The organism is Campylobacter sp. W0066.2 (assembly GCF_024723515.1).
Taxonomy (GTDB): domain Bacteria; phylum Campylobacterota; class Campylobacteria; order Campylobacterales; family Campylobacteraceae; genus Campylobacter_D.
The window spans coordinates 57672-158164 of the sequence record NZ_JANQCV010000001.1 but is presented as its reverse complement, the minus strand read 5'-3'; the positions used below and the strand labels follow the sequence as shown (position 1 = coordinate 158164).

Below are 100493 nucleotides of genomic sequence, written 5' to 3'. Positions count from 1 at the left end.
TATATAGCTAATAATCATTACTTAAAAGCAATAAAGGTTTCAAAATTTACCCATTTAAAGACACTTTCTACTTTAGCAAATCCTGCCTTTTTAAGCATAATTATGTTTTCATTTTGAGTATAAGGTATGAGGATATTTTCTAAGGCTTCTCTTTTGCTTAAAATTTCTAGCTTGCTATAACCTTGCTCTAGTTTATACTGCTCATAAATTTGTATCATTTTTTTGGCTATTTTGACATCTTCATAAAGAATTTTTTCACTAAGCACAAATATACCATTTTCATTTAAGTTTTGATAGATTTTATCAACTAATTCCTGTCTTTTAGGTGGGCGGATAAACTGCAAAGTATAAGTAGCTATAAAAATATCATTTTTAAAAAACTCAAAATCATCTAAATTTTTTTGATGAAATTCCACCCTAGCCCCAAAGGCTTGGCATTTGCTTTTGGCAATCTCTAACATAGCATTAGCCTCATCAACCCCACTTAAAAGAAAATCTTTTCTTTTTTCATAAAGTGCAAGCAATAAACTAGCAGTAGAACAACCAAGATCACAAATTCTTGCTTTTTGTGGGGCAAAATGATCTATAAGTTCAACTATGAGTTTTAAATTTTGTGTATAAAAAGGTACAGACCTTGACACCATATCATCAAAAACACTTGCTACGCTTTTATCAAATTCAAATTGTTTTTCTAAGGGTTTTTTAAAAATTTCATCTTTCATTTAATTTTCCTAAAATTTCTTTTGCTTTTTTGATATCTTTGCTAATTTGTGCTTTTAATAAGGCTAAATCGTTAAATTTCTCATTAGCTCTTATATAATCAATAAAACTTAACTCCACTAACCTTGCTTTTGTGTTTGTGAAATTTTCATCTAAAATATGCGTTTCTAAAGCAAAATTTTTATCAGTAGATCTTATGCCTATAAAGCTTACACTATGATAGCTTTTATTTTCAATCTTTACCAAAGTTGCATATACGCCATCTTTGGGTAAAAAGAAATCTTTTGCGTATAAATTTAAAGTCGCAAAAAGCTCTTTAGCACCTATGCCTTGTCCTTTGATAATATTTGCTTGTATAGTATAAAACCTACCTAGAAAATTTTTAGCTTCTTTGACTTTGGCTTCTTTGAGTAAGGTTTTAATCATACTTGTATGAACACTTTTGTTTTGAATTTTAAACTCATCTACAATGATGGTATTTATACCACAAAGGCTTTGTATGTCTTTGGCGCTACATTTTCTTTCTTTACCGAATTTAAAATCATAACCTACGATGATTTTTTTTAGTTTGGGAAATTCTTGCTTTAAAAGCTTTAAAAAATCCTCGCCTTTATAGTCTTTGATTTTATCAAAATCACAAAAAATCAAAGGAAAATCAACCAAATTTATTCTAAAATACTTAGGTGTTAGGGCTTTTTTTTCTTCTTTTGTGATGATAAACAAAGCTCCATTTTCATCCAAATGCTTAAAAAGCTCAAAATGTCCCAAATGCATACCATCAAAACGCCCTATGGCTAAATTTGTGATCTTAGTTTTTTCTATAGGCGTAGAAAAACTCAACATTACCTTCTTTTCCTTTTAAGTGTGACTCTTGACTTGCTTGTAAGATCCAGCCAAGCTTTGCACAAGCTTTTTCAAAGCTTTCTTTGGCAGTTTTAATGGCTTTAGTATCTTTTACTACTCCATTTTTATCGCGCTTAGCGTTTTTGCCTACTTCAAATTGAGGTTTAAAAAGTAAGATGATAAGATCTTTAGCAAGTTTATCTATATAAAAAATCAAATGTGTTAAAGATATAAAACTCACATCACAAGTGATAACATCATATAAAATTTCACTTTTAAACTCACGCAAATCGGTGTTTTCACAAATTTGGATATTTTCTAAATTTCTTAAGCTTTCATGAAGTTGGTTAGAACCTACATCTAAAGCTGTGATGTGTTTAGCCTTGTTTTGATGTAAAATTTGCACAAAACCTCCGGTCGATGAGCCTATATCTAAACAAATTTTATCTTTTATAGTAAATGTATACTCTTGTAAAAAATGCTTAAGCTTAAAAGCAGCTCTACTTACAAAAAGCTCTTCTAAAAGCGTGAGTTTTAAACTCTCATCTTCTAAAGGATTTAAAGATGTGATTTTAAAAGAGGTTTTTTTAAACTCGTCATTGAGTAAAATTTGCTTGTTTTCTATAAGCTCACAAGCTTTATTGCGAGAAATGTTTAATTTTGTGCTTACAAAAACATCAAACCTCATCATCACCGCCTAAAAGAGCATTAAACTCGACTTCATTAATACATCTAACTCCTAAGCTTTGAGCCTTTTCAAGCTTTGAGCCTGCTTCACTTCCATATAATACAAATTCCGTTTTTTTAGACACACTTGAGCTTACCTTTGCTCCAAAGCTTTCGATTAACTCTTTAAAATGATCGCGTGATTTGCTTAAAGTGCCTGTGATAACAAAGGTTTTATTAGAAATATTTTCATTTATAATAAGCTCTTTTTTCTCATCTTCTAAATGCAAAATTTCATAAAAATGCTTAATACGATTTGCATTGACATGGATAAATTCTTCTAAGCTTTTAGCCATTTGCGCGCCAAAGCCTTCTAAATTTGCATAAGCTTCATAGCTTTGCATAAACCATTCAAAGCCAAAAGATTGAGCTAGTTTTTTAGCTGCTACTTCTCCGATATGCTCTATACCCAAAGCAGTGATAAACCTTGATAAAGGGCATTTTTTTGCATTTTCAATAGCACTTAAAAGATTGTTGATTTTTTTCTCTTTAAAGCCTTCTAAGCCTTCAAAATCACTATATTTTAAGAAAAATATGCTTTCTATGTTAGTAATTTTTCCTTCTTTAAATAAAAGCTCAACGATATTTTCTCCAAGGCCGTCTATATTTAAACACTTTTTAGATACAAAATGTATAATGGAATTTACAAGCCTTGCTTTACAGTCTAGGTTTTGGCATTTTAAAAAAGCACCCTCATCTAAAAGCTCACTTAAACACTCAGGACAAAGAGTTGGCTTAGTGATTTTACTTTCTAAACCATCACGCCTTTGGGTAAAAACTTTAGTGATTTTAGGTATCACATCGCCACTTCTTATCACACTTACGCTATCGCCTATCATCACTCCAAGTCTAGCTATCTCATCAAAATTATGCAAGGTTGCAGACTTTACTACAACCCCATCTAAATTTACAGGTTCTAGCACTGCCACAGGGGTAATCACTCCGCTTCTTCCAACTTGCAAATTAACCCCAAGCAAGGTTGTGGTTTTTTCCAAAGCAGGAAATTTAAACGCGGCCATAAATTTTGGAAATTTCACAGTATAACCCAAAAGCTTACAATAAGCTAAATCATCAACTCTTACAACCATACCATCCATCATCATAGGCTTTTGATCTCTTTTTTCTAAAAGCTCATGATATTTTTCCAAAACCTCATCTAAAGTTTTCACACAAAAAACAAAATCATCTTTTAAAAAACCAAGACTTCTTACAAACTCCATCACTTCAGAGTGCTTACTAAATTCTAAAGAATTCTCCCCCACCCCCCAAGGATAAAATTTTAAATTTCTTTCTTTTGTAATGCTTGTATCAAGCTGTCTTAGCGAACCACTTGCTGCGTTGCGTGGGTTTGCAAATAAGCTTAAACCATCTTTAGCTCTTTTTTCATTGATTTTTTCAAAATCTTCTTTTAAAATCACCACCTCACCACGAATTTCTATCTTGTCTTTATAAGGAATTTTTTGAGGTATGTTTGATATTTCTTTTACATTTAAAGTAATATCCTCGCCCACTTCTCCATCGCCTCTTGTAGCACCACTGATTAAAATACCATCTTCATAAGTAAGATTTAAACTTGCCCCATCAAACTTAGGCTCTATGAAAAAATCAAACTCACATTTAGCTCTTTTTGCCCAAGCTCTAAGCTCAGCTTCATCAAAGACATCTTCCATAGACCACATTTTTGCACTGTGTGCAAGTTTGTGAAATTCACTTTGTATAGTCGGGGCGATATTTTGCGTAGGAGAGTCTTTAGAAATCTTTTCCTGATGAAGCATTTCAAATGCTTTTAACTCTCTTATAAGTTTATCGTATTCTTCATCGCTTGCTAAAGGCTCATCATCTTCATAATAAGCCCTCATCCATTCTTTTGCTAATTTTACCTTTTCTAAATACTCTTGAGAAGTCATCATTACTCCAAAGAAAGTTCATCCATAGCTTTTGCAAGTTCAAACATTTGCTTATGTTCATACACATCATGCACTCTTATAATACTTGCACCATTTTTAAAAGCCTCTAAATGCAAATAAAGCGTACCTGCTAGTCTTTGCTCAACACTTGAATTAAAATAAGCATTTATCATACTTTTCCTACTGGCTCCGATTAAAAGTTCTTTTTCAAAGCGTAAAAAATGCTCTAAATGTTTAATTAAAATCATATTATGCCAAGGACTTTTACCAAAACCAATGCCAACATCTAAAATCACATCTTCCAAACCAAGCTCACTTAGTCTTTCTAACTTTTGCGTAAAAAAATCATCAAGCTCAACTAATACATCTTCATAATGTGGATTATCTTGCATATTTTGTGGGGTATTTTGTATATGCATGAGTGTATAAGTAGCTTTGTATTTTAAAGCTAGTTTAGCTAAATTTTCATTTTTAAAACCGGTGATATCATTAATAAGTTTAAAGCCTTTATTTAAAGCATATTCTAAACAATACTCATCAAAACTATCTAAACTAAAAATACATTTTTCATAAAGTTTTTCTTTATAAATTAAATCTAGGGTATTTTTTAAGCGTTTAAACTCTTCTTCTTTCCCACAATATATACTACCAGGTCTTGAAGAAACTGCACCTATATCTATATAATTAGCCCCTTGAGAAATCACAAGTTCGATTTTTTCTAAAACTTCATTTTCTTTAACCCTACTTTGAGCATTAAAACTATCTTCATTGATATTAACCACACCCATAATTTTTGCATATTTTGGTTTGTTAAAATTAGACTTTAAAAATAGTGCTAAATTTTTAAGCTTAAAATCTTGTAATTTTTCTTTTTCTATAAGCTTTTTGGCTTGATCTTGCGTTACCATAAGCAAAGCATTAGTATGTTCTTTACCTAGTATAACTTCTTTATGTGTTACAAGCTCAGCTCCAACTCTTAGCGCATCTTGTTTGAGTATATTTGCAGCAGGTGCTCTTAGTTCTTTGATAAGAAAAAAATGAATTTGAGTTTTTTCACTCATAATTTTCTCACCTGCTTTGTGCGGCTTTATATATTTAGAAATTTGTTCAAAGTCTGTGTTGGGATTGATTTTAATGATTTTCATTTTTTCTCTCGTGTAAAATTAAAGCTATGGTGCTTAGTAAAATAGTTGGCTTTGCATTTAATTTAGCTAATTCATAAGCCTTATAAAAAAATTCAATTTCTTCATCGTTTAATTTTATATCTTGTTTAAAACATTCATGGCTTAAAGCACTAATTAACTCTAAACACTCATGTTTGTCTATATTTTCATATTGTTTTAATAATGAAGCAATTTGAGCAAGATCTATTTTTTTAAGATCTAAATTTAAAGACATTTTTTCTTTTTGAATTTTATGCTTTTCTATGATAAATCTTGAAAGTATAGTAGGTAAAAAAACATTTTTTGAAGGAGCTACGATGATAAAATATACATTTTTTGGTGGCTCTTCAAAAACTTTTAGTAAAAAATTTTGCGCTTCTTCGCGAAAAGACTTAGCTAGTATAACAATAATTTTAGCCTGTGCTTCAGCCATATAGCTTTCTTTCATAATAGCCCTTGCCGTTGCTTGGCCGTTTTTATCATAAGTTAAATCATTTAATCTTAATTCTAAGTCAGGGTTTTTAGGTATGAAAAATCTAAGATTTTTTGTTCCATATTCTTCTGTGAGTTTTTCTTGCATTAGTTCAAAATCATTATGGATAATGATTTTATTTCTTAGATTCAAATTTCTACCTTAGAAAAAAGCACAGCCTCTAAGCTTTGCTCAAATACTTTGTATAAAGAAATAAGTTTATAGTCTAATTCCTTATCGCGCGAGGAAAGATAAAAGCTATTTTGCAATTGCTCATCAAAAAGCCAAAGCATACTTTCTGCTTTAGAATTAGCAATTTTAAATTTAAAACCTGTATTAGTTCCTATATAAAAAAAGGCATAACCATTAGGAAAAGAAATACTTAAAAGATCATTTAGCAAATCTATATCTTCTTGGGTATTACAAGCTTTATTATAAATTCCTTTTAAAGACACAAAAGGTACTAAGGGTCTTGTAGTGCTAGCGTTAATTTGGCTTAAAAAATACTCTTCAAACCATGTTCTTTGCTCATCGGTAATCACAATAAAAGTATAACCTTGCAAAAGTAAAGCTAACTTAGAAGCGATCAAAGGCGACCATTCAAGACGCCTTTCTTCTAACCAACTTATATAAGTGCCATTTTCTCGGATTTGTTCTAGGGTAAATTTTAAAAAACTATTACTCATTTATACATCTAGTTTATAAATTTCATGCAATACTCTTACAGCTAATTCGCCGTATTTTTCATGTACGATAACTGAAATTTTAATTTCACTTGTAGAAATCATTTGTATATTGATATTTTCATTTGCTAATGCTTTAAAAGCTGCTGAAGCTACTCCAGAATGTGATTTCATACCCACGCCCACAACTGAAACTTTTACCACAGCACTATCTGTTTCTATATTAGCATTAGCACCTAAAACTTTTTTCATAGCATTAGTTGCCAAATCAAGCTCATTTTCAGGCACAGTAAAACCTAAATTTGTAGCTCCATCTACACCTACATTTTGGATAATCATATCCACATTGATATTTTCATTTGCCAAAGTTCCAAAAATTTCAGCAGCAATTCCTGGTTTATCATCGATATTTCTTAAAGTAACCCTTGCTTGGTTTTTATCTAGTGCTATACCACTAACCAAAGCTTGTTCCATATTTTCCTCCTTAGTAATAATCGTCCCTTCATTTTCATTAAAGCTACTTCTAGTAACTAATTTTACATTTAATTTTTTAGCAAGCTCTACAGAGCGATTTTGCAAAACTTTAGCTCCTAAACTTGCAAGTTCTAGCATTTCTTCATAAGAAATTTTATCCAGCTTTTTAGCCTTTGGTTCAATTCTAGGATCAGTAGTATATACTCCATCTACATCAGTATAAATTTCACACAAATCAGCATTTAAAGCCCCAGCTAGCGCTACTGCACTTAAGTCACTTCCACCACGACCCAAAGTAGTAACATTACCCATTTTGTCAATACCCTGAAAACCAGCAACTACTACAATATATCCTTCATCTAAAGCTTTGTTGATATTTGTAGTATCAATGTGTTCTATTCTTGCTTTAGTATAAACATCATCTGTAACGATCCCTGCATTGCGTCCGGAAAATGCAGTGGCTTTTAAACCCATTTCATTTAATGCAATAGCAAGCAAAGATGAAGTTACGCGCTCACCGCTACTTAAAAGCATATCCATCTCGCGACCTGAAGGATTTTTGCTAAAATGGTGAGCAAAATCAATAAGCTCATTAGTAACCCCGCTCATCGCAGAAACTACAACAACTAACTTATCGCAAGTTTTTTTACTTTTTGCTACTCTTTTAGCAACTTCATCAATACGCTCAAGCGTTCCTACACTTGTTCCCCCATATTTTTGTACGATCAGCATTAAATATACCCCCTTTCTTTAAAATATTTCAAAACCTTGATATATATAGGTTTTTTAAAATGGTTAATCATATCATAAACATCTTCTAATGAAGCAAATTTATATGCATCAAATTCAGGATTTTTAGTATTTAGATTAATAATAGCTTTATTTTTTAATCTGACTAAAAAATATTTTTGACTTTGTCCATCATAAGGATACATTTTTTGCGCAACCTTAGCTGGAAAATCATAACTAATCCACTCAGGATGTTCAGCTAAAATTTCAACCTCATCTGTGCCTATTTCTTCTTTTAACTCTCTAAATAATGCACTTTTAACATCTTCTCCCTCATCTACTCCACCTTGAGGAAACTGCCATATATCTTCCATATCATTGCGTTTAGCAAGTAAAATTTTACATTCAAAAGGATAAGCTGATGATAGCACTATAGCGGCTACATTTGGCCTATATTTTTTTTCTTTTTCCATGATTTTCTTATCCTTGACTTTTTAATAATATAATTCTAACAAAAAAATACGAATTTATAATCACATTTTAAAGAAGTTTTATGCATTTATACATACATATACCATTTTGTGAAAGCAAGTGTTTTTATTGTTCTTTTACTTCACTTAAAAAAAAGAACTTTGAAAAAGATTATTTAAATGCTTTAATGCAAGATATAAAATATCAATTAGATTTTTTCAAGCTTGATAAAAATTCCATAAAGACCGTTTTTATAGGTGGTGGCACGCCTAGTTTGATGGAAATTAGTTTTTATGAAAAAATATTTATTTTTATACAAAGTTATTTACAAAAAGATAGTGAAATCAGCATAGAAGCAAACCCCAACTCGAGTAATTTTTCATGGCTTAAAGAAATAAAAAATTTAGGATTTAATCGTATTTCTTTTGGGGTACAAAGTTTTCATGAAAAAAAACTACAATTTCTTGGGCGTATTCATGATCAAAAAAGCATTTTTACCAGCATAGAAAATGCAAAAAAAGCAGGATTTAATAATATCAATCTAGACTTAATTTATGATACAAAACTTGATGATAAAAAAATGCTTGATTATGAAATTTCCAAACTTGCCCTGCTTGATATTAATCATGTAAGTGCTTATAATCTAACTATAGAAGAAAAGACAATATTTGCTAAAAAATTTCATTATAAAAAAAACGCTCCACGCCTTGCAAAACATTTTATTAAAGCAATTGAAAATCTTGGTTATAAACAATATGAAATTAGTAATTTTGGACAAATTTGCAAACATAACCTTGCCTACTGGCAAGGAAAAGACTATATAGGCTGTGGTTTAAGTGCAGTAGGATTTTTAAAAAATCAAAGATTTTATACTAAGAAAAATTTAAAAGATTATATCAATGATCCTTGTTTTAGGGAGGTTGAAAATTTAAATTCAAAAGATTTGTGTTTAGAGCATATTTTTCTAGGACTTAGAAGCATTATAGGAGTGGATGAAACAAAGCTAAAACCTTTAGAAAAAGAAAAGGCAATGTTTCTTAGCAAAAAAGGAAAATTAGTTTACAAAAATGGAATTTTTTATAACACCAACTACCTTTTAAGCGATGAACTAGCTTTGTATATTAGCACTTAAGCTTTACATTCACAAGAAATTCTTTTTAGCTCAGGAAGCTTTATAGAAAGCTCATTGATGTTTTTTAGTATATCATTGCAAAAATTATTTAAATTTTCTTTTACTCCATAATATGCCCAAACACCTTGTCTGTCTACTTCTAAAAAATTAGCTTCTTTTAAAATTTTTAAATGTCTTGAAAGTCTTGATTGACTCATATTTAAAGAACTTTGCAAATCGCACACACAAAGTTTTCCGTATTTTTGTAAAAAAGCTAGGATCAAAATCCTACTTTCATCATTAATCGCACTTGTAATTTTTAAAAATTCTTGCATAAAAATCCTTATATGAAAAATATTAAAAGACCAAAACTAATCGCAATAGCAACAATCATACCTGCAAATAAAATCAAAAAGCTTGTTTTAAAAATTCTTTTAAGTAAAATAAGCTCAGGCAAAGAACACCCTGCTCCTGCTATTAAAAAACTCATCATTATACCAAGTGGAATTCCGCTAGTAGTTAAAGCTAGTGCTACAGGTATCATAGCAGTACAATTCATATAGAGTAAAACTCCTATAAAAGCTGCTATAAATACACCCAAAACTCCATAATCTTTCATATAATTTTGGAAAAAATCTTGCGGAAAAGCACCATGTATAACAGCCCCTATAGCCATACCTATAACAATATAAGGTAATATTTTTTTATATTCTTTAAAGCTTTGCATAAATAGCATTTTGATTTTATTGTCTTTTGTCTTGGCCTTAAATTTTAAAACTTTACCGCTAACTTTAGAATTTTTAAAAAAAATAGAACTAGGTTTTTGACAGCTTGAGCTTTGAAAAGTATTATTAGAACAACAACTTGACTTTTGCTCTAATTCATTTTTTAAAAAGTCTTCATTAAAAAATCTTTGAGTATTTATTTTAGAAACACAAAAAGCAAGAAATAAAATCACGCAAAATAAAAATCCCACATAAAATAAAGAGATTTTTAAGCCAAAACTCACCATAAACATCACCACTATAATGGGATTGATTAAAGGCGAGGTGATCAAATAAGCTATGCATACCCCAAGTGGGACTTTAGCTTTTAAAAATGCGTTTAAAAGCGGTATGCTTGAGCATGAGCAAAATGGAGTTAAACAACCTAAAAGTATAGCTTTTATATAGCTTGTGAAAGAATCTTTCTTTAAATGCTCATTGAAAAATTTAGCATAGCGCTCATTTAAATAAGTAATAAGCATACTAACTAAAACAAATAAAACAGATATTTCTATAAATAAAATCAAAAAATCTTTTAAAATAAAAACTAATTTTTCCATGCTTTTCCTTTTTATTTTTAATCAAATATAACAAAAATATATTAATATATCAATATATATTAATATATTAATATAGTAAAAGTAATAATATTTTTAAGTATTTTTATGTAAAATGTAAACCATATATTCAAGCGAAAGAAGATAAAATAATGAGTTTTGGTGAAATTTTAGTTATTTTAGTTGTAGCTATTTTAGTGCTTGGGCCTGAAAAATTACCTTCAACTATAGTTGAAATTGCAAAAATTTTAAAAGCCATTAAAAGCAATATTGATGAGGCAAAAGCAAGTATTAACAAAGAACTAAAAATAGCAGAATTAAAAGATGAAGCACAAAAATACAAGGATGAATTTTCACAAACTAATGAAAATATCAGAAAAAAACTAAGTTTTGAAGAATTTGATCAACTCAAAGAAGATATTTTAAATAATACCAAAGAATTAAAAAGTGAAATTAATGATTTAGAAAAAGATATACAAGAACTTTCTAATCTTGAAGAAAAAATTCAAAAAGATGAAAAAAATACTCAGAAAATGGAAAGCTAAGAATGTTTGAAGAATTAAAACCGCATTTAGTAGAACTTAGAAAAAGATTATTTATAAGTGTTGCTTGTGTTGTTGTGATGTTTTTTGTATGTTTTAGTTTTAATAACTATATCATAGACATACTAAAAGCGCCTGTTGAAGCAGCCTTACCTGAAATTTCAAGACAAATGACCTTCGTTGAGCTACAAGAGCCTTTATTTACTGCGATGAAGGTTTCATTTTTTACAGCTTTTTTAATTTCTTTACCGGTTATTTTTTGGCAGTTTTGGAAGTTTGTAGCACCTGGACTTTATGATAATGAAAAAAGATTGGTAGTGCCTTTTGTAGGCTTTGCTAGTATTATGTTTGCGCTTGGTGCTTTGTTTTGTTATTATATAGTTATACCTTTGGCTTTTAAATTTTTGATTGATTTTGGGGTGCAAACCCAAGATTTTAAGCCTTTAATTAGCATAGGTTTATATGTAGGCTTTTTTACTAAATTAGTAATTGCTTTTGGTTTGGCTTTTGAAATGCCTGTAATAACCTTTTTCTTTGCTAAACTTGGACTTGTTGATGATACTTTTTTGAAAAAACATTTTAGAGTTTCTGTTTTAGTGATTTTTGTTTTTTCAGCTATGATGACACCACCTGATGTTATATCACAATTTTTAATGGCTGTGCCTTTGTGCGGACTTTATGGGATTTCTATTTATATAGCTAAAAAAGTTAATCCTAGTCAAAAAGAAGATGATGAAAATGATTAATAAAGATCTTTTGCTTTCTAGCTATGATTATGACTTACCAAATGAACTTATAGCAAATTTTCCTATTTTACCCAAAGAAAATGCTAAGCTTTTGGTTTATGAAAGATGTAAAGATCAAATTTCACATTTACACTTTAAAGACTTAGCTAAAATTTTACCACCTTGTGAAATCATCTTTAATGATACTAAAGTCATCAAAGCAAGAATTTATGGAAATAAAGAAAGCGGTAGCAAAATAGAACTTTTCATTAATTATCCTTTAAAGAATAATGATTTTTTAGTGCAAATTCGGGGTAAGATTAAAGAAAGGCAAATTTTATATTTTGAAAATTCTTTAAAAGCTAAAATCAAAAAATTACACAATGATGGTACAAGAGAAGTGGAATTTTTTAATGATGAAAAAGAACTCAATCATCATGAAGTTTTTGAAATTTTAGAAAAAATAGGTCATATACCTTTACCACCCTATATTAAAAGAGCAGATGAAGCACAAGATAACATTAACTATCAAAGTATTTTTGCTAAAAATCAAGGTGCGGTTGCTGCACCTACTGCGAGCTTACACTTTGATGAAGTGATGATCAATGAGCTTAAAAAAAATCACAATATCCATACTATTACACTACACGTTGGTGCAGGAACTTTTAAAGGTGTAGAATGTGAAGATATACGTGATCATAAAATACATTCAGAATTTTTTCATATTGATGATGAAACTTGTGCTTTGATTGATTCTTCTAAGAAAATACTAGGTGTTGGCACCACAGTTACTCGTTGTATAGAGTATTATCATAGAAAAAAATTAAAAGAAGGTTTTTGTGATTTGTTTTTACACCCACAAAACACCCCGCAAAGACTTGATTATTTACTCACTAATTTTCACTTGCCAAAATCAACTTTAATTATGCTTGTAGCAGCATTTATAGGTAGAGAAAAAACATTGGAGCTTTACCATGAAGCTATAAAAAACAACTATCGTTTTTACTCATATGGCGATGGAATGCTAATTATTTAGTCTTTTTCTTGATATATTTTTTATCAATATAACCCAAATCTATAAGTTTTTGATAAATTTTAGCTAGTATAGGTCCCCCTGTACTACTACCACTTTTCCCATGTTCGATTAAAACTACCACTACATACTGTGGTTTTTCATAAGGTGCATAAGAGGTAATCCAAGCATGAGATCTTAAAAAATACTCTAAATCCTCTTCTTTAATACGCTTTTTTTCACTTTGAGAAATTCCAACTACTTGAGCTGTTCCTGTTTTAGCTGCTATGGTAATAGGCGAATTTCTTAAAAATCTTGCCGTAGTTCCACCGTCTTCATTAGCAACTTCATACATAGCACGCCTTAAAAGTGGGAGTTTTGATAATTCAAAAGTCGTAAAAACACTTTCATTATTGTCAAAATTTATCTTAGTAATATTATCATCAACGCTATGTAAAAAATGTGGAGTTATATTTTTAGCCGTAGCAATCATAGCTGTAAATTTAGCCACTTGCATAGGAGTAGCAAGAAAATCACCTTGTCCTATACTTGTATTTAAAGTCTCACCTTGGTACCATGGTTGGTTGTATTTTTCTTTTTTCCATATTCTATTAGGTACTGTTCCTATAAATTCATTAGGTAAATCAACCCCTGTTTTTGCACCAAAACCTACCCTTTCAAAAACAGAACTAATGGTATCAATACCAACTTCTAAGGCACCTTTATAAAAATACACATCACAGCTTTCTCTAATAGCATCATTCATATCTACATAACCATGACCTATAGCCTTCCAACATCTAAATTTTCTACCACCAAGCTCAAAGTTAGAATCACACAAATATTTATGATTTTCATTCACTTTACCACTATCTAAAAATGCTAAAGCTGTACCCATTTTCACAACCGAACCTGGAGGATAAAGTCCATTAATAAGTTTATTAGTAAAAGGGTGATTTAAATCGTTAGAAAGTTTATCCCATTCTTCTTGGCTAATACCTGTAACAAAAGGATTGAGATTATACTCAGGAAAACTACCAGCTGCTAAAATAGCCCCGCTTTTTACATCCATTATTATAGCTGCACCTGCTAAATTTTCAAAAATACTAGCTAAGTATTCTTGCAAGTCAAGATCTATACTTAAAGTGATATTACTCGAAGTAGGTTTTTTGTAAGAAAGCTCTTCTATTTCTTTATTTAATGCATTTACCTTACTAATCTTTTCGCCCTTTTGGCCTTGTAAAATTTCATTATAAGAACGCTCTATACCACTACGCCCTACATAGCTAGTTAATCTTGCAATTTCATTTTCATTCATATCATTTAAATTTGCTTTTCCAACATAACCTATAACATGACTAGCTAAAGCATCATAAGGATAAAATCTTTGAGTGGTAGATTTAACTTGCATATTTTCGCGCAAATTAAGCTTAGTAAAATGCTTAATCATGGCATCATATTCTATAAATGGCACCACTTCTATATAATCTTGGTTATAATAAGAATCTGCTTTTATATAATTTCGTTTTAATTTAGTTATATTTAAATCAGGAAAAGCATCTACTATAGCTTGTAATTCTTGCTCTAAAAGATTTCTGTTTTTCTTTTTTATATGCAAATATGGCTTTATAGAGATTGAAAAACCTAATTTATTTACTGCTAAGGGTCTGCCTTTAACATCTAAAATTTGTCCTCTTACAGGTGCTAAAAATTGCGTTTTAATGGCATTTTGCTTGGCTATTTCTTCATAATAAACATTAGATTTTATACTTATATAATACACTCTAGCAAGTAAAAGCATAAAAAAGCAAGCTATAAAGCCCATCACTAAACGCATACGCATAATTAGATTTTTCCTTTAAAAATAACAAAAGAAATCAAAGCTTCAACAGCAAAAAACCATAAATACTCAATACCAAATTTTAAAATTTCATTATTATCTAAATATGCTAAAAACACATCAAAAAGATAGATGAAAATATAAGCACAAAGAGTAAATACAACGAGCAAATAATGCCCTAGTTTTAATTTACTTTTAAACCAATCCACAAAAAAATGATAAAAAATAAAAAAAGCTATCCATGAGCTAAAAAGATAAAATCCATGAATAACATCAATCAATAAAAGATAAAACAAAGAAAAATACCATCTAAAATCAAGCTTATTAAGGGTTCTTTCTTTTTCTTTTAAAAGCACTATCATGTAACAAAAAAATACTCCAAATAAAGGAGGTACCCAATAATACACAGAGCTTAGCACTTGATAAAAAATCAAAGATAGATAAAAAAATAAATAAGAAAAATCAAATCTATTTTTTACTAAATTTCTACTCCTCATTAAAACCCAAGCTCTCTAAAATGATTTTTTGTTCTAATTTATCAATACCACTTTTTTTCAGATTTGACACCAAAATGGCATTTTTATTTGCATTTAAAATTTTTGCTTTTTGACTTTGATTAAGCTTGTCTGCTTTTGTAAAAACTGTTATTTTTTTTTGATCAGCTCGAATAAAAGAATCTAAATATAAATCTAAATTTGTATCAATATCTAAATTATCATGTCTTGAATCTATTAGATGAATAAAAAGCTTGATAGAACTGCGCTCTTTTAAAAACTCATCTAAATTTTTATTCCAAATAGCCTTAGTTTTTTTGCTCACTTTCGCATAACCAAAACCAGGTAAATCAATAAACATTAATTTGAATTTATCTTCATCTTTTTTACAATCAACTTCAAAAAAATTAATAAGTTGGGTTTTGCCCGGAGTTGAAGAGCTTTTTGCTAAATTTTTATTCTTACAAAGAGTATTAATCAAAGAACTTTTACCCACATTAGAGCGTCCTAAAAAAGCAATTTCAGTGTATATAGGTTGTGGAGCTTCGTCTATTTTGGAAGCAGAAATTAAAAATTTAGCATTAAGTATCATTCTTTTACTTCAAATACAAATTTAGCGGGTTTTTTATCTTTACTCACTACTCTATAAGTCATATTTTTTCTATCTACGATAATCTTATCCCCTATGAGTTCTTTTTTTGTTTGTATTTCTGTAATTTTTGCATTGCCATTAATCTCATACATATCTTTAGCTACATCATAAACAAATTCATTACCACTTCCATGATAAGTTTTGTCTTCCATCATTATTTTAAATTTAGCATCTTTAGTTGCTATGTATTTGACAGGCTGTTTATTTTTCATATAAATAGTTAATTTTTGCGAATTCAAAATATCTTTTCCTTTTTTAACTTCTACATCACCAGTTAATACACTTGTTTCGTTTTTCTCATCTAAATAAAAATCTTTAGCATAAACCTCTATTTTTTGCACACTAAATGCAAACAAATTTAACAAACATAAAAAAACTATTGTTCTAAAAACCATGCTTTTATTCCTTGAATTTTTAATTTTTTTTGATTAACATCATATAAAAAATTATCTCCAAAAACCTCATTTAAACCTATATATGCTTTAAAATTATCATTAGAAAATAAAATTTTATTTTTCATATCATAAGTTGCTTTTTGGGCAAAAATAGAAGTTTGATTATGATCAAAATACTTTACATTACCTTCTAGAATGGATTTTTCATTATTTCTTACTAATAAATCTGAACTTAAATTATAATCAAGTGCTTGTACTTTAAAATCATCAAAAATATCTTTATCTTGATATTTTACCCAGCGACTTGCCTGATATATAGCCTTAACTACACTAGCATTCAATTCATAATCAAGCACTTCAAAAGCTTGCATATTGGCTATATCAATCTCTTGAGGTTTTATAGTAGAAAAATAAAGATCTTGAGTGCTTAAAATCACCATAATAAAAACAAACAAACCCATGAATATAGCAAAAATTTTTATCGCCAAAGTTTATCCCATTGAGCTTGCATATTATTGTGTTCAATCAAAATTTCTATCATTTCACTTACCGCTCCATTGCCACCTTTTCTATTTAAAACCTTATCTGTTTTTAAAACCCTATGTGCATCTTTTGGCTTAAAGCTATATCCAACTGCTTCAAGCAAACTCATATCATTATAATAATCCCCAATAGCAGCACATTGAGAAAAATCTAAATTTAATTTTTCTAAAATTTCTTTAGCACAAGCTAGTTTATCACTAATACCTTGATAGACTAAATCAATTTTTAAATCCCTAGCTCTAAAATACACGCACTCACTAGTCCTACCTGTAATAATAGCAACTTTTTTACCAAGCTTTTGCCAAGCTTCAATTGCTGCGCCATCTTTTACATTAAATTCTTTAATCTCGCCATAATTTTGCGTGTAGATGATTTTACCATCTGTTAAACAACCATCTACATCTAAAAAAATAAGTTCTATCATGATTTTACTCTCTTACTATAAACGCACCTGGGAAAGATCCACTATCAACAAAATCTCTTGCTTCTTGCTCACTTCTAAAACCTTTTAAAAATACTCTATGTAAGCCATCTTTAGCACTTGTTTGTATAGTCGAAGTGTAAGAATTATAGTTTTTATACCTACTTGCTATTAACTCTGCGCCACTTTTATTTCTAAATGCTCCAATTTGCACCATAAAAGATCCACCTTGGAAAATATGACCACTATCAGTAATCTCTCCACTACTGCCTAAATTAGAATTAGTATGCACCGAACCCGAACTTGCACTTGTTCCAAAGCCAATCACTTCAAGTCTTACAGGAGCTGTTCCTGCTTGAATCATATCTATATCTCTTGCAGCCATATTAGATAAATCTATAATCCTACCTGCTACAAAAGGTCCTCTATCATTAATCCTAACAGTGGTTTGACGATGATTTTTTAAATTAGTTACTTTTACTATGGTATTCATAGGTAAAGTTTTATGAGCCGCAGTATAAGCGTGCTGATCATAGGTTTCACCATTAGAAGTTTTTTTACCATGGAAACCCGGACCATACCAACTAGCTATACCATCAGCAGTCTCACCTACTTCTACTACCGTTGGATAATAAGTTTTACCATTAATAGTGTAAGGCTTCATAGTGCCTTTTAAGCCTGTATTATTATGCTTTATACTTTTAAAATCTCTTTCTGGGTAATACACAGTAGGCGTGCTAATAGGCACCATACTACAAGCACTGAATAAAACCCCTACACAACTAACGACTAACGACTTTTGTATGAGAGTTTTTTGATATTTTTTGAGTTGTTTTGATTTTTGCATTATTATTCTCCTTAATTTTTAACACAAGTTTTTGATTAATATTGATTAAATTTCCTTTGATTTTATTGTATTCTTTAATACTTTCAACACTTATTTTGTGTTTTCTTGCAATAGTATAAAGGCTATCACCCTCTTTTACTATATAAATTTTTGTATGTGGAATAGTTGTATCCACCTTAGCTAATTTTACATTCCCTAATGCCTTTTCTACTGCCACACTTTTGCTTAAAGGAATATACATATAATAATCTTTTTTATCAGGCGGAGTAAAGTCATAGTTAAAATGTGGGTTATAACGCTTAAATTCATTATAAGACATCTTAGCTACTTTGGCAAGTTCTCTTAAAGAAACACTTGGCGGAACAGGTATTTTTTTAACTTCACTTGATAGGGCATAATTAAGCAAGGCACTATCTTGTGAAATTAAAAAATCATTATTATTAGCCAAAAATGCCATAGTAAGAATTTTTCTAATAAAAATTCTTGTTTCTAATGGCAAGTATTTTTTATCAGGATCAAGCAAAACCCTTAAATCATCACTTTTTGCTTTTTTTATAGCTTGGCGTAATTTGCCATCACCACAATTATAAGCCAAAATAGCCAAATACCATTTTCCAAACTGCTCTTTTAGTTGTTTTAAATAAGTAATAGCTGCATAAGTTGATTTTACTAAATCTTTTCTCTCATCTACATAAGGATCTATCCTTAAACCCAAAGTTTGCGCCGTTGGTTTCATAAATTGCCAAACACCTACTGCTTTAGTTCTTGAGATACTGTGAATTTTCAAACCAGATTCTACAATCGCTAAGTATAAAAATTCTTGAGGGATATTTTCTTTTTCTAAGATTTTACGGATAATTGGGGTGATTTTGTAAAATTCCCTCATAGTATCCACTAAAGTTTTAGAATGCATATCCATGGAAGATTCTTTAAATTCTAAAAAAATCATATCGCTAAGATAACTTGCTTCTATGTCTAAATTTCTTAAAATTTGTGCTTGTTGAGTATAGTGCTCTGGAGTAAATTGTAAGGCCTTAGCATTTAAACACAATAATACTAAAATAAAAAATAAAAAGCTTTTTTTCATTATAAACCTTGAAAAAACAAACGATTAGCGTTAAAATTAGTAAGTTTTATTATTTCATTTTTTGATAAATTTAAAAGTTCAGCCATTTTTTGAGCTACAAAATGGGTCAAAATAGGATCATTTACCTTGCCACGATGTGGTTCTGGAGTTAAATAAGGTCCATCTGTTTCTAAAACAAGTTTATCTTTTTGAATTTTAGGTAAAATTTCTACTAGTTTTTTTGCATTTTTAAAAGTTAAAACCCCACCTATACCAAAATAAAAACCATCATCTGCTAGCTGAAGTAAAAGCTCACTAGCATTAAAACAATGCAAAACACCACCTTGCAAATCTTTTGCATATGTTTTTAAAATATTAAAACTATCTTCATTAGCCTCACGCACATGCACAATCAAAGGCTTTTTATGTTCAATAGCTAGCTGAATTTGAGCTATAAAAACTTCTTTTTGCTTTACTTTTATTTCATCCTCATCAGCCCTTAAACGATAATAATCAAGCCCACACTCGCCCACTGCAACGCATTTTTTATCATTTATAAATTCTTTTAAAATATTTAAATCAAAATCATCTATATCATAAGGATGTACCCCGCAAGAAAAATACACATTTTCATAATCATGTGCAATTTCTCTTGCTCTTGGCAAATCTTTTATATCTGCACCAGGTATGATGATTTTACCCACTCCATTAGCAAAGGCATGATTTAACATTTCATCCAAATATCCAAAATAAGCTTGGCTATCTAAATGACAATGCGTATCTATGATTTTTTCGCTAAAATCACAATCTAAAAACATACCTCTACCCTATTTTTACCATTAGCCTTAGCTAAATCTAATGCCTTTTGAGCATTATTCAGTAAATCTTGCATTTGGCTTGTTTTAACCCCAAAAGCAACTCCCGCAGAAACACTATAATCTACTTCATCTAGGGCTATTAAAACACTTTCTTTGGCAATATTTACTCTTATATTTGAAAAAACTTTTAATGCTTCTTTATGTCCAGTATTTTTTAATAATACATAAAATTTACCATCTTCAATTTTAGTTGCTAAATCCATACCACGAATTTGATCTTTGATTTTTTTAGCTGTGTGTTTTATCACTCCATCACCGCAATCATAGCTTAACTCATAATTGATTGTTGCAAGATTATCAATATCAATCAAAGCCAAAGCCATTTCTTCATTTTCTTGCATATCTTCTAAATAATCTAAAAATCTTTTTTCAAAATTTGCATAATCATCAAGACCTGTTAGCAAATCTTTACCCAAACTATACTCATCAAGTAAAACACATTTTTGCATATAATCTAAACAATTATTTACCCTGCAATTTAGCGATTCTTTTTGGAAAGGTCTAATCACATAATCATTCACACCCTTTCTAAAAGCTCTTGCCTCTAGCGCATCATCTTTATCTCCAACCATAATCACACCAAGCTCTATTTTAGAGTATTTTGAGCGAATTTCTACAAGCAAATCTTCTCCATTAATTACTGGCATAGTTGCATCACAAATTACTAATTTTGTATCAGGATTATCACTTAAATAATTTAGTGCTTCTTCTCCATGGGCTGCTGCTAAGACATTAAAAAGTTGATTGTTAAGATTTTTTTTCATTTCTGCACGTAAAGTTACATTTGCGATTGCTAAAATTATCTTAGTTTTATTATTTTTTTGAAGCATTCTAATAGAGCTTAGCATTTCATCAATACAGCTCTCACTATCTTTTTGAATATAACCTATAATATCTTTTTCCATAAATTTTTTACGGGTTTGTCCATCGCTACTTCCTGTAAGCACTATAGCAGGAATATTTTTTTCTAAAATTACATCTACCACTTCTCCATTAGGAGCATCTGGTAAACAAAGATCTACAAAAGCCATAAAATAATCATTTTTCACTAATTCTTTAGCACTATTCATATCAAAAGCAACATCTACTTTTAAACCTAAAGTATTTTCTACTTTTTTTGCTAAAAGTTTTGTAAGCATTTTGTTATCATCAATAATTAAAATTTTTTCTTCCATAGCCAACTCTCTTTATAATTTAAAACTATTATTATACCATATAGAAAATTTACTTTTTATTTTTAAAGTAAAGTTCTAGTAAATTCTAAAGCCTCTTGGGTAATATTTTCCCCACTTACCATTCTAGCAAGCTCTCTTACTCTTTCTTCTTTTTCTATTTTTCTTACCCTACTTTCATTTCCTATTTTTTCTACTAAAAAATGATTACTTGCTTTTGATGAAAGCTGTGGTAAATGTGAAATTGCAAAAATTTGATAAAACTTAGCAAGCTCTTTTAACACTTCAGCTATACTCATTGCTTCTTTACCACTTAAATTTGCATCAATTTCATCTAAAAATATTATCCCACTAGCTTTATTAGTAACATTACATTCAGTTGCAATAAAAGAAAGTCTTAAACGGTTTATCTCGCCTGAGCTTAAATTTTTTAAACTAGCTTCATTGATATTTAAACTCACTTCATCTTTACCTAAAATACTCAAAGCACAATCTTTAAGTTCTAATTTAACTTCTTTCATATAAAGTTTTTCAAGATAAAAATTCAGTAATTTTTCAAGCTCTTTTAATCTTTTTTTACGCAAAGTACTTAATTTTTGGCTTTTCTCATCTAAAAGCATTTTAGCATTTTGTACTTTTTCTTCTAATTCTTTTTTTTCAAAACTTAAATTTTCATAATGAGCTAATTCTGCTTTTTTCTTCTCTAAAGCTTCTAAAGCTTCTTCTATACTTCCATATTTTGAAATCAAAGAAGAAAGTTTTTCTATCCTATCAAGTACTTCTTCTATATCAAAATCAAAATCATCAAAGCTTTGATTTTCCCACACTGCTCTTAATTCGTTTAAACACTCTGAAAAAAATGAACTATCAACATCACTAATTTGCAAAGCTTCAATCACTGCTGATTCTAATTCAAAAATTCTACTTGCCCTATTCCAAGCAGCGTCAATTTTGTCTTTTTTAGAAAGTCTTTTTTTAAAACTCATCAACTCATCAAATTCACCAATTTTTGGGTTAATACTTTGAATTTTTTGTATTTCAAAGCTCGTAAATTCTTTTAATTCTTCTACTTTTTTTTCTTCTTCTTGAATTTTTTCTAATTTAGTTTTATTTTCTATGTATTCATTATAAATATTTTTATATTCATTTAAAAAATCTTGAAATTTCTTATCCTCTTTTGATTGCATAAAATCAAGTAAGTTTAAAAATCTTTCATTTGAGAACTCATTATTTTCCTTAGCTGAAAGATATTTTACAAATTTCTTAGAAAGCAAGGCTAAATTCTTTTTTGAAATAAGTTGATTATTGATAAAATAACGCGAGCTTTTATCTTTTAAAAGTTTAAATACATTTAATTCTTCATTTTCGATACCAAACTCATCTAATTCAAGTTCATCGCTTAATAAAACTTCCACCATTTTAGCTTCACTCTCACTTAGAGCAAAAGCTGCCAAAATGGCCTTAAAAAGCACAGATTTTCCAGCACCACTTAAACCAGTAAAGACAGTAAGTCCAGCTTCTAAGTCTAATTTTGCTTGTTTAAAACCTAAATTTTCTTTAATCAAAATACTTTCTATCATCACTTACCCCAATTTAACTTTTCTTTTAAAACTTGGAAATAATCTCTATCTTTTTTATGTATAAAACTAAGTTCTTTTTTACTAAGTCCTATAAGAATTTTATCATATTCTTTAGGATCAATAACTTCTTGCCCATCTAAATACAACAAACAATGCTCAACCTTTAGCTCAAGCTCGAAACCATAAGGTAAAACTATGGGCCTTTGAGTTAAAGAATGAGAACAAACCGGAGTTAAAACAAAAATTTCACTCCAAGGATGCACTATAGGCCCACCCGCACTAATATTATAAGCAGTTGAACCACTTGAACTAGCTATAATCAAACCATCTCCATAATAAGCATTAAAAAGTTTATTTTCAAAGAAAACTTCCACATTTGCCATTAAAGCATTATCACGAGAAAAAACTGCGTCATTAAAAGCAAATTTTTTAATAATCTTATTTTTTTTATACAAGGTAATTTGAAGCATTTTGGCTTTTTCTATTTTAAAATTACTTTTAAAAAAATCTTTAAAAAAACTTTCTACCTCACTAAAAGAAAAAGCAGTTAAAAAACCTAAATTTCCTGCATTTATACCCAAAATAGGCTTTTTTGCTTGATAAGCTTGCCTGCATAAAGATAAAAGTGTGCCATCCCCACCTAGAGAAATCAAAAAATCTAATTTTTTTAAATCTTTTAGATTAATTTTTTCTTGATCTAATAATACAAGCTCTATATTTTTTTGCAAAAAAATTGTTTTTAAAAAAGCAATTTGCTCATTTAAATTTGTATTTAACCTGCAAAATAAGCCTATTTTTTGAATTTTTTCTATATTTATATTTTTTTTCATAAAAAAATTATAACAAAACTTAGCTAAGCAAAAGAATAAAATACTATAATAACAAAATTGAACAAAATTAAGCTAAGGAAAAATTTTGAGAACTCATTATAATACAGAGCTTAACATACAAAATGTTGGCGCGGAAGTAACATTATGTGGTTGGGTAAATTCTTACCGTGATCATGGAGGTGTAATTTTTATCGATCTTAGAGATCGTAGCGGACTTATACAGTTAGTATGTGATCCTGCAGATAATCAAGAAGCACATAATATAGCTTCATCGGTGAGAAATGAATATGTTTTAATAGCACAAGGCAAAATTCGCCCACGCGGTGAAGGACTTGTAAATCCTAAATTAAAAACCGGAGAAATAGAAGTTGTTATAAACAAACTTACTATTGAAAATGAAAGCGCTGTAGTGCCTTTTGCCATAGGCGATGAAAGTGTAAATGAAGAATTAAGATTAAAATATAGATTTTTAGATTTAAGAAGTAAAAAACTTTATGATAATTTTGCTCTAAGATCAGCTGCTTGTATTGCAACAAGAAATTCTTTAGCAAAAATGGGATTTTTAGAGGTTGAAACTCCTATTTTAACCAAAGCCACTCCAGAAGGCGCAAGGGATTATTTAGTACCATCACGCGTACATCAAGGTGAATTTTATGCCCTACCTCAAAGTCCTCAACTTTTCAAACAACTTTTAATGTGTTCAGGATTTGATAGATATTTTCAAATTGCAAAATGTTTTAGAGATGAAGATTTAAGAGCGGATCGCCAACCTGAATTTACTCAAATAGACATAGAAATGAGTTTTTGTGAGCAAAAAGATATCATAGCTATGGCAGAAAATTTACTTAAAGATATTTTCAAAGCTTGCGGAAAAGAAATTAGCATACCTTTTAGACAAATGAGTTATAAAGAAGCTATGGAAAATTATGGTTCTGATAAGCCTGATTTAAGATTTGATATGAAATTTATTGATGTGATTGATATTTTTGCAAAATCAAATAATGAAATTTTTGCAAATATTGCAAAAGATACAAAGAAAAATCGCATTAAAGCCTTAAGAGTTCCAAAAGGCGATACGATTTTTTCTAAACGCCAAATACAAAGATTTGAAGAATTTGTACGCAAATTTGGAGCAGCAGGACTTGCATTTATACAAATGAAAGAAGATGGTCCTAAAGGCCCACTTTGTAAATTCTTTAGCGAAGAGGATTTGAATGCTTTAATTCAAAGATGTGAATTAGAAGTTGGAGATGTAGTATTTTTTGGCGCAGGAGCTAAGAAAACCGTGCTTGATTATATGGGTAGATTTAGATTATTCCTTGCTGATGAAATGAAAATTATTGATGAGGATAAGTTAGAATTTTTATGGGTTATTGATTTTCCTATGTTTGAACAAAATGATGATGGAAGCTATTCTGCAATGCACCATCCATTTACTATGCCAAAAAATATTGATGAACAAGATTTAGAAGAAATTAATTCTATTGCGCATGATGTGGTATTAAATGGTGTAGAACTAGGTGGTGGTAGTATAAGAATTCACAAAAGTCCTATCCAACAAAAAGTATTTAAACTTTTAAATATTGATGAAGAAGAGCAAAGAAAGAAATTTGGCTTCTTACTTGATGCATTAAGCTTTGGAGCACCGCCACATGGTGGTATAGCAATAGGTCTTGATAGACTTATCATGCTTTTAACAAAATCTTCAAGCATTAGAGAAGTTATAGCATTTCCTAAAACACAAAGAGCACAATGTCTTATGACTCAAGCTCCAAGCGAAGTAAGCAATGAACAAATGAGAGAACTAGGTATAAGATTAAGGGAGAATACTAAATGAAACAATTATTTTTAATCATAGGCGCACCAGGTAGTGGTAAAACAACTGATGCAAGCATTATAGCTACAGATGATGCAAATATTACTCATTATTCTACAGGTGATTTACTAAGAGCAGAGGTTGCTAAGGCAAGTGAGCTTGGAAAGACTATTGATAGTTTTATTTCTAAGGGAAATTTAGTTCCACTAGATGTAGTTGTTAATACCATCATCACTGCTTTAAAAAATGCACCAACTAACACGATACTTATCGATGGTTATCCGAGAAGTGTTGAACAAATGCTTGAGTTTAATAAGGTATTAAAAAATCAAAATGAAGTAAATTTAAAAGGTGTTATAGAAGTTAAAGTTAGTGAAGAAGTTGCTAGAGAAAGAGTTTTAGGGCGTGCTAGAGGTGCTGATGATAACGAAGAAGTTTTCAATAATAGAATGAAAGTTTATTTAGAACCTTTAGAAGAAATAACAAATTTTTATACTAAAGAAAATATCCACCATGTAATCAATGGTGAAAGAAGTATTGAAGCTATCGTAGCTGATATGAAAAATTTAATCAATGATTTATTAAAATAAAGGATAAAAAATGGATATTAGCAAAATCAAAGTTGGAGAAGTACCAAACAAACTTAATGCAGTTATTGAAATTCCTTATGGATCAAATATTAAATACGAACTTGACAAAGAAAGCGGAGCCATCATGGTTGATCGTGTGATGTATTCAGCTATGTTTTATCCAGCAAACTATGGTTTTATACCAAATACTCTTGCAGATGATGGCGATCCTATTGATGTTTTAGTTTTAAATGAATACCCTATCCAAGCAGGAGCTATGATTCCTTGTCGTTTAATAGGGGTATTATTAATGGAAGATGAAAGCGGTATGGATGAAAAATTACTAGCTGTTCCTGTAAGTAAAATTGACCCAAGATATGATAATATTAAAAGTTTAGATGATTTACCAAAAGCAAGCTTAGATAAAATCAAAAATTTCTTTGAAACATATAAAATGCTTGAACCAAACAAATGGGTAAAAGTAAAAGAATTTGCAGGCATTGAAAAAGCAAGTGAAATTTTAGAAAATTCTATTAAAAATTATAAATAATCAAAGTCCTTTTAAGGACTTCACAAAGGATAAAAAATGAAAAGTATTATTGCTTTTAGTATAGCTTTTATGGTGCTAATAGGCGCTAGTATTGGTTTTTACATGTGGTATTTTGAAGATGATTCAAATACCTATGTATATGATTATAAGAAAAGTAGTTCTTATCAAAGCTACACTCCGCCAAGTACTCAATATAACCAAGAAAGAAATAATATAAGTGATAATACTTATTATCCATCACAACAAACAAATCAAGAGCCTTTAAAAGAAGAAACTCCAGTACAAAATAATCCTATCATAGATGAAAATACAAGCACTCAAGAGGTCGCGCCAACAACCCAAACAAATATAGCTGAAGTTTCTAAAAATGAAACTATTACACCTAAAGTAGCCCAAGAAGAACAAAAAGTTCTCGTTGAAAACAACAAACAAACAAACATAAAAAAAGAAAAAACAACAAAATATAAAAATACTATGCAAGAATACATTGCAAAAGGTAAAACTAGTAGATATGAGCCAAGATTAAGTGATGATTTTGTTAAAGTTTATGTATTAGATGGAAAAAGTTTAAGTGATTATAGAATTGATATGTTAAAAGAAATGATTAATCCTGTTAAAGCTAATTCTCAAGATTATAATTTAACTATTTTTATCGATATGCTTTCAAATGACAATATGAAATTAAGCATATATAATAAAGATATTGTTTTTGCTAAAAATAAGAAAAAATATAATTATGTAGATGTGAAAATTTCTGATTTGAAATTTTTATTTGAAAAAAATGGATATAGTGAATATAGCAATGAAAATTTACTTGAAAAAATCAATCAAAATCTAGCAAGAGAAGATGTACTCAAAAGAGTTAAAATTCAAGGTTATGCAGACGATAGAGGTAGTACTTTTGCAAACTATATGATAGGACTAAATAGAGCAATGAATGTGGCTAAACATTTCTTTAGTTTTACTGAAGTTATAGAAATAGAATCTTTAGGAAAAGATACCTATCCTACTAAAGATAAGTCTGATTCTCAAAGACAAAATAATCGTAAAGTAGAAATTAGTTTTTTATAACTAATTTCTAAATTTCAAAACTTCTTTAACAATTTTAAGCTAACATAATAATTTATTTTCATTCTCAAGGTAGCAATTATGTATGATAAATCACTAGAAAAAGAATATTATAGAATTTGCGAAGAACGCGGATATTTTGAAATCAATGGTAATGAAAAAATTCAAGAAAAAGGTAAAAACTTTTGTATTATGATGCCACCACCTAATGTAACAGGCGTTTTGCACATAGGTCATGCCCTAACTTGTACTTTACAAGATATCACAGCGCGTTATAAAAGAATGGATGGCTATAAAACCCTTTACCAACCAGGGCTTGATCATGCAGGCATTGCAACACAAAATGTTGTAGAAAAACAACTTTTAGCTCAAGGTGTTAAAAAAGAAGAACTTGGTAGAGAAGAATTTATAAAAAAAGTATGGGAATGGAAAGAACAAAGCGGTGATACTATAGTTAAGCAAATGCGAATTTTGGGTATCACTCCTGCTTGGAGTCGTTTGCGTTTTACTATGGATGAGGGTTTAGTAAATGCGGTAAAAAAAGCCTTTGTGGATCTTTATGATAAAAAGCTTATTGTGCGTGGAAATTACATGGTAAATTGGTGCACTCATGATGGAGCATTAAGCGATATAGAAGTAGAACATAAAGAAAATAAAGGAAAATTATATTATTTAAAATATTTTTTAGAAAATTCTCAAGAACACATCATAGTAGCCACCACAAGACCAGAAACTTACTTTGGCGATAGCGCTGTGATGGTTAATCCAAACGATGAAAGATTTAAACACTTGATAGGCAAAAATGTCATTTTACCTTTAATAGATAGAAAAATTCCTATTATTGCTGATGAGCATGTGGATATGGAATTTGGTACAGGCTTTGTGAAAGTAACCCCAGCACATGATCATAATGACTATGAAGTAGGCTTAAGACATCAACTTGAATTTATTACTATCTTTGATGAAAAAGGTATTTTAAATGAACATTGCTTGCATTTTAAAGGCTTAGAAAGATTAGAAGCAAGAGATGTTATTATAAAAGAATTACAAGAAAAAGGTTTTGTTGAAAAAATAGAAGACTATACTAATCAAGTAGGATATTGTTATCGTTGTAAAAATGTGGTTGAGCCATATATTTCTAAACAATGGTTTGTAAAAAATGAAATCGCAAAAGAAAGCATAGAAAAAGTTAATCTTGGCGGAAGCAAATTCTACCCTGCACATTGGATTAATAGTTTTAATGCTTGGATGAGGGATTTAAAAGATTGGTGTATTTCAAGACAACTTTGGTGGGGTCATCAAATTCCTGTGTATTACTGTGAATGCTCCCATGAATGGGCAAGAGAAGAAACTCCAAGTCAATGCCCAAAATGCCAAAGCACTAATTTCAAACAAGACCCTGATGTTTTAGATACTTGGTTTTCTTCAGGTCTTTGGGCTATGAGTACTTTAGGTTGGGGTAATAAAGACTGGGGTAAAAGCACACTTTGGCATGAAGATGATTTAAGAGATTTTTATCCAAATTCTTTATTAATCACTGGCTTTGATATTTTATTTTTCTGGGTTGCTAGAATGATGTTTCAAAGTACTAATGCCTTAGGTGAGCTTCCTTTTAAAGATATATATTTGCATGCTTTGGTTAAAGATGAACAAGGTAGAAAAATGAGCAAGTCTTTAGGTAATGTCATTGATCCTGTGCAAAGCGTGGATGAATACAGTGCTGATATCTTGCGTTTTACCCTTGCTCTTTTAGCTATCCAAGGTAGAGATATAAAATTAAGTAATGACAAACTCATACAAGTTAGAAATTTTACCAACAAGCTTTATAATGCAAGCAAATTTTTACTCTTAAATGAAGAAAAATTTGAAGATTTAGATAAAAGTAAAATTCAAACCAACTTGGCAAAATATATACTATCTCGTTTTGAAGTATGCGTAAAAGAAACAAGAGAAAATTTAGATAATTACCGCTTTAATGATGCGGCAAACACTTTGTATAGATTTTTTTGGGATGAATTTTGTGATTGGGGGATTGAGCTTAGTAAGGCTGAAAAATCAAGTATAAAAGAGCTTGGAAGTATTTTTAAAGAAGCATTAAAGCTTTTAAATCCTTTTATGCCATTTATTAGTGAGCATTTATACCATGAGTTAAGTAAAACTTCTATCCAAACTCATGAATCTATAATGATTTCAAAATATCCTAAATTTAATTCCAGAGATGAAAAAATCGAAAAATTATTTAATATCATTATAGAAAGCATAGTGAGTTTACGCCGTGCAAAAACCTTAGTAGAACTTGCAAATGCAAAAATTCAAAAAGCTTGTATAAAATTAAACGATGAGGGTTTAATAGCTGAGTTAAAAAATTACACTAATTTTATCTCAACACTTGCAAAATGCGAAAACATCGAGTTTATCAATACAAATTTAGAAAAATCCATCAGAGATGTAAGTGAGAATTTAGAAGTATTTATACCAACTCAAGATCTTGATTTAAGCGGTGTTTTAAATAGACTTAATAGTCAAAAAACAAAACTTGAAAAAGAATTTAACAAGTTAGATGCTATGATGAAAAATGAAAAATTTATCTCTAATGCACCTGCTGCGGTTGTTGAGCAAAATAAAACTCAACTTGAAAGCATTAAAGCTCAACTTGAAAAAATCAATGATGAAATTTCTAATTTAGAAGGCTAATAAGTGATAAAAATACAAAATCTTAAAAAATATTATGGCAAAGAATTAGTTATAAATGATGTTTCTTTAGAAGTTAAAGAAGGAGAAATTTATGCTCTTGTTGGACACAGCGGAGCAGGAAAATCAACTTTGCTAAGATGTATTAATGGTTTGGAAAATTATCAAAGTGGTAACGTAGAGGTTTTTGGTAAAGAAATAGCTACTTTAAAAGAAAAAGAATTAAGAATATTTAGAAAAGATATAGGAATGATTTTTCAGCATTTTGCACTTATGAGTAGAAAAAATGTATTTGAAAATATAGCTATGCCTTTAGAAATTCATAATTTTGACAAAAGCACAATTCAAAAAAGAGTTAATGAGCTTTTAGATCTTGTGGGGCTTTTAGCTAAAAGCAAGGCTTATCCAAATGAGCTAAGTGGTGGTCAAAAACAAAGGGTAGCCATAGCTAGAGCCCTTGCTTTAAATCCTAAAATTTTACTAAGCGATGAAGCTACTTCTGCACTTGATCCAAATACTACAAACAATATTTTAGAACTTATTGCTAAAATCAATCAAGAATTTAACATCAGCGTAGTATTAGTAACTCATGAAATGGAAGCAGTAAAACAAATAGCACAAAAGGCTGTATTATTAGAGCATGGACAAATCATAGATCAAGGGAAAATTGAAGATTTATTCTTAAAGCCAAGTGAAAAAATGCGTGAATTTCTAGGGGAGAGTGATTTTTTACCACAAAATGGAGTTAATGTGCGCTTATATTTTTGCAAAGAAAAAGCAAATCAAAGCATTATCACTCACATGGCTAGAAGTTTAAATATTGATTTTAATATAGTTTGGGGTAAGATAGAAAAACTAAACAACAATGCTTTAGGAAATTTGGTAATCAATATAGAAGCTAAAGATCAAGAAAAAGTTTTAAATTATTTACAAGAAAATGGCGTTATTTGGGAGCTTGTGTAATGAATTTAGAAGCAATTTTAAGAAATTTTGAAAATATACTTTATCCGGCATTATTAGAAACTCTTTATATGAGTTTTACAGCCACTTTTTTAGCCTTTTTAATCGCACTTATCCCTGCAATTGTGCTTACTGTTACTGATAAAGGTGGCTTGTGGGAAAATAAAAGCATTTATAGTGTACTTGATTTTATTATCAATATTTTAAGATCTTTTCCATTTTTAGTACTCATTGTAGTTTTGAGTCCTTTTACAAAATATCTCATTGGTATTAGCATAGGAACAACTGCTACCATAGTACCACTTACCATAGGAATTGCGCCTTATTTAGCTAAAATGATTGAAAGTGCTTTTAAAGAAATTGATCCTGCTATCATTGAAGCAGCAAGATCTTATGGAGCTAGCAAAGCACAAATTATCTTTAAAGTTATGTTTAGTGAGGCTTTACCAAGCATTATTAATGGTATTACTTTAATCTTAATTATTGTTATTGGATTTTCTGCTATGGCAGGAACTGTTGGTGGTGGTGGTTTGGGTGATGTGGCTATTCGCTATGGTTATGAGCGTTTTAGAACTGATATTATGATTCAAACCGTTGTGATTTTGATTGTTTTGGTTCAAATCATACAATTTATAGGAAATATTCTTTATAAAATCACCAAAAGATAAACAATGAAACATAAACTTGGTATTTTGCTAGCAGCGACTAAAAATTCAAGCTTTACCATAGGAACTCTACTCATTAACATCATGGATGTTATGGGTGAGAAGGTAGATGTATTTTATATTTTACATGATGGTTTTAGCTTGAATGATCAAAATATCATGCAAAAAATTGTTAAAAATAAAACAATTAAATTTATTCCTTTTAGTCAAGAAGATTTTTTAGCTACTCTTGGTAAAAATCAAAACGATATTAATAATTTATTTTTCTTAAAAAGATGGACACATATGGCTTTTGCAAGATTTGAAGCTTTTAAGTTTTTAGATGAATGTGAAAGTATTATTTATCTTGATTTTGATGTTTTACTTTTAAAAAGCATAGATGAACTTAGCAAATTAAAAGCTAGAAAATATCATTTTGGTGCAAGATTAGGTAAAACTTTGCTTCTTGAAAGCTTGCCCACAAAAAAAGAATATCATCAAAAACGTACGTATTTAACGGGAATTTTGGTCTTTACCGATCTTATACCAAATCCTTTAAAATGTTATCAGTTTATATATAAACATTTAAACGAAAATATTCAAAATTTAAATGATCAAGGATTGTTTACACTACTAATACTAAAACATAAATTTAAAATAAAAGATTTAAAAGATACTTACAATGGAAATATTGACTATAGAACCAATTTATCACAAAAAGCTTCTATAACACATGCAGAAGGTAGTAATAATCGTTTTTGGAATAATGTCTTATGTAACCAAACATGGCCTAAATGGCAAGAATACTATGAAAAATGGTTACAACTTGGAGGAAGTAGATATTTAGATGGAGTAAAAGCTACCAATACTCAAGCAAAAGCAAGAGTAAGATATCATTTATCATACAAGTTAGGCTATGCTTTTATAGAATACACTAAAAATAAGAAAAAAATTCCTTTTTTACCTTTTACTTTGTTAAAGATTTACTATAAACACACAAAACTTGCCAAGCAATATCAAAAAGATTTAAAAACAAAACCTTATCTTAAGCTTCCCCCTTTATCAAGTTATGATGATTATAAAAGCGAGGGTATTAAAAACCAAAATACTTATTCTTACAAAATCGGACAAGCACTCATTAAGGCTCAAAAAAATTGGCATAAGGGTGGTTATGCGGATTTTATAAAAGAACTCAAACATTTTGCCAAAGAATATAAAAACAAACAAAAATAAAACTTTTCCTATCTTATTAATATTTTTACAATATAATCAAATATTTTAAAAACTATAAAAAGGAGTTAAAATGAAATTGTTAAAACTGCTCACTGCAAGCACAATTTTAGGTGCAAGTTTATTTGCTAATGAAGTTATCACTGTAGGTGCAACACCTGTGCCTCATGCTGAAATTTTAGAACAAACTAAAGATTTATTAAAAAAAGAAGGTTACACATTAGAAATTAAAGAATTTAATGACTATATTTTACCAAATCTTAGTACAGATAGTAAAGAACTTGATGCAAATTTCTTCCAACATCAACCTTATTTGGATGAGTTTAATGCCAATAAAGGCACAAAATTAATTAGCGTTGCAAAAGTTCACATTGAACCAATGGCTGTTTATTCTAAAAAATATAAAAATATCCAAGATCTTCCACAAAATGCTACTATAGCTGTGCCAAATGATCCGACAAATGAAAGCAGAGCTTTAGATATTATCGCTAGTACCAAGCTAGTTAGTTTTGAAAATAGCGCATTAAAAACTCCACTTGATATTAAAGATAATCCAAAAAATATCAAATTTAAAGAGTTAAAAGCAGCACAACTTCCAAGAGCTTTAAATGATGTTGATTTTGCAGTGATTAATTCAAACTATGCCTTATCAGCAAATTTAAATCCTGTAAAAGATTCTATTTTAATAGAAAGCAAAGAGAGTCCTTATGCAAATATCTTAGTAACCACTCAAGATAATAAAGACAATCCTAAAATCAAAGCTTTGGTAAAGGCTTTGCAAAGTCAAAAAGTAAAAGATTTTATCAATGAAAAATACCAAGGTGCAGTAGTTCCTGCATTTTAAAATAAACCTTGAGTTTAAAACTCAAGGTTTATTTATTTTTTAATAAGTTCTGTGGTAATTTTAGCTATTTCTAATTCTTCTTCTGTTGGAACAATTAAAATTTTAATTTTAGAGCCTTTTTTACTAATCTCACCATTTCTAAGTTGTGCATTTTTATCCAAATCTATATCAAATCCCAAATGCGCTAGTCTTTGACAAACTTTTGCTCTAACAATATTATCATTTTCTCCAATACCAGCTGTAAAAATCAACGCATCAACTCTAGGTAAAATCGCAAAATATGAGCCAATATATTTACTCAAACGATAACAAAACATATCAAGAGCAAGTCTTGCTTTTTCGTTATTTTCTTCAATTTGCGCTTCAATATCTCTAAAATCATTAAACCCACAAATTCCATAAACACCACTTTTTTTATTCATTATAGTATCTAAATCAGATGGATTTAAATTTAATTCTTTTGCTAAAAATGACAGCACAGCAGGATCAATATCACCACATCTAGTTCCCATAATCAAACCTTCTAGTGGAGTAAAACCCATAGAAGTATCTACACATTTTCCATTTTCTATAGCACAAACACTCGCACCATTTCCAAGATGAGCGCTAATGGCATTAAATTCATTAATATCTTTACCAAGTATATGTGCAGCTTGCTTGCTTACATAAGAATGTGATGTACCGTGAAAGCCGTATTTTCTTACTTGGTGTTTTTCATAAAACTCATAAGGCAATGCATACATATAAGCATAATCAGGCATACTTTGATGAAAAGCTGTGTCAAAAACTGTCACATTAGGAACTTTTGGAGCAGCTTTTATCATAGTTTTAATGCCTATTAAATGCGCAGGATTATGTAAAGGTGCTATATGAGAAACCCTATCAATTTCTTTTAAAATTTCATCATCCACCAAACAATGTTTAGTTAATTTTGGGCCTCCATGAACTATCCTATGTCCACATCCATCAAGCTCATTTAAATCATGTAAAATTCCACTTTGAGTAAACAATTCATTTACTAATTCAATACCTTGCTCATGATCTTTAATCGCTAATTCTTTTTGATATTTTTGACCACTTTTTAGATCTTTTAATTCTATTTTAGAGCTTTGCTCGCCTATTTTTTCCACTAAACCAGATGCTAAAGCCTCATCTTTTTCAAAAAGCTTAAATTTAATTGAAGATGAACCTGAATTTAAAACCAATATTTTCATTTTTCTCCTTATTCTTGTGCTTGAATAGCACTTAAAATCACAGTATTAACAATATCTTCTACCAAACAACCTCTACTTAAATCATTAATTGGCTTTTTAAGACCTTGTAAAATCGGACCAATAGCTAAAGAATTTGCTGTTCTTTGCACTGCTTTATAGCAAATATTTGCCGCATTTAAATCAGGAAATACAAATACATTTGCTCTTCCTGCTACTTTAGAATTTGGCATTTTGCTTTTTGCTGTTAGTATATCATATGCTGCATCAAATTGTATAGGGCCTTCTAGCTCAAGTTGAGGATATTTTTCTTTAGCTATTTTAGTAGCTTCTTTAATTGCATCTACGCTAGCCCCACTTCCGCTATCTCCGCTAGAATATGAAAGCAAAGCCACTTTAGGATCAAGTCCAAAAGCCTTGGCACTATTTGCACTCACATAAGCAATTTCAGCAAGTTGTTCAGGGGTTGGATTTGGCATAACAGCACAATCAGCAAAAACCAAAACCTTATCTTCTAAAGACATAAAAAACATACCAGAAACCAAACTCACATCAGGTTTTGTTTTGATGATTTGCAAGGCAGGACGAATAGTTTCAGCAGTAGTTGTACTTGCACCACTTACCATAGCATGTGCTTTTTGAGTATGCACAAGTAAAGTCGCAAAATAAGTTTTATCTTGCACGAGTTTTTTAGCTTCTTCTTTACTCATACCTTTACTTTTTCTAGCTTCATACAAAAGCTCTTCAAATTCTTCATTATATTGAGAATTTTTAGGATTTATAATACGCACACCATCAATATTAATATTTAAACTATTGGCTTTAGCACAGATTTCATTGCTATCGCCTAGTAAAATCAAATCAACTATCTCATTTTGCATTAAAAACTCACTAGCTTTTAATACTCTTTCATCAAAACTTTCAGGTAAAACCACTATTTTTTTATCTGCTTTTGCTTTTTCAAAAAGCTCATAAGAAAATCTTGCCTGAGTTTTATAAGTATATTCTTGTAATAAATCTTGAGTAAAATCCTCATTTTCTTTTAACAAAATAAAATCACTAAGTTTTTGGCCTAGTAAGAAATTTAACATAGTATGATTTTCATCTTGACTTTTTGCACATAAAGGAGCATTTAGCTCTTTAGCTAAGGCTATATTTAAACTCAAATCCCCCATCAAACCAAAATCATCTACTCCAACCACTATAATAAAATCATTTTCTTTTTTTATTTTCTCATAATCTTGAATTATTTTTTTGAAAAAATCATTTGAATTTTGAGTAAATTTGCTTTGATAATTATTTTTTTCAAAACTACTAAAAAAATCTAGCTTGAAATTGGTTTTTGAGCATATTAAAGCAATTTTTTCTTTATTCTTTTTACAATTAACAGGAAAATAAAAAGCTATTTTACCTTGAACTTTTTCTAAAACCTGTGTTAAAAATTTCTCATCAACACAATTTAATAAAAACATGGATTTCATTTTTCCTCTTTTTTTAACAAAATAATTGTTTTTTTGTAATATAATAATTTTAAAATTCATCACAATAATATAAGGTTATAAAGCTATGAAATTTAAAAATGTTAATTTTTACTTGTTACCTTTTGTAATGTTTGGTTGTAGTGCCACAGTCGATCCACATATTAACATGAAACCCCCAACTTATGTAGAAGAATTAGCTCCAAAGCAAAATCATAATACCCAAAGCAACCCTGGATCGTTGTTTGGTAAAGGAGATAATCCTTTATTTTCTGATAAAAAAGCAATGAATGTAAATGATTTAGTAACTGTAGTCATTAGAGAAAATGCTACACAAAACTCACAAGGCTCAAAAGCTACAAGTAAAAACAATAATGTTAATTTAGGTGGAGGACAAGTAACCACTGGTGCTGGACTTAGCAAAGCTAGAGATTTTATCAATGATTATACAAATATAGGTTATACCACAGCAAGTACTTCACAATATCAAGGCACAGGAAGCCAAACTAGAAGTGAAAATTTCCAGACCACCATTTCTGCTAGAGTGATTAAAGTTTTATCTAATGGAAATTATTTTATAGAAGGAAGTCGTGAGCTTTTAATCAATGGAGAAAAGCAAATCATTCAGCTAAGCGGGGTTATAAGACCTTATGATATTTCTCAAGATAACATGATAGATAGTAAATACATAGCTGATGCAAAAATTCTTTATAAAACTGAAGGCGATATAGATAAATCAACGCGTAAGCCTTGGGGGACAAAATTCATGGAAACCATTTGGCCTTTTTAAGCTAAATGGTTTTACATAAAACTTGGCGCATCATTAGAAAATAAAATCAAATCTCCATTTTGAGTTAATTTTGATAAAGCTTGCACAAGTTGAGATTTTTCTTTTAATACATAAAAATCTAATGTAATATGTTTTCGCAAAATCGCGCTATTAGTCTCTGAAGTAATAATTACAAAATCAAAACATTCATTGATTATCTTACATAATTTTACATTTTCTTCTTCATTAACTTCAACTATACCAGGAGTTACTAAAACTTTTCTTCCTTGATAGTTTTTGCAAAGCTCATAGCTTTGGCTCATACCTTTAAAATTTCCATTAAAACCATCATCTATGATAAATTTAGGCTCTTTAGAAATCACCTGCAAACGATGTTCTACTGCTTTTAAATTTGATACACTTTTTATAATATTTTCTATTTTAATTCCTAAGTAATGAGCAAGTAAAATACACACACTAATATTATAAGCATTAAAAGCGCCTAGTAAATTCGCATGAAAATCATAAATATTATCATCTAATCTTATTTTAAAATCTAAACCTTCTAAACTTGCCTTAACATCACTTAAACAATCATCATAAAATTCATTTTCATATAAGGTGCTTGAGTGTAAAAAGTATTTTTCCAAACACTTGGATTTTAAAGCTTGCAACTTAGCACTGCGGATATTATCTTGAGTTTTAAAATACTCTAAATGCGCCAAGCCGATCTCACCTACTATACAAATTTGAGGATTTAAAAACTCTGTAATTTCTACAATATCATTTTGCTCTCTTGCGCCAGCTTCTACGATATAAATTTCAGTATTATTTTCTAAATTTTCATTGATATCTTTTACTATACCCATAAAAGTATTAACGCTTCTTGGAGTTTTATAACACTTAAACTCATCTTTTAAAAGTTCGTATAAAAAATTTTTTATACTTGTTTTTCCAAAACTTGCAGTAATTAGTATAATTTTTAATTTTGGATTATCACAAATCTTTTTATTTGCCTTTTTTATAAATGTATTTTGGTTTATTTTTTCTACTAAAAAGCTAAATAAAAATGCAGCTACTAAAGCTTCCAAACCTATCCAAAAAAATGGCATAAATACTAAAGTAAAAAGCGACAAAAATAAAAAATAACGCTTAATCCTAGCAGTAAAAACTAGCTTTTTATCTAAATTTTTATATAAATATCCACCATATAGTAAAGATAAAGCAAAAACTATAAAATATAAATAAAAATTTCCACTATATAAAGAAAACACAAAAGCAAAATAAGGAATTATTAAAAAATATAAATGCCACAAAGGCTTAGCAAAATGTAAAATTATGCGTGAAAATTTATAATAGTACCACTGCAAAGCTAAAATCAGATAAAATCCAATTAAAAAATTCAAACTTAAAAAAGCTACCATACTAATCATTTTTTAAAAATTCCTCATGTATTTTTTCATTTATAAAATCAGCATGTTTTAAAAAGAAAAAATGATCCCCATCTAATGCAAAAAAAATTCCTTTTTGTGCTAGAGAATGAATAATCGCTCCACTTTTTAAAGGCGTAGCCTTATCTTCATTACCCCAAAAAATCAAAATAGGGTTTTTAAGCTTTTGAAATTCATTTTCTAAATTTTCATTAACAACCTTCTTAAAGGTCTCATACATCACTTCATTCATGCCTTGAGCGTCTTTGCTAATAAAAAATTTCCTCCAAAAATCCCCATAAGGAAGATTTTTTAAAATTTTAAACAAGGCTATTTTAAACTTCACTTTAAAACTTTTTGGTAATACAACACCTGCACTAGAGAGTAAAATCAAACCCTGAAAATTAGCATTTTGACACATAATAGTCGCAACTTTTCCACCAAAAGAATGTCCCATTAAATAATCTGCCTTTTGCTCAATTGCAGTTAAAAAGTCTTCTACAACCTTAGCATAAGCATAAGAATCCATAGGTGCGTCTATGCTTGAATTTCCAAAACCAGGCAAATCTAAATAAATTTGTTTAAAACCATTCAAAGACTTTTCAAAAGCTTGTTTCATAAGCTCTTTATTAGCACCCCAACCGTGTAAAATAAGAATTGTTTTTTCGCATTTTGGATTGATGATTTCATAACTTAAATTATAAAAATATCCATTAGAATATACTCTAGTTTTTGCCATTTCTAGCCTTTTTTATCTTTATAAATCTTTTCTAAAAGCATTACAGCTTCATTTAAACGCTCATATTCTTCAAAACTTAAAAGCACGGCTTCAAATTTATTATTTTTTACTATCACCACTCTACCATTTTCACTTTTTTTTGTTTTTTCAAGCATAGTACTGAAATTTCTTACTACTTCAGTTGCAGTATAAATTTCATCTTTGCTAAAAGTAGCCATGATTATAACTTACCTTTTTGTCCATTAATGCTGTGAATAAAAGCATAATCGATCTTAATTTGCTTTTCTAGCTCTATATTTTTTGCTAAATTATCAACTGTATTGGTAAAATCTTCAAATAAATAATTTGCCAATGATCCTGGATTTGGATTGATCTCATTTAAATAAACCTCATCATCTATCACAAAAAAATCACAGCGAATCAAAGCTCCTTTAAATAAAGGATTGTAAATTCTCATAAAATTATCCCTTAGTTTTTGCTTTAATTCTTCGCTAATATTTGCTTCACTTACTTTAGAACTTTCTGAAAAACCTAAATATTTTTGTTCAAAATCTAAAATTTCATTTTTTCTAGGCTCCTCAATGATAGAAAATTCCATTTTTTCATCTATCATACAACCTGCTAAGTTGTATTCTTTAATATTGCTTACAAATTTTTCAGCCACAACATCTTCATCAAATTCAAAAGCAACATCTTTAGCATATTTAAGCTCGCTTTCATCTTTAACTATGCTTATACCTATACTGCTACCCAATCTTGCAGGCTTTAAAATACAAGGAAAGTCTAAAGAAATATTTTGCTCTTTATGTAAATTTAAAACCTTATAATCAAGTGTTTTTACCCCTACGCTTTGTGCATAAAGTTTAGTTAAAACTTTATTAAAAGATAAAACACTAGCTTCTATGCGTGGGCCTATATATTTTATACCATAAAAATCAAACAAGGCAGCTATTTTGCCATCTTCACCATCTTTTCCATGTACAATATTTATCGCTATATCAATGTCAAGTTTTTTCTCACCTAACATAGTTTTTATAAAAAATCCACCCTGCTTTAACACCAAGGCTTTTTCTTTTTTATAAGCACCACTGCTAAAAGTTTTTGCATTCATCTTTTCTTCATCTATAAGAAAAAATTCTTTATTTTTATCACAAAATATAAATTTTTTTTGTGCTTTAAGTACTTTTTTTAATACTACAGCACTTACAATGCTAATTTCATGTTCATAAGAATTTGCACCAAAAATTACACCATATATCATTATATTTTTCCTTTTACTATGCTAATTTTTTCAAAGCCTCTTTAATAAGCTCACTAGTATTTTTACTCTCACAAGTTCTTAAAACTTTTAAAATATTTTCTTGTTTAAAGCCAAGTGAAAGTAAAGCTGCCAAAGCTTGCGCTTGATCTTGATTGGAATTTTCTATATTGATTTTTGCATCACTTAACTCAGCTATAATTCTTTTTGCACTCTTTGGACCAATACCAGGAACCTTTTTAAAAACACTCTCATCGCCATTTTGTAAAGCCGCATAAAAAGTATTAGTATCTAAGCTTGAGCAAAGAGCCATAGCGGTAGTTGCTCCTATACCACTAATTTTAATTAATAATTCAAACATTCTTTGCTCGTTAATGTCTAAAAATCCATATAGTTTATGAGAGTCTTCTTTGATAATTTGAGTGATTAAAAACTCAACCTTTTGACCTTTTTCAAAATTACTTGAGCAAAAAAGCGATACATAAACACCATAACTTACCCCACTTGAAGTTTTCAAAACTACAAAAGTAGGATCTTTTTTACTCACTATTCCTTCAATTGCCACTATCATTTAGCTTCTTCCTTATAATTACCAATAGAGCGAATTTCATAAACACTTAGTCCATCTTCAGCATCTATTTTTTCAAGCTCAAAACACTCAATCATCTCATCATTACGCGGATGATAACTCAACTCTTTTCTAGGGTTCAATAAAACAAATTTAACCTCGTTTAAATCCATCCATTTTCCACTTTTATTAATAATTTTTGATTTTAAAAATTCATCTTGAATTTTTTTAAGCTTTTCTATATTTGCTTTTTCTTCTTCTTTTAAAGCTTCTATTTTATTAGTAAAAATATTTAAATTTTCAATCTTTTGATTAAAATCTTTAATAGTAGCTTTATAAGCTTGCGGTATGGCTCTTTTTGCATTCATTAATTCTTTTGCCTTTTGTTGCAAAATTCTCACAGAATCTTTACTCACATGGATAGTATGCTTGGTCTCTTCAATTTCTTTGACTAAATTTTCTTGCTCTTTTTTTAACTCTTCAATATGTAAAAGTATTTCTTCTCCACTTTTTTCTTTATCAAAAGCTTTAAGATCTTGAATTATAAGTTTATTGCCACTTCCTTGAATTTTTTCAATGCGTATTAAACTTTTAGCACTACATAAACAATTACCACCAAGCTCTTGTATGTAAATTTCATCAGCAATAATCTCTCCACACACAGCCTTTTTAATATTTACTTTTTTAGCCTTAATAGAGCCATTTTCTAAAGTTTCAGCAAAAACTTCTTCAGCCTCACAATATCCCCTTAAAATATTGACTTCAACTTTTTGACCTATAATAGTGCTTTTATGATGCATACTGCCTTTAAGAATTACTTTTTTACCTCTTAAAACAGAATCTTGAGCCATATTACCTACAACCTCTAACTCTTGTGCTTCAACGGTAATTCTAGGGCCTATTGCATCTTCTAGAGTATCTGTATTTTTAATCACAATGATAACTTGCTTATCAAAACCCGCCCAAATAGAACCTGTACTTTTAAAATCAACCTTATTAAATTCCAAATAATTTTCTATCTCATAAATAGATTTTTTTTGGATAATAAAGCCATCTTTTTTGGCAATATATTTTATACTTTCATCATCTTCTTTAACTTCAAAATTATCCGAACAAATAACTTTTTCTTTGTTTGTTTTTGGTGGGAGAGCTTTTAAAATTTTAAATCTTAAATCTTTACCGTCACTACCCTCTTTTGGTTTAATCCTTTCAATAGCCACCTCATCTTTTCCTATAGGTGCTACATAGTTTCTATTCATCACATCATTGTGTTTTTTTAGATTTTCTAGATAATGATATTTAATTTCTTCATTTGTAGGCTCTTGTGGATTAACTCCCTTACATACTTCAAATTCAACTTCAAAATCAAATTTTTGCTTTTCTTTAACTTTAGTATTAAAATCAATAATTTGCTTTTTAAAATCAAAAATTCTAAATCCAAGCAAATATTTTTCTTTTATCATCGCTTTATAAATAGCTTCTAAAAGCTCTAGTGCTAATTTATCATAAAATGCAATAACTTCACTAGCCCTAACACTAGCTTTTAATAAAGTACAAAGCTCATTAGTATGCAAACTAACCTCAAAAGCTGGCATATGTGCAAACTTTTTAAAATAAATTTCTATTTTATACTCTTGCTCTATATCTAAATCATGAATCAAAAATTTTTCATCTTCTTCAAAAATTTTTAATTCTTTTTCATTAACTTTTATCCATTCTTGATTATCATAAGTATAAGAAGTACTAAAACTTAATAATCTAAAATCAAGTTCGTCAACTTCGCATTTATTTTCAGAAGCAAATATCAAAAGCTCTTTATAAGGGTCTTTAGTATATAAAATTTTCTTTTCTTCCATAGCTTAAGCTTCCTTATTGTGTATAAAATTTTGATTTTAGCAAAAATAAAATCAAAATTTAGTTAAAATTATTGCTATTAAAAAATTTTATAATACGCAAACTAATGTTTAAAGAATGAAAATTAATGAGAAAAAATATTGTTTTTAAAAATTTCATCATCAATGCCTTAGGAATTTTATTTTCTAGGATTATGGGCGTTTTAAGAGATATTGTTTTAGCTTTATATTTAGGAGCTGGAATTTATAGTGATATTTTTTTCGTAGCTTTAAAAATGCCTGCTTTTTTTAGAAGAATTTTTGCAGAAGGAGCCTTTGGACAAGCCTTTTTACCAAGTTTTTTAAAAGCAAGTAAAAAAGGTGCTTTTTGTATAAATGTCTTATTGCAATTTAGCATTATTGTTTTTTTAACTTGTGTTTTAGTGAGTTTTTTTGCTGAATTTTTTACAAAGATTTTCGCCTTTGGCTTTAATAAAGAAACGATTATCCTAGCTGCACCTTTGGTTTCTATTAATTTTTGGTATTTGTTTTTTATTTTTTTAGTAACTTTTTTAGGCTCTTTGTTAAATTACAAACAAAATTTTTTCATCACTTCTTTTTCTGCTTCATTTTTTAATCTTTTTGTGGTAATTGCAGGTTTTTTTGTCAGTCAAGATGAGCCCTTAGAGGCTTTGTATTATTTTTCATATGCGACTGTTTTAAGCGGTCTAGCTCAACTTATATGGCATATTTTTGCTTTAAAAAATACTAGAATTTTAAAAAGCATGTATTTAAGCATAAAACTTAAAAAAACAAAGACTAATTTAGATAAATTTCATTCTACTTTTACTCATGGACTTTTAGGCTCTTCTGCAAATCAAATTAGTTCATTATTAGATACTACTATAGCTAGTTTTTTAATGGCTGGAAGTATTTCGTATTTGTATTATTCTAACAGAGTTTTTCAGCTTCCTTTAGCTCTTTTTGCAATCGCTCTAAGTCAAGTAAGCTTTCCAAAAATACTAAGACATTTAAAAGCAAATGAAGAACAAAAAGCCTTATCTTTTATGCAAAAAGCTTTTGAGTATTTAAGCGTGCTTTTGATTTTAGCTAGTATAGTTGGGATTATTTTAGCTAAAGAAATTGTGGAGTTTTTATTTCAAAGAGGAAATTTTAATCAAGAAGATACAAAAATCACTGCATTTTTATTACAAGCTTATCTTTTAGGACTTTTACCTTTTGGTTTGCAAAAACTTTTTTCTTTATGGCTTTATGCTAAATTTAAACAAAAAATAGCCGCTATAATAGCCTTTAAAACACTTTTTATATCAGCATTTTTTAGCATAGTGATTATTTTACTTATCAAAGAAGAATCCTATAAGAGCTTGGGTATTGCACTAGCTTCATCTATTAGTGCTTTTTATTTATTGTATGCTAATATTAAAGAATTTGGCTTTAAAAATCTTTGGGGTATTTTTAGGGTTAAATTTTGGCTTATTAGTATAGTATTTTTAAGTTTATTTGCTTTAGGCTTATTTGAAATTAAAGATATTTTAATACAATTTTTAATTGGAATTTATCATTTTTTTAAAGGTTTGTTTTAATGGTTTTTTTTGATAGCATTTTAAAGAAAAAATGTGAATTTATCCCACATGAGGTAAAAAAAGCAAACATTTATCTATGCGGGCCTACTGTATATGATGATGCACATTTAGGACATGCAAGAAGTAGCGTGTGTTTTGATTTTTTAAGAAGAATTTTACTAGCAAGTGATTATGAAGTGGTTTTTGCTAGAAATTACACTGATATTGATGATAAAATCTTAAAAAAAATGCAAGAAAGTGGTAAAAGTTTAGAAGAAATTACAAATTTTTATATTAAAAGATATGAAGAGGATATGCAAGCACTTAATATCTTAGAACCTAGCTTTAAGCCAAAAGCTACAGCTTATATTGAGCAAATGATTATATATATAGAAAAACTTTTAGAATTAAACCTAGCTTATAAACTTGAAGATGGAATTTATTTTGATACCAGCAAAGATGATAAATACTTTTATATCTCTAAAAGAAATTTAGAAGATAATCAATCACGCCTAGAAGAAAGCGTGGCTAAAAAAAATGATAGCGATTTTGTTTTATGGAAGTTTGATGAAAAATTTTATCCTGCAAGTTTTGGCAAAGGAAGACCAGGTTGGCACACAGAATGTGTTGTAATGATAGAAAGTATATTTAAAGATAAACTTGATATTCATGCAGGGGGTATAGATTTGCTTTTTCCTCATCATGAAAATGAAGCTTGCCAGTGTCGTTGTAAAAACAATCATGAATTAGCTAATTTTTGGCTACATAATGGCTTTGTGCAAATTAATGGTGAAAAAATGAGCAAAAGCTTGGGAAATAGCTTTTTTCTAAAAGATTCTTTAAAACTTTTTAGTGGAGAGGTTTTGAGATTTTATCTTTTAAGTGTGCATTATAGAGCGCATTTTAACTATGCTTTAGAAGACTTACAAGCTGCTAAAAAAAGGCTTGATAAATTTTATCGCTTAAAAAAACGCTTAAACTTAAATGCTTTTATAGATGAAAAAACTACCATAGAAAGTGAAGTAGCTAAAAATATCTTAGAAATTTTAAATGATGATTTAAATGCCTCTAAAGCCTTAGCTTTACTTGATGAGTTTATCAATGAAAGTAATATTTATTTAAATCAAAATTCAAAAGATAAAGCTTATAAAATACAATTAGAAAAAACCTTAAAAGAACTTGCTTTTATTTTTGGTATAGGTTTTATGGATACTATAAAATATTTTCAATTTGGCATTAGCAAAGAAAAATGTCAAGAAATAGAAGAAAAAATCGCTCTACGCAACAAGGCAAAACAAGAAAAAAACTACGCCTTAGCAGATCAAATTCGTGATGATTTAGCTAAAGAAAATATTCTTTTAATGGATACACCAAATGGTGTAGTATGGGAGAAAAATGGATAAAAATTACAAAGAAATGAAGCTTAAAGAGGTATTTACTCGCTTTAAGCCTTATTATAAAGATTATTGGTTTTATTTTGTTTTAGCTATTATTGGCATGCTTTTAACTAGTGGTGGTACAGCAGCTAGTGCATACATCATAGAGCCTATTTTAAATAAAATTTTTATAGAAAAAAATGCTCAATTGCTTTATTACATGCCTTTGCTTGTTGTTTTAATTTATGCTTTAAAAAATCTTGGTGCTTATATGCAAGTTTATTATATATCTTATGTTGGAACAGATATTTTAAGAAGATTAAGAGAATTAGTTCTTGGCAATCTTTTGCGCTTAGATATGAATTTTTTTCACAAATACAGAAGTGGAGAATTAATTAGCCGGTGTACTTCTGATATTGGAGCTTTACAAAATATAGTTTCTACTATCATACCTGAAATTTTAAGAGAAAGTTTAACCGCGATTGGGCTTTTAAGTGTGGTGATTTATCAAAGCCCAAAACTTGCTTTTTTTGCTTTAGTTATTTTACCTTTAGCAATTTACCCTCTTGCTATTTTTGCTAAAAAAATCAAAAAAATAGGACGCAATACTCAAGAAAAAAATTCTGATCTTACTTCAAGATTAAGCGAAATCTTTTCTAATATAGAACTTATTAAAGCTTCTAATGCAAGTAAAAATGAAATGCAAAAATTCAACCAAACTAATAGCGAGGTTTGTAAACTTTCCTTAAAAGGCATTAGAATCGAAGCTTTGAGCAGTCCTTTAATGGAATCTATGGGTTCAATTGGCTTTGCAATAGTAATTATAATAGGCGGTAAAGAAGTAATCGATGGAAGTTTAAGCATAGGTTCTTTTTTTAGCTTTACTACAGCTTTATTTATGGCTTATACTCCTATTAAAAGACTTTCTTCACTTTATACAAGATTACAAAATACAGTAGCAGCTAGTGAGAGAACTTTTTATTTAACTGATTTAGAACCACAAATTAAAGGTGGCGAAGAAAAACTTACAGAAAATATCCAAAATATTCATTTTAAAAATGTCTCTTTAAGCTATCAAAAAGATAAAATGGTATTAAAAGATGTAAACTTTTCTTTTAATAAAGGAGAAATTCTAGCATTAGTTGGATCAAGTGGTGGAGGAAAATCTTCTATTATTAATCTTTTAATGTATTTTTTTGAAAAAGATAGTGGTGAAATTTTAATCAATCAAAAAGACATTAGCTCTTTTGATATTATTAGTTTAAGAGAAAATATTTCTTTGGTAACTCAAAATATTTATATATTTAACGACACTATAGCTCAAAATATAGCTTATGCTAAAGAATACGATGAAGCACGTGTGATAGAGGTTTTAAAACAAGCTAATGCTTATGATTTTGTTCAAGAGCTTGGTGGCATACATACTGAATTAAAAGAGCATGGAAAAAATCTCTCCGGTGGACAAAAACAACGCATTGCTATAGCAAGGGCTTTATATAAAAATCCTCAAATTTTAATTTTTGATGAAGCAACTTCAGCACTTGATAATGAAAGTGAAAAAGCCATAGTAAAAACTATAGAAAACTTAAAAAAAGATCGTTTAATACTCATCATCGCTCATAGACTTAGCACTATAGAAAATGCTGATAAAATTGCTGTACTTGATAAAGGAAAAATAGCTTCTATAGGAAATGATGCTTATTTAATGAAAAATTGTGAAATTTATCAAAAATTAAAACAAAAAGTACAAAAAACTGATAAAGTTAATGAAAATGAAAACTAAGAATTATCATTTTTTTAGTACAATATGCTATTTTGTAAAAAAAGGAAAAATATGACCTATGAAAGCTTAAAACCTTTAATATATAAATTAGATCCAGAAAATGCTCATGCTTTAGTTGAATTTAGCATGCGAACGCTAGATTGCATATTTCCTGGAGGGCTTAGTTTTTTTGCAAAAGATTGTGTGATAAATGATGAAATTTTAAATCAAGAAATTTTTAATCTAAATTTTTATAACCCTGTGGGCTTAGCAGGTGGCTTTGATAAAAACGCCACGATGATAAGACCGCTAAGTGCTTTAGGTTTTGGCTTTTTAGAATATGGAACTTTTACCCCAAAACCTCAAAATGGTAATGAAAAACCTAGACTTTTTAGACTTGTTGAGCAAGAAAGTATTCAAAATGCTATGGGTTTTAATAATAAAGGTAAAGACGCCATTGCAAAAGAAGTAAAAAAAGTCTATCCTTTTAGTATACCTTTAGTGGCAAATATAGGTAAAAACAAAATCACCCCAAACGAAGAAGCTATTAATGATTATATTATTTTATTAAAAGAATTTAAAGATTTGTGTGATTTGTTTGTGATTAATATATCCTCTCCAAATACCAAAAATTTAAGAGATTTACAAAGTGAAGAATTTGTAAGCACTTTATTTAACCAAGCAAAACAAATCACAAATAAACCTGTGATTTTAAAAATTGCTCCAGATATGAATATAGACAGTGCAATTTCACTTTGCAAAAGCGCTATTAGTGCAAAAGCTGATGGTATTATCATGGCAAATACTAGTATAGATTATTCTTTGATTGATAATGCAAGAACTTTTGGTGGAATTAGTGGTAGATTAATTACCCAAAAAAGTGCGACATTTTTTAAAGAAGTAGCTAAAGAAATTTATCAAGATACTATTTTAATAGCAAGTGGCGGTATAGATAGTGCCCAGCTTGCTTATGAGCGCATTAAAAATGGGGCTAGTTTGGTTCAAATTTATACAGCTATGATTTTTAAAGGACCAAGCATTGTTAAAAATATCAATCAAGGTTTAATTGAGCTTTTAAAACAAGATGGTTTTAATCATATTAGTCAAGCTATAGGAGTTAATTTTAAATGATTAATTATAAAAAAATCACACTTGAAAATAAACTTGAAGTCTATACTTTACCTGTAAATAAAAAAAGCGGGGTTATAAGTGTAGACATTTTTTATAAAGTTGGCTCAAGAAATGAAAAAATGGGAAAAAGTGGCATAGCCCATATGCTTGAACATTTAAATTTTAAAAGTACAAAAAATTTAAAAGCAGGTGAATTTGATGAAATAGTCAAGGGTTTTGGCGGAGTGGATAATGCAAGTACGGGCTTTGACTATACGCATTATTTTATAAAATGCTCTAGTGAAAATTTAGATAAGTCTTTATGGCTTTTTGCTGAATTAATGCGTAATTTAAATTTAAAAGATGATGAGTTTCAGCCTGAAAGAAATGTAGTTTTAGAAGAAAGGCGTTGGAGAACTGATAATAATCCTTTAGGATATTTATATTTTAGATTATACAATCATGCCTTTTTATACCATCCATACCATTGGACACCGATAGGCTTTTTTAAAGATATACAAAATTGGAAAATAGAAGATATACAAGATTTTCATCAAACTTTTTATCAACCCAAAAATGCTATTTTGCTTGTGAGTGGCGATATTAATGAAGATGAAGTTTTTACTTTAGCTAAAAAACATTTTCAAGATATAAAAAACACCAAAGAAATTCCTATAGTTCATGAAAAAGAACCTGAGCAAGATGGTGCTAAACGCGTGATCTTACATAAAGAAAGCGACACACAATTACTAGCACTTGCATATAAAATTCCTACATTTAATCATGAAGATATGCCAAAACTTTGCGCATTAAGCGAACTTTTGGGAAATGGAAAAAGTTCTTTAATAAGTGAAATTTTAATTGATAAATTAGAATTAATCAATGAATTTTATGCTTATGCAAGTGAAAATATAGATGAGAATTTATTTATATTTATTTGTGTTTGCAATGAAGGTATAAAAGCAGAAGATGTTGAAAAAGAGCTTTTAAAAATTCTTGAAGATGTAAAAAATGCCAAATTTGATGATACTATCATGGAAAAAATCAAAAATACTGTAAAAAGTGATTTTATTTTTTCACTAAGCAATGCAAGCAGTGTTGCAAATATTTATGGCTCTTATCTTGCAAAAGGCGATTTAAAACCTTTACTTGATTATGAAAAAAATATAGAAAATTTAAGCAAAGATGATTTAATTCATTGTGCTAAAAAATACTTCAATAAAAACAAATCTACTACAATAATCTTAAAAAGGGGTGAAAATGGACAATAAAATCATCATAGGAGCAATGACAGCTTTAATAACTCCATTTAAAAATGGAAAATTAGATGAACAAACTTATCACAAACTCATCAAAAGACAAATAGCAAATGGGGTTGATGCAGTAGTGCCTGTTGGAACAACTGGAGAAAGTGCCACCTTAACCCATGAAGAACATAGAATTTGTATAGAAATAGCACTAGATGCATGCAAAGGAAGTTCTTGTAAAGTTTTAGCAGGAGCAGGAAGTAATGCTACCCATGAAGCTGTAAGTTTGGCTAAGTTTGCACAAGAACATGGAGCTGATGGGATTTTAAGCGTTACTCCATATTATAACAAACCCACACAAGAAGGTTTGTATTTGCATTATAAAGAAATAGCAAAAAGCATAGATATACCCGTACTTTTATATAATGTACCAGGAAGAACAGGTTGTGAACTTCAAGCAGAAACCATTATAAGATTATTTAGAGATTGTGAAAATATTTATGGAGTAAAAGAAGCTAGTGGGAGTATTGATAAATGCGTCGATTTGCTAGCACATGAGCCTAGAATGATGCTTTTAAGTGGTGAAGATGCAATTAATTATCCTATACTTTCAAATGGCGGTAAAGGTGTGATTTCAGTTACTTCAAATTTACTTCCTGATATGATTTCAAAATTAACTCATCTAGCTTTAGAAGAAAAATATATTGAAGCTAAAAAAATTAATGATGAGTTGTATAATATCAATAAAATTTTATTTTGCGAAAGCAATCCTATACCTATTAAAGCAGCAATGTATATAGCAGGTTTAACTCCTACTTTAGAATATCGTTTGCCACTTTGTAAACCTAGTGATTGCAATTTAGTAAAAATAGAAGCAATTATGAAAAACTATAATATCAAAGGATTTTAATGGATACTTTTTTTCAAAATAAAACTTTAGTAATTAGTGGTGGAACAAGAGGGATTGGTAAAGCTATTGTATATGAGTTTGCAAAAGCAGGAGCCAATGTAGCTTTTACTTATAATTCTAATGCAGATTTAGCTCAAGAAATTGTAAAAGATTTAGAAAATAACTATAAAATCAAAGCAAAAGCTTATGAGTTTAACATACTTGAACCAGAAACTTATAAAGACTTATTTGAAAAAATCGATCAAGATTTTGACAGAATAGATTTTTTCATCTCTAATGCTATTATCTCAGGCCGTGCCGTTGTAGGTGGATATACTAAATTTATAAAATTAAAACCTCGTGGAATAAATAATATTTTCACAGCAACTGTAAATGCTTTTGTTGTTGGAGCACAAGAAGCAGCAAAAAGAATGGAAAAAGTTGGTGGAGGTAGTATATTATCTATTTCTTCAACAGGAAATTTAGTACATATTGAAAACTATGCAGGACACGGTACAGCAAAAGCAGCAGTTGAGGCTATGGCAAGATATGCTGCAACCGAACTTGGTTCTAAAAACATCCGTGTAAATGTAGTAAGTGGCGGGCCAATTGACACTGATGCGCTTAAAGCATTTACAAATTATGAAGAAGTTAAAAATGCAACTATTAATCTTAGCCCGCTAAATCGTATTGGACAGCCTCAAGATTTAGCAGGAGCATGTTTATTTTTATGTTCTGATAAAGCAAATTGGATCACAGGACACACCTTAATCGTAGATGGTGGTACAACTTTTAAATGATTCATTACCCCATTTTGGGGTATTTTCTTTAAACACAAGGATTAATAAACAATGAATTTACCCAATATTTTAGCATTTATAAGGATATTATTAGCACCGCTTTTATTTTTTTTGCTTATTAATGATTTTGAAAATATCCATCCTAGCTGGGTAAATTATTTTGCTTGTGTTGTTTTTTGTATAGCTGCTTTAACTGATTTTTTTGATGGTTATATTGCAAGAACTTGGAATCAAACCACAAAACTTGGAGCCATTATAGATCCACTAGCTGATAAAATGCTTGTTTTGGCTGCTTTTTTAGGATTATTACTCACCCAAAAAGCAGATCCTTGGATGATTTATATTATTTTAGTAAGAGAGTTTTTTATAACCGGTTTTCGAGTAGTTATGATAAGTGAAAAATTTGATGTGAGTGCATCTTTTGCGGGTAAAATAAAAACAACCTTTCAAATGATAGCCATTATATTTTTAATCATGCAATGGCCTTTTGCCAATACATTGTTATTTATTGCCTTAGTACTTACACTTTATTCAGCCTTTGAATACATACTAGCTTATATAAAACATTTAAAAAAAGGTATAATTTGAAATCATATTTATTTTTATTTATTATCTTAGCTATTGGCTTTAAATTTTATTCTTTTAGCTTTTTAATAACACTTTTGGTTATATCTTTTTTAATTTTTTTTCACGAGCTAGGACATTTTTTAGCCGCAAAACATATGAAAGTCGATGTAGAAATTTTTAGTATAGGCTTTGGAAAAGCTATTTTTAAAAAAACTTACAAAAACACAGAATATCGCTTATCTGCTCTACCTTTTGGTGGTTATGTTAAACTTAAAGGACAAGATGATTTAAATCCTAGTGAAAAAAATTACGAACCAAATAGCTATAACACTCTAAGTCCTCTAGCTAGAATTTACATACTTTTTGCAGGACCATTTTTTAATTTCTTTTTAGCATTTTTGCTTTATATAGCCATAGGTTTTTTAGGTGTGCAAAAACTTGCACCTGTTATTGGCAATATAGCACCAAATTCAGCTGCACAAAAAGCAAATTTACAAATTGGAGATAAAATCCTAGCTATAGATGGAGTTAAAATTCAAAGCTTTGAAGAAATCGGCAAACTTGTGCATACAAAACCAACCTTACTCAGTATAGAACGCGATGATAAACTCATCAACATCACCCTAACCCCGCAAATTGATCAAGGTTATAATGAGTTTTATCAAAAAGTTCAAAAACCACTAATTGGCATAGCACCTAAGGGTGAGTTTGTTACTATTTATCATCCAGGAATTAGTAGTTTAAAATACGCTTATGAAGAAAGCATAGAGGCTTCTTTGCTTATTTTTAAAGGTCTTACTAAAATCATCAGCGGGGAATTAGACGCTAAAAATATGGGTGGAATCATCACTATGATAGATATAACTTCCAAAGCAGCAAATACTAGCATAGTGGTTTTATTTTTAATCACAGCTTTAATTTCTATTAACCTTGGAGTATTAAATTTACTTCCTATTCCAGCGCTAGATGGAGGGTATATACTTTTTAACCTTTATGAGTTAATCTTTAAAAAAGAAGTGCCAAAAGTATGTTTTGAATATCTTAGTTATTTTGGCATGGCTTTGCTTTTAAGTTTAATGGTGTTTGTAACTTATAATGATATTACTCGTTTTATGGCTAATTAATAAGTCCTAGTGGCAAAATCATAGCGATTAAATTCACCTATATTGTTTTTACGGTAAAAACTATTATAAAATTGCTTACTTAAACTTTGCTCATAATTTAGTCTAAACCTTACCCACATTGCCGTTTGATCTTTGGCGCTAGTTTTTTCATCTTGATAATTGAGTGATAAATCTAAAATAGAAATTGGAGAATAAGTAATGTTATATTGATTTTGCAATTCTTTTATATTAGAATTTACATTTAAAACATTTAAATATGGTAAGTCAAATACAACCCCAAGCTCTGTACTATCATCATTATTGTTTTCTTTGATTTTATAATGATTAGCATATGCTTTAAAATAATGACCAAATTGCAATTCAGCGCCAAAGCTATTCTTAGTATAAGCTTCTTTGTATTGATTATTAAAATAATTAAAACCAAAATTAAACTCATCAAATTCATAACGATTAATAAGTCCTAAAGAATATGCCTGCTCTACTTGATTTATTCTTGCTTGTTTTTCCAAAAGCAAGGTAGCATTATCATAATCTAATATCGAATTGATATTTTTTATATTAACACTCAAAGCATTGTAGTCTAAACTTGCCTCTGTTTTATCCTTAGAACTTAAATTTAAAATCTGACCTAAAGAATTACTAGCAAAAGAACTAAGATCTGTACTTTGAGCTTGGTACTCTTGTGGTTTTTGAAAAAATACTTGCTTAGAAACAGTGTTTGACTTTTGATATTTACTAATATTAGCCTCACCCTCACCTAAGCTTTCTTCTAAATTTAAAGTAAATGCATTTATGCATATACAGCTTAAAAAAATGTATTTTTTCACTCAACCTCTAATGTATTTATTTTAAAGATGCAAAATTTCACATTTATCATGAAATATCGCTAACTCTATATTTATAATATCATTATATTTTTACAATATAGCTAATAGTATTTCAAACAAAAAAACTACTTATTATAAAATTTTTCCCTTTTTTAACATTCTGATTAAAAATCTTGCAGGATGAGTAGCATGTAAAAAATCTTTTTCTATTTTTGGCTCATCAAAGATTAACGCACTAAGTATTCTAGCTCCAATAATAGCACTAGCAAAAGCCCTAGATCCATGAGCAATAGAAAAATATAAAGGAATAAAATCATTTGGCACTACTTGACTTTTATTTTTACGCCATAAAAGTGCCTTATAATTTTGCATATAAAAATTTTCATCATAGGCTTGACCTATTATAGCAAATCTATCACTAGAATATGATCTAAATCCTACTTTTCCACCCATAATTTCTAAATTTTCACCTTGCAAAAATTCTTTTATATTTTCAATATTTTGCAAATCATCATTTTTTAAAAGCGTTGTATCTTGATTAAGCCTATCATAGCTTGCACCAATAAGTTGCAAATTTAATTCTTCGTTGATAGGACAAATATAGCCTTTTGAAGATAAAGCATGAGAATTTTTTAAAAATGGTTTCAAATGAGTACATTGACCTCTAACACTACTTAATTTCATATATTTATACTCTAAAAAGTTCTTAATATCAGCACCTTGAGCATAAATTAACACATCATAATCTTTTAATGTTTTTTGATTATTAAATTGCAAAGAAAACTTTTCATTTTTATAAGAATAATCTTTAAATTCATACTCAAAAAATACCCTAGCCTTACTTTTTTGCAAAAGCATTTTAACAAGCTCTTTGGGCTTTATACATGCTCCATCTTTTAAAAAAGCTTGATTGTTAATCATTTCAAATAAAACATTATCTTTTTGACTATCAAAACGCTCTTGCATAAGTTCATTATGAGCAAATTCATAAACCCCTTGAGGAATTAAATCTAAAATTTGTCTATAAAATCTACTAGCCTCTAAAAAAGCATATTGTGAAAACTCACCCAATAAAACATCAGGTTTTAAAATCAAAGAGCTTAAAATTCCATTGATATTTCCAGAAGCACCTTTTCCTAGTGAATTTTCTTTTTCAAAAACATCTACTTGAACATTTCTCAAAGAAAACTCATAAGCTATACTAGCTCCGGCTATGCCTACTCCGATGATGGCTATTTTTTGTATATCTTTTTTTAAACTTGGAGTGTTAAAATAAGCAAACTTATCTTCAAACTCAAGGCCATTAAAAATAGCTTGTATCATTTCCCTTTTTCTAAAACCTTTAATTTTTTGTACTTGAAAATTATTATTAATCAAAGCTTTTTTTAAAATGCTTGCAGAGGAAAAGGTTAAAACCTTGGCATTTATTTTTGATTTTTTAGCAACTTTATTTATAATATCCTCATCAAACATCTCTTGATTTTTAGCAGGAGCAAAACCATCTAAATACCAAACATCAGCTTTAAAATCTAAATTTTGCAACTTTTCTTTAGCATTGCCAAATACCAAATCTAAAAAACAATCTTGAAAATAAAATCTATAAACTCCATCTTTACATGGAGGATAAAATTTTAAAAACTGTTCTAAAAGCTCTTTAAATTCCTCATAAAAACCAAGATTTTTATAAATTTCTCTTAATGTTTCTTTTTCTATATAAAAATTTTCAAAACTAAGATAAAATAGTCTTTGATTTTCTTTTTTTTCTTTTATAAAACGCTTTAAAGTAAGGAAAAAATTTAAACCTATACCAAAACCAAGCTCTGCAATGATAGTTTGTTTTGTTTGAAATTCAAAAGCATTAGTATAAATAAATTCACTCTCGCTTAAACCATCACTAGAATTAAAATAATAATCATCAAAATCTAAAGAAAAAGGTGCATTGTTTTTAATGATAATATTTGCTTTTTTCATTGATTTTTATAAAAATAACTCTCTATGCCATTAGCAATACCAATAGCTAATAATTCTTGGAAATTTTTATTTGTTAATCTATTTCTTTCACTAGGATGACTAATATAACCTGTCTCAATCAATATAGCAGGCATTTGTGCACCCACTAAAACCCAAAATGGAGCTTCTCTAACTCCACCATCCACAACTTTATATTTTTTTCTTACATTGCTTAAAATCTTCTTTTGAACATCAATGGCTAATTTATTTGAAGCAACGATTTTTTCACGGTTTAAAAAATTTAAAAAGGTTTGCTTGGAAAAGAAATTCATCTCTTCAAAATCGGATTGATTTTCCAACTCAGCAGCTTTTTTACTTCTTTCGCTTCTTGCAGGCGATAAGAAGAAAGTTTCAATACCTTGTAAAGTTTTAGCTCTTTGTTTATTCGGAGCTGCATTTGCATGGATAGAAATAAATAAATCCGCCATTTTTTCATTAGCCATAGAGGTTCTATCTCTTAAGTTTATAAATTTATCCGTACTTCTAGTATAATAAATTTTATATCCACGTTTTTTAAGCTCATTACCAAGTTTTAAAGCAACGCTTAAAACTACATCTTTTTCTCTAACACCCTTATCACCCAAAGTACCTGGATCTTTACCTCCATGACCTGGGTCAATTACTATGATTTTACCTGATTTTTTAATGGTAGTTTTTGCCATTTTTGAAGTAGTTTTTATCGGTGTTTTCTTGACCTTTTTTTCAAAGCCTATAAATAATTCCTCATCGTCTAAATTAAGATTAGTTTTAAAATCACTAGTAGAATTTAAAACAACTCTTACTGTAGTTTTATTAAACTGCACTATTGTGATGGATTGATTTTTATTGATATCGATTTTTTTTCTATCACCTTCTAAAATAGCTTCAAAGCTTACAATAGAACGATATGTTTTACCATCTTTAAAAGAATTGATTTTAATATCTTCAATATCAATATCATTATTTAATTTTAAATTAACACCATTTTTATCTTTACTTGATTTTAAAATATATAAAGGATCATTTTTAACAACTTCTTTTTTTACTTCTGTTTTTTTAACTTCATTTTGTTTTTTAACTATAGGTTTGGGTTCCTCTTTTTTTTCTACTTTTTCAAGCCCCATAAAAAGACTTTGATCTTTAAGCTCTATTTTGATCTTTAATTCTTTTTTTGAACTTAAGACCAAACGCATACTTGTTGGGTTAAATTGCGATACGATAATATCAAAATCTTTAAATTCAAAAGTTCTCTTAGGTCCTTTTAAAATCCCATCAAAATCTGCAACATAACGAAAATTCTTATCGCCTTTGAGAGTAAAGTTTTTAATATCTTTTTGGCTGATTTTTTCACTTAAATTAAGTAAGATGCCATTATCTAATTTTTTAACATCAAGCACAAAAAGTTCTTTTTGCACTGGAGCTTTTTTATCTTCTTTTTTATCTTCTTTTTTATCTTCTTTTTTATCTTCTTTTTTATCTTCTTTTTTATCTTCTTTTTTATCTTCTTTTTTATCTTCTTTTTTATTGATAGGTGATGTGACATTAGTTTCAATTTTTGGTTGTTCTTTTTTTATTTTTTGATCTTGTATAACTTTTAAAGCATTTTTTAAACGTGAAATTTCTTCTTCGCTTACTCCGCTTTCTTTAAGCTCTTGCACATAAGCTTTATCATCAAAACCTAAAGAATTTGAACTTATGATTAATCTTTTTAAAATCTCATTTTTTTCTTCATTATTATCATTAATCACACTTTGTATATACAAAGATTTTAATTGCTGGTGCAATTGTAGTTTTTCTTCTGAATTAGAAGTTAAAAAATTTTGATCAAATTTCTTAACTTCTGCATTAGCAAAAACACTAAAACAAAATAATAAAAAAATAAAAAATATTCTAAGCATCTTCGCCATTAACTAATTTTTTCATTAGCTCTTCTACACTAATAAGTTTATCTAGTCTATATCCATTAGCCCCTGTAAAAAATAAGCCTGTTTCTTTTTTACCACTCCAAGCATCATATAATCTATCCGCTATACAATAACCCACCTTAGCAGCTTCCTTACCTCTACCACATGGTGCAACACAATTACTCACACAAGAAATTTTTGGCCCCATTCTTTTATCTACTAAATTTAAAAGATTAGTTCTTACCCCTCTTGCAGGATAGCCAACTGGAGATTTTAAAAGCTCAATATCTTCTTTTTTACAATCAAGCAATACTTGTTTAAAATCATCACTCGCATCGCATTCAAAAGTTCCTATAAATCGAGTTCCCATTTGAACGCCACTTGCTCCTAAAGACATCATTTTTTCTATATCTTGCTTATCCCAAATTCCACCAGCAGCGATTAATGGCATATCTCCCCAGTTTTTAATTTCTTGCGCAACTTGTGGTACTACATTTTCTAACTGATATTCATCCATTAAACATTGCTCATAAGTAAAACCTTGATGTCCACCACTTTTTGGCCCTTCAACTATAACTGCATCAGGCAAGCGATTGTATCTGCTTTGCCATCTTTTGCAGATAATTTTTAAAGCCTTAGCCGATGATACAATAGGTACCAAAGCAACATCAGGATAATCTTGTGTAAATTCAGGCAAATTTGTAGGAAGCCCTGCTCCTGAAACTATCACATTAAAACCAACCTCACAAGCATTACGAGCAATTTGCGCATAATTATTACTTGCATATAAAATATTACAGCCTAAAGGTGCGTCTTTACAAACCTTTCTAGCATTATCTATCAAAGCTTTTAAGCCTGCTTTTGAGTAAAAATTATCACTACCATAAGGCTTTGCGTTGAACTCTTTATCTATATGTGTTCTATTTTCATAATATCCAGTTCCTACTGAAGAAATAATCCCTAATCCACCATTTAAAGAAACTGCAGAAGCAAGTTTGTCCCAACTTATACCAAGTCCCATGCCACCTTGAAAAATAGGATATTTTATCTCATGCTTTCCAATTTTTAAAGCTTTAAAACTCATCATATTACCTTTAATTTTGCAAATTTTCTTTTTCCAACTTGTAAAATATATTCACCGCTTTCTAGTTGGAATTGTTCATCTTGAACTTTTTCTCCATTAACACTTACTGCATTTGAATTAATCAATCTTCTAGCAGCTGAAGTAGAACTTTCCATTTTACACTCTACTATAGCTTTTGCAAGCCAAATACTGCCTTCTAAAGTAAAACTTGGCATATCACTAGGAAGTTCTTTTGCGCTATGGACTTTGTCAAATTCTTCCTTAGCTTTTAGTGCACACTCACTTGAGTGAAAACGCGCAGTAATTTCTAAAGCTAAATTTTCTTTAGCTTTTTTAGGATGCAATGAGCCATTTTTAATATCATCTTTTATTTGTGAAATTTCATTTAAGCTTTTTTCACTTAAAAGTTCATAATATCTGAACATCAACTCATCACTTATACTTAATACCTTAGCATACATATCTTTAGCATCTTCTGTTACGCCGATATAATTTCCCAAGCTTTTACTCATTTTATTTACACCATCAAGGCCTTCAAGCAATGGCATCATCATTACCGCTTGTTCTTTTTGACAATTATATACTCTTTGAAGCTGTCTACCCATTAAAAGATTAAATTTTTGATCCGTTCCACCCATTTCTATATCACTTTTTAATGCAACACTATCATAACCTTGTAAAAGTGGATATAAAAACTCACAAATTGATATAGGGCTTTGCTCTTTAAAACGCTTAGTAAAATCATCTCTTTCAAGCATTCTAGCAACACTAAAAGTCGAAGTAAGCTCTACTATACCAGCAGCACCAAGCTCATTTAACCATTTAGAATTAAAATGAATTTGAGTTTTACTTGGATCTAAAATCTTAAAAACTTGCTCTTCATAGGTTTTGGCATTTTTAAGCACTTCTTCTTTGTCAAGTTTTTTTCTTGTAACACTTTTTCCTGTTGGATCTCCAATTTGAGCAGTAAAATCACCTATTAAAAACTGCACTATAGCTCCATGTTTTTGAAGCAAAGCCATTTTACTCAAAACCACAGTATGACCCAAATGCAAATCAGCAGCCGTAGGATCAAAACCAGCCTTTACAAAAAAATTTTCACATTTTTCATAGTAATTTTTTATTAAAGAAACTAATCTTTCTTCATCAATAATTTCTGCTATTCCTCGTTTAATTTCTTTAATAATTTCATTAATATCCATAAAAAACCTTTTTTAATGATTATTATATGCATCATTTAAAGATGTAAAATCTAAAATTTTATATCTTGATTTTAATCTTTCTTTTGCATTCTCAAGATCTATATTATTAGGTAACTCAACTTGTACTTCAAAATAATTTGCAACGACTGGCTCTGAATCAGCTGAGTTAATACTTAAAACATTAATCTGCATTTTAGCTAAAGTAGTTAGAAAATCTGCTAAAGAACCTTTTTTATTTTCTATAGAAACAATGATTTTGTAACTTTTTATCGAACTATCATTCCAAAAAACAAAAACCATTTCTTTGTTATCTTCTATCATTTTCATTGCTTGTTCACAAAGCTTATGGTGTATTGTTGCTCCAGTTGAATGTCTAAAAGCAATGATTTCATCTCCTCTTTTAGGCCTACAACAATAATCAAAATTAATCGTGGTTATTTTATAATTAGAACCAATCACTATGCTTTCAAATTTTTGCTCATTTTGTTCAAATTTAGCTGCTTGATTTTGTCCCATATATTTTCTTAGAGCAATAATTACATCTTTAAAATAATTAAAATCCAAAGCAATTTGTCTTAGCTTTTTATTAAAATTTTCTTTTTCAAGCCATTCTTCTATAAGTTTAGAATCTTTATTAAAAACAGTAGATAAAAGATTAACAGCAATTTTGTTATTTAATTCTTTTTTCTTTTGCTTGCAAAAATCTCTTATACTAGCTCTAGCCTTTCCTGTTTTAACGCTATCTATCCATGAACATCTAAAAAATTCTTCTTCGGAAGTTTCAATGCTAACTATATCTCCATTTTTAAGCACGGTTAAAAGTGGTACTCTCATGCGGTTAACAAACGCAGTTTTTGCATGAAGTCCTACTTTGGTGTGAACTTCATAAGCAAAGTCCAAAGCCGTAGCCCCGCGCGGCAAAGTAAAAATTTCACCTTTTGGAGAATATACTGCTATATCTTCTATATATAAACTATCTTTTGCATATTCATAAAGTTCGATAGCATCACAATCTTGCACAGCATTGCCATCTTCTTTACCATGCATAGAAATATCCGCAAGCCAATCTAAATTTGGTGTTGTTATATTTCCTTCTTTATATTTCCAATGCGCTGCCACGCCAAATTCAGCAGTCTTATGCATATCAAAGGTACGAATTTGAGCTTCTATGATATTTTTTGCATCAAAAAGTGTTGTATGTAAGGTTTGGTAACCATTTTGTTTTGGCAAAGCTATATAATCTTTAAATCTTGAAATTAAAGGATTAAAATGTGTATGTAAAATTCCTAAAGCCAAATAACAATCATAAACTTTTTCTACCAAAATTCTTACACCCAAAAGGTCCAAAACTTCATCAAGCCCCACACCTTTTCTTTGCATTTTTAAATAAATAGAATAATTATGTTTGATTCTTTTGTGTATAACAAAACTACCTTGTCTAAACCCATTTTCCAAAAATAACATTTCTATTTTTGAGATAAATTCATTAAATCCAAGTTGAATTTGTTGATCTTTTGCATTTATATAATTATCAATTTGTGTATATTCATCAGGCAATAAAAACTTAAAACTTAAATCCTCAAGCAAATTTTTTATACTTGAAATTCCAAGTCTATGAGCTATAGGCGCATATACCACCAAGGTTTCTTCGCTGATTCTTTTTTGTTTATCTTCTCTTAAAAAATTTAAAGTAAGCATATTGTGCAATCTATCACAAAGCTTTATTACAAGCACGCTCACATCTTCAACACCAGCTAAAAGCATATTTCTAAAAGTCAAAGCAGATTTTGCAAGTTTTTCATTAGAATTAGAGCGTGTAAGATGATCTTCTCTAATACTGACTATTTTGGTTAAGCCTTGAACCAATTTGGTGACTTCTTCACCAAAATTTGAACTCAATTCTTCTTCATTGCAATTTGTATCTTCTAACACATCATGCAATAATGCAGCGATAATCATAGACTGTACAGGGCTTAAAAATGCCACAAAAGAAGCCACTAATATAGGGTGAACCGCATATGGTTCTCCGCTTTTTCTAAATTGTCCTTCGTGTTTTTGAATACAAAAATCTACCGCTTTTTCTAAAACAGCAGATTGTGGAAAGACCATAAAAAGGATTTCTTTTGCTCTTTGTAAATCTTTACAATTTTTAACATCATCAACAAGTTTATCTAACAATAACTCATCATTTACTAGCTTCAATAAATCCCTCTAAAACGATTTTATCTTCTGCTATTTCATGTAAAGCAATGTCGGTATATTTGTATTTATTTTTATCTAAATTTACTAAAGATTCTGCACCATTTGCAAGCTCTTCAGCTCTTTTAGCTACTACAAGAGCTAGTTTATATCTATCATCTTTTAGTTTTTTTAATGCTTTTGCAGCTATTTGTTCTACTCTCATTTTTATCCTTAATCTTGATTTTTAACAATAGAGCATAAACTCATATCGCCTTGGATGATTTTTAATAAATTTCCTTCTTTAAACATATTACATACCACAATAGGTAAAGCATTATCTTTAGCTAAGGCTATTGCAGTATCATCCATAACTTTAATATTATCATGCAAAGCTCTTTCATAGCTTAACTCATTAAGCATAATTGCATCATCATATTTTTTAGGATCTTTATCATAAATTCCATCTACTTTAGTCGCTTTAATGATCATATCTGCTTGAATTTCCACTGCTCTTAAAGTCGCAGCAGTATCTGTAGTAAAATAAGGATTACCCGTACCACAAGCAAAAATAACTATACGTCCTTTTTCTAAGTGTCTATGTGCTCTTCTCATGATATAAGTTTCACAGAATGCTTCCATTTGAATAGCGCTTTGAACCCTTACATCAAGCCCAGCACTTTCTAATGCTTCTTGCATAGCTATAGAATTAATCACAGTAGCAAGCATACCCATATGATCACCACTTGTTCTTTTTATAAGTCCATCTCTTGCAGCAGATACCCCTCTAATGATATTTCCACCGCCTATTACTATACCTACTTCAACATTTTCACTAATCAAGCTTTTTATTTCAGAAGCTATGTATTTTAAAATAGAATTTTCTATACCAAATCCATTTTCTCCAGCCAAAGCTTCTCCAGAAAATTTAACCAATACTCTTTTTCTTTTATTGTTCATTAAATTTCTCCTTTGATTTGAAACTATATCAAAATTCGCATTAAAAAAAACTAATTTATTTAATCATCTCTAAAGGATTGATATGAAAATTCTTTTGTGTTACTTCAAAAGTTAAATCACTTTCAACCCTACCTATAATATAACCTTTTTTGATATTTCTACCCACTTTAACCCCAGGTGCAATTTTATCTAAATGCGCATAAATAGTATGTATACCATCTTTATTTTCAACAATCACAACTTGTTTTAAAGTTGGAGTTGCTTTTGCAAAAACCACTTTACCATCTAAAACATTTCTTACCGCAGCATTAGCACTATCACTTTTTAAAACTACATTTTCGTTATAAATTTTAATATTATAAATAGGATCTATGTAATTTCCAAATTTTTGTTTTACTGTGTAAGATTCTAAAGGGGCGATTGTCTTAGGGCCACTATAGCGCTTGACACTGCTTGTTTGATAGCTTGAACCCACTTGTTTTATGTTTGAATTTGGCTTTTTATCTTCTTTTTTTTGTGCTAATTTTTCTTCTTCTTTTTCTTTGATAATTTTTAATTTATTAAGTGTTTTCCTTAATTCTTGTTGTTGGGCTTGTAAATTAGAAAGTTTTCTAGTATAAATTTCCTTATCAATTTTTTGTTTAGCTATTTCTTGCTCTTGTTTTTTTCTAAGATTTTTAAGCTCATCAATTTGATCTTTATAAACTTTTAAATTGCTATTAATTGTAGTGATTTGTGTTTGTTTTTCTTCTATTTTTTTGCTTACATCTTCATAATCTTTTGAAATTTGGTAAAATTCTTCCTTGAAAATTTTATCCAAAACCCCAACTAATTCTAAAGCTATGATACTATCTTCGCTTTCAATATAATTTTTAGGAATTGCCAAATCATAAGCAAAATCTTTAGCAATTAAATCAATTATCTTTCCTTCGATTTTATTTTTATTTTGCAAAAGATCTTTATTTTGCGCATTAAGTTGTTCTAGCGCTTTTATTTGAGTTTTTACTGAACTTTCAAGTTTAGAAGTTTTTGAAGTTAAAGTGCTAATTTCTGAAGCGATTTTTTTTAAATTTTTCTCATTATCTAAAATTTCACTTGCTAAATCCTCTAACTTTTTAGATAACTGCTTTACTATACGTTCATTTTCTTTAATATCTTTTTGCTTTTGTGCAATTTCATTTGCAAATAAAACAGAAAAAGAAAACAAAAAAAGCAAAAAACATTTTTTCATTTTCTAACCTTAAACATTACAAAATTCACACAAGCAAAACAAACACAAAGCATTGCTAAAAAAATCAAAAACAAATGCATGAAAATACTTATTTTAGGTAAGCTAATGTCTACACTTTGTAAAGCTAGTTTAATAGATTCAAGATCATAAACTTGGGTAAAAAATAATACAAGCAACAAAAATGCTATAAAACAATCAATAAAAACTATCTTATAAAGCATAAAAGATCTAAACCAAAACGGTGCCCCAAGTAAGCACATGATTTCCACTCTTTGAGTATGCTCAAAAAGCCAAATTTTCATTTGCTTAAGCAATAATACAAAACTAAGTAATATTATAATAAACAAGAAAAACCATAATAAAAATTTCACTAAAACCAAAAGTTTATAAATTTTTGTATGTGTTTTCGCAAAAGTTTCTACTTTAGTAATATTAGGATTTTTTAAAAGCTTATCTTTTAAAGCATTTAGTTCATCTTCTGACAAAAGCTTATTAAGCTTTAAAGTATAAAATTTTGGCAATGTAGCCTTTAAAACCTCTATGTTTTTAGCCGATATATCATTCTTGAGTCTATCTATCATTTCATTTGGATTTAAAATTTCTAAAGATTGAAAATGACTTACTTGATCTTCTATACTTTTTTTATCTAAATGAGTTTTTCCTACTAAAATGATATTATAATCTTTATTTAAAAGTTTTTCATAATGCTCTATAGTTTTGTTTGTAATGATTAAAAACTCAAAAGCAAACATCATTACCATTAAAGCAAATATTAAAGAAAGATGATTTTTAAAAGATTTCATTCATTCTCCCATTTTCTATATTAAAACGACGATAATCAAGTCTTAAATTAGTAGGAATTCTATGCGTAACAACAACTACGCAAGTTCCAAGTATTTCTCTAGCTGATTTTAATAAAGTCCATATAATATCTGAAGAATACTCATCCAAATTTCCTGTTGGTTCATCACATAAGAGTAATTTTGGATTATGCGCCAAAGCTCTTGCCATAGCCACGCGTTGTTGCTCTCCACCTGAAAGCTGAGCTGGCTTTTTATCAGCTTTGAAAGTTAAATTTACATGTTTTAAAAGCTTTGCAGCTTGTTCTTTACATACATTCTTGCTATAACCTTTAATCATCAAAGGTAGCATTACATTTTTTTCTACGCTAAATTCTTGCACTAAACGATAATCTTGAAAAATAATTCCTATTTTTTGCCTAAGCTGCAAAAGCTCAGCATTAGAAATATCTACTAAATCATTATTGCAAACCTTTAAGCTTCCACTTATTGGCTCCAAATCTCCATAGAAAGATTTTAACAAAGTTGATTTTCCACTACCACTTTTTCCTGTAATAAAAACAAAATCATTATCTTTTAGTGAAAAACTAGCATTTTCTATAACAAGTTCATCATAACCAAGACAAAGCTTTTTAGCTTCTATCATCACTGCTTTTTCCTTATTTATTTTATAAATTATTATTTGATATAAGAATACAATATTTCTCTTAATTTTTCTATAGCTTTTAAATTTTCTTTAGTTTTAAAGGGTTGCTCAAAGATAAATTCTATTTTTTGTGTGTTTAAAGCTATATAAACATGTTCAGGCTTGTAAAAAGCGCCAAAAGCTATTTTGATGATAAGCTCATCATCTTTAATGTATATTTTTTCAAAATGTAAGAAAAAATCTTCACCTTTAAAAACTTCATTTTTAAAATTCTTTTTTATACAAACTAATTCTTCTGTGCTTAATCTTAAATCTTCAATAGCAAATTTTTGATCCTTACTTAAACTTTCACTCTTACTAAAACCACTGATGATTAAATCATATATATCTTTATTTTGCCTTTTCCATCGATCTTCATATTTGCTTGAAATTTCTAAATTTTCATTTTTTTTGATTAAAGCTTTTAAATGTGAAAAAGTTAAAAAAGTTTCTAAGGTAAAATCAAAATACAAAAAGCTATCTGTTCTTAGTTCAAATTGTCCATTTTCTTTTAAAACTCTAGCGCATTCATTTGCAAAATTTAACCCCACTACCCTACGATGAGGCTTTTTATCCCAAGGGACAGGAAAATGCAAAAAGATTTTATCTACTAGATTAGATTCAAGTACGCTTAATAATAATCTTGCATCAGTTTCTATTAATAAAACATTATTTAAGTTTTCACTTAAGGCAAGTTTAGCTACTTGCTCTAACGCAGGGGTGTAAATTTCTATACCAATTATCAAAACATCAGGATTTGATCTTGCTTGATAAAGTAAATGCCTACCACTTCCAAAGCCTATTTCAATATAAATTTGCTTTTTGTTTTTTATTTGCTCTAGTAATTCTTTTAAATCATTAGCAATTAAAGGTGTTTTTTGGATTAACCTTGTATGTTTTAATGCCACAGCTTCACAAACTACATCTTGAGTGAAATTTTCTTTAAACACAAGTAAGGCTTTTTGCAAATATCCAATTTGCGAAGGCTTAGTATGTTTTTCACCTTTAATAAGCCATTCTTGTTTTTTTTCATCTTTTTTAATTTGCAAAAAAAAGTTTTCTTGTTTTATGCGCGTAAAAAGCAAATCTACATTTTCACCTTTAGCAAGCCATAAAAATTCAACCCCATCTTTTTCAAAAGGAAGTTGAATTTCATTTAAAATTTTACACTTAAAATTTGGCATTATTTCACCGCTGTAAATTTATCAGAAGCTTTTGATTCTATACCATTTGCATCAATAGCTATAACTTCATAACTATACACTTTTCCAGGAACTGCTGTGATGTCTTTTAATTGTTTAGATTTAATCTCTTTAAACACAGCATTACTTCCGCCACCACTTCGTTTAACTATGTATTCTTTAGCTCTATCATCATTATCAACCCATTCAACTCTAATGCCATCATCTTCAACAGCACACAAAACAATACTTGGTGCTAATGGTGCCCCTAAGGTAATACCTTCTACAGGCTCACTTGCTATAGGACTTTCCAAGCCATCTTTATCCACCATACTAACTTTATAATATCTTTTTTCAGCCACACCTTTAACTACATCTTCATAGGTATTTTCAGAAGTTTTAGCTACCACACTAAAAGGTAAAAAGGTAGTTGAACTTGAATAAATTTTATAATAAGCAAAATCAGCATAATCAATTTTATCCCAAGTTAGAATGATTTTTCTTGGCGCGTCTTTACTTGCTTGTAAATTACTTACCATAGGAGGAAGCGCTTTGGTGGTTGATTCAACTATCTTACTTGGGGTGCTTTTAATACCATCATAAGTTAAAGCTATGATTCTATATTGAAAACTCTCATCAGGTTTTAATGAATCATCTATATATTCAGCACTTAAGCGATTTTTAACCCTAGTTAATTCTTTAAATTTCATATCTTTCATATTTGCACGCTCAATGATGTATGAGTTTACTCTTACATCAGGGTGTGGTCTCCAAACTATTTTTACACGATTTGGCAAACCAACAATAGCTTGCACAAAAGGCACTGGATCAATCACTCTATTTGTAAAAGCTTCTATACTCACACCATCTTGAGAAACTTGTCCAAGCTCGTTAAAGGTTTTCATAGAATAATAATACCTTGTATTTGGCTCTAAATTTGTATCAGTATAATGAGTTTGAAATTTATTTTTGATTTTTGCTATAAGCTCCATAGGTGCACCAGCTGCATTTGCTCTATAAATATAATATCCTGCTATATTTTGATCATACAAAGGTTCCCATTCAAAAGCTATGCTTGTAATATCACTTATACTTTTAATATTTGAAATTTTTGGTAAAGTATCATTTACTTGAGCAATTTGAGGCGAACTCATAGTTGTACTACAAGCACTAAAAGCCAAAGCAGAACTTAAGATAATCCAGTGAAGTTTTTTCATCTATCTCTCCTTGTGTAAAATTTTCTTTTAAAATTTGATAAAAATCATCAAACATAGGAGCTTTTATAAACATTAACTCTTTAGTCCTAGGATGAATAAAATAAATCAAATACGCATGAAGCATTACTCTATTATACTTTATTTTTCCTTTATATCCGTATAATTCATCTCCTAAAATATAGCGATTAAAATCTGCCAAATGCACCCTGATTTGATGGGTTCTTCCTGTGTATAACTTAGCAGCTATTAAAGAGCATTTTTTAGCACTTAATAAATTTATAAAATCTGTTTTTGCATTTTTTGCTAAAGGATTTTTAGCATTTGTAGTAATTTTTTTAAGCCTATTATTGGGACAACGCATAATAGCTTTTTCATTACTCATTTTATCATTTTTCAAAGGCAATTCACTCAAAGCAAGGTAAAATCTACCCATGCTTTTATCTAAAAGTTGATTTGCTAAAAATTGATGTGCTTGATTGTTTTTAGCTATGATGATAGCTCCGCTTGTGCCTTTATCAAGTCTATGTACAAGTCCTGCTCTATGCTCTCCGTTTAAATTTGATAAAGCATAGCCCTTATGCAAAAGCCAATCCACTAAAGTCGCTTCTTTAACACTACTTGCACCATGCACGACAACATTAGGAGCTTTATTTAAAACTAAAACATCATCATCTTCATATAAAATTTCTATATCAAACTCAGGAGTATAACTTTCCTTGGCTTCTTTTATTAAAGGTAAAAAAATACTTATTTCATCTTTTTGTTTTATTTTTTTAGAACTTTTATTTTCTATTTTTTCATTAATATATACGCAATTTTCTTTGATTAGTTTAGCAACTTGCGAACGACTTTGTTTAAGTATATCTGATAAAAAAATATCCAATCTTTCTTCACAAAGTGATGAAATTTTTAGCATATTATATTTCCTTGTGATAAAATTTGCAATTTTAGCATATAATTACACAATATTTTGTAAAAAAGGGTAGCTTTGATAAAACTTGATAGAAGAATTCTAACGCATTTTGATTTTGTTCAACCTCTTTTAGTATTACCTATCATAACTATATCTTTTCTTTTAATTTATGAAGCAAATACACGCTTAGCTGAAAAACAATTTATCTATACTTTAGTGGGTTTTGCAGGATTTGCATTTTTCTTCTTTATACCTTTAAGAAGATTAATGTGGCTTATACCTGTGTTATATTGGATCAATATAGCTTTGCTTTTGAGCGTGGATATTTTTGGTGTTGAAAAACTTGGAGCTAGAAGATGGCTTGAAATACCTTTTACACATTTTACCATACAGCCTTCTGAAATTTTTAAGCCTTCTTTTATCTTAATGCTAGCTTATTTGATTTATCAAAATCCACCACCTCATAATGGCTATGGTTTAAAACAATTTTTAAAGCTAAGTTTTTATATTTTACTCCCATTTTTACTTATAGCAGGAGAACCTGATTTAGGAACAGCTTTAGTACTTTTAATAGTAGGCTTTGGAACACTTTTCATCATCGGAGTAAATTATAAAATTTGGCTTAGTATTTTTTTAGCTATAGCTATAGCCTCACCTATTATTTATAGTGATTTCTTAAAGCCTTATCAAAAACAAAGAATTCATGATTTCTTAGCTGAAGAGCCGAGTTACCATGTAAAACAATCCATCATCGCTATAGGAAGCGGTGGTTTGAGTGGAAAAAAAGCCGATGAAGCCACACAAACACATTTTAAATTTTTACCTATTTCTACGAGTGATTTTATCTTTGCATATTTGTCTGAAAGATTTGGTTTTATTGGTGCAGTTATAATTATACTACTTTATACCTTACTCATTTTTCATTTATTGAGTTTAAATTATAAGCTCAAAGATGATTATTTTACAAGAGTAGTAACAAATTGTATTGCTTTGTTTATTTTCATATATGTAGCAGTAAATATATCAATGACCATAGGTTTTGCCCCTGTTGTTGGTATACCTATGCCATTTTTTAGCCATGGGGGGAGTTCTTTTGCTACCTTTATGATTTTCTTTGGAATTTTACAAAATTTAATAACCTTTAGATATTTAGCAATAGAAAAAGCAGTAAAAATAAAATTCTAAATTTAAATTAAGGAAATAAAGATATAATAACATTTTTATTTTAACTTCTGGCGGATTTATAGCTCAGTTGGTTAGAGCAACCGGCTCATAACCGGTTGGTCGCAGGTTCGAGTCCTGCTAAATCCACCATTTTATTTTATCTCGTATTTTTATTCTAATTATAAAGAAATACCATTTTATTAAAACTTTTTAAATTGTATTCTTGTTTCGTGTATTTTGTATTAAAGTAATTTAAAATTTTTTAACATGTTTAATTAAATTATAAAAATATTCAAGAGACTAATGAAAATCATTAAAAGTAAGACTTATATGGACTTTTCTGTAACTAACTCAAATTATTTAAAAAACTATTTATAAAATATTGGTTGCGAAGGGGAGATTTGAACTCCCGACCTTCGGGTTATGAGCCCGACGAGCTAACCACTGCTCTACTTCGCGGCATCATATGAAGTGGATGGGGTAAAGGGATTCGAACCCCTGAATGACAGGACCAAAACCTGTTGCCTTACCGCTTGGCGATACCCCAATAAATGAAGTAATTTCCAAATTAGAAGTGGTATTATATATTATTTTTTACATAATGTCAAGAAAAATATTATATAATTTCTAAAAAATAGAAAAAAGGAGATTAATAGTGGGATATATTAGTGTAGAACAAGCTATAAAAGAACTTCAAGATGGCAAGATGTTGGTAATGGTGGATGCAGAAGATAGGGAAAATGAAGGAGATTTGATTTTCCCTGCACAATTTAGCTCACAAGAAAAAGTAAATTTTACCATTACTCATGCAAGAGGTGTGGTGTGTGTAGCATTGAGTGAGAACTTAGCTAAAAAATTTGAACTGCCTTTAATGGTACCTAAAAATACATCAAATCACGAAACAGCTTTTACCATCACTGTCGATGCAAAAAATGCAACAACAGGGGTAAGTGCTTATGAAAGAGATATGACGATTAAAATTTTTGCTGATGATAATGCAAAGGCAGGTGATTTTGTGCGCCCTGGTCATATTAATCCTTTGATAGCAAAAAAAGGTGGGGTTTTAGAAAGAACAGGTCACACAGAAGGCACGGTGGATTTATGTCGCTTGGCAGGATTAAAAGAAGCGTGCGTGATATGTGAGATTGTTAAAGATAATGGAGATATGGCTAGAAGAAGCGATTTGCTTGAGTTTTGCAAAAAACACATTATTAATATGATTACTATTTCAGATTTAATCAAGTATCGTTTAAAAAATGAAAGTTTGATTTCTTTAATTAAAGAAGAAGAAAGTATTTTAGCAGGTTTTAAAGCTAAAAAAATGACCTTTAAAGATCATAATGAAAATGAACACATAGCTTTTAGCTTTGGCACTTTGAAAGAATGTGAGAATGTTAAATTTTATCTTAGTGGAAGTGACTTTGAGCTTCTAACTTCTAATAAATTCAATGAATTATTAAAACAAATTGAGTTTTTAAACCAAAAAGGTGGTGTAATCATTTTCATGAAAAATGAAAAACAAGAAAACATACAATTTAAAAATTACGGCATAGGAGCGCAAATTTTAAGGTATTTAAAAATTTCAAAAATCAAACTTCTAAGTCAAAATACCGATAAAGAATTTATAGGCTTAAAAGGTTTTGGGCTTGATATTACAAGCAGTGATTTTAAATCTTAAATTCTAAAAACTTAAACTTATCGCCAAAGTTAAACATCAAATTTTTACTTTGGTTGATAAAGTTTTTATAAATTTGGAGGTTAGTATTTTTAGCTTGCTCAATAATTTCTTCCAAACCAAAGTCAATTAAGGCTTGATTTTGATTTTTATATTCTAACACTTCAAAGCCCTCTTCTTTTAAAACTTGTAAAAAATGATCAAAATTTACATTATATGTAATATCGCTTTTAGCAAAAAAATCTTTTAAATTCTCTTCAAAAAGATTATACACTTGATGATTTTTATATATTCTAATACTAATTTTTTCTTCTTTTTTTGCATAATCAAAACATGCAAAAGTTAGTTTTTCACAAGTTTGTTTTAGTTTGGATAAAAAAGGTTTATAAGAGATACAAAACTCACTATTAGTGATAGCATATTTTTCACATTCTTTTAAAAGATCTTCACTCATAGGCTTAAAAACAATGTTTAAATCATCACCAACATATGCCATTGTTTTATCATTTATAAGTTCACATGCAAAACAATCAAATAATTCATTAGCATAAAAAAAAGCATTTTTAAAATAACATTCTTCTAAAGAATTATAAATTTTTACATCCAAATCATACTCATCAAAAAGTTTTTTTTGAACACATCTTAACTTTTTATGCGGCTCTATAATAAAACACTCAATCTGCTCTAAAACATCAGCTCTAAGAGTGTATAAAGCTTGTATAAAATCAAGCATTAAATGCCCTTCATTTGCTCCTATTTCTACAACTTCAACCGGTAAAGTTAGCTTTTTATCATCTATAAGTTTTAAAAAATGATTAGCTAAGAGTACCCCAAAAAGATTTCCCACACTAACTGCAGTATAAAAATCTCCATTTTTGCCAACACTCACAGCTTGGGAATAATATTTATCAATCCAATTTTGAAAAAACTCACTAAAAGCTATCATTATAAAGCATTAAATTTAGCTATAAAATCAAGCGGATCAACTTGCACACCATTGACTAAAATTCCAAAATGCAAATGTGGTCCTGTAACCCTACCACTAGCTCCACTCAAACCTATAAGTTCACCTTTTTTTACCTTTAGTCCTACTTTTACATTAAGTTTTGATAGATGATAATACTGAGAATAAATCCCATATCCATGATCAATCACTACCGAATTTCCTGCATAGTAACGATTTGAAGCAATCCTTACAATACCATCATTGCTAGCATAAATTTTTGTTCCACTTGCTGCTCTAAAATCAGTTCCGCTATGATAACTTTTAAGAGTATCATTAAATAATCTTGCTTTTCCAAAAGCACTTGTAATTTTACTTTCTAAAGGATATGCAAAATTGCCTTCAAATAAAGCTGTATTAGTATAAGTATTATAAATCTTAATAGCTTCTTGATATTCTTTGCTAATGCGATCAAGTGTTTCTTTAGGTGGATTAACCTTAAAAGCACTAACTTTTAAAAATTCTTTTTTATAATTTCCTTCGCTAAATTTTATATTAATTTCCTCTTTGGAATTATCTTTAAATTCAGCTATTAATTTTCTATCTTTGGGGTTTTTATAAGGCATAGCTACACTAACAATAACTTTATTTTTATACTCAAAAAAAGGAAGTTTTTTAGAATTTGAACTAACTTGTAAAAAATTACTTTTATCAAATTCTAAAAAAACTACTTGCCCTTTTACAAGCTCAATCTCACTAGCTTCTAAAGTAAAAATCAAAAAACATAGAAAAAAAAGAATTCTTCTCATACACTAAGCTCTTTAATATCAGCTATTTTTAAAAACTCACGATAGATTGCACACACCAAAGCTTGACGATTGTTTTTAATATTTTCATCTTTATCATTAATCATTACTTTATCAAAAAAAGCATCAATTTGTGGTTTGAGCGCAAAAAGGCTCTCTAAAAGCTCTTGGGTATTATTTTCTTTTGTTTTACACTGCATAAAAGCTTGATATAAATCTTTTTCCTCTTGAGTGTTAAACAAATTTTCATTAACTTGAGCTTCACTCGATACTGCAATATTTGCTAAGCGCTTAAAAGTAGCAAAATTTTGACTAAAATCTGCCCTATTTGCGCTTTGAATCAAAGCTTTAATACAAGAATTAATATAAATAATATCATAAGTTTTAGAGCTAAGCACAGCTTTAACAAAAGAAACATTTACTTCATAAAAAGTATATAAACGCTCTAAGATAAAATCTAATAAAATTTTCAAATCAAAGCTTTTATATTCGCTAGCTATTGCTTCTAAAAATATCTTAAGATCAAAATTTTTATTTAAAGCTAGGATAATTTTTAAAACACCATTTGCTGCTCTTCTTAAGGCATAAGGATCTTTTGTACCACTTGGGATTTTCCCCATTGAAAAAAGCCCCATAAGTGTATCAAATTTATAAGCTAAAGCTACAATAGAGCTAAATTCATTACTTGGCATAGCTGAATTATCGCCATTTGGAAGGTATTGTTCTTTAATAGCCAAAGCAAGCTCATCGCTCATACCCATAGCCTTAGCATAATAAGATCCCATAATGCCTTGAAGATCAGTAAATTCATACACCATTTGAGTACTTAGATCAGCTTTTGAGTATTCTATGGCTTTTAAGATTTCATTTTTTTGGGTATTAGCAAAAACCTCACAAAGCTTAGTAGCGATTTTTTGCTCTCTAATGATTTTATCTTTTAAGGTTCCAAGTCCTTCAAGATAGACCATTTGGCTTATTTTATCATTATTTAAGCCTTGCGCTAAGTCATTTTTCCAAAAAAACATCGCATCACTTAATCTTGCTCTTAAAACCCTTTCATTTCCATTAATGATTTTAGAATAATCCTCACAAACCGCATTAGAAACTACGATAAAATGATTGCTTAAGGTATTGTTTTTAAATACTGCAAAATAGCGTTGGTTTTCTCTCATGGAAGTGATGATTACTTCACTTGGGATTTCTAAATACTCTTTTTCAAAATGCCCTAATAATGCCTTTGGATACTCTGTGATAGCTACAACTTCGGCTAAAAGCTCATCATCTTCTGCAATAGTAATATCATTTTCTTTTTCAAGTGTCTTTAACTGTTCAATGATAAGCTTTTTTCTTTGTTCTTGATCTAAAATAATATAATTTTGCTCTAAAGTTTTAAAATACTCATCAATATTCGCAAAAGCTATCAAATCATAACTAGCACTTCTATGCACAAAAGTACTTTTTGCGCTTTTAACGCCATAGCTTTCAAATTCAATCAATTCATCATTTAAAATACAACAAAGCGAGCGAATAGCTCTAATAAATTCAAATCTACCATCACCCCATCTCATAGTTTTACCAAAGCTCAAGCTTTTTAAGAAAGCTTCGATCATTTGAGCTAAAACTGCTTTGCTTTGTAAGCCTTGCACTTGTTTTTGACAATACAAGACTTCTTTACCTTTAATTTCTTTAAATTCAAGCTCTTCTTCTTTTAAACCACTTTTTTCTAAAAAGCTAATTCCTGCTTGAGCAAGCTTTCCATCTTTATAAGCTATCGCCCTAGGTGCGCCTATAAATTCCACAAAAGAATCATCTTGTTTTTCTTTAAAATTTTCATGGATAAAAACCAATCTTCTAGGAGTATAGAAAAATTTAAATTCAGATTCTAAATGATACTCTTGTAAAATCTTTTCCCATTTTTTAGTAATATTTGGAAGTTCTTTTAATAAAGGAATAGCAGGAAGTTCTTCTGTGCCTATTTCTATTAACAATTTCATTTTACACTCTTTTTTAAAAATTTTTAGTGTATTTTACCTATTTTTTTTAAAATCTTTCTTTGTTTTTAATTTTTCTTCTCTTTGTTTAGCTTTTTCTTGCATTTGGCGGTTAAAGCCAAACACAAGAAAAACCATAAAAGCTACAAACAAAGCGATAATAATATAATCTATCATTAGTCCCAACACTCTGCGTTTTTAATACCAAGTTTTGAAGCGCTAAATACCGGATCTCTACCTTGTCTTTTTTGTTCGCTAAAGTCTTTTAATACCTTTTTTACTATACCACCAAGTAATAAAATAGAAATGATATTAATCGTAGCCATAAACGCCATGGTAGTATCAGCCAAATCCCATGCGAATTTTAAATCCATATTTGCACCAATAAAAATCATAAGCACAGCGCTTGCTTTAAAAAGATTAATAATAATAGGATTTTGAGTGAGGTATTTAATATTTGCTTGAGCATAATAATAATTTCCTATCAAAGAAGTAATAGCAAATAAAACTATACTAACAGTAGTAAAATGCACACCTAAATTTCCATAATATTCTTTCATGGATTCTTGCACCAAAGGCAGTGCTGTTAAAATAGGCTTACCATCTACGCCGATATTATTTGCATAAGCAAGTGAAAATAACACTAAAAATCCTGAACTTGTACAAATAATCACATCAATTAATACAGAAAATGCCTGAATAACCCCTTGTTTTGCAGGATGAGTTGTAAGAGCTGAAGCTGCTGCATTTGGTGCTGAACCCATACCCGCTTCATTAGAAAACAATCCTCTTTTTATACCTATAACCAAAGCAGAACCTGCAAATCCGCCAAAAATAGCTTCAAAATCAAAAGCACTTTTAAAAATCATAGAAAACACTTCAGGAATTTTATCAAAATTCATAAACATTGCTATGATAGATAAACCCACATAAATCATCGCCATAATAGGAACGATAACCGAACTTACTTTACCTATTTTAGTATGATCACCAAAAAACATATAAGCAGCAAAAACAGCTAAAATTGCTCCTATTACAATAGGCCACCAACTTTGAGCAAAACTCACTTCGCTAGCATCAACCATGCCTTTATAGTAAAACTCAAACGCTGAAGTCATAGTTTGGCTTTGAAGACCATTAAATCCATAAGCGTAAGTAATGATCAAAATCACCGCAAATATAGCTCCAAGCCATTTTAAATTTAAGGCTTTACTAATATAATAAGCAGGACCACCTTTAAAACTTTTACCATCACGGCTTTTATAAACTTGCGCTAGAGTGCTTTCTGCAAAAGCTGAGGCACCACCAAAAAACGCCATAGCCCACATCCAAAACAAAGCACCTGGCCCACCCAAAACAACAGCTACTGCAATACCTGCGATATTTCCTATACCAACTCTTGAAGCTGTTGAAATCATCAAAGCTTGAAAAGGAGTAATATGGTGTTTTTCATGCTTTTCTTGCTTTTCTGTTAAGATATCAAACACATAAGGAAGCATTCGAAATTGCACAAAACCGGTCAAATAACTATAATAAAACCCTGTGACAATAAGTAAAATCACTAAAATAGAATAATACTGATTATTCACAAAGGCAACAAATTGGGATATCAAATCCATATTTATCTCCTTTTTTATAATTTCTGAGCATAAATTTATCATAAAAAAATGAATTTGTCATAAAAAAATATAATTTTAGGTTAAATTTATTTTATTTTTTAAAGATATGTGAAAATTTAACTCAAAATACTAGTAATAAAATCACATAAGACACCTTTAAGTAAAAAGAAAACTTAATTTTTATACACTTAGATTTTTAAAATTTTACAAGGTGTGTAAGTTGAAACAAAATACGATGAAAATTTTTGTATTTTTTGCCATTATTGTTTTTTGGGCTTATTTTTCATTTCCTATTGAAATTTTACAAGTTAAAGATCAAAATGGTTTAGCCACAGGTGAATATGCTTATACTATAGAAGCTAAAGCTTATGTTCATAGTTATTTCACAACACTTGGCTTAACAGTGGGTGGAATTTTAATAGGCATTGTGCTTGGTTTTTTCCTAGCATTTTTAAGATTTTTAGAAATCCAAAGTTTAAATTTTATTATAGATGAATACATCGATATCATACGCGGAACCCCACTACTTTTACAACTTTTAATTTTTTCAGTAGTGATTTTTGCTACTTGGAGTGATAATTTTTATGTAGCTATTATCGCGCTTGGGCTTAATAGCTCTGCTTATGTAGCCGAAATCGTAAGAAGTGGAATTCAAAGTGTAGATAAAGGACAAATGGAAGCAGCAAGAGCAATGGGGCTTAATTATTCTGCTTCTATGAGACTAATCATCTTCCCACAAGCGATTAAAAATATCTTACCTTCTTTAATGAATGAATTTATTTCTTTATTTAAAGAAACTTCAATAGTAGGTTATATTAGTGTTATGGATATTACCATGCAAAGTAAAAGCTTACAAGCAATTTATTACAACCCTAAACCTATTATTTTTACAGGACTTATGTATTATGTAAGTGTTAAAATTTTAACACTCATTGCAAGATTTATAGAAGTGAGATTAAATAAGCATGATTAAAATAGAAAATTTGATTAAAAAATATGGAGATTTAGAAGTTTTAAAAGACATTAGTGTTGAAGTGCATAAAGGCGATATTATTGCTATTATAGGGCCTAGTGGGGGCGGAAAAAGTACTTTTTTACGCTGTTTAAATAAACTTGAAACACCGGATAGTGGTAATATTTATATCAATAATATCAATATACTTGATAAAAAAACAGATATCAATAAAATTCGACAAAAAGTAAGCATGGTGTTTCAACATTTTAATCTTTTTAATAATAAAAATGTTTTAGAAAATTTATGCTTAGCGCCAGTACAAACTAAAATCATGAGCAAAGATGAAGCAGTAAAAAAAGCACGAGAGTTACTCAAAAAAGTTGGCTTAAGTGATAAAGAAAGCTATTTTCCTCACAAGCTTTCAGGTGGACAAAAACAGCGTATTGCCATAGCAAGATCATTAATGATGAATCCTGATGTGATTTTATTTGATGAGCCAACTTCAGCTTTAGATCCTGAGATGATAGGTGAGGTTTTAAACATTATGAAAGAGGTAGCTAAAGAAGGTCTAACCATGCTTGTAGTTACGCATGAAATGGGCTTTGCAAGAAATGTAGCTAATCGAATTTTCTTTATGGATAAAGGCATTATAGCAGTAGATGAATGTCCTAAAATAGCCTTTGAAAACCCAAAAAATGAAAGACTGAAAGAATTTTTAAATCAAGTTTTAAATCATTAAAATTTTTCAAAAGAGGCAAAATTTTGCCTCAAAGCTTCATAACTCACTATGCCTACGCTTGTAGCTAAATTTAAACTTCTACCACAATCTTTCATTGGTATAGTAATAGCATTTTCCCATTTTTTTTGCATTAAATCCATAGGCAAACCAAAACTCTCGCTTCCAAAAAACAAAAAATCACCTTTTTGATAATTTACATCAAAGTAAGTTTGAGTGGTTTTAGTTGTTGCAAAGAAAAATCTATCTTGAAATTTTTCATATTTTTTTAAAAAATCTTCTAAATTATTCCATAACAAAGGATTTAACTTTTTCCAATAATCAAGCCCTGCTCTTTTAACCGCCTTTTCATCAATACTAAAAAGTGGGTTGATAATATGTAAAGTAAATCCTGCATTAAAGCACATTCTACCTATACTTCCTGTATTTTGCGGTATACGAGGCTCAACTAAGACTATATGAAACATCTTTTTCCTTAAATGGTGTCCCCAGCAAGGTTTGAACTTGCGGCCTCAGAATTAGGAATTCTGCGCTCTATCCAGCTGAGCTATGAGGACAAATATTTTTATTATTTTAAGAAAAAATTTATTTTATAGAGCTTAAATTTTAAGCTCTATAAAAAAACATTTTGGATTTTCATCAAAACCTAAAACTCCATTATGCACATCAATAATTTGTTTTGACAAAGAAAGTCCTAGACCATTGCCTTTTAATTTAGTTGTTTTAAAAGCTTCAAAAACCATTTTTTTATCTTTGATACTTACTCCATTATCATAAACCTTGATAAAAACCCTATCTTCTTTTTGCTCACATTTAACTTTTATACAACCATCATCATTTTCGCTTTCTTCAATAGCATCTATGGCATTATAAAGCAAATTTTGCAAAACTAAAGCAAGCAAAGATTTATCTGCATTGATTTTTAAATCCAAAAAATCAAATTTAAAATCAATATTAGCTAGATAATTATAAGCTCCAATAGCTTGTTCGCATTCATCTTGTAATTCTTTTATATTAAACTCATTTAAATTAACATGCACCCCTTTTGTAAAAAGCAAAGTAGAATTTACAATACGCTCTACTCTTGAAATTGCTTTTTGAATTTCTAAAACTATATGCTTATTTTTTAACTCACTTCTTTCAAACAAAGTAGAGCTTAATAAAGAAATAGAGCCGATAGGATTGCGTATTTCATGTGCTAGGTGTGCAGCAACCGTTCCCATACTAGCCAATCTTTCATTTCTTTTTTCATCACTAATATCTGTTGCATTCACTATAAGTTTATCAGTATGAGAGGTGATTTTAATTAAATAAAATTTATGATCAAACTCAAGCTCATAATGTGTTTTATCAAGATCAATACATTCTAAAAGCTTTGGCTTTTGTGTAGCTAAATTATTTTGCAAAATGATATTTTTATTTGCGTCTAAAATCCACAAAGCCATAGGTAAAACCTCTATAATCTCACTTACCATTTGTCTTAATGCAGTGTAGTTTTCATTAAGTTGCTTATATTCATTTTCTATAACATAGGTTTGTTCTATTAATGCTTTTAAACCTTGTTGCAAGTTTTCTTTTTCACTAGAATCTAAACTTTTTAAAATATTTTCATCCATATTAATCCTTAATCAAAAAATCAAAATCATCTAAAGTATATAAAAGCAAAATAGGTTCTTTATTTAATACAAGCTCTTTGCTAAAACCTTGCTTTGAAAAAAGCACATACAAATTTGGTTGAATTTGCAACTGCTTTGCCTTATTTTTTAAGGTATTTAAAATATTTTTACATATTTTTCTTTCTTTAAATTTAACCTCACCTAAAACACAAAAATTATTTTCGTGATAATACAAATCTACCTCATGGTAATAATTCCAAAAACTATACACCTGTTCTACTTTAAGCTTTTTAGCTAAAAATTCTTTACATAAAAGTTCAAAAGTAAAACTTTGATATTTTTCTAAATTTTCTTGGATTATTTCTATTAATTCATTGTATTTTTTCATCGTAATTAAGTTTAAGTTAGGATATATAAAATAAAAGAAAAATCTTAATCCTTGGTTTTTAAAAACAACCTTATCTTGAATACTATAAGAGCGTAATTCTTTTTTAATTTTTTGTCTTTTATTTTTTATAATAGGTTTTTCTTGACTTTTTTCTAAAATCAAAATATTTCTTTCTAAAAGCTTATTAATAAGTCCTAATGCTTGAAAATGCGGAATGGATTTATTGATAGAATAGCGTTTTCTATCATTTTTACTTAAAACGCTCAAAGCTTTTAAAGCATTCTCATCTAAATTTAAATCAGCTAAAATATCAAAGGCTTTCAAAATAAAAACATTTAAGATATTTTCATATAAACTTAATTTCAAATCAAATTCAAATTCATCAAAAATACTATAAAAATCAAAAATACTTTTAAGCTCTAAAGAATCACAATGCTTTGAAAATTCACTAAATTTTATAGCTATATCCTTAATTTTAAATATTTTGTATGTTATAATTTTAACAAATTTTTGGGGGAATTTTTGAATATTGAAACATTAAAAAAAGATATTATTTTAAAAAAAGGAATATATTATTTTGATTTTACAGCTAGTGCTTTAGCATTAAAAAGCATAGAAAAGGAAATTAAAAAAATTCTTATTACCTATGCAAATACACATTCAGATAGCTCTTTAAATTCTTTCATCACACAGCAACATTATGAAAATGCAAGAATAAATTTAAAAAAATACCTTGATTTAGATGATAGCTTTGCCCTTATAGCTTGCGGGAGCGGATCTTCAGCTGCTATTAAAAAATTTCAAGAACTTTTAGGTCTGTACATACCCCCGCTTATTAAAGAAAAATATTTTAAAAATACAGATAAAAACACCTTGCCTTTGATTATAGTAGGACCTTATGAACACCATTCTAACGAACTTTCATTCAGAGAGGCTTTGTGTGAATGTGTTCGCATACCCTTAGATAAAAAAGGCGAGTTAGATTATGCTTTTTTAGAAAAATTATTAAAAAAATCTAAAAATAGACAAATTATAGCAAGCTTTAACGCAGCTTCAAATGTCACAGGAATTTTAAGTGATTATAAAAAAATCTATACTCTAATCAAACAATATAATGGCATAGTTGCTTTTGATATTTCCACCTTAGCTCCTTATGCTAATTTAGATCCTAAATTTTATGATGCAGTGTTTATTAGCTCTCATAAGCTACTTGGAGGTGTAGGATCTTGTGGTTTGCTTGCTATTAAAAAAAGTCTATGTGGTAATACTCCTAGCTTTGCTGCAGGTGGAACTGTAGGCTATGTTTCAAGAACCTCTCAGCAATACTTATGCGAAGTTGAAAATTTAGAAGAAGGTGGTACACCTGGAATTATTCAACTAATTAGAGCAAGTTTAGCTTTTAAAGTACGCAATGAAATAGGTTTAAAAAATATAGAAAAAAAAGAAAAAGAGCTTTGTGAGTATTTTTTTAAACAATGTGCAAATTTTCCAAAAATGATCTTATATGCAAAAAATATCACTCATAGATTACCTATTTTTGCTTTTAATATAGAAGGAATTTCTCCTTTTGATTTAGCTTATAAATTAAGCAAAACTTATAAGATAGAAACAAGAGCAGGTTGTGCTTGTGCGGGACCTTATGGGCATGATTTACTCAATCTAAAAGATAATCAAGAATTAAAATCTAAACCAGGCTGGCTAAGGGTAGGTTTTCATTATACGCATACAAAAGAAGATATAGAGTATTTTTTTAAAGCCTTGAAAGCAAGTATCAAGGCTTTAAGTTAATTATTGTAAATCGTATTTTTCTACGATTTTTTGGTAAGTACCATCAGCTTTAACTTTTTCTAAACCTGCATTGATTTTTTGAACAAGTTCGCTTTGCTTTCCTTTATCAAAAGCTACACAAAAACCTGAACTTCCATCATTTTCTTCTAAAAATGCTTCTAATTCTTCATTAGTTTTTAAATAACCTTTACCAATATCTTTATCTGTTAAAACCACATCTATTTTACCAGCTTTTAAAGCTAAAATCGCGGCTAACATTTCCTCGCTAGCTACCACTTGAGCATTTGGAATAGCCTTAGCAGCACTTTCTTGAATAGTTCCAAGTTGAACACCTATTTTTTTACCTTCTAAACTTTGCTTATCACTAATACTAGAATCTGTTTTTAATTTTAAATATAAATTTTTAGTATTAAAATAAGTATCACTAAAATCCATACTTGTTAATCTTTGTGGTGTTGAGCTCATAGCAGAAGCTATCATATCAATCTTTCCAGCTTTTAAAGCAGGGATTAAACCATCAAAACTCATGTTTACCCATTCAAGTTTTAAATTTTCTCTTTTTGCTATCTCTTCTAACAAATCAACATCAAAGCCGGTAATTTTTGCATCTTTAATAAAATCAAAAGGAGGGTAATTTGCTGCTATACCTACTTTATAAACCTTTTCACCAGAAGCACTAGCTTGATTTTTATCGCTTGAGCAAGCACCTAAAGCTAATATACCAAATAACGCTAAAACAACATATAATATTTTTTTCATTTTTTTCCTTTGTTAAAATTAAAATAAAATTGATAAATGATTATAATGTGTTTAAACGCCTGTATTTCTTCATATCCGCCTCCTTTATAATAAATGTGAGCATAATTATAGCAGAAAAAAGTTTTTTGTAAAGAGTTGTTATAAAATATTTTTTATTTAAGTTAATTTTTATATATTTTAATTAATGTATTTAAATTTTTACTTTCTTACTAATCATTAAAACATAACCTATTCCAAGACAAATAGACCACATCGAACTACCACCATAACTTAAAAGTGGTACAGCAACTCCTTTTAACGGGGTTAAAGAAATAATCCCAAAGGCATTCATAAAAAATGAAAACAACAAAAGCAAAGCTACGCCTGAGCAAAACAAAAAATGAACCTTATTTTCACAACGCCCTGCTATTCTAAAAATTCGAAGTATTACCATCAAATAAATAAAACATATAATGCTTAATCCCAATAGTCCTATTTCTTCAGTAATCCCTGATAACACAAAATCCGTATGAACCTCACTTAAAAAACCTAGTTTAAAAGTTCCAAGTCCTAAACCCTCTCCAAAAAATCCACCATGAGCTATAGCATTTAAACTATGTGAAATTTGATAAGGTTCTGAATTATGGCTTACTCTTAAAGCGCTTGCTAGCCAATCGGGAAAGAAAGGCAAAAATGCATCTTGGATATTTCCCCACCAAGCAGAAATACGCTGAATTCTTCTTTGATTACTTAAAATCACTAAAACCCCAATCATTCCAACAATAACCACACCAAAAGCAAAAAGCCTTTTGCTAGCTCCTGCAAAAAAAGCTAAAGCAAAAACCAAGAAAAAAGAAATAACACTTTGCCCTAAATCATTTTGTGTCATATAAATATAACCAATAACAAAAGCAGCTAAAATAAAATAAGGAATTAAGATTAAAACTTCATGCTTGATTGCTTTTTTACTATCATCAATCCTTCTTGTATAAGACCAAGCAAGGAAATAAATCAAACCTATTTTAAAAAATTCAACCGGAGAGATAGATAAAGGGCCGAGCCTAATCCACCTTTTAGCACCACCTGCTGCAGTAGCAAGAAAGGTGGGCAAAAAAGGTAAAATAAGTATAAATAAAAAAGAGATGAGTAAAACGCTTATCATTAAATAATGCGCCATTTTACTATCAGGATTTAATCTTGAAACAAAATAAATAATAGCTATACCACTAAACCCAAAAAAAAGCTGTCTGATAAAAAAGTGAAATTCATTATACTCTAAATAAAGCACAGTAAAAGCACTTAAAGAATATGAAAAAAGTATTCCTATGGTTATGAGAATACAACTTAAAAAAAATAACTTTCTATCAGCAACCAATATTATTCCCTAAATTTTTATAAAAAAGTTAATTTTAATAAATTGCAACTTAAAATGATGTTATTTTAGCATCAAGTATTATTTTTATATAAAGATTTTAAACTCTCATAAGCAAGCTGAATTTTCTCAAATTCTTCACGACAATAAGCTTGCTCGATCTTACTTTTACCTTGATGGCGATCAGGATGATAAATTTTAACTAAATTAAGATAATTTTGTCTAATAGTAGCAAAATCATCACTAGAATTACACCCTAGTGTTTGAAAATAATTTTCAAAAAGCTTTGCTAGTGCGTTAAATTTCCAATTAGTACTAGCTTTGTTTTTCATTTTATTTCTAAATTCTAAAAGCTGAGTTTCGTTAATCGTAAAATCAACACAATATTTTAAATGCTCATTCACACTTGCTAAAATTTCTAAAAGATTTAAAGTATTATCATCTTTGTATTCTACTGAAAAAATACAATTTTTTTCATCATACACGCTTTTATGATCTTTAAAATACTGCTCTAAATATACAGCAAATAATTTTTCATTCGAACTTAGTGTGATTAAAATATTCTTTTGTGCAAAGCCTATTTTAGCAAAGATTACGGGTTTTAAAGTATTTGCTTGAGCAAGGTTCAACTTAAAGGTTTTATAATGTGCAAAAGCGAGATTATCGATTTGATTTCCGGTATTTTTTTTATACTTGTGATTAACAAGTTTTAAAAAATATCTTCTTTGAGGAATTTCATTTTCTACAAAAAAAGATAAGGTTTTATTTTTATTACCTATAACTTTAGAAAAATTTTTACGGATAAGATCTTGAAAATATTTAAACATTAAAAAATCATCAGTATTAACACTAACTGATTCTAAAGTTTGCACTACTTGCATAAAATCCTCTCTATAAAACTAACTCCACAAAAATGCCTGCTCATTTAAAGCACTAGTGTGTTTTAAAATTTCATTTGGACTATAATCGGCTTTATACGATAAAGATTGACACCCTTTTACAAAATATCCCAAATAAATGTATTTTAATTTTTTTAATTGTGCAAGCTTGATTTCTGTTAAAAGTGAGTATTTACCAAGACTTAGATGAGAAAAATCAGGATCATAAAAACAATAAATACTAGAAATTCCATCTTCTAAAATATCAATCAAATCAACACAAACCAACTTATTATCGATATAAAAATCAAGCTCGTATCCAAAAGTACCTGCATTATCTACATAAAGATTATAATATTTTCTAAAATTTAAATCATAAATTTTCCAATTTCTTTTATCTTTTTGATAATGGTGGTATTTTTCGTAAAGCAATAAATGCTCATCGCTTAAAGAAGGTTTTTGTAAGATTATTTTAGTGGCTGTATTTTTTTTTAAAACCCTACGATAACTTTTACTAAAATGGAAATTTTCCACCAAAATACGCAAATTTTGACATTCATTGCAATCATTACATATTGGTCTTGAAAAATACGAGCCAAAGCGACGCCAACCTCTTGAAACTAATTCTTGATTTTGTGCTTTATTAATAAAAGATACATAATTATACTCATTTCTACAATATCTATTTTCAAGATAAGGACATTCTTCCTCTAAAGTACAAAAACCAATAATATTATTCATTAGATCTTTTTTATATCGCTATTTTTTACAAATTCCATAAATTCATTAGCTAAACGCTCTTCTTTTAAAAACATATCTTCAAATTCTTGTTCTTGTTTTTTATCTTCCTTTTGCTTAGCTAAGTCTTTTTGTATAGTATCTAAATCAGCATTTTTCATACTCACTCCACTTTTACTCGCTTTAACTTTTTCTTTTTTTGTTTGACCTTGTTCTTTTTGGAGTGCTTTTTTTATATCTTTTAATTCATCTAAAAAACTCATGATTGCCTACTTTCTTTTATCTTTTGTAAGGCTGCAGCTATAGCAGCAATTACTTCTTCTTTATTTTCTTGGTATCTATCTTCTGTTTTTTCCAAAAGCTCTTCCATATGTGTTTCTATAAAAGAAGTATCAAAATACCCTCTTCTAAATTCTCTTATTTTGGTAATTGCAATCAAAAATGGCACAGTTGTTCTAATATCATCAATCACAAATTCTTTCAAAGCTCTCTCAAGTCTATTAACCGCACTATCATAACTTGAACCTTTAACAATTAATTTTGCAAGCAAAGAATCATAATAAGGTGGCACAGTATAGTCTTTATATAAATGACTATCCACTCTTACAGACGGTCCTAAAGCTGGAAAATATTCTGTGATTTTACCCGGACTTGGAATGAAATTTTTCCATACATTTTCTGCTGTAATCCTAGCTTCTATCGCAAAGCCTCTTGGTTTTATATCGCTTTGCTCAAGATCTAAAATTTCCCCATTTGCTATACGAATTTGTCTTGTGATAAGATCAATTCCTGTGATTTCTTCTGTGATTGGGTGTTCTACTTGAATTCTTGTATTCATTTCCATAAAATAAAATCTATTATAATCATCAAGTAAAAACTCAACCGTCCCAACATTCGTATAACCTACAGCTTTCGCAGCAGCTACTGCGGTAACCCCTATGGTTTTTCTTAATTTTTCTGAGATACTTGGACAAGGTGCAATTTCAATGATTTTTTGGTGTCTTCTTTGTATTGAGCAATCTCTTTCACAAAGATGAATGATATTACCATAATTATCTGCTAAAATTTGAAACTCAATATGCCTTGGATTAATAACATATTTTTCCATAAAAACTTCATCATTTTTAAAAAAGCTTAATGCTTCTCTTTTACAAGCTTCAAAAGATTTTTCTAAATCTTCTTCTTTATGCACTACGCGTATACCCCTACCGCCACCGCCACCGCTGGCCTTTAAAATCACCGGATAACCTATTTTTAAAGCTTGAAGTTTGATTTCTTCTAATGTGCAATGATTTAATTTTTCAGTACCTGGAACCACAGGAATTCCATTTTTTTTCATTAGATATCTTGCTATATTTTTATTTCCCATTTTACGAATAACATCTGATTTTGGCCCTATAAAGATAATCCCTGCTTCTTCACATTCTTTAGCAAATTCATAATTTTCACTTAAAAAGCCATATCCAGGATGTATAGCATCAGCACCGCAAGCTTTAGCAATTTCAACTATTCTTTTGCCATCTAAATACCCTCTTATTGCATCAGTTCCTATTCTATACGCCTCATCAGCAACTTTTACATGCAAGCACTCATGATCAGGTTCAGTATAAACAGCAACGCTTTTTATATGCAAATCCCTACAAGCACGGATTACCCTTACTGCAATCTCACCTCTATTGGCTATTAAAATCTTATGTATCATTACTTTGCCTTAAGCTAAAATATTATTCAAAGAAGATTAGCATAAAAATATAAAAATTCTATAAAATTACTTGTTTTTGCTAATTTTAAGAATTTTTTGATAAAATGACCCTTTTATTTTGCGCCCATAGCTCAGCTGGATAGAGCATTTGATTGCGGTTCAAAAGGTCAGAGGTTCGAATCCTCTTGGGCGTACCACTTTATTTACATTCTTTGTCTATAAAATTCTTTTCTAAAATTTTCAAATTCATCTTTGATAATAGCTTCACGCATTTGTTTTACTAAATCTAAATAATAATGTAAATTATGAATACTTGCGAGTCTAAAAAAGGTTAATTCTTTAGCTTTAAACAAATGATTTAAATAAGCCCTTGAAAAGTTTTTACATGTATAACAAGAACATTTGTTATCTATAGGGGCATGATCAGTGATAAATTCTGCTTTTTTGATATTAAATTTTCCAAAGCTAGTAAACAAAGTTCCATTTCTTGCATTTCTTGTTGGCATCACACAATCAAACATATCAACACCTCTTGCTACATTTTCTACTAAATCTTCAGGTGTGCCAACTCCCATTAAATATCTAGGACGATTGTTATCTACATAAGGCATCATAGCCTCAACTGTATCATACATAGCCTCATTTTCTTCTCCTACACTTAATCCACCTATAGCCAAACCATCAAAGTCCATCTCACAAAGTGCTTGAGAACAAATTTTTCTAGCTTCAAAATCCGTTCCACCTTGGATAATACCAAAGATATTTTGCCCTATTCCCACACCTTGGCTTTGCTTTAATTTATGATAATCAATAGCTTCTTTTGCCCATTTTATAGTGCGTTTTAAAGAAAGTTCTATTCTTTCTTTGCTTGCAGGCAAAGCCACTAAATCATCTAAAATCATCATAATGTCTGAATTAAAATCATACTGTGCATCTAAAACACTTTGCGGGGTAAAATAATGCAAACTTCCATCAATATGACTTTTAAATTGAATTCCTTTTTCATCAGGTTTGGAATTTTTACTTAAAGAAAAAGCTTGAAAACCCCCACTATCTGTTAAAAAAGAACCATTAAATTTACTAAAACCATGCAAGCCACCCATTTGTTTAATTACCTTAGATCCTGGTCTTAAATACAAATGATAAGTATTTGCTAAAATAATTTTTGCATTTAAAATTTCACTCATATCAACAGCATCTAAGCTTTTAATCGCAGCTAAAGTCCCAACTGGCATAAAAATGGGAGTTAAAATTTCACTATGTGTAGTTTTTATACGACAAGCTCTAGCATTTGCACTTTTATATTGAACTTCAAATTCCATTGATTTTCCTATATTTTTTGCATAATCATACCAAAGACTTGCTTATAAGTTTTTTTTGAAAGAAAGCCTGTTTTTAACAGGCTTAAGAAATTAGTAGTTTTTTACAAATTCAACGATCTTTTCACAACCTTCAATAATATCTTTTTCATTAGTTGCATAAGAAAGTCTAAAATACCCTTCCATACCAAAACCTATGCCCGGTACTAAAGCTACTTTTTGTTCTTCTAATAATCTTTTACAAAATCTCATAGAATCACTATCAACTTCTTTACAAGAGATAAATAAATAAAAAGCTCCTTGTGGAATTTGTTCTAATTTTAACTTATCACTTTTAGATAAAATTTCACACGCTAATTCTCTACGCTTTAAAAAGGCTTGTCTCATCATTTCAATATCACCATCTGCTTTTCCAAGCAAGGCTGGTAAAGCTGCGTGTTGGATGATTGAACAAATATTTGAAGTGCTTTGTCCTTGTAATTTTTTAACAGCATTATTAAACTCACTCATTTTGCTTGCCATATAACCAAAACGCCATCCTGGCATAGCACCGCATTTACTAAGACCATTAATACTTACAGTTCTATTTAAAGCATCTTCGCTCACTTGCGCAAAAGCACAAAATTCTCCATAATAAACTAATTTTTCATAAATCTCATCACTTAAAACTACGATTTTAGTTCCCTCTAAAACCTTAGCTAAAGCAGTAATTTCTTCTTTAGAATATATAGCACCCGTAGGATTTGATGGGGAATTAAACATTAAAACTTTAGTTTTTGGAGTAATAGCTTGTTTTAATTGCTCAGGAGTAATTTTAAAGCCATTTTTTGCTTCACCTTCTATGAATACAGGAGTTCCACCTGCAAATTTTACCATTTCAGGGTAGCTCACCCAATAAGGACTTGGTATGATAACCTCATCACCTTCTTCAACCAAACACTCAATCGCCATAAATAAAGAATGCTTAGCACCAACATTGGTAATGATTTCGCTTGCTTTATATTCTAAATTATTATCATTTTTAAATTTATATTGTATAGCTTCTATAACTTCTTTTATGCCAACAACTGGCGTATAAGCCCCACAACCTTTTTCAATAGCTTCAATTGCTGATTTTTTAATGATTTCTGGAGTATCAAAATCAGGTTCACCTGCTGAAAAACTAATAACTTTTTCACCATTTGCTTTTAAAGTTTTGGCTATATCAGTCATTACTAAAGTTAAGGATTCTCCTAAATTTTGAGATCTTTGGCTTAGCATTTTTTATCCTTTATTTTTTGCTTTGATTTTTATTTGTGTTAATTGTTACAACTTGGAGCTTAAAAAAATCTACGAATAAAATTAAGAGTGTATATTTTTATAAATTTGTGTAGAAACTATACATTTTCTACACATAAAAAATTTTACATTGTTTCTTTGAGTAATTATTCTAAAGCTTCTATATCGCTTTCATTATGATGGATAAACTGCTCATCTTTTTCTATAGTTTCAACCAAACGCCCTACTCTTTCCCATCTAACTTTTTTATTTTCATCCCATGAAAAATAAATAAACCAAGGTTGACCAACTATATATTTATAATCTACACTTCCCCAAAATCTACTATCACTAGAGTGATCACGATTATCGCCCATCATAAAATACTCATTTTCAGGCACCTTATAATAATATGCATTAAAACCATAAATATTATTAACACCTAATTCATCGAAAGAAGCAGGCTTCATAGCAAATTGACCCAAATTTAAATAGCGAAAAAATACACTTTCTATATCCACTCTAGAATCATAATGTATTCCTTTTTCCACAAAAGGTTCTTTTACAAAAAGTCTTCCGCCTATGATTTTTGTTTTATTAGGATAATAATCTTTCATATACTCATCACCCTCAACCATACGCACATATAAGGTTTTATTTGCAAAAACAACCTCATCTCCACCCTTAGCCACACATCTTTTTACATAGTGGATTTTTGGCTCATGTGGATATCTAAATACTACAATATCTCCTCTTTTAGGACCCTCAGCACTTACTAAATGTCCATTTTTATTAAAATCAGGTAAAACAGGAATTTCCACCCAAGGAATATGTGGAGTTGGAATACCATAAGAGAATTTTTTTACAAATAAAAAATCCCCTACTAATAAAGTATTTTTCATAGAACCACTTGGTATAGTAAAAGCTTGTATAAAGAAAAATATAATCAATAAAACAACTATTAAGGTTCCTGTCCAAGATTGCGTAAATTTATAGATTTTTTTCAAAAAATTCATTTTTTAATCCTATTTTTAGCTGATTTTATAGTATTTTCTAAAAGCATTGCTATAGTCATAGGCCCTACCCCGCCTGGTACAGGAGTAATATAACTAGCTTTTTTACTTACATTTTCAAAATCAACATCACCTACTATTTTTCCATCAACTCTATTAATCCCTACATCAACTACTATCACACCCTCTTTAACCATATCTTCTTTTAAAAGATTTGGATAACCTGCTGCTACGATGATAATATCAGCATTTTTTGTATAAGCTTTTAAATCTTTCGTATAAATATGACAAATACTCACACTAGCATTAGCATTTAATAAAAGCGTAGCCATAGGACGACCTACTATATTGGAAGCTCCTATTACAACTACATCAGCACCTTGTAATTTTATATCATAATGCTCTAAAATTTTCATAACACCCAAAGGTGTACATGGCAAAAAACCACCTTTTAAATTTAAATTTAAATTCCCAACATTAAAAGGATGAAAACCATCCACATCTTTATTAAAATTAATACTTTCTAAGATTATATCTTTATTAATATGTGCTGGCAATGGAAGCTGAACCAAAATCCCATCAACACTATCATCATGATTTAAGGCATTAATCAAAGCCAAAAGCTCATTTTGAGTTGTGTTTACATCAAGTCTATAAACCAAAGACTTAATCCCACACTGCTCGCAAGCCCTTGCTTTAGAACCCACATAAGTAGCACTAGCAGGATCTTCACCTACTAAAATCACAGCCAAACAAGGCTCTATACTTTGGGTTTTAAGTTCTAATACTTCTTGTTTTAGATTATTTTTTATCTCATCACTTAGCTTTTTACCATCTAAAAGTGTCATTTCTTTCCTTAAATTTATAGCTTTCTTTAACTTAAAAAATTGTATCATAATAAAACTTCTTTTTTGTTAAAGGTGATAAATGAAAATTATTTTATTTTTGTTTTTTATAGTTTATGGTGCCTGGGCTGAAGATTTTATCTCACCTAAAGAATACCAAGAATCCCTTTACAAAAACCCAAGAGGCATAAGTTGTGCTAAATGTCATGGTGATGGAGGGCAACAAATACTAGGATATTATACTAAAAATGGAGAAAAAACTCCTTTTATAGTGCCAAGTATTAAAAACACTCCTTATACACGTTTTAGAGAAATTCTAAGCCAACCTCAAGAGGCAAAAAGCATTATGCCAACTTACTCATTAACAGAAGATGAAATGAAATCACTTTATGATTATATTACTAACAACAAAAGGAGTAAAAAATGAAAAATAATAAAAAAGCTTTTGAAGAAGCTTGTGAATATATAGCAGGCGGGGTTGATTCTCCTGTGCGTGCTTTTGCTAGCGTGGGTAGCAATCCTTTATTTATCAAGCAAGGAAAAGGTGTTTATATTAGCGATATAGAAGATAATACTTATATAGATTATGTACAAAGTTGGGGGCCTTTACTTTTTGGGCATTGTGATGAGGATATTAAAAAAGCTTGTAAAAAAGCATTAGAACATGGTTCAAGCTTTGGCGCACCAACCCTAGCTGAAACTAAATTGGCCAAATTTATCTTAAAAGATTGGCCGCATTTAGACAAAATACGCTTTGTAAGCAGTGGCACAGAAGCTACTATGAGCGCTATTCGTCTTGCAAGAGGATTTAGCAAAAAAGATAAAATCATTAAATTTGAAGGATGTTATCATGGGCATTCTGATTCTTTATTAGTAAGCGCTGGAAGCGGTGCAGCTACTTTTAATACCCCAAGTTCACTAGGAGTTTTAACCGATGTAGCTAAAAATACTCTAGTAGCTATTTATAATGACATTGAAAGCGTTAAGAACTTAATCAACAATGATGATAATATAGCTTGTATCATTATAGAGCCAATTGCAGGAAATATGGGCTTAGTGCCTGCTAAAATAGAATTTTTACATGAACTAAGAAAACTATGTGATGAGCATCAAATTCTTTTAATTTTTGATGAAGTTATGAGTGGCTTTAGAGCTTCATACCTAGGTTCTTTTGGAATTAATAATATAAAAGCTGACATAGTAACTTTTGGTAAGGTTATAGGCGGAGGTATGCCTGCGGCTGCTTTTGCTGCAAGAGCTGAGATTATGGATTTATTAAGTCCTTTGGGCGGGGTATATCAAGCAGGAACACTAAGTGGCAATCCCCTTGCTATGGCTGCAGGTTATGCGAGCTTAAAAAAAGCAAGAAATTATGAAGGTTTATATGAAAAATTAGAAAAACTAGGTAAAAGACTTACTCAAGGCTTTAAAGAAGCTGCAAATGATTGTAAAATTCCTTTGCAAGTTAATTGCGTTGGTTCTATGTTTGGATTTTTCTTTTGTAAAAACCCTGTTAATAATTATCAAGATGCTTTAAAATCAGATACTAAATTATTTGCTAAATTTCACGCGCAAATGCTAAGCAAAGGCGTGTATTTAGCACCATCTCAATTTGAAACAGGTTTTATTTGCGAATGCATGGATAAAAAAATCATCGATAAAACTATACAAGCAGCACAAGAAAGTTTTAAAGCCCTATGAATAAAAGACAAAAAATCATTCGCAAAGGTATAGAAGCTGCAGATGGATTAAGCCTTGGCATATCCATGGTTGTAGCTGTTTTAATCGGGGTTGGCATAGGCTATTTTTTAAAAAATTTAACCGGCATTGTTTGGCTTTTTTGGGTAGGAGTTTTTATAGGAGTAGCTGCGGCGATTTTAAATGTCTATAAAGCTTACAAAGCACAAGTAAAAAGCTACGAGGAATTTAAAGAAGAAAATCGCTATAAAGATTTAAAAAATGATCCTAAAGCCTAAAATTTTACTAAAACTCTTGCTAGGATTAAATTTACTTTTCTTAGCAGGAGTTTTTTTCTATAAAGAATTAAGCTTTAAAACCTTTATAAGCTTTGAATTTGGCTTTTTGGCTCAAAATTTAATCATTCTGGTATCTTTTTTAAATTATAAAAATTTTATTTTTAAAGCAGCTAAAAATTATGATTTTATACAAAGACCTTTGCAAATTTTTGCTAAAAAACAATATTCTTTGCCAAAAATTATAAAATTTATCCATATAGATGACGATTTAAAACCAAAATTTAAAAGTATTTTTAAAAACGCATTAGCTTTTTTTTCTTTGTTTAAAATTTTTGCTTATGTGCTTTTAATAGCAGGATTTTTATTTTTAGAGTTTCAAGGCTTAATGAGTATTTTTGCCTTGTTTTGTGCAATGTTTGTCACACCCATAGCGGTATTAATATATAATTTTTTAATAAGAAAATGTTGAGCTCAAAGAGAACGATTAGATCATTAACTGCATTGTTTTTTGGTATGATTTTTGTTTTTATAGGAAGTGCTTTAACGGTAAATTCTATAGCAATTATTTTAAAACATAACGATGTTAGTAATTTTTATATAGGGATAATAGGAAGTTGTTATTTTCTTGGTGCTATGGTAAGCACTATTAGTGCTCATAGGATAGTCTCTAAAGTAGGACATATAAGATCTTTTGGAATTTTTGCCATTATTTTTGGTATAGCCACTATGCTTCATAGTTTAAACTCTAATCTATATTTTTGGATGGTTTTGAGATTTTTACTTGGTTTTTGCTATTATGCACTTTTAATGGTCATAGAATCATGGCTTAATGAAAAAGCAAAAAATGCTATTCGCTCAAGAGTAATAGCCTTTTATGAAGTAGTATTTTACTCATCATCAGGCTTTGGAATTTTACTTATGTCCTTTGACTTTCCAAGTAATACAGTATTTATTTTAAGCGCTAGTTTTATTATGTTTGCTTCTATTCCTTTGTTTTTAATCCGTATTAAAGAGCCGGTTTTACCACAAAAAACCAAAATTTCCATCCCTAAAGTTTTTGATATAGTGCCTTTAGCTTTAGTGACAAGCTTTATAGCAGGTATGCTTTTGAATGGATTTTTCTCCATGGCTTCTTTATTTATACTCATACAAGGATTTGGCGCAAAAGAAGCTTCGATTTTTATATTTTGCACCATGCTAGGAGGGTTTATATCTCAACTTTTCATCGGAACCCTTTCTGATAAAATTAGTCGTAAATTTGCTATTATTTTATGCGCTTTTACCGCTTTAAGTGCTATACTTTGTATTTTATTATTAAGCTATAATATTTATTTAAAATACTTTTTTGGCTTTTTACTAGGTATGGGAATGTGTTGTTTATATGCTCTTTCTTTAGCTAGAGCAAATGATATGCTTGATGATTCTAGCAAAAGAGTTGAGCTAGGTAGAGCCGTTCTTTTTACTTATTCTTTTGGTGCTTTATTTGCGCCTGCTATACTTGGAACTTTGATGTATTATTTTGAAGGCAATGGTTTTATGTATTTTTACATCGTTTTATTAACTGTTTTAATTGCCTTTGCTATAGATAAACCAAAATTTAAAAATCTAACCAAATTTAAAAGAAAACCAGGTAGTATGGTAATGCTAGATGATAACTAATATTTCTAACAATCAAACTCAATTTGCAAAAAACGAAACAAACAAAGACAACAAAAGTGAGAAATCAGACAAAAAAACCTCACTCAATGATGCTTTAAAAAATCCTTTATTTTCTAAAAATGATCCTGAAGTCAAATTACCTAAAGATTATGTAAGAAAAATCGATCAAAAATTACAAGAATTATTAAATAAACTTTTAGATCAAATCAAAACCAACAAAGATCCTGATTTAGCAGTATTAAAAAATCACAAAGATTTAAATTTTGCACCTAATTTTGCTAATGAAATTAAAAAACTTCAAGCAGAGCTTTCTAAAAATCCTGAATTTGAAAAACCACTTAAAGTTTTAGAAGATCTAGTTAAACCTGCTAAAGATATCAACAATAAAAATCTTTCATCCTTGGTTAAAAATTCAGGTGTATTTTTAGAAGCAAAACTCAATCATTCTTTAAAAGAGCAAAATTTACCACAAAGCTTTTTTAATCTTTTAAACACCATAAAAGGGGCTACTAGTGAAAATCTAAAACGCGATATAAGTAATTTAGATCTTAAAAATCTTGATACCACAAGCACCTTAAAAGAACTTATTCATATCTTACAAAATCATAAAAAAGATAATAAAATTTCTTTAGAAAATACAAACTACAAGACACTTTTTAAACTATTTGATAAAATAGAAAATTTTAAAAACTATATCAATAAAAATCCAAATTCCATTAGTCAAGAAAAGCTACAAAATATTGCTAATAATTTCATTAAAAATCTCAGTAAAAATTTAGCACTTATCAACAAAGAACTAGCCAAACCTGAAAATATAAAAATTCAAAATACGCATATATTAAAAGAGCTTAGTCAAAGCATTAAAGATCTTATAATACTTTTAAAAGACATAAAAAATCATAAAAACAAAACTGAAATAACACAAGAAAATTTAAATAAAACTCCACATACTAAAGACATCAAAGAAGAGTCAAAAGAGGAAATAAAAACTCCGCAAAAAAACACAGAGGATAAAAAAGAAGCTCAACAAAAACAAGAAAGCATAGTAAAAGATAAAGAAATTCAAAACACAAAAGAAGAAAAAACACCACAAAGCAAAGATATCAAAGAAAATCCCAAAGAAGAGCCAAAAACACCACAAAAAAATGCTGAAGAACCAAGCAAAAATGATAACAAAAGTCAAAATTTACAAGCAAATAATACCAAATTAGAAGATATATTTAAAAGCGCTTCAGGTAAAATTTTACTAGAAGATATTTTTAAACAAAATGTAAGTAAAAATCTTAATTTTAGCCAAAATCTACAAGAAGAGCTTTTAAATAATCTTAACAAAGAACTAGGCCTAATAGGAAGAAAACTCAACGAGGTTTTAAAAGCTTTAGATCCTAAAAATTATGAAGCAAAAAATTCTTTAGATGATATAAAAAATATAGAAAAAAAATTAGAACTTTCTATAAAAGATCTTGGAAAAATTACCCCAAAAGATACCACAGAAATTTCTTCAGAATTACAAAAAGATATTAAATCCACTCTTTTACAAGTTTCTAATCTGGCTAAAAATTTAGACAATGAAAGCATACTAAATCAAGCAAATCGTCTTATAGCTCAGCTTGAGTTTAATCAGCTTTTATCTTTAGCTAATAATAGCATTCATACTTTTTTACCTTTCTTTTGGGATGATTTAGAAAAATCTAATGTAGTTTTCAAACGCGGTAAAAAAGATAAATTTTATGCACAAATTAATCTTGAATTTGAAAAATTAGGAAAAATCAATGTATTTTTATCACTAAGTAATGATAAATACATTGATATAAATATGATGATAGAAAATGCTAATTTTAGAAAAAAACTTTATGAAAGAGCACATGAGCTAAAAAAAGCCTTAGTTAAAGTAGGACTTCTAAGCTCTAATTTTTTCATCAGTGATATAGTTAAAAGTAAATTTCACAATCAAGAAGAATATAATGACTTTAATATGGGTTTTGATACAAGGGCTTAAAAATGGCTAAAAAAACAAAAAAAGCCGTTGCGCTAGGTTACAACAAAGAAGATCAAAATGCACCAAAAATTCTAGCTAATGCTAAAGGTGAAAACGCTGCTAAAATCATCTCTTTAGCTAAAGAAAATGGCATACCTATAAAAGAAGACAAAGACTTAGTAGAAGTTCTTAGCAAGCTTGACTTAGGCGATGAAATCCCACCTAATATGTATAAAGCAGTGGCTGAAATTTTTGCCTTTTTATATAAAGTTGCTAATGAAGATGAGACTAAGCAAAGTCCGCAATCTTCTTAGAAAATTCAACTTGCTCATAAGCATTTTTACTAAATTTTAAAAATCCTTTTTGAGCGATTAAAACTATCGTCGAACCTAGCTCAAAATTTCCAAGTCTTTGACCTTTTTTTACTAAAAGATCTTCATAAGTATGAGTAAAATCAAAATTTGCAGCATTAGTTTGTATGCTAGCATCAAAGCTAAAATGCATTTTACCTACATTTAGCGCACCCACAAATACCATCCAAAGTATAAATTTTCCTTCCACTAAGCACTTTAAAACTACTCTTTCATTTTTAGTATAAAGGTTTATAATCTTAGCTAACTTTGCCTCACTCACACTAAATAAAGCCCCACTCATATATGTAGCACTTAAAATTTGCATATTACAAGGTGCATGATAATGATGATAATCTTTTGGAGATAGATAAATATTTGCATAATCTATGCCATTTTCTAATTCTTCTTTACTAGCTGAGTTTTTTAAAAGCTCTTCTATACTATAACTTGAACCTTTAATGCTAAAGGCTAAATTTTCTTTTAAATCATTTTGAAAACTACTTCCAAGTTCTAAAATTTTACCATCACTTGGACTTATAAAGCCATCTTCTAATTCTCGCTCATTTAACAAAGTTCTTGTAAATAAAACATTTAAACTCTCGTATTCTTCTAAGGGTTTAAATTCACTCATATTGATATTGAAAGCATTTACATAAGCTTTATTTATATTTTTTTGTATAATTTTTGGAAATTTATATTTTGCTATGATTCCAAACATTTTTGAAGCACTATTGCTAAATCCCACTTATTCTCCTTTTAATCTAATCAAAGCTATCTCACTAGGAGCCAAAAATCTCACAGCAGGCCCCCAAAATCCAGCCCCACTGCTTACATAAAGCAAACTATCTTTACTTAATTTATAAAGCCCATACACAAAGCCTTGTTCTAAATATACTAGCAAAGAAAAAGGAAAAATTTGTCCTGCGTGTGTATGTCCTGATAAAATCAAATCAAACCCACTTACATCATAAGTTTTTACATATTTTGGCTGATGCGTGATTAAAATATTAACTTTTTCTTGATTGATTTGAGTTTTGATTTTTTCTATATTGCTTTCTTTAAAACCCAAACGTTTAGCAGC

At 29.3% G+C, this 100493-nt stretch carries 99 protein-coding genes, 5 tRNA genes and 1 pseudogene (1 of these 105 only partly in view); 37 read left to right on the top strand and 68 right to left on the bottom strand.

Going from position 1 to position 100493, the window contains the following annotated elements:
* Window positions 1-17: 17 nt before the first annotated feature.
* The 9 genes from cmoA to CAMP18498_RS00765 are packed head-to-tail and all read right to left on the bottom strand — an operon-like array spanning window position 18 to window position 8190.
* Window positions 18-722 (bottom strand): carboxy-S-adenosyl-L-methionine synthase CmoA, encoded by a 705-nt coding sequence (cmoA, locus tag CAMP18498_RS00805; protein WP_337196808.1) that lies wholly within the window; start codon window positions 720-722, stop codon window positions 18-20.
* Window positions 712-1563 carry a bifunctional riboflavin kinase/FAD synthetase gene (locus tag CAMP18498_RS00800; protein ID WP_337196806.1) on the bottom strand — a complete coding sequence of 284 codons (852 nt, stop codon included), beginning with the start codon at window positions 1561-1563 and terminating at the stop codon, window positions 712-714. Before CAMP18498_RS00800 ends, cmoA begins: the two co-directional genes overlap by 11 nt.
* On the bottom strand, window positions 1529-2251 hold the full coding sequence (tlyA, locus tag CAMP18498_RS00795) for a 23S rRNA (cytidine-2'-O)-methyltransferase TlyA (protein ID WP_337196821.1): 723 nt from the start codon (window positions 2249-2251) through the stop codon (window positions 1529-1531). Before tlyA ends, CAMP18498_RS00800 begins: the two co-directional genes overlap by 35 nt.
* Window positions 2241-4196 (bottom strand): NAD-dependent DNA ligase LigA, encoded by a 1956-nt coding sequence (ligA, locus tag CAMP18498_RS00790; RefSeq protein ID WP_337196819.1) that lies wholly within the window; start codon window positions 4194-4196, stop codon window positions 2241-2243. Before ligA ends, tlyA begins: the two co-directional genes overlap by 11 nt.
* A gap of 2 nt (window positions 4197-4198) precedes the next feature.
* Window positions 4199-5341 carry a dihydropteroate synthase gene (gene folP / locus CAMP18498_RS00785; protein ID WP_337196805.1) on the bottom strand — a complete coding sequence of 381 codons (1143 nt, stop codon included), beginning with the start codon at window positions 5339-5341 and terminating at the stop codon, window positions 4199-4201.
* Window positions 5328-5939, bottom strand: coding sequence for a DNA polymerase III subunit delta' (locus CAMP18498_RS00780; protein WP_337196817.1), 612 nt, complete (start codon window positions 5937-5939; stop codon window positions 5328-5330). The genes folP and CAMP18498_RS00780 overlap by 14 nt, the downstream gene beginning before the upstream one ends.
* Before the next feature lie 41 nt (window positions 5940-5980).
* Window positions 5981-6517, bottom strand: coding sequence for a HobA family DNA replication regulator (locus CAMP18498_RS00775; RefSeq protein ID WP_337196804.1), 537 nt, complete (start codon window positions 6515-6517; stop codon window positions 5981-5983).
* The gene (locus tag CAMP18498_RS00770; RefSeq protein WP_337196802.1) at window positions 6518-7720 is read right to left on the bottom strand and encodes an aspartate kinase; all 1203 of its coding nucleotides are present in this window, start codon (window positions 7718-7720) and stop codon (window positions 6518-6520) included.
* A complete protein-coding gene (locus tag CAMP18498_RS00765; RefSeq protein ID WP_337196801.1) occupies window positions 7720-8190 on the bottom strand; it encodes an RNA pyrophosphohydrolase in 471 nt (156 codons plus the stop codon). The genes CAMP18498_RS00770 and CAMP18498_RS00765 overlap by 1 nt, the downstream gene beginning before the upstream one ends.
* 80 nt (window positions 8191-8270) lie before the next feature.
* Here CAMP18498_RS00765 and hemW point away from each other — a divergent pair, with 80 nt between their 5' ends.
* On the top strand, window positions 8271-9320 hold the full coding sequence (hemW, locus tag CAMP18498_RS00760) for a radical SAM family heme chaperone HemW (protein WP_337196800.1): 1050 nt from the start codon (window positions 8271-8273) through the stop codon (window positions 9318-9320).
* On the opposite strand, the gene CAMP18498_RS00755 is transcribed toward hemW, so the two are convergent.
* Window positions 9317-9634: an ArsR/SmtB family transcription factor gene (locus CAMP18498_RS00755; protein ID WP_337196798.1), complete on the bottom strand. Its 318-nt coding sequence runs from the start codon at window positions 9632-9634 to the stop codon at window positions 9317-9319. The two genes, hemW and CAMP18498_RS00755, sit on opposite strands and share 4 nt — an antisense overlap.
* A gap of 8 nt (window positions 9635-9642) precedes the next feature.
* Window positions 9643-10623, bottom strand: a complete 981-nt coding sequence (locus CAMP18498_RS00750) for a permease (protein ID WP_337196797.1) — start codon at window positions 10621-10623, stop codon at window positions 9643-9645.
* Between the two features lie 149 nt (window positions 10624-10772).
* Between CAMP18498_RS00750 and tatB the strand changes: the two genes are divergently transcribed.
* Genes tatB through queA form a run of 3 tightly spaced genes read left to right on the top strand, consistent with a single transcriptional unit; the run spans window position 10773 to window position 12923 of the window.
* A complete protein-coding gene (gene tatB, locus CAMP18498_RS00745; protein ID WP_039618091.1) occupies window positions 10773-11165 on the top strand; it encodes a Sec-independent protein translocase protein TatB in 393 nt (130 codons plus the stop codon).
* 2 nt (window positions 11166-11167) lie between these two features.
* Window positions 11168-11908 carry a twin-arginine translocase subunit TatC gene (tatC, locus tag CAMP18498_RS00740; protein ID WP_337196795.1) on the top strand — a complete coding sequence of 247 codons (741 nt, stop codon included), beginning with the start codon at window positions 11168-11170 and terminating at the stop codon, window positions 11906-11908.
* Complete coding sequence (gene queA / locus CAMP18498_RS00735; protein WP_442867699.1) at window positions 11904-12923, top strand: tRNA preQ1(34) S-adenosylmethionine ribosyltransferase-isomerase QueA; 1020 nt, start codon at window positions 11904-11906, stop codon at window positions 12921-12923. Before tatC ends, queA begins: the two co-directional genes overlap by 5 nt.
* Here queA and mrdA read toward each other — a convergent pair.
* The 12 genes from mrdA to CAMP18498_RS00675 all read right to left on the bottom strand — a co-directional run bounded on the left by mrdA (window position 12916) and on the right by CAMP18498_RS00675 (window position 23617).
* Window positions 12916-14742 (bottom strand): penicillin-binding protein 2, encoded by a 1827-nt coding sequence (mrdA, locus tag CAMP18498_RS00730; RefSeq protein WP_337196791.1) that lies wholly within the window; start codon window positions 14740-14742, stop codon window positions 12916-12918. The two genes, queA and mrdA, sit on opposite strands and share 8 nt — an antisense overlap.
* Before the next feature lie 2 nt (window positions 14743-14744).
* Window positions 14745-15101: a hypothetical protein gene (locus tag CAMP18498_RS00725; protein ID WP_337196789.1), complete on the bottom strand. Its 357-nt coding sequence runs from the start codon at window positions 15099-15101 to the stop codon at window positions 14745-14747.
* A gap of 124 nt (window positions 15102-15225) precedes the next feature.
* Window positions 15226-15825, bottom strand: coding sequence for a ribosome biogenesis GTP-binding protein YihA/YsxC (yihA, locus tag CAMP18498_RS00720; RefSeq protein ID WP_263676839.1), 600 nt, complete (start codon window positions 15823-15825; stop codon window positions 15226-15228).
* Window positions 15822-16280, bottom strand: a complete 459-nt coding sequence (gene lptA, locus CAMP18498_RS00715; RefSeq protein ID WP_337196785.1) for a lipopolysaccharide transport periplasmic protein LptA — start codon at window positions 16278-16280, stop codon at window positions 15822-15824. Before lptA ends, yihA begins: the two co-directional genes overlap by 4 nt.
* Window positions 16262-16768 (bottom strand): hypothetical protein, encoded by a 507-nt coding sequence (locus tag CAMP18498_RS00710; RefSeq protein ID WP_337196784.1) that lies wholly within the window; start codon window positions 16766-16768, stop codon window positions 16262-16264. Before CAMP18498_RS00710 ends, lptA begins: the two co-directional genes overlap by 19 nt.
* Window positions 16759-17247 carry an HAD hydrolase family protein gene (locus CAMP18498_RS00705; protein WP_337196782.1) on the bottom strand — a complete coding sequence of 163 codons (489 nt, stop codon included), beginning with the start codon at window positions 17245-17247 and terminating at the stop codon, window positions 16759-16761. Before CAMP18498_RS00705 ends, CAMP18498_RS00710 begins: the two co-directional genes overlap by 10 nt.
* Window positions 17248-17251: 4 nt before the next feature.
* On the bottom strand, window positions 17252-18091 hold the full coding sequence (locus CAMP18498_RS00700) for a septal ring lytic transglycosylase RlpA family protein (RefSeq protein WP_337196781.1): 840 nt from the start codon (window positions 18089-18091) through the stop codon (window positions 17252-17254).
* Complete coding sequence (locus tag CAMP18498_RS00695; RefSeq protein WP_337196779.1) at window positions 18027-19178, bottom strand: lytic transglycosylase domain-containing protein; 1152 nt, start codon at window positions 19176-19178, stop codon at window positions 18027-18029. The genes CAMP18498_RS00700 and CAMP18498_RS00695 overlap by 65 nt, the downstream gene beginning before the upstream one ends.
* Complete coding sequence (locus tag CAMP18498_RS00690) at window positions 19178-19975, bottom strand: TatD family hydrolase (RefSeq protein WP_337196777.1); 798 nt, start codon at window positions 19973-19975, stop codon at window positions 19178-19180. The genes CAMP18498_RS00695 and CAMP18498_RS00690 overlap by 1 nt, the downstream gene beginning before the upstream one ends.
* The gene (gene cbrR, locus CAMP18498_RS00685; protein WP_337196775.1) at window positions 19966-21210 is read right to left on the bottom strand and encodes a bile resistance response regulator CbrR; all 1245 of its coding nucleotides are present in this window, start codon (window positions 21208-21210) and stop codon (window positions 19966-19968) included. The genes CAMP18498_RS00690 and cbrR overlap by 10 nt, the downstream gene beginning before the upstream one ends.
* 62 nt (window positions 21211-21272) lie before the next feature.
* Window positions 21273-22787: an AAA family ATPase gene (locus CAMP18498_RS00680; RefSeq protein ID WP_337196773.1), complete on the bottom strand. Its 1515-nt coding sequence runs from the start codon at window positions 22785-22787 to the stop codon at window positions 21273-21275.
* On the bottom strand, window positions 22787-23617 hold the full coding sequence (locus CAMP18498_RS00675) for an NAD(+)/NADH kinase (RefSeq protein WP_337196772.1): 831 nt from the start codon (window positions 23615-23617) through the stop codon (window positions 22787-22789). The genes CAMP18498_RS00680 and CAMP18498_RS00675 overlap by 1 nt, the downstream gene beginning before the upstream one ends.
* 85 nt (window positions 23618-23702) lie before the next feature.
* Here CAMP18498_RS00675 and aspS point away from each other — a divergent pair, with 85 nt between their 5' ends.
* The 9 genes and pseudogenes from aspS (at window position 23703) to CAMP18498_RS00630 (ending at window position 33989) form a co-directional block, all read left to right on the top strand.
* Window positions 23703-25454: an aspartate--tRNA ligase gene (gene aspS / locus CAMP18498_RS00670; protein WP_337196770.1), complete on the top strand. Its 1752-nt coding sequence runs from the start codon at window positions 23703-23705 to the stop codon at window positions 25452-25454.
* A complete protein-coding gene (locus CAMP18498_RS00665) occupies window positions 25451-26023 on the top strand; it encodes an adenylate kinase (RefSeq protein ID WP_337196769.1) in 573 nt (190 codons plus the stop codon). Before aspS ends, CAMP18498_RS00665 begins: the two co-directional genes overlap by 4 nt.
* Window positions 26024-26033: 10 nt before the next feature.
* Window positions 26034-26552: an inorganic diphosphatase gene (gene ppa / locus CAMP18498_RS00660; protein WP_337196768.1), complete on the top strand. Its 519-nt coding sequence runs from the start codon at window positions 26034-26036 to the stop codon at window positions 26550-26552.
* Window positions 26553-26588: 36 nt separating this feature from the next.
* The gene (locus tag CAMP18498_RS00655) at window positions 26589-27623 is read left to right on the top strand and encodes a hypothetical protein (protein WP_337196767.1); all 1035 of its coding nucleotides are present in this window, start codon (window positions 26589-26591) and stop codon (window positions 27621-27623) included.
* A gap of 78 nt (window positions 27624-27701) precedes the next feature.
* Window positions 27702-30314, top strand: coding sequence for a valine--tRNA ligase (locus CAMP18498_RS00650; protein WP_337196766.1), 2613 nt, complete (start codon window positions 27702-27704; stop codon window positions 30312-30314).
* Window positions 30315-30317: 3 nt separating this feature from the next.
* Window positions 30318-31274, top strand: coding sequence for a methionine ABC transporter ATP-binding protein (locus tag CAMP18498_RS00645; protein ID WP_337196764.1), 957 nt, complete (start codon window positions 30318-30320; stop codon window positions 31272-31274).
* Between the two features lie 2 nt (window positions 31275-31276).
* Window positions 31277-31933: pseudogene (locus CAMP18498_RS00640) on the top strand (methionine ABC transporter permease); the annotation flags it as partial.
* A 9-nt stretch (window positions 31934-31942) separates the two neighbouring features.
* Window positions 31943-33148 carry a glycosyltransferase gene (locus CAMP18498_RS00635; protein ID WP_337196763.1) on the top strand — a complete coding sequence of 402 codons (1206 nt, stop codon included), beginning with the start codon at window positions 31943-31945 and terminating at the stop codon, window positions 33146-33148.
* A gap of 70 nt (window positions 33149-33218) precedes the next feature.
* Window positions 33219-33989, top strand: a complete 771-nt coding sequence (locus CAMP18498_RS00630) for a MetQ/NlpA family ABC transporter substrate-binding protein (protein ID WP_337196762.1) — start codon at window positions 33219-33221, stop codon at window positions 33987-33989.
* Window positions 33990-34021: 32 nt separating this feature from the next.
* Here the strand turns inward: CAMP18498_RS00630 and CAMP18498_RS00625 are convergent, their stop codons facing one another.
* Window positions 34022-35203, bottom strand: a complete 1182-nt coding sequence (locus CAMP18498_RS00625) for an acetate kinase (RefSeq protein WP_337196761.1) — start codon at window positions 35201-35203, stop codon at window positions 34022-34024.
* Between the two features lie 8 nt (window positions 35204-35211).
* A complete protein-coding gene (pta, locus tag CAMP18498_RS00620) occupies window positions 35212-36681 on the bottom strand; it encodes a phosphate acetyltransferase (RefSeq protein WP_337196760.1) in 1470 nt (489 codons plus the stop codon).
* Between the two features lie 85 nt (window positions 36682-36766).
* Between pta and flgH the strand changes: the two genes are divergently transcribed.
* Window positions 36767-37468 carry a flagellar basal body L-ring protein FlgH gene (flgH, locus tag CAMP18498_RS00615; RefSeq protein WP_263664106.1) on the top strand — a complete coding sequence of 234 codons (702 nt, stop codon included), beginning with the start codon at window positions 36767-36769 and terminating at the stop codon, window positions 37466-37468.
* Window positions 37469-37479: 11 nt separating this feature from the next.
* On the opposite strand, the gene CAMP18498_RS00610 is transcribed toward flgH, so the two are convergent.
* From CAMP18498_RS00610 to CAMP18498_RS00585, 6 genes are read right to left on the bottom strand one after another with little or no spacing between them, the layout of a single operon-like run.
* Window positions 37480-38880, bottom strand: a complete 1401-nt coding sequence (locus tag CAMP18498_RS00610) for a UDP-N-acetylmuramoyl-tripeptide--D-alanyl-D-alanine ligase (protein ID WP_337196757.1) — start codon at window positions 38878-38880, stop codon at window positions 37480-37482.
* Window positions 38873-39616: an alpha/beta fold hydrolase gene (locus CAMP18498_RS00605; protein ID WP_337196755.1), complete on the bottom strand. Its 744-nt coding sequence runs from the start codon at window positions 39614-39616 to the stop codon at window positions 38873-38875. Before CAMP18498_RS00605 ends, CAMP18498_RS00610 begins: the two co-directional genes overlap by 8 nt.
* A gap of 2 nt (window positions 39617-39618) precedes the next feature.
* The gene (locus CAMP18498_RS00600; protein ID WP_012661347.1) at window positions 39619-39834 is read right to left on the bottom strand and encodes a type II toxin-antitoxin system Phd/YefM family antitoxin; all 216 of its coding nucleotides are present in this window, start codon (window positions 39832-39834) and stop codon (window positions 39619-39621) included.
* A 2-nt stretch (window positions 39835-39836) separates the two neighbouring features.
* Window positions 39837-40877, bottom strand: coding sequence for a D-alanine--D-alanine ligase (locus tag CAMP18498_RS00595; RefSeq protein ID WP_337196753.1), 1041 nt, complete (start codon window positions 40875-40877; stop codon window positions 39837-39839).
* Between the two features lie 16 nt (window positions 40878-40893).
* On the bottom strand, window positions 40894-41445 hold the full coding sequence (gene ruvA, locus CAMP18498_RS00590; protein WP_214124694.1) for a Holliday junction branch migration protein RuvA: 552 nt from the start codon (window positions 41443-41445) through the stop codon (window positions 40894-40896).
* Complete coding sequence (locus tag CAMP18498_RS00585) at window positions 41442-43298, bottom strand: flagellar assembly protein A (protein WP_337196749.1); 1857 nt, start codon at window positions 43296-43298, stop codon at window positions 41442-41444. The genes ruvA and CAMP18498_RS00585 overlap by 4 nt, the downstream gene beginning before the upstream one ends.
* A gap of 125 nt (window positions 43299-43423) precedes the next feature.
* Here CAMP18498_RS00585 and murJ point away from each other — a divergent pair, with 125 nt between their 5' ends.
* The 9 genes from murJ to rseP are packed head-to-tail and all read left to right on the top strand — an operon-like array spanning window position 43424 to window position 53732.
* Window positions 43424-44878 carry a murein biosynthesis integral membrane protein MurJ gene (gene murJ, locus CAMP18498_RS00580; RefSeq protein ID WP_337196747.1) on the top strand — a complete coding sequence of 485 codons (1455 nt, stop codon included), beginning with the start codon at window positions 43424-43426 and terminating at the stop codon, window positions 44876-44878.
* A complete protein-coding gene (cysS, locus tag CAMP18498_RS00575; RefSeq protein WP_337196746.1) occupies window positions 44878-46260 on the top strand; it encodes a cysteine--tRNA ligase in 1383 nt (460 codons plus the stop codon). Before murJ ends, cysS begins: the two co-directional genes overlap by 1 nt.
* Window positions 46253-48016, top strand: a complete 1764-nt coding sequence (locus CAMP18498_RS00570; RefSeq protein WP_337196744.1) for an ABC transporter ATP-binding protein — start codon at window positions 46253-46255, stop codon at window positions 48014-48016. The genes cysS and CAMP18498_RS00570 overlap by 8 nt, the downstream gene beginning before the upstream one ends.
* A gap of 51 nt (window positions 48017-48067) precedes the next feature.
* Entirely contained in the window at window positions 48068-49126 is a 1059-nt protein-coding gene (locus CAMP18498_RS00565; protein ID WP_337196743.1) for a quinone-dependent dihydroorotate dehydrogenase, read from the top strand.
* Window positions 49123-50376 carry a M16 family metallopeptidase gene (locus tag CAMP18498_RS00560; protein ID WP_337196742.1) on the top strand — a complete coding sequence of 418 codons (1254 nt, stop codon included), beginning with the start codon at window positions 49123-49125 and terminating at the stop codon, window positions 50374-50376. The genes CAMP18498_RS00565 and CAMP18498_RS00560 overlap by 4 nt, the downstream gene beginning before the upstream one ends.
* The gene (gene dapA / locus CAMP18498_RS00555) at window positions 50366-51262 is read left to right on the top strand and encodes a 4-hydroxy-tetrahydrodipicolinate synthase (protein WP_337196741.1); all 897 of its coding nucleotides are present in this window, start codon (window positions 50366-50368) and stop codon (window positions 51260-51262) included. Before CAMP18498_RS00560 ends, dapA begins: the two co-directional genes overlap by 11 nt.
* Complete coding sequence (locus CAMP18498_RS00550; protein WP_337196739.1) at window positions 51262-52041, top strand: enoyl-ACP reductase; 780 nt, start codon at window positions 51262-51264, stop codon at window positions 52039-52041. Before dapA ends, CAMP18498_RS00550 begins: the two co-directional genes overlap by 1 nt.
* Window positions 52042-52092: 51 nt before the next feature.
* Window positions 52093-52629 carry a CDP-diacylglycerol--glycerol-3-phosphate 3-phosphatidyltransferase gene (pgsA, locus tag CAMP18498_RS00545; protein WP_337196738.1) on the top strand — a complete coding sequence of 179 codons (537 nt, stop codon included), beginning with the start codon at window positions 52093-52095 and terminating at the stop codon, window positions 52627-52629.
* Complete coding sequence (gene rseP, locus CAMP18498_RS00540; RefSeq protein WP_337196737.1) at window positions 52626-53732, top strand: RIP metalloprotease RseP; 1107 nt, start codon at window positions 52626-52628, stop codon at window positions 53730-53732. Before pgsA ends, rseP begins: the two co-directional genes overlap by 4 nt.
* Here the strand turns inward: rseP and CAMP18498_RS00535 are convergent.
* The 14 genes from CAMP18498_RS00535 to CAMP18498_RS00470 all read right to left on the bottom strand — a co-directional run bounded on the left by CAMP18498_RS00535 (window position 53729) and on the right by CAMP18498_RS00470 (window position 69906).
* Window positions 53729-54559: a hypothetical protein gene (locus CAMP18498_RS00535; RefSeq protein WP_337196736.1), complete on the bottom strand. Its 831-nt coding sequence runs from the start codon at window positions 54557-54559 to the stop codon at window positions 53729-53731. The genes rseP and CAMP18498_RS00535 overlap by 4 nt on opposite strands.
* 132 nt (window positions 54560-54691) lie before the next feature.
* On the bottom strand, window positions 54692-56530 hold the full coding sequence (gene mnmC, locus CAMP18498_RS00530; RefSeq protein WP_337196734.1) for a bifunctional tRNA (5-methylaminomethyl-2-thiouridine)(34)-methyltransferase MnmD/FAD-dependent 5-carboxymethylaminomethyl-2-thiouridine(34) oxidoreductase MnmC: 1839 nt from the start codon (window positions 56528-56530) through the stop codon (window positions 54692-54694).
* Window positions 56527-58446, bottom strand: a complete 1920-nt coding sequence (locus CAMP18498_RS00525) for an N-acetylmuramoyl-L-alanine amidase (protein WP_337196733.1) — start codon at window positions 58444-58446, stop codon at window positions 56527-56529. Before CAMP18498_RS00525 ends, mnmC begins: the two co-directional genes overlap by 4 nt.
* Window positions 58439-59536 carry a nitronate monooxygenase family protein gene (locus CAMP18498_RS00520; RefSeq protein ID WP_337196731.1) on the bottom strand — a complete coding sequence of 366 codons (1098 nt, stop codon included), beginning with the start codon at window positions 59534-59536 and terminating at the stop codon, window positions 58439-58441. The genes CAMP18498_RS00525 and CAMP18498_RS00520 overlap by 8 nt, the downstream gene beginning before the upstream one ends.
* A complete protein-coding gene (gene tyrS, locus CAMP18498_RS00515; RefSeq protein WP_337196729.1) occupies window positions 59536-60738 on the bottom strand; it encodes a tyrosine--tRNA ligase in 1203 nt (400 codons plus the stop codon). The genes CAMP18498_RS00520 and tyrS overlap by 1 nt, the downstream gene beginning before the upstream one ends.
* A 12-nt stretch (window positions 60739-60750) precedes the next feature.
* A complete protein-coding gene (locus CAMP18498_RS00510; RefSeq protein WP_337196728.1) occupies window positions 60751-62940 on the bottom strand; it encodes a RelA/SpoT family protein in 2190 nt (729 codons plus the stop codon).
* Window positions 62924-63142, bottom strand: coding sequence for a DNA-directed RNA polymerase subunit omega (locus CAMP18498_RS00505; protein ID WP_337196727.1), 219 nt, complete (start codon window positions 63140-63142; stop codon window positions 62924-62926). Before CAMP18498_RS00505 ends, CAMP18498_RS00510 begins: the two co-directional genes overlap by 17 nt.
* 8 nt (window positions 63143-63150) lie before the next feature.
* Window positions 63151-63876, bottom strand: a complete 726-nt coding sequence (gene pyrH, locus CAMP18498_RS00500) for a UMP kinase (RefSeq protein ID WP_214100059.1) — start codon at window positions 63874-63876, stop codon at window positions 63151-63153.
* A 55-nt stretch (window positions 63877-63931) separates the two neighbouring features.
* Window positions 63932-65107 (bottom strand): murein hydrolase activator EnvC family protein, encoded by a 1176-nt coding sequence (locus tag CAMP18498_RS00495; protein WP_337196724.1) that lies wholly within the window; start codon window positions 65105-65107, stop codon window positions 63932-63934.
* The gene (locus CAMP18498_RS00490; protein WP_337196722.1) at window positions 65104-65910 is read right to left on the bottom strand and encodes an ABC transporter permease; all 807 of its coding nucleotides are present in this window, start codon (window positions 65908-65910) and stop codon (window positions 65104-65106) included. The genes CAMP18498_RS00495 and CAMP18498_RS00490 overlap by 4 nt, the downstream gene beginning before the upstream one ends.
* On the bottom strand, window positions 65897-66553 hold the full coding sequence (locus CAMP18498_RS00485) for a cell division ATP-binding protein FtsE (RefSeq protein ID WP_039642523.1): 657 nt from the start codon (window positions 66551-66553) through the stop codon (window positions 65897-65899). Before CAMP18498_RS00485 ends, CAMP18498_RS00490 begins: the two co-directional genes overlap by 14 nt.
* Before the next feature lie 32 nt (window positions 66554-66585).
* The gene (gene trmB / locus CAMP18498_RS00480) at window positions 66586-67776 is read right to left on the bottom strand and encodes a tRNA (guanosine(46)-N7)-methyltransferase TrmB (RefSeq protein WP_337196720.1); all 1191 of its coding nucleotides are present in this window, start codon (window positions 67774-67776) and stop codon (window positions 66586-66588) included.
* Window positions 67776-68990 (bottom strand): fibronectin type III domain-containing protein, encoded by a 1215-nt coding sequence (locus CAMP18498_RS00475; RefSeq protein ID WP_214099478.1) that lies wholly within the window; start codon window positions 68988-68990, stop codon window positions 67776-67778. Before CAMP18498_RS00475 ends, trmB begins: the two co-directional genes overlap by 1 nt.
* Window positions 68944-69906 carry an RluA family pseudouridine synthase gene (locus tag CAMP18498_RS00470; protein WP_337196718.1) on the bottom strand — a complete coding sequence of 321 codons (963 nt, stop codon included), beginning with the start codon at window positions 69904-69906 and terminating at the stop codon, window positions 68944-68946. The genes CAMP18498_RS00475 and CAMP18498_RS00470 overlap by 47 nt, the downstream gene beginning before the upstream one ends.
* A 72-nt stretch (window positions 69907-69978) precedes the next feature.
* Here CAMP18498_RS00470 and CAMP18498_RS00465 point away from each other — a divergent pair, with 72 nt between their 5' ends.
* Both CAMP18498_RS00465 and CAMP18498_RS00460 read left to right on the top strand, forming a co-directional pair.
* Window positions 69979-71088, top strand: coding sequence for an FtsW/RodA/SpoVE family cell cycle protein (locus CAMP18498_RS00465; protein ID WP_337196716.1), 1110 nt, complete (start codon window positions 69979-69981; stop codon window positions 71086-71088).
* A 52-nt stretch (window positions 71089-71140) separates the two neighbouring features.
* Window positions 71141-71217 (top strand) — tRNA-Ile (locus CAMP18498_RS00460).
* A gap of 233 nt (window positions 71218-71450) precedes the next feature.
* Here CAMP18498_RS00460 and CAMP18498_RS00455 read toward each other — a convergent pair.
* A tRNA-Met gene (locus CAMP18498_RS00455) sits at window positions 71451-71526 on the bottom strand.
* 13 nt (window positions 71527-71539) lie between these two features.
* A tRNA-Gln gene (locus tag CAMP18498_RS00450) sits at window positions 71540-71614 on the bottom strand.
* A gap of 108 nt (window positions 71615-71722) precedes the next feature.
* On the opposite strand from CAMP18498_RS00450, the gene CAMP18498_RS00445 reads away from it, so the two are divergent.
* Window positions 71723-72745, top strand: coding sequence for a bifunctional 3,4-dihydroxy-2-butanone 4-phosphate synthase/GTP cyclohydrolase II (locus tag CAMP18498_RS00445; RefSeq protein WP_337196714.1), 1023 nt, complete (start codon window positions 71723-71725; stop codon window positions 72743-72745).
* On the opposite strand, the gene CAMP18498_RS00440 is transcribed toward CAMP18498_RS00445, so the two are convergent.
* Genes CAMP18498_RS00440 through CAMP18498_RS00420 form a run of 5 tightly spaced genes read right to left on the bottom strand, consistent with a single transcriptional unit; the run spans window position 72735 to window position 78101 of the window.
* Window positions 72735-73685 (bottom strand): SAM-dependent methyltransferase, encoded by a 951-nt coding sequence (locus CAMP18498_RS00440; RefSeq protein ID WP_337196815.1) that lies wholly within the window; start codon window positions 73683-73685, stop codon window positions 72735-72737. The genes CAMP18498_RS00445 and CAMP18498_RS00440 overlap by 11 nt on opposite strands.
* A gap of 2 nt (window positions 73686-73687) precedes the next feature.
* Window positions 73688-74494, bottom strand: a complete 807-nt coding sequence (locus CAMP18498_RS00435) for a M23 family metallopeptidase (protein WP_337196712.1) — start codon at window positions 74492-74494, stop codon at window positions 73688-73690.
* On the bottom strand, window positions 74491-76485 hold the full coding sequence (gene glyS / locus CAMP18498_RS00430; protein WP_337196710.1) for a glycine--tRNA ligase subunit beta: 1995 nt from the start codon (window positions 76483-76485) through the stop codon (window positions 74491-74493). The genes CAMP18498_RS00435 and glyS overlap by 4 nt, the downstream gene beginning before the upstream one ends.
* Before the next feature lie 33 nt (window positions 76486-76518).
* Window positions 76519-76659, bottom strand: coding sequence for a hypothetical protein (locus CAMP18498_RS00425; RefSeq protein ID WP_087685579.1), 141 nt, complete (start codon window positions 76657-76659; stop codon window positions 76519-76521).
* On the bottom strand, window positions 76659-78101 hold the full coding sequence (locus CAMP18498_RS00420) for an alanine/glycine:cation symporter family protein (RefSeq protein ID WP_047208171.1): 1443 nt from the start codon (window positions 78099-78101) through the stop codon (window positions 76659-76661). Before CAMP18498_RS00420 ends, CAMP18498_RS00425 begins: the two co-directional genes overlap by 1 nt.
* A gap of 220 nt (window positions 78102-78321) precedes the next feature.
* Between CAMP18498_RS00420 and CAMP18498_RS00415 the strand changes: the two genes are divergently transcribed.
* Both CAMP18498_RS00415 and CAMP18498_RS00410 read left to right on the top strand, forming a co-directional pair.
* Window positions 78322-79074, top strand: a complete 753-nt coding sequence (locus CAMP18498_RS00415) for an amino acid ABC transporter permease (RefSeq protein WP_337196707.1) — start codon at window positions 78322-78324, stop codon at window positions 79072-79074.
* Window positions 79067-79795, top strand: a complete 729-nt coding sequence (locus CAMP18498_RS00410; protein WP_039625796.1) for an amino acid ABC transporter ATP-binding protein — start codon at window positions 79067-79069, stop codon at window positions 79793-79795. Before CAMP18498_RS00415 ends, CAMP18498_RS00410 begins: the two co-directional genes overlap by 8 nt.
* Here the strand turns inward: CAMP18498_RS00410 and CAMP18498_RS00405 are convergent.
* The 4 genes from CAMP18498_RS00405 to CAMP18498_RS00390 form a co-directional block, all read right to left on the bottom strand.
* The gene (locus CAMP18498_RS00405) at window positions 79792-80259 is read right to left on the bottom strand and encodes a tRNA (cytidine(34)-2'-O)-methyltransferase (protein ID WP_214126177.1); all 468 of its coding nucleotides are present in this window, start codon (window positions 80257-80259) and stop codon (window positions 79792-79794) included. The two genes, CAMP18498_RS00410 and CAMP18498_RS00405, sit on opposite strands and share 4 nt — an antisense overlap.
* A 13-nt stretch (window positions 80260-80272) precedes the next feature.
* A tRNA-Arg gene (locus CAMP18498_RS00400) sits at window positions 80273-80349 on the bottom strand.
* Window positions 80350-80391: 42 nt separating this feature from the next.
* Window positions 80392-81408: a fla regulon two-component system sensor histidine kinase FlgS gene (locus CAMP18498_RS00395; protein ID WP_337196703.1), complete on the bottom strand. Its 1017-nt coding sequence runs from the start codon at window positions 81406-81408 to the stop codon at window positions 80392-80394.
* Window position 81409: 1 nt separating this feature from the next.
* Entirely contained in the window at window positions 81410-82162 is a 753-nt protein-coding gene (locus CAMP18498_RS00390) for a DUF234 domain-containing protein (RefSeq protein WP_337196701.1), read from the bottom strand.
* A 156-nt stretch (window positions 82163-82318) separates the two neighbouring features.
* Between CAMP18498_RS00390 and CAMP18498_RS00385 the strand changes: the two genes are divergently transcribed.
* Entirely contained in the window at window positions 82319-83584 is a 1266-nt protein-coding gene (locus CAMP18498_RS00385; RefSeq protein WP_337196700.1) for an aminotransferase class V-fold PLP-dependent enzyme, read from the top strand.
* Here the strand turns inward: CAMP18498_RS00385 and CAMP18498_RS00380 are convergent, their stop codons facing one another.
* From CAMP18498_RS00380 to CAMP18498_RS00355, 6 genes are all read right to left on the bottom strand, one after another.
* Window positions 83585-84343, bottom strand: a complete 759-nt coding sequence (locus CAMP18498_RS00380) for a basic amino acid ABC transporter substrate-binding protein (protein WP_337196698.1) — start codon at window positions 84341-84343, stop codon at window positions 83585-83587.
* Window positions 84344-84533: 190 nt separating this feature from the next.
* The gene (gene ftsW / locus CAMP18498_RS00375) at window positions 84534-85697 is read right to left on the bottom strand and encodes a putative lipid II flippase FtsW (RefSeq protein ID WP_337196695.1); all 1164 of its coding nucleotides are present in this window, start codon (window positions 85695-85697) and stop codon (window positions 84534-84536) included.
* A 71-nt stretch (window positions 85698-85768) separates the two neighbouring features.
* Complete coding sequence (locus tag CAMP18498_RS00370; RefSeq protein ID WP_039617961.1) at window positions 85769-86575, bottom strand: adenylosuccinate lyase; 807 nt, start codon at window positions 86573-86575, stop codon at window positions 85769-85771.
* Between the two features lie 18 nt (window positions 86576-86593).
* The gene (locus CAMP18498_RS00365) at window positions 86594-87313 is read right to left on the bottom strand and encodes an arginyltransferase (protein WP_263724010.1); all 720 of its coding nucleotides are present in this window, start codon (window positions 87311-87313) and stop codon (window positions 86594-86596) included.
* Window positions 87313-87573, bottom strand: a complete 261-nt coding sequence (locus CAMP18498_RS00360) for a hypothetical protein (protein WP_337196693.1) — start codon at window positions 87571-87573, stop codon at window positions 87313-87315. The genes CAMP18498_RS00365 and CAMP18498_RS00360 overlap by 1 nt, the downstream gene beginning before the upstream one ends.
* Window positions 87570-89012 carry an acetyl-CoA carboxylase subunit A gene (locus tag CAMP18498_RS00355; RefSeq protein WP_337196691.1) on the bottom strand — a complete coding sequence of 481 codons (1443 nt, stop codon included), beginning with the start codon at window positions 89010-89012 and terminating at the stop codon, window positions 87570-87572. Before CAMP18498_RS00355 ends, CAMP18498_RS00360 begins: the two co-directional genes overlap by 4 nt.
* A 120-nt stretch (window positions 89013-89132) precedes the next feature.
* Between CAMP18498_RS00355 and CAMP18498_RS00350 the strand changes: the two genes are divergently transcribed.
* Window positions 89133-89209: transfer RNA gene (locus CAMP18498_RS00350), tRNA-Arg, on the top strand.
* 6 nt (window positions 89210-89215) lie between these two features.
* On the opposite strand, the gene tgt is transcribed toward CAMP18498_RS00350, so the two are convergent.
* The 4 genes from tgt to folD form a co-directional block, all read right to left on the bottom strand.
* Window positions 89216-90334 (bottom strand): tRNA guanosine(34) transglycosylase Tgt, encoded by a 1119-nt coding sequence (gene tgt, locus CAMP18498_RS00345; RefSeq protein WP_337196689.1) that lies wholly within the window; start codon window positions 90332-90334, stop codon window positions 89216-89218.
* Window positions 90335-90424: 90 nt separating this feature from the next.
* Window positions 90425-91591: a pyridoxal phosphate-dependent aminotransferase gene (locus CAMP18498_RS00340; RefSeq protein WP_337196687.1), complete on the bottom strand. Its 1167-nt coding sequence runs from the start codon at window positions 91589-91591 to the stop codon at window positions 90425-90427.
* 164 nt (window positions 91592-91755) lie between these two features.
* The gene (lepB, locus tag CAMP18498_RS00335) at window positions 91756-92604 is read right to left on the bottom strand and encodes a signal peptidase I (protein ID WP_337196685.1); all 849 of its coding nucleotides are present in this window, start codon (window positions 92602-92604) and stop codon (window positions 91756-91758) included.
* Window positions 92601-93449 (bottom strand): bifunctional methylenetetrahydrofolate dehydrogenase/methenyltetrahydrofolate cyclohydrolase FolD, encoded by an 849-nt coding sequence (gene folD, locus CAMP18498_RS00330; protein ID WP_337196683.1) that lies wholly within the window; start codon window positions 93447-93449, stop codon window positions 92601-92603. The genes lepB and folD overlap by 4 nt, the downstream gene beginning before the upstream one ends.
* Window positions 93450-93528: 79 nt before the next feature.
* On the opposite strand from folD, the gene CAMP18498_RS00325 reads away from it, so the two are divergent.
* Genes CAMP18498_RS00325 through CAMP18498_RS00295 form a run of 7 tightly spaced genes read left to right on the top strand, consistent with a single transcriptional unit; the run spans window position 93529 to window position 99373 of the window.
* Window positions 93529-93873 (top strand): c-type cytochrome, encoded by a 345-nt coding sequence (locus CAMP18498_RS00325; RefSeq protein WP_337196681.1) that lies wholly within the window; start codon window positions 93529-93531, stop codon window positions 93871-93873.
* Window positions 93870-95147, top strand: a complete 1278-nt coding sequence (hemL, locus tag CAMP18498_RS00320) for a glutamate-1-semialdehyde 2,1-aminomutase (RefSeq protein WP_337196679.1) — start codon at window positions 93870-93872, stop codon at window positions 95145-95147. Before CAMP18498_RS00325 ends, hemL begins: the two co-directional genes overlap by 4 nt.
* Window positions 95144-95422 carry an AtpZ/AtpI family protein gene (locus CAMP18498_RS00315; protein WP_039641170.1) on the top strand — a complete coding sequence of 93 codons (279 nt, stop codon included), beginning with the start codon at window positions 95144-95146 and terminating at the stop codon, window positions 95420-95422. Before hemL ends, CAMP18498_RS00315 begins: the two co-directional genes overlap by 4 nt.
* Window positions 95406-95891, top strand: a complete 486-nt coding sequence (locus CAMP18498_RS00310) for a hypothetical protein (protein WP_337196677.1) — start codon at window positions 95406-95408, stop codon at window positions 95889-95891. Before CAMP18498_RS00315 ends, CAMP18498_RS00310 begins: the two co-directional genes overlap by 17 nt.
* A complete protein-coding gene (locus CAMP18498_RS00305) occupies window positions 95888-97081 on the top strand; it encodes an MFS transporter (RefSeq protein WP_337196813.1) in 1194 nt (397 codons plus the stop codon). Before CAMP18498_RS00310 ends, CAMP18498_RS00305 begins: the two co-directional genes overlap by 4 nt.
* Window positions 97071-99080 carry a flagellar hook-length control protein FliK gene (locus tag CAMP18498_RS00300; RefSeq protein WP_337196676.1) on the top strand — a complete coding sequence of 670 codons (2010 nt, stop codon included), beginning with the start codon at window positions 97071-97073 and terminating at the stop codon, window positions 99078-99080. Before CAMP18498_RS00305 ends, CAMP18498_RS00300 begins: the two co-directional genes overlap by 11 nt.
* 2 nt (window positions 99081-99082) lie before the next feature.
* Window positions 99083-99373, top strand: coding sequence for a FlhB-like flagellar biosynthesis protein (locus tag CAMP18498_RS00295; protein ID WP_012661291.1), 291 nt, complete (start codon window positions 99083-99085; stop codon window positions 99371-99373).
* Here the strand turns inward: CAMP18498_RS00295 and CAMP18498_RS00290 are convergent.
* Together CAMP18498_RS00290 and CAMP18498_RS00285 are read right to left on the bottom strand one after the other, a co-directional pair.
* A complete protein-coding gene (locus CAMP18498_RS00290; RefSeq protein WP_337196674.1) occupies window positions 99348-100157 on the bottom strand; it encodes a phosphatidylserine decarboxylase in 810 nt (269 codons plus the stop codon). The two genes, CAMP18498_RS00295 and CAMP18498_RS00290, sit on opposite strands and share 26 nt — an antisense overlap.
* On the bottom strand, window positions 100158-100493 hold the end of the coding sequence (locus CAMP18498_RS00285; RefSeq protein WP_337196673.1) for a metallophosphoesterase. It continues 795 nt past the right edge of the window; the window shows 336 of its 1131 coding nt (coding positions 796-1131); its start codon lies beyond the right edge, outside the window; it ends in the stop codon at window positions 100158-100160.

Excerpts from the sequence above, each read along its gene's own strand:
- CAMP18498_RS00585 (WP_337196749.1), bottom strand. The coding sequence starts at position 43,298 with ATGGAAGAAAAGAAAATTTTATATACTAAAGACCCTTATAAAGAGCTT.
- CAMP18498_RS00315 (WP_039641170.1), top strand. The coding sequence starts at position 95,144 with ATGAATAAAAGACAAAAAATCATTCGCAAAGGTATAGAAGCTGCAGAT.
- CAMP18498_RS00780 (WP_337196817.1), bottom strand. The coding sequence starts at position 5,939 with ATGCAAGAAAAACTCACAGAAGAATATGGAACAAAAAATCTTAGATTT.
- CAMP18498_RS00405 (WP_214126177.1), bottom strand. The coding sequence starts at position 80,259 with ATGTTTCATATAGTCTTAGTTGAGCCTCGTATACCGCAAAATACAGGA.
- CAMP18498_RS00370 (WP_039617961.1), bottom strand. The coding sequence starts at position 86,575 with ATGCAAGTAGTGCAAACTTTAGAATCAGTTAGTGTTAATACTGATGAT.
- CAMP18498_RS00365 (WP_263724010.1), bottom strand. The coding sequence starts at position 87,313 with ATGAATAATATTATTGGTTTTTGTACTTTAGAGGAAGAATGTCCTTAT.
- CAMP18498_RS00525 (WP_337196733.1), bottom strand. The coding sequence starts at position 58,446 with ATGCTTAGAATATTTTTTATTTTTTTATTATTTTGTTTTAGTGTTTTT.
- CAMP18498_RS00675 (WP_337196772.1), bottom strand. The coding sequence starts at position 23,617 with ATGAAAAAAAATATAAATATAGAAAAAATTCAAAAAATAGGCTTATTT.
- pgsA (WP_337196738.1), top strand. The coding sequence starts at position 52,093 with ATGAATTTACCCAATATTTTAGCATTTATAAGGATATTATTAGCACCG.
- CAMP18498_RS00700 (WP_337196781.1), bottom strand. The coding sequence starts at position 18,091 with ATGCAAAAATCAAAACAACTCAAAAAATATCAAAAAACTCTCATACAA.
- lptA (WP_337196785.1), bottom strand. The coding sequence starts at position 16,280 with ATGGTTTTTAGAACAATAGTTTTTTTATGTTTGTTAAATTTGTTTGCA.
- mrdA (WP_337196791.1), bottom strand. The coding sequence starts at position 14,742 with ATGCGTATGCGTTTAGTGATGGGCTTTATAGCTTGCTTTTTTATGCTT.
- CAMP18498_RS00475 (WP_214099478.1), bottom strand. The coding sequence starts at position 68,990 with ATGAAAAAACTTCACTGGATTATCTTAAGTTCTGCTTTGGCTTTTAGT.
- folP (WP_337196805.1), bottom strand. The coding sequence starts at position 5,341 with ATGAAAATCATTAAAATCAATCCCAACACAGACTTTGAACAAATTTCT.
- CAMP18498_RS00625 (WP_337196761.1), bottom strand. The coding sequence starts at position 35,203 with ATGAAAATATTGGTTTTAAATTCAGGTTCATCTTCAATTAAATTTAAG.
- CAMP18498_RS00655 (WP_337196767.1), top strand. The coding sequence starts at position 26,589 with ATGAAAAGTATTATTGCTTTTAGTATAGCTTTTATGGTGCTAATAGGC.
- CAMP18498_RS00410 (WP_039625796.1), top strand. The coding sequence starts at position 79,067 with ATGATTAAAATAGAAAATTTGATTAAAAAATATGGAGATTTAGAAGTT.
- CAMP18498_RS00750 (WP_337196797.1), bottom strand. The coding sequence starts at position 10,623 with ATGGAAAAATTAGTTTTTATTTTAAAAGATTTTTTGATTTTATTTATA.
- CAMP18498_RS00705 (WP_337196782.1), bottom strand. The coding sequence starts at position 17,247 with ATGATAGAACTTATTTTTTTAGATGTAGATGGTTGTTTAACAGATGGT.
- CAMP18498_RS00470 (WP_337196718.1), bottom strand. The coding sequence starts at position 69,906 with ATGCTAAAAATTTCATCACTTTGTGAAGAAAGATTGGATATTTTTTTA.
- CAMP18498_RS00490 (WP_337196722.1), bottom strand. The coding sequence starts at position 65,910 with ATGAAATCTTTTAAAAATCATCTTTCTTTAATATTTGCTTTAATGGTA.
- ppa (WP_337196768.1), top strand. The coding sequence starts at position 26,034 with ATGGATATTAGCAAAATCAAAGTTGGAGAAGTACCAAACAAACTTAAT.
- murJ (WP_337196747.1), top strand. The coding sequence starts at position 43,424 with ATGAGAAAAAATATTGTTTTTAAAAATTTCATCATCAATGCCTTAGGA.
- hemL (WP_337196679.1), top strand. The coding sequence starts at position 93,870 with ATGAAAAATAATAAAAAAGCTTTTGAAGAAGCTTGTGAATATATAGCA.
- ligA (WP_337196819.1), bottom strand. The coding sequence starts at position 4,196 with ATGACTTCTCAAGAGTATTTAGAAAAGGTAAAATTAGCAAAAGAATGG.
- CAMP18498_RS00565 (WP_337196743.1), top strand. The coding sequence starts at position 48,068 with ATGACCTATGAAAGCTTAAAACCTTTAATATATAAATTAGATCCAGAA.
- glyS (WP_337196710.1), bottom strand. The coding sequence starts at position 76,485 with ATGAAATTGTTAATAGAAATAGGCACAGAAGAACTTCCTGCTATTCCT.
- CAMP18498_RS00495 (WP_337196724.1), bottom strand. The coding sequence starts at position 65,107 with ATGAAAAAATGTTTTTTGCTTTTTTTGTTTTCTTTTTCTGTTTTATTT.
- CAMP18498_RS00340 (WP_337196687.1), bottom strand. The coding sequence starts at position 91,591 with ATGCTAAGCCAAAGATCTCAAAATTTAGGAGAATCCTTAACTTTAGTA.
- CAMP18498_RS00690 (WP_337196777.1), bottom strand. The coding sequence starts at position 19,975 with ATGTTTTTAGATTGTGATTTTAGCGAAAAAATCATAGATACGCATTGT.
- CAMP18498_RS00395 (WP_337196703.1), bottom strand. The coding sequence starts at position 81,408 with ATGGATGAAAATATTTTAAAAAGTTTAGATTCTAGTGAAAAAGAAAAC.
- CAMP18498_RS00560 (WP_337196742.1), top strand. The coding sequence starts at position 49,123 with ATGATTAATTATAAAAAAATCACACTTGAAAATAAACTTGAAGTCTAT.
- CAMP18498_RS00605 (WP_337196755.1), bottom strand. The coding sequence starts at position 39,616 with ATGGCAAAAACTAGAGTATATTCTAATGGATATTTTTATAATTTAAGT.
- CAMP18498_RS00755 (WP_337196798.1), bottom strand. The coding sequence starts at position 9,634 with ATGCAAGAATTTTTAAAAATTACAAGTGCGATTAATGATGAAAGTAGG.
- CAMP18498_RS00420 (WP_047208171.1), bottom strand. The coding sequence starts at position 78,101 with ATGGATTTGATATCCCAATTTGTTGCCTTTGTGAATAATCAGTATTAT.
- CAMP18498_RS00360 (WP_337196693.1), bottom strand. The coding sequence starts at position 87,573 with ATGAGTTTTTTAGATGAATTAAAAGATATAAAAAAAGCACTCCAAAAA.
- CAMP18498_RS00635 (WP_337196763.1), top strand. The coding sequence starts at position 31,943 with ATGAAACATAAACTTGGTATTTTGCTAGCAGCGACTAAAAATTCAAGC.
- CAMP18498_RS00300 (WP_337196676.1), top strand. The coding sequence starts at position 97,071 with ATGATAACTAATATTTCTAACAATCAAACTCAATTTGCAAAAAACGAA.
- cmoA (WP_337196808.1), bottom strand. The coding sequence starts at position 722 with ATGAAAGATGAAATTTTTAAAAAACCCTTAGAAAAACAATTTGAATTT.
- pta (WP_337196760.1), bottom strand. The coding sequence starts at position 36,681 with ATGAAATCCATGTTTTTATTAAATTGTGTTGATGAGAAATTTTTAACA.
- cbrR (WP_337196775.1), bottom strand. The coding sequence starts at position 21,210 with ATGGAAGAAAAAATTTTAATTATTGATGATAACAAAATGCTTACAAAA.
- tatC (WP_337196795.1), top strand. The coding sequence starts at position 11,168 with ATGTTTGAAGAATTAAAACCGCATTTAGTAGAACTTAGAAAAAGATTA.
- CAMP18498_RS00610 (WP_337196757.1), bottom strand. The coding sequence starts at position 38,880 with ATGATTAGTATGGTAGCTTTTTTAAGTTTGAATTTTTTAATTGGATTT.
- folD (WP_337196683.1), bottom strand. The coding sequence starts at position 93,449 with ATGACACTTTTAGATGGTAAAAAGCTAAGTGATGAGATAAAAAATAAT.
- CAMP18498_RS00765 (WP_337196801.1), bottom strand. The coding sequence starts at position 8,190 with ATGGAAAAAGAAAAAAAATATAGGCCAAATGTAGCCGCTATAGTGCTA.
- CAMP18498_RS00600 (WP_012661347.1), bottom strand. The coding sequence starts at position 39,834 with ATGGCTACTTTTAGCAAAGATGAAATTTATACTGCAACTGAAGTAGTA.
- lepB (WP_337196685.1), bottom strand. The coding sequence starts at position 92,604 with ATGAATTTTTTGAAAAAAATCTATAAATTTACGCAATCTTGGACAGGA.
- tgt (WP_337196689.1), bottom strand. The coding sequence starts at position 90,334 with ATGGAATTTGAAGTTCAATATAAAAGTGCAAATGCTAGAGCTTGTCGT.
- CAMP18498_RS00650 (WP_337196766.1), top strand. The coding sequence starts at position 27,702 with ATGTATGATAAATCACTAGAAAAAGAATATTATAGAATTTGCGAAGAA.
- CAMP18498_RS00725 (WP_337196789.1), bottom strand. The coding sequence starts at position 15,101 with ATGATAGTGCTTTTAAAAGAAAAAGAAAGAACCCTTAATAAGCTTGAT.
- CAMP18498_RS00680 (WP_337196773.1), bottom strand. The coding sequence starts at position 22,787 with ATGATAGAAAGTATTTTGATTAAAGAAAATTTAGGTTTTAAACAAGCA.
- CAMP18498_RS00630 (WP_337196762.1), top strand. The coding sequence starts at position 33,219 with ATGAAATTGTTAAAACTGCTCACTGCAAGCACAATTTTAGGTGCAAGT.
- hemW (WP_337196800.1), top strand. The coding sequence starts at position 8,271 with ATGCATTTATACATACATATACCATTTTGTGAAAGCAAGTGTTTTTAT.
- trmB (WP_337196720.1), bottom strand. The coding sequence starts at position 67,776 with ATGCCAAATTTTAAGTGTAAAATTTTAAATGAAATTCAACTTCCTTTT.
- CAMP18498_RS00695 (WP_337196779.1), bottom strand. The coding sequence starts at position 19,178 with ATGAAAAAAAGCTTTTTATTTTTTATTTTAGTATTATTGTGTTTAAAT.
- CAMP18498_RS00595 (WP_337196753.1), bottom strand. The coding sequence starts at position 40,877 with ATGATATATGGTGTAATTTTTGGTGCAAATTCTTATGAACATGAAATT.
- yihA (WP_263676839.1), bottom strand. The coding sequence starts at position 15,825 with ATGATACTTAATGCTAAATTTTTAATTTCTGCTTCCAAAATAGACGAA.
- CAMP18498_RS00550 (WP_337196739.1), top strand. The coding sequence starts at position 51,262 with ATGGATACTTTTTTTCAAAATAAAACTTTAGTAATTAGTGGTGGAACA.
- cysS (WP_337196746.1), top strand. The coding sequence starts at position 44,878 with ATGGTTTTTTTTGATAGCATTTTAAAGAAAAAATGTGAATTTATCCCA.
- tlyA (WP_337196821.1), bottom strand. The coding sequence starts at position 2,251 with ATGAGGTTTGATGTTTTTGTAAGCACAAAATTAAACATTTCTCGCAAT.
- CAMP18498_RS00570 (WP_337196744.1), top strand. The coding sequence starts at position 46,253 with ATGGATAAAAATTACAAAGAAATGAAGCTTAAAGAGGTATTTACTCGC.
- CAMP18498_RS00485 (WP_039642523.1), bottom strand. The coding sequence starts at position 66,553 with ATGATAGAAGCTAAAAAGCTTTGTCTTGGTTATGATGAACTTGTTATA.
- CAMP18498_RS00520 (WP_337196731.1), bottom strand. The coding sequence starts at position 59,536 with ATGAGTTTTAAAGCTTTAAAAATTGGAAAGCATGAGATAAAATATCCT.
- CAMP18498_RS00775 (WP_337196804.1), bottom strand. The coding sequence starts at position 6,517 with ATGAGTAATAGTTTTTTAAAATTTACCCTAGAACAAATCCGAGAAAAT.
- mnmC (WP_337196734.1), bottom strand. The coding sequence starts at position 56,530 with ATGAAAAAAGCAAATATTATCATTAAAAACAATGCACCTTTTTCTTTA.
- CAMP18498_RS00665 (WP_337196769.1), top strand. The coding sequence starts at position 25,451 with ATGAAACAATTATTTTTAATCATAGGCGCACCAGGTAGTGGTAAAACA.
- CAMP18498_RS00295 (WP_012661291.1), top strand. The coding sequence starts at position 99,083 with ATGGCTAAAAAAACAAAAAAAGCCGTTGCGCTAGGTTACAACAAAGAA.
- dapA (WP_337196741.1), top strand. The coding sequence starts at position 50,366 with ATGGACAATAAAATCATCATAGGAGCAATGACAGCTTTAATAACTCCA.
- flgH (WP_263664106.1), top strand. The coding sequence starts at position 36,767 with ATGAAATTTAAAAATGTTAATTTTTACTTGTTACCTTTTGTAATGTTT.
- CAMP18498_RS00800 (WP_337196806.1), bottom strand. The coding sequence starts at position 1,563 with ATGTTGAGTTTTTCTACGCCTATAGAAAAAACTAAGATCACAAATTTA.
- CAMP18498_RS00380 (WP_337196698.1), bottom strand. The coding sequence starts at position 84,343 with ATGAAAAAAATATTATATGTTGTTTTAGCGTTATTTGGTATATTAGCT.
- CAMP18498_RS00425 (WP_087685579.1), bottom strand. The coding sequence starts at position 76,659 with ATGATAGATTATATTATTATCGCTTTGTTTGTAGCTTTTATGGTTTTT.
- CAMP18498_RS00770 (WP_337196802.1), bottom strand. The coding sequence starts at position 7,720 with ATGCTGATCGTACAAAAATATGGGGGAACAAGTGTAGGAACGCTTGAG.
- ruvA (WP_214124694.1), bottom strand. The coding sequence starts at position 41,445 with ATGATAGTGGCAATTGAAGGAATAGTGAGTAAAAAAGATCCTACTTTT.
- CAMP18498_RS00325 (WP_337196681.1), top strand. The coding sequence starts at position 93,529 with ATGAAAATTATTTTATTTTTGTTTTTTATAGTTTATGGTGCCTGGGCT.
- CAMP18498_RS00355 (WP_337196691.1), bottom strand. The coding sequence starts at position 89,012 with ATGATACATAAGATTTTAATAGCCAATAGAGGTGAGATTGCAGTAAGG.
- tatB (WP_039618091.1), top strand. The coding sequence starts at position 10,773 with ATGAGTTTTGGTGAAATTTTAGTTATTTTAGTTGTAGCTATTTTAGTG.
- pyrH (WP_214100059.1), bottom strand. The coding sequence starts at position 63,876 with ATGAACAATAAAAGAAAAAGAGTATTGGTTAAATTTTCTGGAGAAGCT.
- CAMP18498_RS00310 (WP_337196677.1), top strand. The coding sequence starts at position 95,406 with ATGATCCTAAAGCCTAAAATTTTACTAAAACTCTTGCTAGGATTAAAT.
- CAMP18498_RS00505 (WP_337196727.1), bottom strand. The coding sequence starts at position 63,142 with ATGAGAGTAGAACAAATAGCTGCAAAAGCATTAAAAAAACTAAAAGAT.
- tyrS (WP_337196729.1), bottom strand. The coding sequence starts at position 60,738 with ATGGATATTAATGAAATTATTAAAGAAATTAAACGAGGAATAGCAGAA.
- CAMP18498_RS00435 (WP_337196712.1), bottom strand. The coding sequence starts at position 74,494 with ATGAGAAGAATTCTTTTTTTTCTATGTTTTTTGATTTTTACTTTAGAA.